116 protein-coding genes and 1 riboswitch (1 of these 117 running past the window's edge) are annotated in these 111,044 nt (G+C 67.3%); of the genes, 32 read left to right on the top strand and 84 right to left on the bottom strand.

What is annotated here, in order from left to right; all coding sequences use genetic code 11:
• Window positions 1-39 carry the 5' portion of a pyroglutamyl-peptidase I gene (gene pcp / locus AC1DCZ_RS09575; protein WP_476974371.1) on the bottom strand. It extends 603 nt beyond the left edge of the window, so only the first 39 of its 642 coding nucleotides appear in the window; the start codon lies at window positions 37-39; the stop codon falls past the left edge of the window.
• A 101-nt stretch (window positions 40-140) separates the two neighbouring features.
• On the opposite strand from pcp, the gene AC1DCZ_RS09570 reads away from it, so the two are divergent.
• The gene (locus AC1DCZ_RS09570) at window positions 141-1,328 is read left to right on the top strand and encodes an Rv2578c family radical SAM protein (protein ID WP_476974370.1); all 1,188 of its coding nucleotides are present in this window, start codon (window positions 141-143) and stop codon (window positions 1,326-1,328) included.
• Window positions 1,329-1,379: 51 nt separating this feature from the next.
• Here AC1DCZ_RS09570 and AC1DCZ_RS09565 read toward each other — a convergent pair whose 3' ends face one another.
• The 4 genes from AC1DCZ_RS09565 to AC1DCZ_RS09550 all read right to left on the bottom strand — a co-directional run bounded on the left by AC1DCZ_RS09565 (window position 1,380) and on the right by AC1DCZ_RS09550 (window position 4,835).
• Window positions 1,380-2,753: an NAD(P)(+) transhydrogenase (Re/Si-specific) subunit beta gene (locus AC1DCZ_RS09565; RefSeq protein WP_476974369.1), complete on the bottom strand. Its 1,374-nt coding sequence runs from the start codon at window positions 2,751-2,753 to the stop codon at window positions 1,380-1,382.
• A complete protein-coding gene (locus AC1DCZ_RS09560; protein ID WP_476974368.1) occupies window positions 2,750-3,112 on the bottom strand; it encodes an NAD(P) transhydrogenase subunit alpha part 2 in 363 nt (120 codons plus the stop codon). Before AC1DCZ_RS09560 ends, AC1DCZ_RS09565 begins: the two co-directional genes overlap by 4 nt.
• A complete protein-coding gene (locus AC1DCZ_RS09555; protein ID WP_476974367.1) occupies window positions 3,112-4,281 on the bottom strand; it encodes a Re/Si-specific NAD(P)(+) transhydrogenase subunit alpha in 1,170 nt (389 codons plus the stop codon). The genes AC1DCZ_RS09560 and AC1DCZ_RS09555 overlap by 1 nt, the downstream gene beginning before the upstream one ends.
• Window positions 4,282-4,370: 89 nt before the next feature.
• A complete protein-coding gene (locus tag AC1DCZ_RS09550) occupies window positions 4,371-4,835 on the bottom strand; it encodes a (deoxy)nucleoside triphosphate pyrophosphohydrolase (RefSeq protein ID WP_476974366.1) in 465 nt (154 codons plus the stop codon).
• 171 nt (window positions 4,836-5,006) lie between these two features.
• On the opposite strand from AC1DCZ_RS09550, the gene AC1DCZ_RS09545 reads away from it, so the two are divergent.
• Complete coding sequence (locus tag AC1DCZ_RS09545) at window positions 5,007-6,215, top strand: MFS transporter (protein ID WP_476974365.1); 1,209 nt, start codon at window positions 5,007-5,009, stop codon at window positions 6,213-6,215.
• Window positions 6,216-6,273: 58 nt separating this feature from the next.
• Here the strand turns inward: AC1DCZ_RS09545 and AC1DCZ_RS09540 are convergent, their stop codons facing one another.
• Complete coding sequence (locus tag AC1DCZ_RS09540) at window positions 6,274-7,194, bottom strand: cation diffusion facilitator family transporter (protein ID WP_476896882.1); 921 nt, start codon at window positions 7,192-7,194, stop codon at window positions 6,274-6,276.
• 229 nt (window positions 7,195-7,423) lie between these two features.
• Here AC1DCZ_RS09540 and AC1DCZ_RS09535 point away from each other — a divergent pair, with 229 nt between their 5' ends.
• On the top strand, window positions 7,424-7,690 hold the full coding sequence (locus AC1DCZ_RS09535) for a GlsB/YeaQ/YmgE family stress response membrane protein (protein WP_476896915.1): 267 nt from the start codon (window positions 7,424-7,426) through the stop codon (window positions 7,688-7,690).
• 96 nt (window positions 7,691-7,786) lie between these two features.
• On the opposite strand, the gene AC1DCZ_RS09530 is transcribed toward AC1DCZ_RS09535, so the two are convergent.
• The 4 genes from AC1DCZ_RS09530 to infC form a co-directional block, all read right to left on the bottom strand.
• Entirely contained in the window at window positions 7,787-8,698 is a 912-nt protein-coding gene (locus tag AC1DCZ_RS09530) for a TrmH family RNA methyltransferase (RefSeq protein ID WP_476974364.1), read from the bottom strand.
• 64 nt (window positions 8,699-8,762) lie between these two features.
• A complete protein-coding gene (rplT, locus tag AC1DCZ_RS09525) occupies window positions 8,763-9,233 on the bottom strand; it encodes a 50S ribosomal protein L20 (protein ID WP_476974363.1) in 471 nt (156 codons plus the stop codon).
• A gap of 118 nt (window positions 9,234-9,351) precedes the next feature.
• Window positions 9,352-9,546 carry a 50S ribosomal protein L35 gene (gene rpmI / locus AC1DCZ_RS09520; RefSeq protein ID WP_009358635.1) on the bottom strand — a complete coding sequence of 65 codons (195 nt, stop codon included), beginning with the start codon at window positions 9,544-9,546 and terminating at the stop codon, window positions 9,352-9,354.
• A gap of 116 nt (window positions 9,547-9,662) precedes the next feature.
• Entirely contained in the window at window positions 9,663-10,787 is a 1,125-nt protein-coding gene (infC, locus tag AC1DCZ_RS09515; RefSeq protein WP_476974362.1) for a translation initiation factor IF-3, read from the bottom strand.
• 405 nt (window positions 10,788-11,192) lie between these two features.
• On the opposite strand from infC, the gene AC1DCZ_RS09510 reads away from it, so the two are divergent.
• Window positions 11,193-11,579, top strand: coding sequence for a DUF1844 domain-containing protein (locus tag AC1DCZ_RS09510; protein WP_476896879.1), 387 nt, complete (start codon window positions 11,193-11,195; stop codon window positions 11,577-11,579).
• 106 nt (window positions 11,580-11,685) lie between these two features.
• On the opposite strand, the gene AC1DCZ_RS09505 is transcribed toward AC1DCZ_RS09510, so the two are convergent.
• The 8 genes from AC1DCZ_RS09505 to AC1DCZ_RS09470 all read right to left on the bottom strand — a co-directional run bounded on the left by AC1DCZ_RS09505 (window position 11,686) and on the right by AC1DCZ_RS09470 (window position 18,028).
• Complete coding sequence (locus AC1DCZ_RS09505) at window positions 11,686-13,002, bottom strand: MFS transporter (RefSeq protein ID WP_476974361.1); 1,317 nt, start codon at window positions 13,000-13,002, stop codon at window positions 11,686-11,688.
• A 59-nt stretch (window positions 13,003-13,061) separates the two neighbouring features.
• The gene (locus AC1DCZ_RS09500) at window positions 13,062-14,003 is read right to left on the bottom strand and encodes an SseB family protein (protein WP_476974360.1); all 942 of its coding nucleotides are present in this window, start codon (window positions 14,001-14,003) and stop codon (window positions 13,062-13,064) included.
• Between the two features lie 13 nt (window positions 14,004-14,016).
• Window positions 14,017-14,763 carry a bifunctional 1-(5-phosphoribosyl)-5-((5-phosphoribosylamino)methylideneamino)imidazole-4-carboxamide isomerase/phosphoribosylanthranilate isomerase PriA gene (priA, locus tag AC1DCZ_RS09495; RefSeq protein WP_476974359.1) on the bottom strand — a complete coding sequence of 249 codons (747 nt, stop codon included), beginning with the start codon at window positions 14,761-14,763 and terminating at the stop codon, window positions 14,017-14,019.
• Window positions 14,764-14,820: 57 nt separating this feature from the next.
• Complete coding sequence (locus tag AC1DCZ_RS09490) at window positions 14,821-14,979, bottom strand: hypothetical protein (protein WP_476974358.1); 159 nt, start codon at window positions 14,977-14,979, stop codon at window positions 14,821-14,823.
• A complete protein-coding gene (gene hisH / locus AC1DCZ_RS09485; protein WP_476974357.1) occupies window positions 14,980-15,732 on the bottom strand; it encodes an imidazole glycerol phosphate synthase subunit HisH in 753 nt (250 codons plus the stop codon).
• The gene (gene hisB / locus AC1DCZ_RS09480) at window positions 15,729-16,355 is read right to left on the bottom strand and encodes an imidazoleglycerol-phosphate dehydratase HisB (protein ID WP_476974356.1); all 627 of its coding nucleotides are present in this window, start codon (window positions 16,353-16,355) and stop codon (window positions 15,729-15,731) included. The genes hisH and hisB overlap by 4 nt, the downstream gene beginning before the upstream one ends.
• A gap of 69 nt (window positions 16,356-16,424) precedes the next feature.
• Window positions 16,425-17,543 carry a histidinol-phosphate transaminase gene (locus AC1DCZ_RS09475; protein WP_476974355.1) on the bottom strand — a complete coding sequence of 373 codons (1,119 nt, stop codon included), beginning with the start codon at window positions 17,541-17,543 and terminating at the stop codon, window positions 16,425-16,427.
• A gap of 143 nt (window positions 17,544-17,686) precedes the next feature.
• A complete protein-coding gene (locus tag AC1DCZ_RS09470; protein ID WP_476974397.1) occupies window positions 17,687-18,028 on the bottom strand; it encodes a LysM peptidoglycan-binding domain-containing protein in 342 nt (113 codons plus the stop codon).
• Window positions 18,029-18,494: 466 nt separating this feature from the next.
• Between AC1DCZ_RS09470 and lexA the strand changes: the two genes are divergently transcribed.
• Window positions 18,495-19,244 (top strand): transcriptional repressor LexA, encoded by a 750-nt coding sequence (lexA, locus tag AC1DCZ_RS09465; RefSeq protein ID WP_476895015.1) that lies wholly within the window; start codon window positions 18,495-18,497, stop codon window positions 19,242-19,244.
• A gap of 200 nt (window positions 19,245-19,444) precedes the next feature.
• Here the strand turns inward: lexA and AC1DCZ_RS09460 are convergent, their stop codons facing one another.
• Both AC1DCZ_RS09460 and hflX read right to left on the bottom strand, forming a co-directional pair.
• The gene (locus AC1DCZ_RS09460; protein WP_476974354.1) at window positions 19,445-21,586 is read right to left on the bottom strand and encodes an ATP-dependent DNA helicase; all 2,142 of its coding nucleotides are present in this window, start codon (window positions 21,584-21,586) and stop codon (window positions 19,445-19,447) included.
• Window positions 21,579-23,159 (bottom strand): GTPase HflX, encoded by a 1,581-nt coding sequence (hflX, locus tag AC1DCZ_RS09455; RefSeq protein ID WP_476974353.1) that lies wholly within the window; start codon window positions 23,157-23,159, stop codon window positions 21,579-21,581. Before hflX ends, AC1DCZ_RS09460 begins: the two co-directional genes overlap by 8 nt.
• Window positions 23,160-23,706: 547 nt before the next feature.
• Here hflX and AC1DCZ_RS09450 point away from each other — a divergent pair.
• Complete coding sequence (locus tag AC1DCZ_RS09450; protein ID WP_476895018.1) at window positions 23,707-24,321, top strand: class I SAM-dependent methyltransferase; 615 nt, start codon at window positions 23,707-23,709, stop codon at window positions 24,319-24,321.
• Here the strand turns inward: AC1DCZ_RS09450 and dapF are convergent.
• From dapF to AC1DCZ_RS09420, 6 genes are all read right to left on the bottom strand, one after another.
• A complete protein-coding gene (gene dapF, locus AC1DCZ_RS09445) occupies window positions 24,302-25,258 on the bottom strand; it encodes a diaminopimelate epimerase (protein ID WP_476974352.1) in 957 nt (318 codons plus the stop codon). The genes AC1DCZ_RS09450 and dapF overlap by 20 nt on opposite strands.
• Before the next feature lie 68 nt (window positions 25,259-25,326).
• Window positions 25,327-26,373 carry a tRNA (adenosine(37)-N6)-dimethylallyltransferase MiaA gene (gene miaA / locus AC1DCZ_RS09440; protein ID WP_476974351.1) on the bottom strand — a complete coding sequence of 349 codons (1,047 nt, stop codon included), beginning with the start codon at window positions 26,371-26,373 and terminating at the stop codon, window positions 25,327-25,329.
• A 3-nt stretch (window positions 26,374-26,376) separates the two neighbouring features.
• Complete coding sequence (gene miaB, locus AC1DCZ_RS09435) at window positions 26,377-27,951, bottom strand: tRNA (N6-isopentenyl adenosine(37)-C2)-methylthiotransferase MiaB (RefSeq protein WP_476974350.1); 1,575 nt, start codon at window positions 27,949-27,951, stop codon at window positions 26,377-26,379.
• A gap of 71 nt (window positions 27,952-28,022) precedes the next feature.
• Complete coding sequence (locus AC1DCZ_RS09430; protein WP_476974396.1) at window positions 28,023-28,508, bottom strand: regulatory protein RecX; 486 nt, start codon at window positions 28,506-28,508, stop codon at window positions 28,023-28,025.
• 199 nt (window positions 28,509-28,707) lie between these two features.
• Window positions 28,708-29,760 carry a recombinase RecA gene (recA, locus tag AC1DCZ_RS09425; RefSeq protein WP_476895022.1) on the bottom strand — a complete coding sequence of 351 codons (1,053 nt, stop codon included), beginning with the start codon at window positions 29,758-29,760 and terminating at the stop codon, window positions 28,708-28,710.
• Window positions 29,761-29,991: 231 nt separating this feature from the next.
• Window positions 29,992-30,210, bottom strand: a complete 219-nt coding sequence (locus AC1DCZ_RS09420) for a DUF3046 domain-containing protein (protein WP_476895023.1) — start codon at window positions 30,208-30,210, stop codon at window positions 29,992-29,994.
• Window positions 30,211-30,251: 41 nt separating this feature from the next.
• On the opposite strand from AC1DCZ_RS09420, the gene AC1DCZ_RS09415 reads away from it, so the two are divergent.
• A complete protein-coding gene (locus AC1DCZ_RS09415; protein WP_476974349.1) occupies window positions 30,252-30,761 on the top strand; it encodes a MarR family winged helix-turn-helix transcriptional regulator in 510 nt (169 codons plus the stop codon).
• 115 nt (window positions 30,762-30,876) lie between these two features.
• Here AC1DCZ_RS09415 and AC1DCZ_RS09410 read toward each other — a convergent pair whose 3' ends face one another.
• The 8 genes from AC1DCZ_RS09410 to AC1DCZ_RS09375 all read right to left on the bottom strand — a co-directional run bounded on the left by AC1DCZ_RS09410 (window position 30,877) and on the right by AC1DCZ_RS09375 (window position 39,731).
• Window positions 30,877-31,329 (bottom strand): helix-turn-helix domain-containing protein, encoded by a 453-nt coding sequence (locus AC1DCZ_RS09410; RefSeq protein ID WP_066434909.1) that lies wholly within the window; start codon window positions 31,327-31,329, stop codon window positions 30,877-30,879.
• A gap of 136 nt (window positions 31,330-31,465) precedes the next feature.
• Window positions 31,466-31,984, bottom strand: coding sequence for a CinA family protein (locus AC1DCZ_RS09405; protein ID WP_476895025.1), 519 nt, complete (start codon window positions 31,982-31,984; stop codon window positions 31,466-31,468).
• On the bottom strand, window positions 31,981-32,622 hold the full coding sequence (pgsA, locus tag AC1DCZ_RS09400) for a CDP-diacylglycerol--glycerol-3-phosphate 3-phosphatidyltransferase (RefSeq protein WP_476895026.1): 642 nt from the start codon (window positions 32,620-32,622) through the stop codon (window positions 31,981-31,983). Before pgsA ends, AC1DCZ_RS09405 begins: the two co-directional genes overlap by 4 nt.
• A gap of 9 nt (window positions 32,623-32,631) precedes the next feature.
• Window positions 32,632-35,592 carry an FtsK/SpoIIIE family DNA translocase gene (locus tag AC1DCZ_RS09395; protein ID WP_476974348.1) on the bottom strand — a complete coding sequence of 987 codons (2,961 nt, stop codon included), beginning with the start codon at window positions 35,590-35,592 and terminating at the stop codon, window positions 32,632-32,634.
• 160 nt (window positions 35,593-35,752) lie between these two features.
• Window positions 35,753-37,444, bottom strand: a complete 1,692-nt coding sequence (locus AC1DCZ_RS09390) for a ribonuclease J (RefSeq protein ID WP_476974347.1) — start codon at window positions 37,442-37,444, stop codon at window positions 35,753-35,755.
• Between the two features lie 60 nt (window positions 37,445-37,504).
• Window positions 37,505-38,413, bottom strand: coding sequence for a 4-hydroxy-tetrahydrodipicolinate synthase (dapA, locus tag AC1DCZ_RS09385; RefSeq protein WP_476895029.1), 909 nt, complete (start codon window positions 38,411-38,413; stop codon window positions 37,505-37,507).
• Between the two features lie 79 nt (window positions 38,414-38,492).
• Complete coding sequence (locus AC1DCZ_RS09380; protein WP_476974346.1) at window positions 38,493-39,251, bottom strand: carbon-nitrogen hydrolase family protein; 759 nt, start codon at window positions 39,249-39,251, stop codon at window positions 38,493-38,495.
• A gap of 9 nt (window positions 39,252-39,260) precedes the next feature.
• Entirely contained in the window at window positions 39,261-39,731 is a 471-nt protein-coding gene (locus AC1DCZ_RS09375) for a hypothetical protein (protein ID WP_476974345.1), read from the bottom strand.
• A 119-nt stretch (window positions 39,732-39,850) separates the two neighbouring features.
• Here AC1DCZ_RS09375 and AC1DCZ_RS09370 point away from each other — a divergent pair, with 119 nt between their 5' ends.
• Window positions 39,851-41,086: a heparan-alpha-glucosaminide N-acetyltransferase domain-containing protein gene (locus tag AC1DCZ_RS09370; protein WP_476974344.1), complete on the top strand. Its 1,236-nt coding sequence runs from the start codon at window positions 39,851-39,853 to the stop codon at window positions 41,084-41,086.
• A gap of 30 nt (window positions 41,087-41,116) precedes the next feature.
• Here AC1DCZ_RS09370 and AC1DCZ_RS09365 read toward each other — a convergent pair whose 3' ends face one another.
• From AC1DCZ_RS09365 to AC1DCZ_RS09335, 7 genes are all read right to left on the bottom strand, one after another.
• The gene (locus tag AC1DCZ_RS09365) at window positions 41,117-41,599 is read right to left on the bottom strand and encodes a hypothetical protein (protein WP_476974343.1); all 483 of its coding nucleotides are present in this window, start codon (window positions 41,597-41,599) and stop codon (window positions 41,117-41,119) included.
• A gap of 5 nt (window positions 41,600-41,604) precedes the next feature.
• On the bottom strand, window positions 41,605-42,363 hold the full coding sequence (gene dapB, locus AC1DCZ_RS09360; RefSeq protein WP_476974342.1) for a 4-hydroxy-tetrahydrodipicolinate reductase: 759 nt from the start codon (window positions 42,361-42,363) through the stop codon (window positions 41,605-41,607).
• A 75-nt stretch (window positions 42,364-42,438) separates the two neighbouring features.
• The gene (locus AC1DCZ_RS09355; RefSeq protein ID WP_476974341.1) at window positions 42,439-42,906 is read right to left on the bottom strand and encodes a molybdenum cofactor biosynthesis protein MoaE; all 468 of its coding nucleotides are present in this window, start codon (window positions 42,904-42,906) and stop codon (window positions 42,439-42,441) included.
• Window positions 42,896-43,402 (bottom strand): MogA/MoaB family molybdenum cofactor biosynthesis protein, encoded by a 507-nt coding sequence (locus tag AC1DCZ_RS09350; protein WP_476974340.1) that lies wholly within the window; start codon window positions 43,400-43,402, stop codon window positions 42,896-42,898. The genes AC1DCZ_RS09355 and AC1DCZ_RS09350 overlap by 11 nt, the downstream gene beginning before the upstream one ends.
• A gap of 2 nt (window positions 43,403-43,404) precedes the next feature.
• Window positions 43,405-43,926, bottom strand: a complete 522-nt coding sequence (gene moaC, locus AC1DCZ_RS09345) for a cyclic pyranopterin monophosphate synthase MoaC (protein ID WP_476974339.1) — start codon at window positions 43,924-43,926, stop codon at window positions 43,405-43,407.
• Window positions 43,914-45,137, bottom strand: coding sequence for a molybdopterin molybdotransferase MoeA (locus tag AC1DCZ_RS09340; protein ID WP_476974338.1), 1,224 nt, complete (start codon window positions 45,135-45,137; stop codon window positions 43,914-43,916). Before AC1DCZ_RS09340 ends, moaC begins: the two co-directional genes overlap by 13 nt.
• Window positions 45,138-45,163: 26 nt before the next feature.
• Window positions 45,164-46,756, bottom strand: coding sequence for a molybdopterin-dependent oxidoreductase (locus tag AC1DCZ_RS09335; RefSeq protein WP_476974337.1), 1,593 nt, complete (start codon window positions 46,754-46,756; stop codon window positions 45,164-45,166).
• Between the two features lie 174 nt (window positions 46,757-46,930).
• Between AC1DCZ_RS09335 and moaA the strand changes: the two genes are divergently transcribed.
• On the top strand, window positions 46,931-48,070 hold the full coding sequence (gene moaA / locus AC1DCZ_RS09330) for a GTP 3',8-cyclase MoaA (RefSeq protein ID WP_476974336.1): 1,140 nt from the start codon (window positions 46,931-46,933) through the stop codon (window positions 48,068-48,070).
• Between the two features lie 6 nt (window positions 48,071-48,076).
• The gene (locus AC1DCZ_RS09325; protein ID WP_476974335.1) at window positions 48,077-48,343 is read left to right on the top strand and encodes a MoaD/ThiS family protein; all 267 of its coding nucleotides are present in this window, start codon (window positions 48,077-48,079) and stop codon (window positions 48,341-48,343) included.
• A gap of 28 nt (window positions 48,344-48,371) precedes the next feature.
• Here AC1DCZ_RS09325 and AC1DCZ_RS09320 read toward each other — a convergent pair whose 3' ends face one another.
• The 7 genes from AC1DCZ_RS09320 to AC1DCZ_RS09290 all read right to left on the bottom strand — a co-directional run bounded on the left by AC1DCZ_RS09320 (window position 48,372) and on the right by AC1DCZ_RS09290 (window position 56,543).
• Entirely contained in the window at window positions 48,372-48,857 is a 486-nt protein-coding gene (locus AC1DCZ_RS09320; RefSeq protein ID WP_476974334.1) for a DUF1579 domain-containing protein, read from the bottom strand.
• A gap of 109 nt (window positions 48,858-48,966) precedes the next feature.
• Window positions 48,967-50,310 carry a M16 family metallopeptidase gene (locus tag AC1DCZ_RS09315; RefSeq protein ID WP_476974333.1) on the bottom strand — a complete coding sequence of 448 codons (1,344 nt, stop codon included), beginning with the start codon at window positions 50,308-50,310 and terminating at the stop codon, window positions 48,967-48,969.
• A 111-nt stretch (window positions 50,311-50,421) separates the two neighbouring features.
• Window positions 50,422-52,671: a polyribonucleotide nucleotidyltransferase gene (locus tag AC1DCZ_RS09310; protein WP_476974332.1), complete on the bottom strand. Its 2,250-nt coding sequence runs from the start codon at window positions 52,669-52,671 to the stop codon at window positions 50,422-50,424.
• Window positions 52,672-52,918: 247 nt separating this feature from the next.
• Window positions 52,919-53,188: a 30S ribosomal protein S15 gene (gene rpsO, locus AC1DCZ_RS09305; RefSeq protein ID WP_024366600.1), complete on the bottom strand. Its 270-nt coding sequence runs from the start codon at window positions 53,186-53,188 to the stop codon at window positions 52,919-52,921.
• A gap of 140 nt (window positions 53,189-53,328) precedes the next feature.
• On the bottom strand, window positions 53,329-54,621 hold the full coding sequence (locus AC1DCZ_RS09300; RefSeq protein WP_476974331.1) for a kynureninase: 1,293 nt from the start codon (window positions 54,619-54,621) through the stop codon (window positions 53,329-53,331).
• Complete coding sequence (gene kynA, locus AC1DCZ_RS09295; RefSeq protein ID WP_476974330.1) at window positions 54,618-55,472, bottom strand: tryptophan 2,3-dioxygenase; 855 nt, start codon at window positions 55,470-55,472, stop codon at window positions 54,618-54,620. The genes AC1DCZ_RS09300 and kynA overlap by 4 nt, the downstream gene beginning before the upstream one ends.
• 87 nt (window positions 55,473-55,559) lie before the next feature.
• Window positions 55,560-56,543, bottom strand: coding sequence for a bifunctional riboflavin kinase/FAD synthetase (locus tag AC1DCZ_RS09290; RefSeq protein WP_476974329.1), 984 nt, complete (start codon window positions 56,541-56,543; stop codon window positions 55,560-55,562).
• A gap of 194 nt (window positions 56,544-56,737) precedes the next feature.
• On the opposite strand from AC1DCZ_RS09290, the gene AC1DCZ_RS09285 reads away from it, so the two are divergent.
• On the top strand, window positions 56,738-57,181 hold the full coding sequence (locus AC1DCZ_RS09285; RefSeq protein WP_476974328.1) for a hypothetical protein: 444 nt from the start codon (window positions 56,738-56,740) through the stop codon (window positions 57,179-57,181).
• Here the strand turns inward: AC1DCZ_RS09285 and AC1DCZ_RS09280 are convergent.
• Entirely contained in the window at window positions 57,178-57,564 is a 387-nt protein-coding gene (locus tag AC1DCZ_RS09280) for a hypothetical protein (protein ID WP_476974327.1), read from the bottom strand. The genes AC1DCZ_RS09285 and AC1DCZ_RS09280 overlap by 4 nt on opposite strands.
• Before the next feature lie 169 nt (window positions 57,565-57,733).
• Between AC1DCZ_RS09280 and AC1DCZ_RS09275 the strand changes: the two genes are divergently transcribed.
• Window positions 57,734-58,189, top strand: a complete 456-nt coding sequence (locus AC1DCZ_RS09275; protein WP_476974326.1) for a hypothetical protein — start codon at window positions 57,734-57,736, stop codon at window positions 58,187-58,189.
• A gap of 28 nt (window positions 58,190-58,217) precedes the next feature.
• Here the strand turns inward: AC1DCZ_RS09275 and AC1DCZ_RS09270 are convergent, their stop codons facing one another.
• Window positions 58,218-59,672 carry an HNH endonuclease signature motif containing protein gene (locus tag AC1DCZ_RS09270; protein WP_476974325.1) on the bottom strand — a complete coding sequence of 485 codons (1,455 nt, stop codon included), beginning with the start codon at window positions 59,670-59,672 and terminating at the stop codon, window positions 58,218-58,220.
• Between the two features lie 230 nt (window positions 59,673-59,902).
• Here AC1DCZ_RS09270 and AC1DCZ_RS09265 point away from each other — a divergent pair, with 230 nt between their 5' ends.
• Together AC1DCZ_RS09265 and AC1DCZ_RS09260 are read left to right on the top strand one after the other, a co-directional pair.
• The gene (locus tag AC1DCZ_RS09265; protein ID WP_476974324.1) at window positions 59,903-60,796 is read left to right on the top strand and encodes an alpha/beta fold hydrolase; all 894 of its coding nucleotides are present in this window, start codon (window positions 59,903-59,905) and stop codon (window positions 60,794-60,796) included.
• A 24-nt stretch (window positions 60,797-60,820) separates the two neighbouring features.
• Window positions 60,821-61,396, top strand: coding sequence for an NUDIX domain-containing protein (locus AC1DCZ_RS09260; RefSeq protein ID WP_476974323.1), 576 nt, complete (start codon window positions 60,821-60,823; stop codon window positions 61,394-61,396).
• A gap of 93 nt (window positions 61,397-61,489) precedes the next feature.
• On the opposite strand, the gene AC1DCZ_RS09255 is transcribed toward AC1DCZ_RS09260, so the two are convergent.
• The 3 genes from AC1DCZ_RS09255 to truB are packed head-to-tail and all read right to left on the bottom strand — an operon-like array spanning window position 61,490 to window position 63,298.
• A complete protein-coding gene (locus tag AC1DCZ_RS09255) occupies window positions 61,490-61,981 on the bottom strand; it encodes a hypothetical protein (RefSeq protein ID WP_476974322.1) in 492 nt (163 codons plus the stop codon).
• Window position 61,982: 1 nt separating this feature from the next.
• The gene (locus AC1DCZ_RS09250; RefSeq protein WP_476974321.1) at window positions 61,983-62,336 is read right to left on the bottom strand and encodes a hypothetical protein; all 354 of its coding nucleotides are present in this window, start codon (window positions 62,334-62,336) and stop codon (window positions 61,983-61,985) included.
• A 2-nt stretch (window positions 62,337-62,338) separates the two neighbouring features.
• On the bottom strand, window positions 62,339-63,298 hold the full coding sequence (gene truB / locus AC1DCZ_RS09245) for a tRNA pseudouridine(55) synthase TruB (RefSeq protein WP_476974320.1): 960 nt from the start codon (window positions 63,296-63,298) through the stop codon (window positions 62,339-62,341).
• A gap of 111 nt (window positions 63,299-63,409) precedes the next feature.
• Between truB and AC1DCZ_RS09240 the strand changes: the two genes are divergently transcribed.
• On the top strand, window positions 63,410-64,567 hold the full coding sequence (locus AC1DCZ_RS09240; RefSeq protein ID WP_476895057.1) for a pyridoxal phosphate-dependent aminotransferase: 1,158 nt from the start codon (window positions 63,410-63,412) through the stop codon (window positions 64,565-64,567).
• Between the two features lie 134 nt (window positions 64,568-64,701).
• The gene (locus AC1DCZ_RS09235) at window positions 64,702-64,908 is read left to right on the top strand and encodes a hypothetical protein (protein ID WP_476895058.1); all 207 of its coding nucleotides are present in this window, start codon (window positions 64,702-64,704) and stop codon (window positions 64,906-64,908) included.
• A gap of 56 nt (window positions 64,909-64,964) precedes the next feature.
• Here the strand turns inward: AC1DCZ_RS09235 and AC1DCZ_RS09230 are convergent, their stop codons facing one another.
• The 7 genes from AC1DCZ_RS09230 to AC1DCZ_RS09200 form a co-directional block, all read right to left on the bottom strand.
• A complete protein-coding gene (locus AC1DCZ_RS09230) occupies window positions 64,965-65,312 on the bottom strand; it encodes a CU044_2847 family protein (protein WP_476974319.1) in 348 nt (115 codons plus the stop codon).
• Window positions 65,313-65,364: 52 nt separating this feature from the next.
• Window positions 65,365-65,802: a thioredoxin gene (gene trxA / locus AC1DCZ_RS09225; protein WP_476974318.1), complete on the bottom strand. Its 438-nt coding sequence runs from the start codon at window positions 65,800-65,802 to the stop codon at window positions 65,365-65,367.
• Between the two features lie 213 nt (window positions 65,803-66,015).
• Window positions 66,016-66,525 carry a 30S ribosome-binding factor RbfA gene (rbfA, locus tag AC1DCZ_RS09220; protein ID WP_476974317.1) on the bottom strand — a complete coding sequence of 170 codons (510 nt, stop codon included), beginning with the start codon at window positions 66,523-66,525 and terminating at the stop codon, window positions 66,016-66,018.
• Between the two features lie 303 nt (window positions 66,526-66,828).
• The gene (infB, locus tag AC1DCZ_RS09215; RefSeq protein WP_476974316.1) at window positions 66,829-69,723 is read right to left on the bottom strand and encodes a translation initiation factor IF-2; all 2,895 of its coding nucleotides are present in this window, start codon (window positions 69,721-69,723) and stop codon (window positions 66,829-66,831) included.
• A gap of 152 nt (window positions 69,724-69,875) precedes the next feature.
• Window positions 69,876-70,208, bottom strand: coding sequence for a YlxR family protein (locus AC1DCZ_RS09210; RefSeq protein WP_476974315.1), 333 nt, complete (start codon window positions 70,206-70,208; stop codon window positions 69,876-69,878).
• A gap of 230 nt (window positions 70,209-70,438) precedes the next feature.
• Window positions 70,439-71,419 (bottom strand): transcription termination factor NusA, encoded by a 981-nt coding sequence (gene nusA / locus AC1DCZ_RS09205; protein WP_476895064.1) that lies wholly within the window; start codon window positions 71,417-71,419, stop codon window positions 70,439-70,441.
• Window positions 71,419-72,036, bottom strand: a complete 618-nt coding sequence (locus AC1DCZ_RS09200) for a ribosome maturation factor RimP (RefSeq protein WP_476974314.1) — start codon at window positions 72,034-72,036, stop codon at window positions 71,419-71,421. Before AC1DCZ_RS09200 ends, nusA begins: the two co-directional genes overlap by 1 nt.
• A 106-nt stretch (window positions 72,037-72,142) precedes the next feature.
• On the opposite strand from AC1DCZ_RS09200, the gene AC1DCZ_RS09195 reads away from it, so the two are divergent.
• The 6 genes from AC1DCZ_RS09195 to AC1DCZ_RS09170 all read left to right on the top strand — a co-directional run bounded on the left by AC1DCZ_RS09195 (window position 72,143) and on the right by AC1DCZ_RS09170 (window position 76,360).
• Window positions 72,143-73,354 (top strand): DUF4439 domain-containing protein, encoded by a 1,212-nt coding sequence (locus AC1DCZ_RS09195; protein WP_476974313.1) that lies wholly within the window; start codon window positions 72,143-72,145, stop codon window positions 73,352-73,354.
• Between the two features lie 84 nt (window positions 73,355-73,438).
• Window positions 73,439-74,167 (top strand): VIT1/CCC1 transporter family protein, encoded by a 729-nt coding sequence (locus AC1DCZ_RS09190; protein WP_476974312.1) that lies wholly within the window; start codon window positions 73,439-73,441, stop codon window positions 74,165-74,167.
• Between the two features lie 18 nt (window positions 74,168-74,185).
• A complete protein-coding gene (locus tag AC1DCZ_RS09185) occupies window positions 74,186-75,289 on the top strand; it encodes an aminoglycoside phosphotransferase family protein (RefSeq protein WP_476974311.1) in 1,104 nt (367 codons plus the stop codon).
• 37 nt (window positions 75,290-75,326) lie between these two features.
• On the top strand, window positions 75,327-75,683 hold the full coding sequence (locus AC1DCZ_RS09180) for an NAD(P)H-dependent oxidoreductase subunit E (protein ID WP_476974310.1): 357 nt from the start codon (window positions 75,327-75,329) through the stop codon (window positions 75,681-75,683).
• A complete protein-coding gene (locus tag AC1DCZ_RS09175) occupies window positions 75,667-76,131 on the top strand; it encodes an NADH-ubiquinone oxidoreductase-F iron-sulfur binding region domain-containing protein (protein ID WP_476974309.1) in 465 nt (154 codons plus the stop codon). The genes AC1DCZ_RS09180 and AC1DCZ_RS09175 overlap by 17 nt, the downstream gene beginning before the upstream one ends.
• Entirely contained in the window at window positions 76,046-76,360 is a 315-nt protein-coding gene (locus AC1DCZ_RS09170) for a molybdopterin dinucleotide binding domain-containing protein (RefSeq protein WP_476974308.1), read from the top strand. The genes AC1DCZ_RS09175 and AC1DCZ_RS09170 overlap by 86 nt, the downstream gene beginning before the upstream one ends.
• A gap of 59 nt (window positions 76,361-76,419) precedes the next feature.
• On the opposite strand, the gene AC1DCZ_RS09165 is transcribed toward AC1DCZ_RS09170, so the two are convergent.
• The 10 genes from AC1DCZ_RS09165 to dxr all read right to left on the bottom strand — a co-directional run bounded on the left by AC1DCZ_RS09165 (window position 76,420) and on the right by dxr (window position 87,451).
• Window positions 76,420-77,832, bottom strand: a complete 1,413-nt coding sequence (locus AC1DCZ_RS09165) for a pyridoxal phosphate-dependent decarboxylase family protein (RefSeq protein WP_476974307.1) — start codon at window positions 77,830-77,832, stop codon at window positions 76,420-76,422.
• Between the two features lie 57 nt (window positions 77,833-77,889).
• Window positions 77,890-78,684, bottom strand: coding sequence for a sulfite exporter TauE/SafE family protein (locus AC1DCZ_RS09160; RefSeq protein WP_476974306.1), 795 nt, complete (start codon window positions 78,682-78,684; stop codon window positions 77,890-77,892).
• Window positions 78,685-78,703: 19 nt separating this feature from the next.
• A complete protein-coding gene (locus tag AC1DCZ_RS09155; protein ID WP_476974305.1) occupies window positions 78,704-80,515 on the bottom strand; it encodes a proline--tRNA ligase in 1,812 nt (603 codons plus the stop codon).
• A 413-nt stretch (window positions 80,516-80,928) separates the two neighbouring features.
• On the bottom strand, window positions 80,929-81,816 hold the full coding sequence (locus tag AC1DCZ_RS09150; protein ID WP_476974395.1) for a GNAT family N-acetyltransferase: 888 nt from the start codon (window positions 81,814-81,816) through the stop codon (window positions 80,929-80,931).
• Window positions 81,779-82,945, bottom strand: coding sequence for a flavodoxin-dependent (E)-4-hydroxy-3-methylbut-2-enyl-diphosphate synthase (gene ispG / locus AC1DCZ_RS09145; protein WP_476895074.1), 1,167 nt, complete (start codon window positions 82,943-82,945; stop codon window positions 81,779-81,781). The genes AC1DCZ_RS09150 and ispG overlap by 38 nt, the downstream gene beginning before the upstream one ends.
• A 45-nt stretch (window positions 82,946-82,990) precedes the next feature.
• Window positions 82,991-83,284, bottom strand: a complete 294-nt coding sequence (locus AC1DCZ_RS09140) for a YciI family protein (RefSeq protein ID WP_476974304.1) — start codon at window positions 83,282-83,284, stop codon at window positions 82,991-82,993.
• Between the two features lie 55 nt (window positions 83,285-83,339).
• Window positions 83,340-83,825: a hypothetical protein gene (locus AC1DCZ_RS09135; protein ID WP_476974303.1), complete on the bottom strand. Its 486-nt coding sequence runs from the start codon at window positions 83,823-83,825 to the stop codon at window positions 83,340-83,342.
• Window positions 83,822-84,610 carry a MarR family transcriptional regulator gene (locus AC1DCZ_RS09130; protein WP_476974302.1) on the bottom strand — a complete coding sequence of 263 codons (789 nt, stop codon included), beginning with the start codon at window positions 84,608-84,610 and terminating at the stop codon, window positions 83,822-83,824. Before AC1DCZ_RS09130 ends, AC1DCZ_RS09135 begins: the two co-directional genes overlap by 4 nt.
• A gap of 306 nt (window positions 84,611-84,916) precedes the next feature.
• Entirely contained in the window at window positions 84,917-86,248 is a 1,332-nt protein-coding gene (locus AC1DCZ_RS09125) for a M50 family metallopeptidase (RefSeq protein WP_476974301.1), read from the bottom strand.
• Between the two features lie 18 nt (window positions 86,249-86,266).
• Window positions 86,267-87,451 carry a 1-deoxy-D-xylulose-5-phosphate reductoisomerase gene (dxr, locus tag AC1DCZ_RS09120; RefSeq protein WP_476974300.1) on the bottom strand — a complete coding sequence of 395 codons (1,185 nt, stop codon included), beginning with the start codon at window positions 87,449-87,451 and terminating at the stop codon, window positions 86,267-86,269.
• A gap of 93 nt (window positions 87,452-87,544) precedes the next feature.
• Between dxr and AC1DCZ_RS09115 the strand changes: the two genes are divergently transcribed.
• On the top strand, window positions 87,545-88,993 hold the full coding sequence (locus AC1DCZ_RS09115; RefSeq protein ID WP_476974299.1) for a lipase maturation factor family protein: 1,449 nt from the start codon (window positions 87,545-87,547) through the stop codon (window positions 88,991-88,993).
• A 25-nt stretch (window positions 88,994-89,018) separates the two neighbouring features.
• Here AC1DCZ_RS09115 and AC1DCZ_RS09110 read toward each other — a convergent pair whose 3' ends face one another.
• The 7 genes from AC1DCZ_RS09110 to AC1DCZ_RS09080 are packed head-to-tail and all read right to left on the bottom strand — an operon-like array spanning window position 89,019 to window position 96,989.
• The gene (locus AC1DCZ_RS09110) at window positions 89,019-89,852 is read right to left on the bottom strand and encodes an HpcH/HpaI aldolase/citrate lyase family protein (protein WP_476974298.1); all 834 of its coding nucleotides are present in this window, start codon (window positions 89,850-89,852) and stop codon (window positions 89,019-89,021) included.
• Window positions 89,849-90,394 (bottom strand): MaoC family dehydratase, encoded by a 546-nt coding sequence (locus AC1DCZ_RS09105; RefSeq protein WP_476895082.1) that lies wholly within the window; start codon window positions 90,392-90,394, stop codon window positions 89,849-89,851. The genes AC1DCZ_RS09110 and AC1DCZ_RS09105 overlap by 4 nt, the downstream gene beginning before the upstream one ends.
• Window positions 90,391-91,158, bottom strand: coding sequence for a CoA transferase subunit B (locus tag AC1DCZ_RS09100; protein WP_476974297.1), 768 nt, complete (start codon window positions 91,156-91,158; stop codon window positions 90,391-90,393). Before AC1DCZ_RS09100 ends, AC1DCZ_RS09105 begins: the two co-directional genes overlap by 4 nt.
• A 2-nt stretch (window positions 91,159-91,160) precedes the next feature.
• Window positions 91,161-91,955: a CoA transferase subunit A gene (locus AC1DCZ_RS09095; protein WP_476974296.1), complete on the bottom strand. Its 795-nt coding sequence runs from the start codon at window positions 91,953-91,955 to the stop codon at window positions 91,161-91,163.
• 19 nt (window positions 91,956-91,974) lie between these two features.
• A complete protein-coding gene (locus tag AC1DCZ_RS09090; RefSeq protein ID WP_476974295.1) occupies window positions 91,975-93,138 on the bottom strand; it encodes an acyl-CoA dehydrogenase family protein in 1,164 nt (387 codons plus the stop codon).
• A 55-nt stretch (window positions 93,139-93,193) separates the two neighbouring features.
• Window positions 93,194-95,374, bottom strand: coding sequence for an acetyl/propionyl/methylcrotonyl-CoA carboxylase subunit alpha (locus AC1DCZ_RS09085; protein WP_476974294.1), 2,181 nt, complete (start codon window positions 95,372-95,374; stop codon window positions 93,194-93,196).
• 7 nt (window positions 95,375-95,381) lie between these two features.
• The gene (locus AC1DCZ_RS09080; RefSeq protein ID WP_476974293.1) at window positions 95,382-96,989 is read right to left on the bottom strand and encodes a carboxyl transferase domain-containing protein; all 1,608 of its coding nucleotides are present in this window, start codon (window positions 96,987-96,989) and stop codon (window positions 95,382-95,384) included.
• Between the two features lie 205 nt (window positions 96,990-97,194).
• Between AC1DCZ_RS09080 and AC1DCZ_RS09075 the strand changes: the two genes are divergently transcribed.
• Window positions 97,195-97,872, top strand: coding sequence for an SACE_7040 family transcriptional regulator (locus AC1DCZ_RS09075; RefSeq protein WP_476974292.1), 678 nt, complete (start codon window positions 97,195-97,197; stop codon window positions 97,870-97,872).
• A 677-nt stretch (window positions 97,873-98,549) separates the two neighbouring features.
• Here AC1DCZ_RS09075 and AC1DCZ_RS09070 read toward each other — a convergent pair.
• A complete protein-coding gene (locus tag AC1DCZ_RS09070; RefSeq protein WP_476974291.1) occupies window positions 98,550-98,804 on the bottom strand; it encodes a hypothetical protein in 255 nt (84 codons plus the stop codon).
• 222 nt (window positions 98,805-99,026) lie between these two features.
• Here AC1DCZ_RS09070 and AC1DCZ_RS09065 point away from each other — a divergent pair, with 222 nt between their 5' ends.
• Window positions 99,027-99,299, top strand: coding sequence for a DNA gyrase subunit A (locus tag AC1DCZ_RS09065; protein ID WP_476974290.1), 273 nt, complete (start codon window positions 99,027-99,029; stop codon window positions 99,297-99,299).
• Between the two features lie 255 nt (window positions 99,300-99,554).
• On the opposite strand, the gene AC1DCZ_RS09060 is transcribed toward AC1DCZ_RS09065, so the two are convergent.
• The 5 genes from AC1DCZ_RS09060 to AC1DCZ_RS09040 all read right to left on the bottom strand — a co-directional run bounded on the left by AC1DCZ_RS09060 (window position 99,555) and on the right by AC1DCZ_RS09040 (window position 102,291).
• A complete protein-coding gene (locus AC1DCZ_RS09060; protein WP_476974289.1) occupies window positions 99,555-99,971 on the bottom strand; it encodes an ankyrin repeat domain-containing protein in 417 nt (138 codons plus the stop codon).
• The gene (locus AC1DCZ_RS09055; RefSeq protein ID WP_476974288.1) at window positions 99,898-100,332 is read right to left on the bottom strand and encodes a DUF2750 domain-containing protein; all 435 of its coding nucleotides are present in this window, start codon (window positions 100,330-100,332) and stop codon (window positions 99,898-99,900) included. Before AC1DCZ_RS09055 ends, AC1DCZ_RS09060 begins: the two co-directional genes overlap by 74 nt.
• A 625-nt stretch (window positions 100,333-100,957) precedes the next feature.
• Window positions 100,958-101,284, bottom strand: coding sequence for a DUF6572 domain-containing protein (locus AC1DCZ_RS09050; protein WP_476974287.1), 327 nt, complete (start codon window positions 101,282-101,284; stop codon window positions 100,958-100,960).
• Between the two features lie 140 nt (window positions 101,285-101,424).
• Window positions 101,425-101,628, bottom strand: coding sequence for a tautomerase family protein (locus tag AC1DCZ_RS09045; protein WP_476974286.1), 204 nt, complete (start codon window positions 101,626-101,628; stop codon window positions 101,425-101,427).
• 114 nt (window positions 101,629-101,742) lie between these two features.
• The gene (locus AC1DCZ_RS09040; protein ID WP_476974285.1) at window positions 101,743-102,291 is read right to left on the bottom strand and encodes a putative glycolipid-binding domain-containing protein; all 549 of its coding nucleotides are present in this window, start codon (window positions 102,289-102,291) and stop codon (window positions 101,743-101,745) included.
• A gap of 471 nt (window positions 102,292-102,762) precedes the next feature.
• Here AC1DCZ_RS09040 and AC1DCZ_RS09035 point away from each other — a divergent pair, with 471 nt between their 5' ends.
• Window positions 102,763-103,287 (top strand): RNA polymerase sigma factor, encoded by a 525-nt coding sequence (locus AC1DCZ_RS09035; protein ID WP_476974284.1) that lies wholly within the window; start codon window positions 102,763-102,765, stop codon window positions 103,285-103,287.
• Window positions 103,284-104,480 (top strand): LysM peptidoglycan-binding domain-containing protein, encoded by a 1,197-nt coding sequence (locus AC1DCZ_RS09030; RefSeq protein ID WP_476974283.1) that lies wholly within the window; start codon window positions 103,284-103,286, stop codon window positions 104,478-104,480. Before AC1DCZ_RS09035 ends, AC1DCZ_RS09030 begins: the two co-directional genes overlap by 4 nt.
• Before the next feature lie 415 nt (window positions 104,481-104,895).
• On the opposite strand, the gene AC1DCZ_RS09025 is transcribed toward AC1DCZ_RS09030, so the two are convergent.
• Entirely contained in the window at window positions 104,896-105,171 is a 276-nt protein-coding gene (locus AC1DCZ_RS09025; RefSeq protein WP_476974282.1) for a hypothetical protein, read from the bottom strand.
• A gap of 945 nt (window positions 105,172-106,116) precedes the next feature.
• Window positions 106,117-106,224, top strand: a riboswitch (TPP riboswitch).
• Between AC1DCZ_RS09025 and thiC the strand changes: the two genes are divergently transcribed.
• The 5 genes from thiC (at window position 106,222) to AC1DCZ_RS09000 (ending at window position 110,822) form a co-directional block, all read left to right on the top strand.
• Entirely contained in the window at window positions 106,222-107,952 is a 1,731-nt protein-coding gene (thiC, locus tag AC1DCZ_RS09020) for a phosphomethylpyrimidine synthase ThiC (protein WP_476974281.1), read from the top strand. It overlaps the preceding riboswitch by 3 nt.
• A 567-nt stretch (window positions 107,953-108,519) precedes the next feature.
• A complete protein-coding gene (locus tag AC1DCZ_RS09015; RefSeq protein WP_476974280.1) occupies window positions 108,520-108,945 on the top strand; it encodes a DNA-directed RNA polymerase subunit alpha C-terminal domain-containing protein in 426 nt (141 codons plus the stop codon).
• 28 nt (window positions 108,946-108,973) lie between these two features.
• A complete protein-coding gene (locus AC1DCZ_RS09010; protein WP_476974279.1) occupies window positions 108,974-109,588 on the top strand; it encodes a carbonic anhydrase in 615 nt (204 codons plus the stop codon).
• A gap of 179 nt (window positions 109,589-109,767) precedes the next feature.
• Window positions 109,768-110,394 carry a cation efflux transmembrane domain-containing protein gene (locus tag AC1DCZ_RS09005; RefSeq protein WP_476974278.1) on the top strand — a complete coding sequence of 209 codons (627 nt, stop codon included), beginning with the start codon at window positions 109,768-109,770 and terminating at the stop codon, window positions 110,392-110,394.
• Entirely contained in the window at window positions 110,391-110,822 is a 432-nt protein-coding gene (locus AC1DCZ_RS09000; RefSeq protein WP_476974277.1) for a YkvA family protein, read from the top strand. The genes AC1DCZ_RS09005 and AC1DCZ_RS09000 overlap by 4 nt, the downstream gene beginning before the upstream one ends.
• The last annotated feature ends 222 nt before the right edge of the window (window positions 110,823-111,044 follow it).

The raw sequence follows: 111,044 nt of genomic DNA, 5'->3' as shown, positions 1-111,044 counted from the left end.
TTCGCCGTCGAAGGGCTCGAAGCCGGTAAGGAGAATCATGGGCCCCAGCCTAGCAACGCCGGCCCGGAGGACTCCCCCGGCCGTCGCGGCTTGCCGGACCGGTCCTTGACTTTGAATCGAACATACATTCGAATGGAGCTATGAGATGGGACGCCCAGGCACTCAAAGCCCCACAGGAAAGAGCCGCTGAACGCGCTGGAGCCGGTCCGGGGCCCACGGGTCCCGGAGAGGGAGTTCCCGGAGGCAGCACCGGCGGCAACGGATCCCCGTCGGCCCCGGCCGCCGATGCCCTCCTGCCCCTGGCCGGGCTGGTGCGTTCTGTCACCACCCCTGAGTTTGCCGGGATCACCTTCCATGAGGTCACCGCCAAATCGGTGCTCAACAAGGTGGTCGCCGGTTCACGCATGCCGTTTGAGTGGACCATCAACCCCTACCGCGGCTGCAGCCACGCCTGCGTGTACTGCTTTGCCCGCAAGAGCCACACGTATCTGGACTTTGACGCCGGGCTGGATTTCGACAGCCAGGTGGTGGTCAAGATCAACGCTGCGGAGGTCCTTCGCCGGGAACTGGCAAAACCCTCCTGGCGGCGTGAACACGTCGCCCTGGGCACCAATACGGATCCCTATCAGCGGGCCGAGGGACGGTACAAGTTGATGCCCGGCATCATCGGCGCCCTCGCCGATTCCGGTTCCCCCCTGTCGATCCTGACAAAGGGCACCCTCCTGGCCCGTGACATCCCGCTCCTGAAGCATGCCGCGGCGCAGGTCCCGGTCGGCGTCGGAATCTCGCTGGCCATGACCAACGAGCAGCTCTCGGAGGCTGTGGAGCCCGGCACCCCCGGCCCGCGGGCCCGGCTGAAACTCGTCACCCGGTTGCGGGATGCGGGATTGCCCTGCGGGGTCATGGCCATGCCCATCCTTCCCTGGCTCTCCGACAGCGACGAAGCCTTGGACTCGCTGTTCAGCTCCCTTGCCGCAGCCGGCGCCACGGGAGTCACGGCCGGCGCGCTCTACCTGAAGCCCGGCACCCGGGAATGGTTCATGCAGTGGATTGCAAGGGAGCATCCGCAACTGGCCGGCAAATACCGGCGCCTCTACGGCAGCGGCTCCTACGCGTCCAAGGAATACCGGGCTTGGCTCTCCGGACGCATCCGCCACTTCAAAGCCCTGCACGGCTTCTCCGGCTCACAGGGCTTCAGCCACCGCGACCTCAACGATGATCCCCGCGAGGAAGAAGCCCAGTACCCGGCCGGCAGCATCCCGGAAACGGCTGCTGGAACGCACCACGGCAACCAGGCCGCCGCTGCCGCGCAGCCGACGCTGTTCTGAGCCTCGTTGCCCCCGCCTGAGCGGGCCGTGCTGAGACCGATCGCCCGCCGGTCAAAGCGCTTTGACCGCGCCCAGCACCTTGGACAGCGAGTCCTTCGCGTCGCCGAACAGGAGCGTGGTCTTCGGATCATGCAGGAGCTCGTTCTCGATGCCGGCGAACCCGGGGCGCATCGAGCGCTTGAGGAACACCACCTGCTGGGCCTGCACCACGTCCAGGATCGGCATCCCGTAGATCGGTGAGCCCGGCGATGTCTTCGCTGCCGGGTTGACCACGTCATTGGCCCCGACCACCAGCACGATGTCGGTGTTCGGGAACTCCGGGTTGGCCTCGCCTAGCTCCCGCAGCAATTCGTACGGCACATTGGCCTCCGCGAGGAGCACGTTCATGTGCCCCGGCATGCGCCCGGCCACTGGATGGATGGCAAAAACCACCTCCGCACCGCGTGCCGCGAGAGCGATGGCGAGCTCCGCCACCGCGTGCTGGCCCTGGGCAACGGCCAGCCCGTAGCCGGGGACGATCACCACGCGCTGGGCGTAGCCAAGCTGCACGGCAACATCCTCCGGCGAGGACGACCGCACCGGCCGGTCGCTCAGGGCGGTCGAGCCCGCCGTCGAGCCGCCGCGGAACGCCCCGAACATGATGCCCGCCACTCCCCGCCCCATCGCCGAGGCCATGACCTTGGTCAGGATGGTTCCGCTTGCCCCGACCAGCGTTCCGGCGACGAGCAGGAGCACGTTGCCGAGCACCACGCCGGAGGCGGCCACCGCGAGCCCGGTGAAGGCGTTGAGCAGGGAGATCACGATCGGAACGTCGGCCCCGCCGACGGGCAGCACCAGCAGCAGCCCGGCCGCGAGGCCCAGGACCAGCAGGGCCCACGACCAGCCGGCGGAACCTGTGAGGCTGATGACGGCCCCGGACGTCACCGCACCCAGCATGACGAGCCCCATCACCACGGGCATGCCGGGAAACAACAGCGGGCGGGTGCTGATCAGCTCCTGCAGCTTCCCCACCGTCACCGCGGAGCCGGCGAACGACACCGCACCCACCAGCATCGTGAAGACCACCGCCAGGCGGACCCACGAATCCCCGCTGTGGCCGAGCTCCAGCACGGCAACCAGTGCGGCAGCGCCGCCCCCGACCCCGTTGAACAGGGCAACCAGCTGCGGCATCTGGGTCATGTGCACGCGCCGCGCCACCGGGACGGCGACGGCGGCGCCCACGGCGATCGCGGCCAGGATCAGCGGGATGTTCTCCAGCCTTGCGGACAGGAATACGGTCACCAGCGCCACAACGGCGCCCGCTGCTCCAATGGCGTTGCCGCGGCGGGCGGTCCGGGGTGAACTGAGGCCCTTAAGCGCCAGGATGAAGCAGACGGCCGCCACGAGATACAGCAGCCCCGTCCAGCCGGGCGCAAGGATGCTCATCGGCTTTCCCCGGACGTTCCTTCACCGGGACTCCCGGGGACGCCCGCCCCGGCAGCGCTTTCTCCGGTGCGGGGGCGGACGCGCTTCCGGCCGCTGAACATCTCCAGCATGCGGTCGGTGACCACGAAACCGCCGACCAGGTTTGCGGTAGCGAGAATCACCGCGACGAGGGCGATCGTCAAGGCCCACACGTCGGTGGCCTGCCCCGCCACGATGACCGCACCGACGAGGATAATGCCGTGGATGGCGTTGGCGCCGGACATGAGGGGTGTGTGCAGCTTGCTGGTCACTTTGGAGACCACCTCGAAGCCCACGAAAACGGCCAGCACCACTACTGTCAGCAACGTAACCGGATCCATCAGGGCCGCCCTTCGATCTCTTCAGGCATCACCGTCAGGGCCTCCAATGCCGCGGCGGTGGCGGCATGCCTAACGGAACCGCCGCACGTCAGGCAGGCTCCGGCGACCACGTCGTCGAGGAAGTCCGGCGCGACGGCACCGTCGACGGTCATGAGGGCGAGCAAGTTGCTGACGTTCCGGGCGAACAGGCGTGATGCGTCCGAGGGCATCGCGGACGCCGCGTCCTGCAGGCCAACGAGTGTCACGGATCCCCCGACGACCGGCACCTGGATGTCCTGGCCGGCGACTACCCCCTCGACGTTCCCGCCGGATTCGGCAGCGAGGTCAACTACGACTGAACCGGCCCGCATGCCCGCAACCATGTCCGCCGTCACCAGCAAGGGGGCGGGCCGGCCCGGAATCGCCGCGGTGGTGATGAGGACATCGGTGGCTGCGACATGGGGGGCCAGCAGGCCGCGCTGGCGCCTCGCCCGGTCCTCACCGAGTTCACGGGCGTAGCCTCCGGTTCCTTCCGCCGTGTTGAGGTCCAGATTGATGAAGGTGCCTCCCATGGAAGCGACCTCATCGGCGGAGGCTGCCCGGATGTCGTTTGCCGACACCCTGGCCCCCAGGCGCTTGGCGGTGCCGATGGCCTGCAGCCCGGCGACCCCGGCCCCGAGAACCAGGACCTTCGCAGGCGGGATGGTCCCGGCGGCGGTCATGTAGAGCGGAAAAAACCGCGGGTAGCGCAGGGCGGCCTCCAGTACCGCGCGGTAGCCCGAGACAAGGGACTGTGAACTGAGGGCGTCCATGGACTGTGCCCTGGAGATCCGGGGGACGAGTTCCAGGGCGAAGGCGGTGACACCGGCTGCTGAAAGCGCCCGGACGGTCGGCAACTCAGAAGCCGGGGAAGCGAACCCGATGGTGATGGCGCCGGGCCGAAGCCGGGCGGCCGTCCAGGGCGCCAGCGGCCGGACGTGCAGCAAGACGTCCAATGATTCGGGCTGGAGCTCCGTGGCCATCGTGGCGCCGGCCTCCTTGAACGCCGCGTCCGCGAACCCGGCGGCGGTTCCGGCGCCGCTCTCCACGATGACGTTCAGGCCGAGGGCGGTGAGCTGCTGCACCGTCTCCGGCGTGGCGGCGACCCGGCGCTCCCCCGGCCGCTGCTCCCGTCCGACCCCCACCTGCACTGGCCGCTCCTCTCGGTTGGCTTCAGAGTAGACACATGCCCGCACGTTTGGCGAGGGGTGGGCGCGGCTAATGCGTCAGGGAGCGCCTTTCAGCGGATCAGTTCGCCGGCCGGCCCGTGTGGACCAGGGATCCGGACGGCCTCCAGCAGCGACTCGACAATCGGAAAGTCTGCCGGAATCCACGGCAGACCCAGGATTTCCACCCGGTTCCGGAGGTCGATCCAGCGCAGCGCGTCATGGTCCTGGAGCGGCTGCGGGTCGCCGTCCACCAGTTCGGCAAACCAGACCCGCATCGCCGCCCGCTCGTTCAGCGGCCATCCGGCGGCGGAGGCCGCTTCCAGCTCGGTCCCGAGCCGCACCCGGACGCCGAGTTCCTCACGGAGCTCGCGGTGCAGGGCCTGCTCGGCAGTCTCACCAGGCTCGACTTTGCCGCCAGGGAACTCCCACATGCCGGCAAATTGCGGGGGCGAGGTCCGCCGCGCGACGAGCAGCCGTCCCGGTTCCGCCAGCGAGTCCACTACTGCGCCGCCTACGACGCCAATGAGTCCAGTCACGCCCCCAGTCTACGGCCGGCGTCCGGGACGGCGGCCGCCTGGGGGAGAATGGTTGAGGCCACCCTCCTGATCACGTGGGGAATATCCGATGTGTCCGCGACGTTTATAAATCATATTTAACATGCCGAATCCTCCTGGCGACCGCCGGGCAACATCCCAAGAAGCAGACGAATGACATCCACCAAACAAGCCCCGGCGACGCCGAAGACCGGCACCCGCCATCTTGCCCTTGCCATCGTTTCCCTTGCCATGGGCGGATTCGGCATCGGCACCACGGAATTCACCATGATGGGCCTGCTCAAGGAAGTCGAACACGGCCTCAACATCAGCACCCCCGAGGCCGGCCACCTGATTTCGGCCTACGCCCTCGGCGTCGTCGTCGGCGCACCGGTCCTTGCCGCCGTCGGTGCAAAACTGCCGCGAAAGTATCTGGCCCTCGGGCTCATGCTCTTTTTCAGCATTGCGAACCTTTCCTCCTTCATCGCCCCGGACTACGGCACCATGCTGGTCTCCCGGTTCGCGGCCGGCCTGCCGCACGGCGCCTTTTTCGGCGTCGCTGCTGTCATCGCCGCTTCGCTCGTGGCGCCCACCAAACGCGGCTGGGCAATCTCGATGGTCATGGCCGGCCTGACGGTCTCCAACGTCATTGGCGTTCCCTTTGCCACCTGGCTTGGCCAGAGCTACGGATGGCGGCTCCTGTTCCTGCTGGTCGGCCTGATCGGCCTCATCACGCTCGTCATGCTCTGGAAGTTCGTCCCGTTCCAGAAGCCGCACGCCGACGCCAGCTTCCGCCGCGAGCTGGGGGCGCTCAAACGGCTGCAGGTCTGGCTCGCCATCCTGATCGGCATCGTGGGCTTCGGCGGCTTCTTCGCGACCTATACCTACATCGCGCACACCATGACAGACGTGGCCGGTATCCCCGGCCCGTGGCTGCCGCTGGTAGTGGCACTCTACGGCCTCGGCATGGTGGCCGGCAATATCGTCGGCGGACGGATCGCGGACAAGTCCGTCATGGGCACGATCTACTGGGTCCTGCCCGGCATCGCCGTGGCCCTGGTGGTCTACGCCGTGGCCGTGCACTGGCCCTGGTCCGCCTATGTCATGGTCTTCGTGGTTGGCGGCGCCGGCTCCATGCTGGTCCCGGCACTGCAGACACGTCTGCTGGACGCCTCCCCCGACGCGCCGTCGCTGGCGTCCTCGCTCAACCACGCCGCCCTCAACGTGGCCAACGCGCTCGGCGCCTTCCTCGGCGGCCTTGTGATCGCGTGGGGCTGGGGTTACGTCGCCCCGGCCCTCGTGGGCGCCGTCCTGGCCATCCTGGGACTCGGCGTGGCGGTCATCAGCGGTGCAGTGGAACGCAAACGGCCGCTGGCACCGTAGCCGCACCGCCACGGTGGCCGGCGGGACGGGCGTGACGGCCTCTGGTCCGGAGAATGGTTCAGGGAGCGCTGACGCGCTCCACGTCGGGTTCGAGGTAGATGACCCGGGCGATCGGAACCGCTTCGCGGATCCGGATCTCGGCGTCGTCAATCGCCTTGGCGATGTCCTGGCCGGAGTCGGTCCGGCCGATGCTGATCTTGGCCGCCACGAGCAGCTCTTCGGGGCCCAGGTGCATGGTCTTGAGATGGATGATCCTGGTTCCTCCGGCTTCGACGGCCGTCCGGATCTTCGCGACGTCGGCCCTGGTCGCCGACTCGCCCAGCAGCAGGGACTTCGTTTCCACCGCGAGCACGACGGCGATGGCCACCAGCAGCAGGCCGATCATGCCGGTACCCAGGGCGTCCCAGATGCCGTTTCCGGTGATGAGCGTCAGGCCGACGCCGAGGAGCGCGAACACGAGGCCCACAAGGGCGCCGAAGTCCTCCAGCAGAATGACCGGAAGCTCCGGCTGTTTGGCGTTCCTAATGAACTTGATCCAGCTCTGTGTCCCGCGGATGTGGTTGGATTCGGCGATCGCCGTCTTGAAGGAGAAGGACTCGGCGACGATCGCGCCGAGCAGCACGGCCAGCGGCACCCACCAGAAGTCCCCTTCGATGGCATGCGGGTGCTGGATCTTCCCCCACGCTTCGTACAGGGCAAAGAGGCCGCCGACGCTGAAGAGCACAATGGAGACGATGAAGGCGTAGATGTAGCGTTCGCGTCCGTAGCCGAAGGGATGTTCGGCGCTTGCTTCCTTCTGTGCCCGCTTGCCTCCGATGAGCAGGAGCAGCTGGTTGCCCGAATCCGCGAGCGAGTGGATGGCCTCCGCCAGCATGGAGGAGGACAGCGTCAGGACAAAGGCGACGAACTTCAGGACGGCAATGCTCAGATTGGCGGCCAGCGCCGCGACAATCGCCTTGGTTCCGCCATTTGCAGCCACGTGCGCTTCTCCTTTGGGATTCTTCCGGGATGGTTGCGGACGCCGGAAGTTGCCTTTATCCGCAAGGAATACCGTACCCGTTTCCGGACCGCCGCCGCACCGCGGCGGGGGCCTGCGGCGTCACGTAACGATTGGGTATGATCCTGCTGACAAGTAAAGCCGCCTATGTTAGCTTGAAGCCATAATCGGGATTCACAATTTGGATACCGACGAATATGTAGGAGGAGACATGGGCTTCATAGGCTGGATCATTCTCGGACTCATAGTAGGTGCAATCGTTAAGGCAGTCATGCCGGGCAGGGTCGGCGGGGGTTGGGTCACCAGCCTGGTGCTCGGCGTTGTCGGCGCCATTGTCGGCGGCTGGATCGGCGACCTTCTGTTCGGCGGCGGCAAGATGGAATTCTGGAATCTCGGTTCCTGGCTACTCGCCATTGTGGGCGGCCTGGTTGTTGCCGGCATCTACGGCGCCATCACAGGTCGCAACAAGACTACGTAATTGCACCGGCCACTGACCGCGCAGCACCAGTGCCGCGGAGGTGACAACGACGGCGGGGCCCACCGAAAGGTGGGCCCCGCCGTCGTTGTGCCCCGTCTAGTCCTGTCGGGGGCCGGTGCCCTGCTGCGATCGGGCGCTCGCGTAGAGGCAGACAGTTGCCGCGGTTCCCAGGTTGAGGCTCTCCGCTCCTCCGTAGACCGGCACGGCCACCCGGTGGTCGGCCAGCGCGAGTTCGTCCTCGGACAGGCCCTGGGCTTCGTTGCCGAAAAGCCATGCTGTCGGGTTTTCCAGGGAATAGACAGACTCGGCGCCGGAGGCCCCCAGGCGCCGTGCGGTGTTCTCGTCCTGGAGCCGATCCAGGTTCAGCTGGCCTTGGCCGTCCGCCGCGAGGACGCCGATGCCGCGTTCCCTGCAGCGGGCCGCCAGCTCCGCCACGTCGGCACCCAGGACAATCGGAAGGTGGAAGAGGGATCCTGCCGTCGACCGCACGGCCTTGGGATTGTAGATGTCCACGCTCGAACCGGTCAGGATGACCGCGTCCGCGCCGGCCGCGTCCGCGGCCCGAAGCACGGTGCCGGCGTTGCCCGGGTCGCGGACCTGGCACAGGACGGCGACCAGACGGGGGCGGGCGTCGAGCACCTGCTCGAGGCTGACGTCCAAAAAACCGCAGACCGCAAGAATGCCCTGCGGGGTCACGGTGTCCGCCATCGCGGCCAGCACTTCGTCGGTGGCGAGGTATGCAGTGGTGCCCTCCGCGAGTGTTTCCAGGTCCGGGTGCCGGTCGAGGCAGGCCTCGCTCGCGTAGACCTCATAGACGAGGCCGGGCTCCCCCGCGGCAATCCTTTTCTGGTGCAGGACCAGGGCCTCCCGGACAGCCTGCGGGCCCTCCGCCAGGAACTCGCTGCGTTTTAAACGGGCCGGACGCCCGGCAAGCTGTGCCACTTTCCTCACCCGATCAGCTCTGGGGTTGGAAAGTGGAAAGTCTTGCGGGCGTCCGGTTTCGTTCATATAAGAACCTTAGTAGCTTTCCAGCCGGTCCTCGAACGACGCTGTCTTTCGACGGCGGCAGGAACTACTTTGCGGCCTTGGCGTCAGCCTTCTCGGCAGCAGGCTTCTTCGCGGGAGCCTTCTTGGCGGCCTTCGGAGCCGGTGCAGCCTCAGCCTGGACGGCCGGGGCGGACGTGTCGGCGGGCAGCGAGTCCTTGGCGACCTTGACCAGCGCGGCGAAGGCGTTGGCGTCGGAGACGGCAAGCTCGGCCAGCATGCGGCGGTCAACCTCGACCTCAGCGGCCTTCAGGCCCTGGATCAGGCGGTTGTAGGTCAGGCCGTTGGCGCGGGATGCAGCGTTGATGCGCTGGATCCACAGGCGGCGGAAGTCGCCCTTCTTCTTCTTGCGGTCGCCATAGCTGTATACAAACGAGTGCAGCAGCTGCTCTTTGGCCTTGCGGTACAGGCGTGAACGCTGTCCACGGTAGCCCTTGGCGCGCTCAAGGATAACCCGGCGCTTCTTGTGGGCGTTGACCGCCCTCTTCACACGTGCCACGTGCGTACTCCTTCAAAATCTGATCCCAAGCGTCTACTGCCGGAATTCCCGGCGGGCCTGAGAAGCCATTGTGGTAGTTGACTGGTGCCAGGTGGCAATCAGTCAGAGAACTTGGAAATTAGATGCCGAGCATCTTCCGGATGACCTTTGCGTCGCCCTTGAAGACGATCTTGTCGCCGGCGAGGCGGCGGGTCAGCCTGGAGGACTTGTGCTCGAGGTAGTGACGGCGGTTGGCCTGCTGGCGGCGCAGCTTGCCGCTGCCGGTCAGCTTGAAGCGCTTCTTAGCACCGCTGTGGGTCTTCATCTTCGGCATGGGAACCGATCTCCTTACGTATCCGCAGACGAGGTCTGCAGTTCTTTCGTGCAGCCGCCCCTGCGGGCGGCATGCTGGTTGCTTGCTGCCGGACATTGCTGTCCGGCAGCCGTGAACTAGTTGGTCTTCTTGCTGCCCGGCTTGGTGGCTGCCTTCGGTGCAGCCGGCCGTGCCGCAGGCTTCGGCGCCGACGGACGCGGTACCGGCTTCGGAGCGGCAACCGGCTTCGGCGCCGCTGCCGGAGCAGCCTTTTCAGCCTCGGGGGCCCGGGCAACCTCTGGAGCCTTCGCGGCGGCAGCCTTCGGCGCCGCAGGCGCCTTGGCAACGACCGGCTTGACGGCGGCCTTCGGAGCTTCGCGCTTCGGAGCCGCCTTGGCGGCCTTGGGGGCCTCCTTGGGCGCTTCCTGGACGGGAGCCTTTTCTGCCGGAGCTGCCTCGACCTTGGTCTTGGCGGCCGTCTCGGCCTTGGGTGCCTCCGAGACGACAGCTTCTTCCACCGGGGCGGACTCGGCCGGGGCCTCGTCGACCGCGGAGGCTTCCGCTGCGGGAGTGTCCGTCGCGGGGGCTTCCGCTGCCGGCGTCTCGGCCTCGGTCACCGTTGCCTCAGGTGCCGCAGTCCGGACCTCGTAGCCTTCCGGAAGAAGATCGGCGAGCGACTGAGTCAGGGGCGCCTCGGGGCCGGAGGTGTCAACGCGGCCGGAAGCCTTGGCTTCGTTCTCCGCTTTGGCTTCCGCGCGCTGCGTTGCGCGGCGGGCCTCAGCCTTGGCTTCGGCCTTGTTCTTCAGGGGACCCACCACCATGACCATGTTGCGGCCATCGATCCGCGGGCTGGACTCTACGACGCCGACTTCGGCGACGTCATCCGCGAAACGCTGGAGCAGGCGGATACCCATCTCGGGGCGCTGCTGCTCACGGCCGCGGAACTGGATCATGGCTTTGACCTTGTCCCCGGCACCGAGGAACCGGAGCGCGTGGCCGCGCTTGGTCTCGTAGTCGTGGGTGTCGATCTTCAGGCGGAAGCGGATTTCCTTCAGGACCGTGTTGGTCTGGTTCTTCCGGGCCTCGCGTGCCTTGACGGCGGCTTCGTACTTGTACTTGCCGAAGTCCATCAGCTTGCACACCGGAGGCTTGGCCTGCGGTGCAACTTCAACGAGATCAAGATCGGACTCGGCAGCCAAACGCAGGGCATCCTCAATACGGACAACGCCTACTTGCTCGCCTGCAGGGCCGACCAGCCGCACCTCGGGGACGCGGATACGCTCATTGATTCTTGGCTCGCTAATGTTAAAGCTCCTGTGTTCGTGAGGGGTATTCCACCGGCAAAAAGAGAAGGCCCCCAATTGCCGGAGCAATCGGAGGCCTCGAAGATCGGAACTGCCTGCCTCAAGGAGGCGGCATGTATCCCCGCCGAACTGACGTCCGGGGGAAATACCCGACCAGGTACCCGGCAACCTTGCTTCCCGAAGGAAGACTCGCGGCTGACGCGGGTGGGAGAGAACTCCGCTTGCAAACTGAAATCCCATCTTACAGAAAGAATCCCCTCGGGCGCACCTACGTGACAAGTCCATCGGACGTGCACATCGGAGCCGAAAGGCTTCCCGCAGTAAAATAACGACATTCAGTCGGTCTGTGACAAGCTTACCAGCATGAGCACTTCAGAGAGTAATTCACACGTTTTCGAGCCCGTTGCCGCCCAGGCCGACGTCTCCCAGGAGATCCGCGACATCTCCGAGGTCCCCGCGATCGAAGTCATCACCACGGCCGCCGTGCACCTGATGAGCGCCGCCGCCGTCAAGCTCGGCCTCGCCGCCGAGGACAACGCGGAGGAGCTCAAGGACCTCGATGAGGCCCGCAAACTGATCACCGCCCTGGCCGGCCTGGTCACCGCAGCGGCCCCCGAAATCGGCTCGCAGCACGCCGGGCCGTTGCGCGACGGGCTGCGTTCCCTGCAGTTGGCCTTCCGCGAGGAATCCACCATCCCCGATGCTCCGGGCAAAGGTCCGGGCGAGAAGTACACCGGAGCTGTCAACTAGGCCCGGCAAACCAGCGGCAGGGCAATCCTGACAGCGGCGCCGCGGGCGGACCACCCAGGTCCGCCCGCCGGCTCCGTCGTTTAACGCCCCCCGCGAAGGGCTAAGGTCAGCCCGCCGCGGCCAGCCGGCGGCGCCGAAGCCGCTGCAGGAGCAGGCCGAGAAGGCACAGGACGACACCGGCCGCCCCCACGGACACGAAGCCCGCCGCAGGGCCGACGCCGTCGATGAAGAGCCCCGCGAGCGGCGCACCCAGCGCCACCCCTCCGGTGAGGGCCGATCCGTACCAGCCCATGGCCTCGCCGCGGCGGCTCTCCTCGACAAGTTCCGCGACTTTCTCCGAGGCGGCTGAGAGCACGGGCGCGCACAGCACCCCGGGCAGGAGCGAGAGCAGGCTCAGGGTCCAGGTGTCCGCCGCGAAGGCCATGGGGATGGTGAGGGCGGACATGCCGAGCAGGAGGAGGATCGGCGAGACGGTCCGGTGCATGGCGCCGTAGAGGACACCGCCCACTACTGATGCCGCGCACCAGAAGAGGAAGACGACGCCGATCTCTGCCTGGTGTCCGCCGGTCTGGAGGGCCGCCACGATTCCCACGTCCGTGCCGCTGAGGACCATGCCCGTCCCGGCGGCGACCGCGAAGACCGCGGCGACGCCGGCGGTGAACCAGCTGAAGTTGTGGATGACCTTGTGCCGCAGGCCGGAACCGCGCTGCCGCCGCTCCTCGGCAGCGGCAGCCAGCGGCGCGAACTCGGCCGCGGCCTCCTGCAGGTGGGCCGGCGCGGCGGCGACGACCGCGGCTTCCGCGCATTCGAGCTGCTCTGATTCGAAGCCGGGGTCCGCGATGGCGCTGCGGGTCGGCGGGTTGAACCACATGAGGAACAGACCCGATACAGAGGTGGCCACGCCCACCACGGTCAGGCCCACGACCGAGAAGCCGCCGGTCGCGACGACCGCCCCGACGGCGGGTCCGATCATGAAGACCAGTTCAGTGGAGATGGCGTCGAGGGCGAAGGCGGTACGGCGCTGTTCACCGGAAGCCAGGACCCCCAGTGACTGCCGCACCACGCTAAAGATCGGCAGGGTCAGCAGTCCCCCGACGAATACGAGCGGCAGCAGCAGTTCGTAGGACACATGGGGCACCACCGACCAGATGACGGTCTCGGAGATGACGGACGGTATGAGCGCCTTCCGCAGGCCCACCGTGTCCACGCGCCGGCCCCGCCATGGCGCCCCGACAGCAATCCCGATGGTCATGACCGCGGCAGCGGCACCGGCTGCCGCGTAGCCCTGCCCCAGGGTCAGCACGATGTGCAGCGTCAGCAGCACGCCTGCTGCCGAATGAGGTATGCGGGCAACCATGCCGACGAGCAGGAGCCGTCGGATGGGGCGCACGGCCAGCAGCTCCCGGTAAAGCGCGAAGTTCACGGACCACATCCTTCTGCTACGGCTCCCGGCAGCACCGGGTAGCCCGCGCCGGCCGTAAGCTATTGTGCTGCGCGCCGCAGCTTGATCTCGATCGAATCAACCCGCTCGGCAAACATTTCATTCCGGGCCCAGGCATTGTTCAGGGCACCCACGATGGACTGCACGCCGGCGGCGTCGAGCCCGTCTTCCAGATACAGCAGCACCCGGAGCTCCGGGCCGGCACCTCCGCCGGCCAGCTGCCTTCCGTCGGCCGTAGCCGAGGCAACTCCACCGCCTGGATGAATTTCAACACGACGGACGGCCGGAAAGCCAACCGCTGCGGCTCCCAGTGACTCTGCGAGGTCCGGGTCCTCGTACGACGGCGTCCACGGCCGCTGCTGCGCCAGCGCCCAGACGGCCGGCCGGCGCACCACGAACGTGAGGTCCGAGCCGGGGTCCAGTACCAGCAGCTCGGCTCCTTCCGCGACTGCCGAGAGGGCGGCTCGCGCCGCGTACACGGCGACCGGACGGGCCCCGGGGTGCCAGGCCTCCAGCGCCGCCGCGGACGTGAAGACCGGCATCGCGGTGCGGCCGTCGGGCGCCTTGAGGGTCACGAGGGACATATCGGCCTGTTTGTCCCCGTGCAGATCGTTCCCGTGCGGCCCGGCCGCACCTTCGCCTTCCTCGGCAAGCCGGGCCACGATCGGCACGAAGACGCGTGCGCCGGCCAGGGCTTCGACCACTCCGGCTTCCGCGCCGCCGGCAGCCAGGGCCGCAACGGCTGCAAGATAACCGGCGTCGGCCGTACCGTCGTCGTCCTCGAAATTGTGGATCTTGGCGTCGTCGCCCGCCAGGCTGCGTCCCGCCCAGGGCTGGCCGGCCGAGTCGGCCGGGCCGCCGGCGCCCGCCAGGGCCGCAGCGATGTGCCCGGGAAGATGCCGTGCGGGGGCGGCACGGCCGACCGTACCCGGCTCTGCGCGCACTGTTCCTGAGGCGTCGGTTCCTGCCGGCGTGTGGTCCATGGCTGCGGGCCTGCTAGCGGCGGCCGGCGGCGTCAAGGGCCTCCGGCAGCGTGAAGCTGCCGTTGTAGAGGGCCTTGCCGATGATCGCGCCCTCGACGCCGAGCGGGACCAGGGACCGCAGTACCTTTAGGTCTTCGAGGCTGGAGATGCCGCCGGACGCAACGACCGGCTTGCCGGTCTTCTCCACCATCTGGCGCAGCAACTCGACATTGGGCCCCTGCAGGGTCCCGTCCTTGGTGACGTCGGTGACGACGTAGCGGGCGCAGCCGGCTTCCTCGAGGCGGCCGAGCACCTCCCAGAGGTCTCCGCCTTCCCGGGTCCAGCCGCGGCCTGCGAGGGTCGTGCCGCGGACATCGAGGCCAACGGCGATCTTGTCGCCGAAGCGTTCGATCACGCGGGATGTCCAGTCCGGGTTCTCCAGCGCGGCGGTGCCGAGGTTGACGCGGGCGACTCCGAGATCCAGCGCCTTCTCCAGCGATTCGTCGTCGCGGAGGCCGCCGGAGAGCTCCACCTTGATGTCCAGCCGGCCCACTACTTCGCGCAGCAGCCCGGCGTTGGAGCCCCGGCCGAAAGCGGCGTCGAGGTCAACCAGATGGACCCACTCGGCCCCCTGTTGCTGCCAGTTCAGCGCCGCCTCCAGCGGAGTGCCGTAGCTGGTCTCGCTGCCGGCTTCGCCCTGCACCAGGCGCACGGCCTGGCCGTTGACGACGTCGACGGCGGGCAGCAGCTCGAGCACGGGCAGCGGGGTTTCGGTGGTCATCGTGGGATCCTCAGCTTCTCAGGTGGCGGCAGGTGGTCGGGACTGGTGCAGGGACCGCTAGGAGGCGGGCAGCGTCAGGAGATAGGCGGCCAGCAGCGACATTCCGGCCAGGACGTAGAACACGATCTGGACCCAGCGCGGACTCTTCTGCTGCCGGAAGGACAGTCCCCCGCCGACCAGCAGCCCGGCAAGGCCCATCAGGATCACGGACCACATCTAGGCGACCTGTCCGGGGCCGGTGGAGGCGGCGTCGGCAGTCCTGGGGCGCAGACTGGTGACCCAGTTGCGCAGCAGACGCGCGCCGGCGTCGCCGGACTTCTCCGGGTGGAACTGGGTGGCGCACAGCGGTCCGTTCTCGACGGCCGCGATGAACGGTGCGCCGTGCTCGGACCAGGTCACGAGGGGCGCCGCCATGCGCGGCTGGATCACGTCGAAGTCCCACTGTTGGACGCCGTAGGAGTGCACGAAGTAAAAGCGCTCGTTCTCGACGCCCGCGAAGAGCGTCGAGCCTTCGGGGACTGACACCGTGTTCCAGCCCATGTGGGGGACGACGCCGGCCGGCAGCAGCTCCACCTTGCCGGGCCACTCCCCCATGCCCTCGGCTTCGGTGCCGTGTTCGACACCGGCTTCGAACAGGACCTGGAGGCCGACGCAGATGGCAAGTACGGGCCGGCCGCCGGCGACACGGCGTCCGATCATGCGGACAGCGTCAACGGCTTTCAGTTCCCGCATGACGGTTTCGAAGGCGCCGACGCCGGGGACCACGAGGCCGTCGGCGTTGAGCACATCCTCCGGCCTGGCGCTCAGGATCACGTGGGCTCCGGCCCGTTCCAGTGCGCGGACGGCCGAGCGGACGTTGCCGGAACCGTAGTCCAGCACCGTGACGGTGGGCTTGCCGTCCGGGGAGACCGGCCTGGTGCCGGCGGCCGGGTCGATGATGGCCCCGTCGCGGAGCACGTTGCCCGTCACAGCGCACCCTTGGTGGACGGGATGCCCTCGACACGGGGATCAGGCTCCACGGCAGCGCGCAGGGCGCGGGCGAACGCTTTGAACTGGGCTTCCACGATGTGGTGGGGGTCCCGCCCTGCGGTGACGTTCATGTGCAGGCAGATGCCGGCGTGCAGGGTGATCGCCTCGAATACGTGGCGTGTCAGGGAGCCCGTGAAGTGTCCGCCGATCAGGTGGTATTCCTGGCCGGCCGGCTCACCCGCGTGGACCAGGTACGGACGGCCCGAAACGTCGACGACGGCGCGCGCGAGGGCCTCGTCGAGGGGAACCGTCGCCTCGCCGAACCGCCGGATGCCGGCCTTGTTGCCCAGTGCCGTGCGCAGGACCTCGCCGAAGGTGATAGCGACGTCCTCCACCGTGTGGTGGACGTCGATGTGGGTGTCGCCCGTGGCCTTGACGGTCATGTCGATCAGGGAGTGCTTGCTCAGCGCCGTCAGCATGTGGTCATAGAACGGAACCGAGGTGCTGATGTCCGAAACGCCGGTGCCGTCCAGGTTAATCTCGACCAGGACCGAGGACTCGCTGGTGGTCCGCTCCATTCGTGCGGTCCGGGCCTCGGCAGCGGGTGATCCGGTGTGGCTCATGTGGGTGTGTCCTTTGGAAGAAGGCATGGGTGCTGGGCAGTCTGGCGGGGCACGGGCTCCGGCTTAAGTCTAGGCGTGCAGCGCCGGGTCGCGGGTCAGGATGCGCTCGAGGGCATGGAGGAACGCTGTGGTTTCCGTCTCAGTGCCCGCGGTGACGCGCAAGTGGCCGGGGATCCCGACGTCGCGGATGAGCACCCCGGCGTCCAGGAGCCCCTGCCATACCTGGTGCGGGTTCTCGAGGCCGCCAAAGAACACGTAGTTGGAATCCGAGGCTGCCGGTTTGAGCCCCATCCGCTGCAGTTCGGAAACGATCCGGTCCCGCTGGCGCTTGATGTCCTCGACGTCGGCCATGAGCGCCTCCCGGTGGCGCAGCGCAGCCAGGGCGGTTGCCTGGGTGATGGCGGACAGGTGATACGGCAGCCGGACCAGGCGCAGTGCGTCGGTGACCTCGGGTGCTGCGGCCATGTAGCCCAGCCGCGCGCCCGCGAGGGCGAACGCCTTGCTCATGGTGCGCGAGACGATCAGCCGCTCCCGGCCGGGCAGCAGCGTGAGGGCGCTGGGCGTGCCGTCGTGGGCGAACTCGTGGTACGCCTCATCGACAATCACGATGGTCCGGCTCGCTTCGCCTGCCGCGTAGACCGCCTCCACGACGTCGAGGCCGAGGCCGGTGCCGGTGGGGTTGTTCGGGGAGCACAGGAACACGATGTTGGGCTGCAGTTCACGGACCTGCCGTGCGGCCGATTCAGCGCTGAGGCCATAGTCCGCCGCGCGCACCCCGATGATGTACTCCGTGTCAGTGCCGGCAGCCAGGAGCGGGTACATCGAGTATGTGGGAGGGAAGCCGAGCGCCGTGCGCCCCGGGCCGCCGAAGGCCTGGAGAATCTGCTGGAGCACCTCGTTGGAGCCGTTGGCCGCCCAGATGTTCTCGGCGCCCAGCCCGTGGCCGAGGTATTCCGCCAGCCCCTCGCGCAGCTCGGTGAACTCGCGGTCCGGATACCGGTTCAGTCCGACCGCCGCTGCGGTGACGGCCTCGGTGATGGCTGCGCGGACGTCGGCCGGAACACCATGGGTGTTCTCGTTGACGTTGAGCAGGATGGGAACGTCCAGCTGGGGCGCGCCGTAGGGGCGCAGACCGCGCAGATTGGTCCGGAGGGGCAGTCGGTTGAGGCGCTCTAACTGGTCAGTCACTTCACCAGTTTAAGTGAGAGGGCGACGGGCGCTGAAACTGTGACGCCTGGGCCCCGTCGCGGCCGGCTGCGGCGCGCGGCTTCGGCATGGCTTTTCCACAGATCCACGGGACTTCCGCACGGCTTGCGCATGGATCCACGTGACTATTTGGACGGGACGAAGAGCTGCTGGCCCGGCATTACTCGAGCGGCCCCCAGGTTGTTCAGCTGCACGATGTCGGCCACGACATCACGGGGATCACGCTCCGGGGCCACCTCTCCCGCGATGGCCCAGAGGGACTCCCCGGGCTGAACAGTCACGGATACGCTGGGCGTCGGCGAAAGCTCGGAGGCCGACTCGGCCGCCTTCGCCGGAGCGTTGAGGAAGCCACTGAAAGACAGGATGAGCGCGGCAAGAAGGATCAGCGGCACGCCGAAGAAGACGAACCTGCCACGCCGGGTCAGACGCAGCGGGGCCTGCTTGGTCCGGACCCGGGCGGCCTGCACAGGCTCCGCGGATGAAGCGTGCTGGCTGGACAAAGTGGGCTGGCGGGTCGACGTGCCTGCGGGCCGGCCGTACTGGCCGAATGCGTCGCGGCTGAAAGTGTCGTGAAACGCGCTTGATGCTGACATGAACTGAGCCCTCCTGGACCATACGTTGCCGCCCGGCGTACTCCACCTACTCGCCGCCAACCGACTGAACCTTCGAACATAGAACCGAACTTGATGCTTCGACCGGAAATTTCCAAATCGAACACATATTCGAACTTTGCTTCTTCCGTTTTAGCACTTACTAACGAACGTTGTCGAGACTCGCTAGAACAAATGTTTGAAAAAGCTTTGCGGCTGGCCTACGTTTGAGTCACAGAACAACCGCTTCTGCAGTTGATCAGCAGGGTCTGACATTTCAGGCCGGAAGTTCCCGGCAGCTGCAGCCACGGCGGCCGGGCGGATTGGAAAGGCGTTGGCGAACATGGCAGCACAAGCCACCGGCGGCAGGGCCACCCAGCGGGGCCCACAGCCAGCCCGGGCCCCCAAGAGCCTTACCGTCCGGCAGAAGAAGATCCTGGAAACCATCCAGCGGTCCGTGACCGACAACGGCTACCCGCCGTCCATGCGCGAGATCGGCGACACCGTGGGCCTCGCCAGCCTCTCCAGCGTCACCCACCAGCTCTCGCAGCTCGAGAAGCTCGGCTATCTCCGCCGCGACCCCAAACGTCCGCGGGCCATGGAGGTGCTTATGCCGCTGACCCTGGACGAGGGAAGCACCAGGATTTCGGGCGTGGAGAAATCCAGCAGCCTGCGGGCGGCGGGAGGGCGGTCCGTCTCGGAGCTCGCCAGCGCCACGGACACCGCGATGGTGCCGTTCGTCGGTCGCATCGCCGCCGGCGGACCGATCCTGGCAGACCAGGTGGTCGAGGACGTCATGCCGCTGCCGCGTCAGCTGGTGGGCCACGGCGAACTCTTTATGCTCAAAGTCGCCGGTGATTCCATGATCGACGCCGCCATCTGCGACGGTGACTGGGTGGTCGTCCGGCGGCAAAGCGACGCAGTCAACGGGGAGATCGTGGCTGCACTCCTGGATGACGAGGCCACAGTAAAGACCTTCCGCCAGCGGGACGGACACACCTGGCTGCTGCCGCAGAATACCCAGTACGAGCCCATCCTTGGCGATCACGCCGTCATCATGGGCAAGGTCGTCTCGGTGCTGCGGTCGCTCTGACGCACACCGGCCACAGGGCATGAGGGCCCCGTCCGACATCGGACGGGGCCCTTCGCGTTCCTCCCCAGTTACTCGCGAAGCACGGGCCCGCCGGTCCCGGACGGCGCCGGCATCCCGCGGGTGCGCGGAGACAGAAGGAAAGCAACCCGGCGGGAAGGCCGCACTCCCCCGGCTGCGCCCCGCCGGGGCTCCCGCCAGACCTACGTAGCGGGCTGCCCGGATTCCTTCGAGAGCCGCTCCAGAGCCGCGAGGGCAACTCCGGGGTCGGTGGTCGGCCAGAACGGTGGCAAGGCGGCACGGAGGAAGGCTCCGTAGCGCTCAGTGGAGAGCCGGGAATCCAGCACCGCCACGACACCCTTGTCCGACGTCGAACGAATCAGCCGTCCGGCTCCCTGGGCAAGGCGGATCGCGGCGTGGGTTGCCGAAACGCTCATGAAGCCGTTGCCGCCGGCCTGGGCCACGGCCCGGGACCGGGCGGTCATCAGCGGATCGTCGGGCCGCGGGAACGGGATCCGGTCGATGACGACGAGACGGCACGAGACACCCGGGACGTCAACGCCCTGCCAGAGGGACATGGTGCCAAAAAGGCACGTGTCCGGTTCGTCGGCGAACTGCCTCACGAGCGCCGTCATGGTCGAATCGCCCTGGCACAGGATGTCCATGTCCAGCCGCGGCCGCATGGCCTCTGCGGCTTCCTCCGCGGCGCGCCGGGAGGAGAACAGGCACAGGGCTCCGCCGCCGGAGGCCCGGATGAGCTTCTCCAGTTCGTCCAATGCTTCCGGGGAAGTGCCCCGGCCGGGTTTGGGCAGGTGTTTGGCAACATAGAGGATGCCCTGCTTGGGGTATTCGAACGGCGAACCGACGTCGACGCCGGTCCAGCTGGGCGCGCCGTGGCCGACAAGCCCCAGGCCGCCGGCAGCCGGTTCGAACGCGGAGCCGATTGCGAGGGTAGCCGAGGTCAGTATGACGGTGTGGTCCGCGAACAGGCCCTCGCGCAACCGGCCGGCCACGCTGAGCGGCGCCACGTTGATGAGGGCCGGTGCCGTTTCGTCCGGCTGGGAGTAGCCCTGTGCCGGGTCGAAGGTGCTGTTGCGGGAGAACCACACCACTTCACGGTTCTCGCGGGCCGCCAGGAGGCGTTCGCACAGTTCCAGGATGACCATGAGCCGGGAGCGGGCGAGCTGGCGACCGCCGTCGGCCGTGGTGGCGCTGTCGCCCTTGGAATCGGAGAGCGCGGCGCGGCAGGCGTCGCGGAGCTGGTCCACGCAGTCCAGCTGTTCGGTGTTGAGGCCGTTGGGCATGAGGCCGCTCGGAACCCCCTCAATGGCAAGTTCAAGGTTGGACGCGGCATTGTTGAGCGCATCCACGGTGATGCCGGTGTGCTTGCGGGCCCCGGACGCGGCCACATGGACCATCGCCACGGAGAGCTGGCCGGATACGGCGCCGGTCACGCGGTCTTGCAGCTCATGGGCTTCGTCCACCACCACGACGTCGTACTCGGGCAGGACCGCGAGGCCCTCGAAGGCACTGACGGCCAGCATGGCGTGGTTGGTGACGACGACGTCGGCGTCCGCGGCGTTCTGCCGGGCCAGTTCGCTGAAGCATTCGGCCGCGAGGGGGCATTTTTGCGCCCCGAGGCACTCCATCGACGTCACAGAGACCTGGCGCCAGGCCCGGTCGGTGACACCGGGCATGAGCTCGTCGCGGTCCCCCGTGGCGGTCTCTTCGGCCCAGTCGCGGAGCCGGACGACTTCCTTGCCCAGTTGCGATGACGGCCCGCCCATGGCCGCGGCGAAGTGCGGGACGCTCGTGTCCTCCCCGAGGGAAAAGAGCTGGCCCTCGGAGGGCTCTTCGGAGGGGAAGCCGCCCTCGAGCTTGTGCCGGCAGACATAGTTGGAGCGGCCCTTCACGAGGGCAATCTTGACGGGCCGGTCCAGGGCGGGCGTGATGGTCTTGAGCAGCCGGGGCAGGTCACGGCCGACGATCTGGGTCTGCAGGGCCAGCGTGGCGGTGGAGACGAGGGTGGGTTTGTCGCTGACCAGGGAATGGGCGATCAGCGGGATCAGGTAGGCGAGGGATTTGCCGGTGCCGGTGCCGGCCTGGACCAGGAGGTGGTCGCCGGTGTCGATGGCGCGTGCCACCTGCCGGGCCATCTCGTGCTGGCCGTCGCGGCTCTGGCCGCCCATGCCGGACACCGCCCGGTCGAGGAGTTCAAGAACGAACTCCTCGCCGGCCGGCTTCTGCTTTCCTGCCCCTTGGCGGTTGCCGGCCTCCGCGGGAGGGTCTTCCCCTGCCGCGTCGGCCGTGTCCACGTCCGTCCCTGTCACTGCCGCCTCAGTCATTGCTGATGAAGGAATCCAGTTCAGCGGCGAGGCCCTCGCGCACCATCACGACGGCACGGGTACCCGTTTCCTCGTGATCGAGGCTCAGGATCTCGGCGTCGGTCTCGTGGAGCTTGTTGAGCAAGTCCCCGCGGCTGTAGGGGATCAGCAGCTCAAGCTTCACGCTGGGCCGCGGGATGCCCTCGCTGATGGCCTTGAGCAGGGCCGGAATGCCTTCACCGGTGCGCGCCGAGACCACCACGTGGCGCGGTTCGCGCTGCTTGAGCCGTTCAAGTACAAACGGATCGGCGGCGTCGGCCTTGTTCAGGACGATGATTTCCGGGACCTTGCGCGCATCCACTTCGCTGAACACTGTCCGGACCGCGGCAATCTGCCCCTCCGGATCCGGGTGGGAGGCATCAACGACGTGCAGGATCAGGTCCGAATCGGCCACCTCTTCCAGAGTGGAGCGGAAGGCCTCCACGAGCTGGGTGGGCAGCGAGCGGACGAAGCCCACGGTGTCGGCAAGGGTGTAGCCCAGCCCGTCAGCGGTCTCGGCCTTGCGGACGGTCGGATCCAGGGTGGCGAACAGGGCGTTCTCCACCAGGACGCCGGCGTCGGTCAGCCGGTTCAGCAGCGAGGACTTGCCCGCGTTGGTGTATCCGGCGATCGCCACCGAGGGAACTGCGTTCCGACGGCGGTTGGCGCGTTTGGTCTCGCGGGCCGGTTTCATCGCGGCGATCTCACGCCGCAGCTTGGCCATCCGGGTGCGGATCCGGCGGCGGTCCAGTTCGATCTTGGTTTCACCGGGACCACGCGAGCCCATGCCTGCACCGGCGCCGCCCACCTGGCCACCGGCCTGGCGTGACATCGACTCGCCCCAGCCGCGCAGGCGAGGGAGCAGGTATTCGAGCTGGGCCAGTTCGACCTGGGCCTTGCCTTCGCGGCTCTTGGCATGCTGGGCGAAGATATCCAGGATCAGGGCTGTCCGGTCAATGACCTTGACCTTGACGATGTCTTCCAGGCCACGCCGCTGGGACGGGGCGAGTTCGGCATCGACGACGACGGTGTCGGCGCCGGTGGACATCACGATGGCTTTGAGTTCCTGTGCCTTGCCGGAGCCGAGGAAGGTCCCCGGGTCGGGCTTGGCCCGGCGCTGGACCAGGCCGTCAAGGACTTCCGAGCCGGCCGTTTCCGCGAGGGCCGCGAGTTCACGCAGCGAGTTCTCGGCGTCGGCGAGCGTTCCTTCGCTCCAGAGCCCGGCCAGGACTACGCGCTCCAGGCGCAACTGCCGGTATTCGACTTCGGTGACGTCTTCGAGTTCGGTGGACAGGCCGGCGGTGCGGCGCAGGGCGTGCCGTTCCTCGAGATCCTGCTGGTCGCCGTCGTAGTTGCTGTAGACCTCATCCAGGCGGGAAATGGCCTGGGCCTTGCCGAGCACTGTCTTGGGCTCGCCGGCGGTGGCACCGGTGCTCTGGCCTGCCTTCCCGGCAGGGGTGTCCTTGGAGAGGATCCGGTCGATAACAGCCTGGATTTCCGCGGGACTCATGTCCTGGGATGCTGAATCGGGTCCGGTGTTGGGCTGACTGGTCATGGTCTCCTTTAAAGGTTCGGCAGTTTCAGAATAGTGCCCATTGCTGCTCTGTGGTGCGGTATTCGCGCTGGGCTGACGACTGGGGGTCATGCGGGCCTCCTGGGATGCCCGCGGCGGCCGTGCCGGGGGCATGGTGGGCTCCGATACGGAGCGGTTAAATAAGGGGAGGAAGAGGCGGCACGTTGCACCTCGCTGCGGGGAAACAGCCGTGTAGTACCTGACCGCTGAGCCGGCTCCGGTGACGGGCCGGCTGGATGCCGCCGTCCCAAGGCGGGACTCCAAGTGGTCCGGGCGCCACCGGGTGAGAAGAATCACTGCGGAGGCGCGCCGAGCGGAAGGTGACTACCTGCGTCGCTACGGGACGGGACTAAGCCCGTGCCGGCTACTTGAAGTTCAAGAACATGGATTTAACCCTAGCAGACCTCTCTCGTGATCCCGGCCGGTGGGTCCGCCGGCGAGGCGTGCCCGTTTCGCGTGGAAATTCCCGGCCGCAGCCGGCTGCAGCCGGTTTCCCATACGGGCCGGGGGCCAACTAATCTGGCCCATTATGGAGTCTGCACACTATTTCAGCGCCCAGCCCGCCGGGCCCTTCACCCGTAAGCCGCTTTCTGTGGAGCTTGCCGGTGAGACGCGGCGGCTGCAGACGTCCTCAGGGATCTTCAGCCCGGATGGCATCGACAAGGGGACGGCCGTGCTGCTTGCCGACGTGCCTGCTCCGGCGCCGCAGGGAAACCTGCTCGATATCGGCTGTGGCTGGGGGCCGATTGCCCTGACCATGGCCCTCCGGGCACCTCATTCGCACGTCTATGCCGTGGACGTCAATGAACGGTGCGTGACGCTCACGAACGAGAACGCGGCCTTACTGGGGCTGGACAACGTCACCGCGAGCACGCCGGAGGCCGTGGACCCGGACGTGCGTTTCGATACCATCTGGTCCAACCCGCCCATCCGGATCGGCAAGGACGAGCTGCACGCCCTGCTCCGGCTGTGGTTGCCGCGGCTGGCTCCGGGTGGATCCGCGTGGCTCGTGGTGCAGAAGAACCTGGGCTCGGACTCGCTGCAGCGGTGGTTGGCCGCAGAACTGGACAGCGGTTTCTCGGTGACCCGGGAGAGCACGTCGAAGTCTTTCCGGATCCTGCGGGTCAGGAAAGCGTCCCGCTAGCGACGATCACGGCGGGGCCGCTGAGCTCGACGTGTTCGCGCCCTTCCGTGCCGAGGAAGAACTTCACGCCCACGACCCCGCCCGGCACGTGGACGTTCCAGGCGTCGGGGGCGCCTTGCCCCGCCCAGTGGCGGATGGCGACGGCGGCGGCGCAGGCACCGGTACCGCAGGACTGGGTTTCCCCCACTCCCCTCTCGTGAACGCGCATCGTAATGGTCCCGACGCCGTCGTGGACCAGCGGCTCGGACGGAACGACGAACTCTACGTTGGTGCCGTGCGGCGGCTTGGGATCAACGTGGGGCGCGGTGAACAGCTCGGTGGCGTCCAGTTCAGCCAGTTCGGCCAGCGCCACCACGGTGTGCGGGTTGCCCATGCTGACGGACAGCGCAGGCCGGGCAACCTCAAGCCCCTCGGCACTGACCAGCGAGTCCATGGCGCGGGCGGTGGCCTCCCCCGGGAAGATGAACTCCCAGGGGCCCATGTCGACGGCATAGCCGGCGGCGGTACGGACGATCGTCTTGGCCCCGCCGCGGGTGCCGATGGTCAACGACTCCCCGGCCGGCAGATCGACGAGACCCTCCGCGATGAGGAAGTGCACGAACACCCTGACCCCGTTGCCGCACATTTCCGAGAGCGAGCCGTCGCCGTTGCGGTAGTCCATGAACCACTCGGCGTCGGGGTGCCCGGTCAGCAGCGCCTGGCCCTCGGGCAGGAGCCGCGACGGGACGGCACGGATCAGTCCGTCGCCGCCGATCCCGCGGTGCCGGTCACACAGTGCCACCACTTGCTCGGGCGTAACGGACAGCGCGCCGTTGGGGTCCGCAATCAGCACGAAGTCGTTGCCTGTGCCGTGGCCTTTGGAAAACTTCAGTCCGCTCAGGATTGCGGTTTCGCCGGCAACGTTGCGGTCAGCGGCCAAGGCAAGGGATTCGTCCATGCTCCAAGGTTACCGGTCGGGCTGCGGTGCCCGGAAAAGCTGCGCCCGGAGCACAGCGGCCCGGAGTGCTACGCGGTTTCCGGGTCCGGCAGGGCCTGGCTCGAAAGAGCCGGTCCGCACAGGGCCGCGGCTCCGGCCACAAGCCCGGGATCCTGCCAGTTGAGCCAGGTGATGCGGGGGTCCGCGCGGAACCAGGTGAGCTGGCGGCGCGCGAACTGCCGGGTCGCAACGATGGTCTCCTCGGCGGCCTGCCCGACGTCTGCTTCGCCGTCGACCACCCTGAGGAACTGGGCGTAACCCAGGGCCCTCGGTGCCGTCCTGCCCCGCCTGAGGCCGGCGGCGTCGAGCCGGCGGACTTCCTCCAAAAGGCCCTGATCCACCATGGCGTGGACACGGCGCGCGAGGCGGTCCCGGAGCAGTCCACGGTCCACTTCCAGCCCGATCTGCACGGCAGGCTGGAAGTACTCGCGGGTGGGCATAAACGAGCTGAAGGGGCGCCCGGTCAGTTCGAAAACCTCCAGCGCCCGGATGACCCGGCGGACGTCGCCGAGCCTGCCGGCGGAGACGGGATCGACCGCCTGCAGCCGCTCCCGCAGTGGCGCGGGCCCCGACGTTTCAAGCTCGGTTTCGAGGCGGCCGCGGATGTCCGGGTCCGTTCCCGGAAACTCCAGGATGTCCAGGGCGGCGCGGACGTAGAGGCCGGAGCCCCCGGCGAGGATGGCCCGTTTGCCCCGGCTGTGGATGTCTGCGATCAGGGCCCTGGCCTGCTGCTGGAAGTCCGAGACGCTCGCTTCCTCGGTCACGTCCAGGATGTCGAGGAGGTGGTGCGGCACTCCCCTGCGTTCCGCCATAGTGATCTTGGCGGTGCCGATGTCCATTCCGCGGTAGAACTGCATGGAGTCCGCGTTGATGACTTCGCCGTCGAGTTCGAGGGCCAGCGAGACGGCGAGTCCGGACTTGCCTGAACCGGTCGGGCCGACGACGGCGATGACGGGCGGATCGGCCCGCTCGACGGCAGCCGGAAACGACGGCGGGGTCTCCGGGCGGACGTCTGCGGACGCCGCCCTGCCCGGCACCCCAGCGGTCCCGGAGGCCCTGGCTTGCGGTCCTGCCATGGGCTAGCGGCCGCGGACCGGAAGCGCAGGCATGCCCAGGGAGACCCCTGTCTTGCCCGCGGCGGCGCCCGGTACCGGGGCCCCGCAGGAATCCGCCTGCGAACGGTCCCAGGCGTCCCCTGCGCGGGACCGCCGGAGGCTGTAGTCCTCCGCTGAGGCCGGGTCGGCGACGAGGTGGAACGCGGCAGCCTCAGTAATCGTGACTGTCACGAGGTCCCCCGGGCGGGGCACTTGGGCGCCCGCAGGAACGGAAAAATGGACCAGCCTCTGGTCGCGGGACCGGCCGGAAAGCCGGTGCGTCTCCTCCGCTTTGCGGCCTGGCTGGGCGGTGACCATGACTTCGACGCGGCGGCCCAGCTGGCGGCGGTTTTCCTCGGCAGCGATCCGGTCCTGCAGGGCGGTAAGGCGTTCGAAGCGCTCCTGCACCACGGCTTTGGGGAGCTGGTCGGGCAGTTCGGCGGCAGGTGTGCCGGGACGCTTGGAGTACTGGAAGGTGAAGGCTGTGGCGAAGCGGGATTTCTCCACCACGTCCAGGGTCGCCTGGAAGTCCTCCTCGGTCTCGCCGGGGAAGCCGACGATGATGTCGGTGGAGATCGCCGCGTGCGGGATCTTGTCCCGGACTTTTTCGAGGATGCCGAGGAACTTGGTGGAACGGTAGGACCGCTTCATGTCCTTGAGGACCTTGTCCGATCCGGACTGCAGGGGCATGTGCAGCTGCGGCATGACGTTGGGCGTCTCCGCCATGGCGTCGATGACGTCGTCCGTGAAGGCGGCGGGGTGGGGGCTGGTGAAGCGCACGCGCTCCAGGCCCGGGATGTTCCCGCAGGCCCGCAGCAGCTTGGAGAACGCCTGCCGGTCGCCGAATTCGACCCCGTAGGAGTTCACGTTCTGGCCCAGCAGTGTCACTTCGATGGCGCCGTCGTCGACGAGGGCCTGGATCTCGGCCAGGATGTCACCCGGGCGTCTGTCCTTCTCCTTGCCGCGCAGGGCGGGCACGATGCAGAAGGTGCAGGTGTTGTTGCAGCCGACCGAAATGGACACCCAGCCGGAATAGACCGAGTCGCGTTTTGTCGGCAGGGTGGAAGGGAAGACGTCCAGCGACTCGAGGATTTCCAGCTGCGCCTCGTTGTTGTGGCGTGCCCGGTCGAGCAGGGCCGGCAGGGCCCCGACGTTGTGGGTGCCGAAGACCGCGTCGACCCAGGGCGCCTTCTTCAGGATGGCCTCGCGGTCTTTCTGCGCCAGGCAGCCGCCGACGGCGATCTGCATCCCCGGGTTGGCGGCCTTCACCGGGGCCAGGATGCCAAGGTTGCCGTAGAGCTTGTTGTCGGCGTTCTCCCGCACGGCGCAGGTATTGAAGACCACGACGTCGGCGAGTTCGCCTGAGGCGGGGACATAGCCCGCGGCCTCGAGCATCCCGGCCATGCGTTCGGAATCATGCACGTTCATCTGGCAGCCGAAAGTGCGCACCTGGTAGGTGCGGGGCTGCTGCGCATCAGGGACCTGCACAGTGTCAGGCGCCGGAGCGCTGACAGCTGAAGGAGTGGTGCCTGCTTCTGGGGAGGGGATGGTCAAACTCACCTGTTAAGGGTACCGGGTTTGGGGGTAAGCGCTCTGCACTGCAACCGTGAGGGCTTGCTGCCCGGGCTGGTTCAGTCGTCCGGTTCCGCGCGTCCGGCGGCGGCAGCGAGCACCTCGCCCACGATCCGGAAAGCCTGCGAGGGCTGGTACCCCTTGCGTGCGAGCATCGACGCCAGCCGCCGCGTCGTCTTGTCCCGTTCGGCACGGTCATCGGTGCCGGTGAAGCCCCTGAGCTTGCGCTCTACCAGTTCGCGGGCAGCCGCCTCCTCGTCCTCGTCACTGAGCTGCTCCAAGGCCTCGGACGCGGTATCAGGATCGATGCCCTTGTCCGCCAGCTCACGCCGCAGGGCGCCCCTGGCTAGCTTCCGGGTCTGGGACCGGCTGCGTACCCACATGTCCGCGAATTCGGCGTCGTCGATGAGGTTCACCTCTTCGAAGCGGTCCAGCACGGCCTCGGCAACGTCGTCGGGGACGTTGCGCTCGGACAGCTTGCGCGAAAGCTGCAGCCGGCTCTTCGGGGACTGTGTCAGCTGGCGCAACACGATGGCCCGGGCCACCGCAGCAGGGTTGGCGTCGGGGTCCGGCCCCGCGCGCCCTGACCGGGAGCCCGCCCCGGCCGGCGCTATGTCGCCAGGGTCAGAGTCATCCGCGAACCCGGCGCCGTCAGGACCGGCGCCGGCGCCGGGGTTCCGCTGCCGGAAACCTCCCGCCTTCCGCGGCCTCCCGCGGGAGGCCGCGGCGTGGGACGGCGCGCCGCTAGAAGCCGTCAACGGCCTTCAGCTTCGGAGATGCCTCTTTTTCAGCCGGGGCCTTCACACCCACGCCGAGCTTTTCCTTGATGAGGCGCTCGAGTTCGGCAGCCAGCTCAGGGTTGTCGCGCAGGAAGCGGCGGGAATTCTCCATGCCCTGGCCCAGCTGGTCGCCGTCGTAGGTGAACCACGAACCGGACTTCTTGATCAGGCCGTGTTCGACACCCATGTCGATGATGCCGCCCTCGCGGGAAATGCCCTGGCCGTAGATGATGTCGAATTCGGCGATCTTGAAGGGCGGGGCCATCTTGTTCTTGACGATCTTGGCCTTGGTGCGGTTGCCGACGGAGTCCGCCCCCTCCTTGAGCGTCTGAATGCGCCGGACGTCGATGCGGATGGATGCATAGAACTTCAAGGCCTTACCACCGGTGGTGGTTTCCGGGGAGCCGAAGAAGACGCCGATCTTTTCGCGGAGCTGGTTGATGAAGATGGCGGTGGTCTTGGTCTGGCTCAGGCGGCCGGTGATCTTACGCAGGGCCTGGCTCATGAGGCGGGCCTGGAGGCCGACGTGGCTGTCGCCCATGTCGCCTTCGATTTCGGCGCGGGGAACAAGGGCGGCGACGGAGTCGATCACGATGACGTCGAGGGACCCCGAGCCGATCAGCATATCCATGATCTCCAGCGCCTGCTCACCGGTGTCCGGCTGAGAAACCAGCAGGGCATCGGTGTCGACACCGAGTTTGGCCGCGTATTCGGGATCGAGGGCGTGCTCAGCGTCGATGAAGGCGGCGATGCCGCCCAGCCGCTGGGCGTTGGCTACTGCGTGCAGGGCCACGGTGGTCTTACCGGAGGATTCCGGACCGTAGATTTCAACGACGCGGCCGCGGGGCAGGCCGCCAATTCCAAGGGCCACATCCAGCGCGATGGAGCCGGTCGGAATGACCTCGATGGGCGCACGGACTTCATCGCCCAGGCGCATGACCGAGCCCTTGCCGAACTGCTTGTCAATCTGGGCAAGCGCTGCTTCGAGCGCCTTTTCACGATCCGGGGCTGCGGCCATGGTTCACACCTCTAATGTTTACTCGCTGTGGAGCGGCCGTTGCGGCCGTTTATCTGTCATCACTGACGCTAATGGCACCCACCGACAAAGTTGCCGGCTGGCATCGCGCATGTGGAAAACGCTCTGAAAAAAGCATAGCCCTACCCGAACAGATATTCGAACAACAGGGCGGCGTGTCAGGTTTCATCGTCCGCCGGCTGCGGACTGCCTCGGGCTTCGGGCTGCCGCCGGTCAGCGGGGTTTGACGTCGCGGCCCAGTCGACGCTCGGGCGGGACATCCTGGACGTCGCACAGGGCAAGCCAGACCTGGCGCGGCGGCACGCCGGCGCCCAGCGCCTGGTCCGCCGTGCGTCCGCCCACCCCCGCCAGCACCAGCGAACTGCTGAGTACGCGGGAGTATCCGGCTCCGAACTCGTCGTCCATGAGCCGCCAAAAGTCACTGATTCGCACCGGTAAAGTCTCTCACGTGCCGGGACTCTAGAATGGTTGCCATGAGCAACTCAGCCGAGGACACCGGAATCTCCGGGAGTGCCGAGGACCCCGCAGAAGCAGCACTCACCGCCGTCGAGCACCAGATCAGCGTGCTCTGGCGCCGCGGCCGTTCCGTCTCCCACCAGCTCTCGCGGGAGGTCCATCCCGACATGGAACCTGCCGCGTACGGACTCCTGAGCGTGATCCGCCGCCAGGGGCCCATCCGGCTCACTGAGCTGGCCTCGTGCATCGGCGTCGGCAAGCCCTCCGTGAGCCGGCAGATCGCTTTTCTTGAAAACCTTGGCCTGGTGTCCAAGGAGGCCGATCCGCTCGACGGGCGTGCGCAGTCGATCCGCCTCACGCCCGAGGGCGAGGAAAAGATGCACCAGGTGCAGGACGCCCGGCGTGAGGTCTTCCGCGAACGGCTGGGGGAATGGCCGGTCGAGGAACTGCAGACCCTTGCCACGTACATCGCGAAGCTTAACGCGACATACGAGCGGGACGGCTTCCCCAGGGAAGAGTCCCGCTAGGCCGCAATTCCCCAGGGAAGCGTCCCGGAAGAAACGGGGCCGGCGACAGCGCCACAAACGAAAAGTGCCCCCGGCGTGTCGCCGGGGGCACTTTCATTGATGTAGCTGGTCCGGGTTAGCGTGCTCCGGAAAGGAGCCCCTTGGCCAACTCGTCATTCAGGTCGGAGTTGAGCTCACGGTCCAGGTCACGGCCGTAGCGCTGCGCGAACTCCTGCGGGACGGTGTCCGGAACTGCTACGCCCTCAGCGACGGCGACGCGGTCGCTGACTTCGCGGAGCATGCTCGAGAGCGGAACATCGAGGGCCGAGCAGATCGAGGAAAGCAGCTCCGAGGAGGCTTCTTTCTGGCCGCGTTCCACTTCGCTCAGGTAGCCCAGGGAAACGCGGGCACTGTGCGAGACTTCGCGGAGGGTACGGCCTTGGCGCTGGCGGACATCGCGGAGTACATCACCGATTTCGTGACGAAGTACAACCATCTTGCGCTCCTTCTGTTCGCTCTTTGCCTGATCGGCGAGGCCCACATCCTTCCAGCGGACAACGCCGTTCACGGATACGGGCTGCTTTACCATCTGTATCGCCTTGCTCCCTCGTACGTCGAGTCCGCCCTTAGCGGCGGACTATTAATGCTTTCATCCTAGGCGCCCCCATATTCGGAGGCGACACAATGTAACAACTATTCGGAATCAACTTTTGTTCCCGGCAACTTTACGCCGGGTAGCCTTTGGAAGATAGGGCTTCGAGCAGGCGCTCCAGGGCCGCGCCGCAGGCCAGGGCACGGATTTCCGGCCGGCTCCCCTCGAAGGCATACGCGTACGACGTCGCGCCCTCCGCCGTGGCGACGCCGACGAAGACCGTCCCGACGGGCTTGCCGTCGTGCGGCTCGGGGCCTGCTACCCCGGTGGTGGACACGCCGATGTCGGCGCCGCAGATCCGGCGTGCGCCCTCCGCCATGGCCGCCGCGACCTGTCCGTCCACGGATCCGACGGCGTCAAGGAGTTCGCGGGGCACGCCGAGGACGTCCGCCTTGACCGAGTTCGAATAGGACACCACGCCGCCTTGGAGCATTCCCGAGGCGCCGGGAGTGTCGGCCAGCACGGCCGCCACCATGCCGGCCGTGAGGGACTCGGCCGTGGCAGCGGTCAGCCCGCGCTCAAGGGCACCGGTTACAGCCTGCCCGGAAATGCGGTGAAGATTCGGATGGAGAGTCGGATGCAGATTGGTCATGGCTTGCCTTCCCCTACCTGTTGTTTCTGTGCCCGGATGCCGCTGGCCCGCAGCTTCAGCGCCTCAATGACGTATTCGCCGCCGGTCCAGACAGTAATGGCCAGCGCGGCCATCATGACCGCGAAGGCCAGGACGCCGAGCCACGGGGCAAGGGACCCCAGCGGGATGACATATAGGAAAATGGCGGCCGTCTGCACGACGGTCTTGAGTTTCCCGCCCCGCGACGCCGGGATCACGCCGTAGCGGATGACGAAGAAGCGCAGTGCGGTGATGCCCCATTCGCGGACCAGGATCAGGATGGTGACCCACCACGGGAGTTCATCCAGCACCGAGAGCATGACCAGGGCGGAACCGATGAGGAGCTTGTCCGCGATCGGGTCGGCGATCTTGCCGAAGTCGGTGACGAGTCCGCGGCTGCGGGCGATGTCGCCGTCGAGCTTGTCCGTGTAGATGGCAACCGCAAAAACTGCGGCAGCCAGCCAGCGCCAGAGCCCGTTCCCGGGGTGCAGCCCCGGGGCGTCGGCAATGAGGAACCAGACGAAGAAGGGCACCAGCACAATCCGCAGCATCGTCAGGATGTTCGGGAGGTTCCAGATCCGCGGTGCGGAACCGGCGCTGTCGGCTTCGGCGCTATTCACCCTCCTAGGCTACCGTCCGGTGAGGGACCAGGCGTCCTCGGAGCCGTTGTCGTCCTCGCCTGAGGCGCCGCCGGGGCCGTCCCCGCCGTCGAAGTACTCCACGTTCTGGCCGCGCCGGCCCAGGTCCGCGGCCACAAGGTCCTCGGCCACAAGGTCCTCGGCATAGCCGCCCTGGGCGATGTTCGCGTTGGCATTCTCACTCAGCGCTGCGGTCTGGGAATCGGCGACGGCGGGCGCCTCGAGGCCCTTCATGGCGGCCAGGACGGCGGCGAGGTCGTCAGGCTTGACCAGCACGTCGCGGGCCTTGGATCCCTCGGACGGGCCCACCACCCCCCGGGACTCGAGCAGGTCCATGAGGCGGCCGGCCTTCGCGAAACCGACGCGGAGCTTGCGCTGGAGCATCGACGTGGAGCCGAACTGGGTTGTCACCACAAGCTCGGTGGCCTGCAGCAGGACCTCGAGGTCGTCGCCGATGTCGTCGTCGATCTGCTTCTTCTGCGCCTCGGGGGCGACGTCGTCGCGGTAAACGGCCTTGAGCTGGCCCTTGACGTGCTCGACCACCTTGTGGATCTCGGACTCCGTGACCCACGCGCCCTGGACACGCATGGCCTTGGAGGCGCCCATTGGCAGGAACAGCGCGTCGCCCTGTCCGATGAGCTTTTCGGCGCCCGGCTGGTCCAGGACCACGCGGGAGTCCGTGACAGAGGAGGTCGCGAACGCCATGCGGGAGGGCACGTTGGCCTTGATGAGGCCGGTGACGACGTCGACGGAGGGACGCTGGGTCGCGAGGACCAGGTGGATGCCGGCCGCGCGGGCCAGCTGGGTGATACGGACGATGGAATCCTCGACGTCGCGCGGGGCCACCATCATGAGGTCGGCGAGTTCGTCCACTATCACGAGCAGGTACGGGTACGGCCGGATGACCCGCTTGGACCCCTCCGGCGGGTGGACCTTGCCGCCCCGCACCGCCTTGTTGAAGTCGTCAATGTGCTTGAAGCCGTAGTTGGCGAGGTCGTCGTAGCGGGCGTCCATTTCCCGGACCACCCACTGGAGCGCCTCGGCGGCCTTCTTCGGGTTGGTGATGATTGGCGTGATGAGGTGCGGGACGCCTTCGTAGGCCGTCAGTTCCACCCGTTTGGGGTCCACCATGACCATGCGGACCTCGTCCGGGGTGGCCCGCATCAGGATGGAGGTGATCATGGCATTCACGAAGGCCGACTTGCCGGCGCCCGTTGCCCCGGCCACCAGGAGGTGCGGCATCTTGGCCAGGTTGGCCACGACGTAGCCGCCCTCGACGTCCTTGCCGACGCCGATCACCATGGGGTGCTCCGTCCGCCGGGCGTTCTGGCTGCGCAGCACGTCCCCGAGGGACACCGTTTCGCGGTCCGTATTGGGGATCTCGATGCCGATTGCTGACCGTCCGGGGATGGGGCTCAGGATGCGTACATCCGAGCTGGCGACGGCATAGGAAATATTTTTCGACAGCGCCGTGACGCGTTCGACCTTGGTGCCGGGCGACAGCTCGATCTCGTAGCGGGTGACAGTCGGGCCACGGCTGAAGCCGGTAACCTGCGCTTCGACGTTGAACTGGTTGAGGGTCTCGGTCAGGGAGGCCACGATCGCGTCGTTCGCCTCGGTGCGCTCCTTGGGAATGGAACCTGGCGTCAGCACGTCCGAGGACGGCAGGGTGTAGGTGACGTCGCCGGCCAGCGAGAGCTGTTCGGTGCGTTGCGGAATCGGCGTGGGCAGCGGTGCCGGGGTGACGGGCTTCGAGGGCACCTGGGCGGCTGCCGCCACGGCGGCAGGGTTCAGGGAGCCGGCGGCCACCATGCCGGGGGTCACGAGCGGGATGGCCTCGGTGGCGTTCTCCCCCGCGGACGCCGCAACGGAACCTGCAGCTGATCCTGCAGCGCCGGCCGCCCCGAGGCCTTGCGCTGCCTTGATCTTTTCGACGGCGATCTCGGCCTGGGTGGGCCGGCGCACACCGGGGGCGACGGACTTGGCGCCCTTCGCGGGCGGGCCCTCTTCGTCGTCGTCGTCGATGACCGCATGCTCGAACGCTTCGTCGCCGACGTAGCCTTCGAGGCCGGCGTCGGCGACAGGATCCTTGCCGAAGAGGCGGCGGCGCTTCTTCTTCGGGGCCGGGGCATCGTTTTCGTACAGGTAGCTGCGGTCGTGGCGGTCGTCGTCGTCGGCGTCGTGGTCTTGAAGATCGATGCCCATAAGGTGCTCGTACACGTCACGCAACCGGCCCGGGATGGCACCGAACGGGGTCGCCGTGACGATCAGCAGGGACGTGAACGCGAGGAGGCTGTACAGGGCCACCGGGACCACGGGGTGGATGGCCGCGAGAGGCGCGGCGGCGAGGTAGCCGAGCATGCCGCCGGCGCGGCGCAGGCCGTCGAAACCGTCCGCCACGGTCGGCTGGCCCCCGATGATGTGGGCCAGGCCGGAGCCGGCGAAGGCCATGATGAGGAAGCCGATGCCGATCCGGTTGTTGCCCCGGCTGTCCGCAGGCTGGCGGAACAGCCGAAAGGCGCAGACAAACAACATGAGCGGCAGCAGCAGCGACATCCAGCCGAAGGTGCCGTTGACGATTCCGAACACGATGTCCGGGAACCATCCCTTGAACCCCCACCAGGCGAAGGTGGCAACGAACACTCCGAGCGCCAGGTTGAAGAGGGCGGCGCCGTCGCGGCGGTCCTCGGGCGCGAGGTCACTGACGTCGTGGCCGATCCGCCGGATTCCGGCGCCGACCACGTGGGCGATGCCCAGCCAGGCACCGGCCAGCACCCGCACCAGCCATGGCTGGCGGGCCTCAACGACGGCCAGCTGCCGGGTGCGGGCGGTGCCCGCAGTTCCCCGCGGGCGGCTCGTTTTGGATGCAGCAGTGCCGGAGCTCCGGCCTGGAGAGCTGCCTGATTTGCCGCTTGAGTTTCCTCTAGGCGCGGAAGAGGTGCGTGTCGCCATACCCGCCACGGTACCTGAAGCCGGGCCGGAAACCCCGAATTTCCGGGGCTCCGTGAACCATGTTGCATCCGTCGGCACACAAAGACGGCCCTCCCTGCCTGTCCGCAACCCGGGGGTTGCGGACAGGCCGGGAAGGCCGTCGCCGTGCGAAGCGAAGCGGTTACGCCTCCAGGACCACCGGGATGATCAGAGGCTTCCGGCGAAGCTTGCGGTTGACCCAGGTGCCGACGACGCGGCGGACAACCTGCTGCAGCTGGTGCGTGGTGTGGTCCGAGCGGTTGAGCACGGCTTCTTCCAGGGCGGCGTTGATCTTCGGGATGATCTCGTCGAACACGGAGTCGTCCTCCGCCACGCCGCGGGCGTGGATCTCGGGCCCGGAGACGACCTTGCCGGTGGCGCGGTGGATCACAGTGATGATGGAGATGAAGCCTTCATCGCCGAGCGTCTGCCGGTCCTTGAGGTCCGCTTCCGTGACTTCGCCGACGCTGGAGCCATCGACATAGACGAAGCCGACCTCGACCTGGCCGACGATGTCTGCCTGGTGGTCCCGGAGGTCAATGACGGTGCCGTTGTCCGCGAGGAGGATGCTTTCCTCGGGGACACCGGAGTCCAGGGCGATCTTGCCGTTGGCGATCAGGTGGCGGGTTTCACCGTGCACCGGCATCGCGTTGAGCGGCTCCAGGATGTTGTAGCAGTACAGCAGCTCGCCGGCGGCGGCGTGGCCGGAGACGTGCACCTTGGCGTTGCCCTTGTGGATGACGTCGGCGCCGAGCTTGAGCAGGCCGTTGATGATGCGGAACACGGCGTTCTCGTTGCCCGGGATCAGGCTCGAGGCGAGGATGACGGTGTCGCCCTGGCCGACGACGACGCGGTGGTCACCGTTGGCCATGCGGGACAGGGCTGCCATCGGCTCGCCCTGGGAACCGGTGGACATCAGCACCACGCGGTTGTCCGGGAGGTTGTCGATGTTCTTGATGTCGACCAGGATGCCCGGGGGCACGTCGAGGTAGCCGAGCTTTTCGGCGATGGCCATGTTCCGGACCATGGAGCGGCCGACGAAGGCCACCTTGCGGTTGTGGTTGGCGGCGGCGTCCAGGACCTGCTGGACGCGGTGCACGTGCGAGGAGAAGGAAGCGACGATCAGACGCTTGGAGGCCTGGCCGAAGAGCCGGTCCAGGGTGGGTCCGATTTCCTTCTCGGCGGTGGTGAAGCCCGGCACGTCGGCGTTGGTGGAGTCCGACATGAACAGGTCCACGCCTTCTTCCCCCAGCTTGGCGAAGTGGCGGAGGTCCGTGATCCGGCCGTCGAGCGGCAACTGGTCCATCTTGAAGTCGCCGGTGTGCAGGACGGTGCCGCCGGAGGTGCGGAGGAACACGGCCAGCGCGTCGGGGATCGAGTGGTTGACGGCCACGAACTCGCACTCGAACGGGCCGAACTTCTGCACCTGGCCCTCGGTGACGGTCTGGGTGACCGGCTTGATCCGGTGCTCCAGCAGCTTCGCCTCGATGAGGGCCAGCGTCAGCCGGGAGCCCACCAGGGGAATGTCGGCGCGCAAGCGCAACAGGTACGGGATGGCACCGATATGGTCCTCGTGGCCGTGGGTCAGGACGACGGCGACGATGTCCTGGAGGCGGTTCTTGATGTAGGAGAAATCGGGCAGGATCAGGTCGACGCCGGGCTGGGTCTCCTCGGGAAAGAGGACGCCGCAGTCGACGATGAGCAGCTTGCCGTCGATTTCGAAAACGGTCATGTTGCGGCCGATCTCCCCCAGTCCACCGAGCGGAACGATCCGCAGAGTGTCCTTGAGCAGTTTCGGCGGCGTAACAAGGCCGGGAAGGGCGGTTTGGGTCATAATGCACTACTTTCCAGGCGGTTGCCGGACTGGACTTTACTCGTCAGTTGGAACACCTGATCAGGAAAAGACCATTCCGGCTTCCGCCAAGTCCTCGCGGATGGTTTCGATCCCAGCTTCGTCCGGCTCCACGAGGGGCAAACGGACAACCGAGTTGGGCAGGATTCCCTGCCACTTAAGAACTTGCTTCGCAGCAACAGCACCCTGGATATGGGTCATCACTGCACGGACCACAGGGTCCAGTTCGAAATGTATGGTGCGGGCGGTGGCGAAGTCGCCCGCAAGTGCGGCGTCGATCATGGCGCGGAACCGCCGCGACGCGACGTGAGCGGAGACGCTGACCAGCCCGACGGCGCCGGCGGCCATCCATGGAAGGGTCAGCCCGTCGTCGCCGGAATAGACGTCGAGATCCGTGTTGGCCAGCACCCGGGTGACGGCGGCAAAGTCGGCCTTGGCGTCCTTGAGCGCAACAATGTTCGGGTGGTCCGCCAGCCGGATCATGGTTTCGGGCAGGATCGGCACGCAGGACCGGCCGGGGATGTCGTACACCATGACGGGCAGATCGGCGGCGTCGGCGATGGCTTCAATGTGGGCCTGGATGCCGGCCTGGCTCGGCTTGTTGTAGTACGGAGTCACGATCAGCTGGCCGTGGGCGCCGGCCTTGGCGGCACGCTTGGCCATCTCGATCGAGTGCGAGGTGTGGTTGGTGCCGGTACCGGCGATAACCTTCGCACGGTCACCGACAGCCTCGACGATGACGCGGAAAAGCTTCTCTTTTTCGTCGTCTTCCAGGGTGGAGGTTTCCCCCGTGGTGCCGGAAATAACGAGGGCGTCGTTGCCGTCGTCGACGAGCCTGGTGGCCAGTTCCGCGGACTGCTTGTAGTCGACTTCACCGTCGGTGGTGAAAGGCGTGACCATGGCGGTCACGAGGGTCCCGAACGTGTAAGAGCGAATATCAGAGTCAGCCATATGAAAAACGTTACCTTGTCTGCGGCAGGTTAGAGCAATGGCGGTGACGTGATGCACGTCAAACGCGGCCGCCCTGGTATCACTTTACGGGCGTCCGGCAGCGGTCCAACGCGCCGTGCTGCAGGGTCGCCGTCAGCACCTCGGTCGCGGTCGAGGCGGCCTGGCGGATGACGAGCCCGTCCGGGCCCCAGAAGCCGCTCAGCCCGCAGGACGGCCCCAGCGGGGTGGTGCCGCCCAGGTTTGCCAGCACGCCGAACATCCGGTTGTCCATGGCGCGGGTTCCGAGGTGCAGGGCCAGCCGCTGGTCTTCCCCGGCCGTGTAGAGGGCCGAGACGGCGTAGATGTCCGCGCCGGCTTCCGCGGCCGCGCCTGCATGGCCGGGGTGCGCCGCATCGACGCAGATGGCCAGGGCGATCTTCCAGCCGTCAAGGTCCAGGACAGCCGGAGCCGTGCCGGCCGTGAAGAGGTCTCGTTCCCGCCCGTGCAGCCTCGTTTTGAAGCTCGGTTCGATGTCGCCGGACGGGTGCACCGCGAGCGAGGCCAGGCGGGGCGTTCCGTCGTCTTCCCTGAACGCGGCACCGACGACAGCTGTGATGCCGCTACGGCGGCAAATTTCCCGGATGCCGTCCAGACGCGGATCGTCGTGGGCCACCCACTGGCCAGGAGCCGCCAGCACGTCCAGCCGATAGCCCATGAGTGAGAGTTCCGGGAAAATCACCAGACGGGCTCCGTGCGATTCAGCGTCTTCAATCAGGCGGACATGCTCGGGCACATTGGCGGTGAGGCCGCCGTCGAGCGCCTCGTATTGGATGGCGGAGAGCGTCAACGGGCTTATCACCCTGCCATCCTAAGCAGATGACGCAGAGGGGGAATCCTCGGCTGAGGGTGCCGAGCAGTAGCGGGCGACCGCGGCTTCCCGCAGGCCTTCGGCCCAGCCGGCGAGCCGCTGGGCCGCACGGACGTAGTGGAACACTTCGGTTGGCGTCAGCGCGTCGAGGTCGGTCTCGGCGAGCCGGCGCGCAAGTTCGGCCCCGGGCGGCTGCACCGCGAGCGCTGTCCCTTCCTTGTGCCACTGGACGTCTTCTGCCGGTCCGCCGGAAACCAGCTGACGGAAGAGGAAATCAACGACGCCCGGGCTCATGGCCTTGAGGACGCCGGGTCCGCCGGGGCCCGTCTGGCCATTCCCGGCAAGAGCCGGGTCCTTGAGGGTGCCCCGGACCGCGCTCCTGTCGGCACCCCTGTCGCCACCACTGGCAGCGTCCCTGGCAGCGTCCCTGGCAGCCGAGCCCCGGGCTGCGGGTTCTGATGTGTTGTCCATGGACTCATGGTATTCGAACATATATTCGAATACAAGGTGTGCCCTGGTGATGTGAAAATCACCAGGCGGCCGGCACCGGGGACGGCTGCCGCCCGTGCCGGTCATGAGACGATCGGACGATGACCCCGCGCGGAATGGCTACAGCTTCCCGGACCGCCACAGGCCAATCAGCCGGCGTGCGGCTGGCCGGTATCGACGCCGCCCGCGGGCTGGCGCTGCTGGCGATGATGGCAACCCATGTCCTGCCCACCTTCGCGTCGGATGCGCAGCTCACCCCCACATGGGTCGGGCTCACGTTTTCCGGCCGCGCCTCGGCTCTGTTCGCCGTGCTGGCCGGCGTCGGTTTGGCGTTGTCGACGGGAAAGCGGCGGCCATTGGAAGGTGCGGCCCTCTGGGCGGCCCGCCGCGGCGTTGCCTGCCGCGCCCTGGTGGTGGGCGCCGTCGGGCTCTGCCTGGGGGGACTGGAAGTCAACATCGCCATCATTTTGGTCCATTACGCGGTGCTGTTCCTCTGCATCCTGCCGTTCCTCGGACTCGGCATGAAGCAGGTGCTTGCACTCGCGGGCGCCTGGGTCCTCCTCGCCCCCGTCCTGGCCTACCTGCTGCGGCCCTGGCTCCTGTCCCCCACGCCTCCCCTGCAGCTGGGACACAATCCCGGCTGGGAGGATCTGTCCACTCCGGACCGGCTCCTGGGCGACCTCTTCCTGACCGGTTACTACCCGGTGTTCCAGTGGATCGCGTATCTGCTGGTCGGCCTCGCCCTCGGCCGGCTGGCATTGTCGAAGGCCGTCGTGGCGGTCCTGCTGCTGGCCGGAGGCACGGTCGTGGCAATACTCGCCAAGTGGCTGGGCGTTGTCATGATGGAGGACTGGGGCGGCCGGGCTGCGCTCCAGTCACAGCTGGCTGACCCCGGGTACCCGCTCGATAGCCTGTTGCAGGTCAATCTCGCGGGCATCCAGCAGTCCGGCTCCTTGTGGTGGCTGGCGACCAGTTCGCCGCACGCCGGCACGACGCTGGACCTCGTACACACGTCCGGGGTCGCCGCCGCCGTCATCGGGGCATGCCTCTTGCTGGGCCGCCTCGGCGAATGGGTCGAGCTCGATCTACTGCTCCCGCTGCGGGGCATCGGGGCCATGACCTTGAGCCTCTACACTGCCCATATTTGTGTCATGGCCGCCCTCCACGGGCAGCCGCTGCCGCCGGGCTGGACGGTGGAGGGCGTGTACTGGGCCCAGGCCGCCGTCATGCTGGCGGTCGGCGGGATCTTTGCGACGCTGGCCTGGCGCGGCCCGTTGGAGTGGGCGGCGCATGCCGCCAACCGGCTCGGCCGGTACCAGTCCGCCCGCCTCCGCTAAGCCACAGGCGAAGTCACGGTCGAAGACGCGTCAGGCGGTAGACGCCCCGGCGCGGAACAGCCGCACGGCGTCGCGCATGGAGGCCCGGGCCCGCTTGCGGTCGCCGGCGGCGTCGTAGGCGCAGCTGAGCCGGAACCAGGAACGCCAGTCCGCGGGGGCCGCTTCGGCCTCGGCACGGTACTTCTGGAATTCCAGGTCTGCGGCCTCGCGGATGACGCGCCCGGCCGGCGTGCGCGGCAGGGTGTCCTCGGGCAGGCCGCCTTCGGCTTCGAGGATTTTCGCGAGCCGCTCCGTGCGGGCACCGAACAGAAGCTCCCGGACCAGAGCCCAGGCCCCGATGGCCGGCAGGATGAGGTAGGCCACGCCGATGGCCTTGGCCACGAGGTTGGCGTCGGACATCAGGAGCACCGAGCGCTGGAATGACACCACCAGGTAGAAGACGAGCAGCAATGTGACCGCGCCGACCCAGATCTTGGTGCGGTTGGATTTCAGGGTGGTGAGCACATTTGCCACGGCGTTCAGAGTCCCAGGTCCAGGTAGCCGTCGAGGCCCACGGTGAGGCCCGGCTTGGCGCTGACGTTGCGGACGCCGAGCAGCACGCCGGGCATGAAGGAGGCGCGGTCGAAGGAGTCGTGCCGGAGGGTCAGCTGCTCCCCCGGGCCGCCCAGCAGGACCTCCTGGTGCGCGACGAGGCCGCGGAGCCGGACGCTGTGGACCCGGACGCCGTCGACGTCGCAGCCCCGCGCGCCGGCGCGCCCCGTGGTGGTGGCGTCCGGGCTGGCGGCCACCCCGGCAGCGGCACGCTCGGCCGCAATCAGCTGGGCCGTGCGCACAGCCGTCCCCGAGGGGGCGTCCACCTTGTCCGGGTGGTGCAGTTCGATGACTTCGACCGACTCAAAGTACTTGGAGGCCTTGGCCGCGAACGCGGTCGCCAGGACGGAGCCGAGGGCGAAGTTGGGGGCGATCAGGACACCGACGCCTGGCTGCGTGGCGAGGAGCGCCTTGAGCCCGGCCAGGCGGCCCGTGTCCCAGCCGGTGGTGCCGACGACGGCGTGCATGCCGTGCTCGACGGCGAAGCGGACGTTTGCTTCGGTGCTCTCGGGGACGGACAGGTCCACCACGACCCGGGCGCCGGCGTCGACGAGGGTGTCCAGGGGGTCGTTGCGGCCAAGTGCCGCGACGAGCTTCAGGTCGGGGGCGGCTTCCACGGCTTTGACGGCCTCGGCGCCCATGCGCCCGTGGGCGCCCAGGACGGCGACGGCGAGTTGTTCTGTCATGGCATCAACCCTACCGCCGGGGCCGTCGCGTTCCTGAACCGGCGGATTGGGTTACAGGCCCGACGGGCCGACAGGCTACCCGCCGGCGCCGACCCATTCGACGGTGCCGTCGGCGAAGAATTGTTCCTTCCAGACCGGAACCTGTTCCTTGATCCGGTCCACGAGCTCGGCGCACACCGCGAAGGCCTGCCCCCGGTGCGCGGCCGAGACAGCGCAGACCAGGGCCGGGTCGCCGATGTCCAGCATGCCGATCCGGTGGGCTGCCCAGATCCGCACCGGCTGGGCCGGGCCATTCGCCCCCACGGCCGAGTGCTCGGCGGCCAGCTGCGCTACGACGTCGGCCATCACCTGGTGCGCCGTCGGGTGCGCGCTGTAGCTGAGCCGCTCAACAGGCTTGCCGCCGTCGTGGTTCCGGACCACGCCGCTGAAACTCACCACGGCGCCGGCGGTGTCCGACTCGACCGCCGCGATGGCCTGGTCCACGGAGATGGGCTCGGCGCTGAGGACGGCGTGCACGACTTCGAATCCTGATTTAGTGCCCATGGCTGCCTTCCAGCTGGTCGCAGAGGTGTCCGAGGATGGGATCCAGCACGCCCAGGCCGTCCATGACGCCCTGGGGGGACCCCGGAAGATTGATGATGAACGTTTGTCCGGCGGCGCCGGCGTGGCCCCGGCTGAGCATGGCCATCGGCGTCTTGGCCGTGCCGGCGCGCCGGAGGCCCTCCATGATGCCCGGAATTTCGCGGTCCAGAAGGGGAAGGGTCTGTTCCGGCGTGGCGTCGGTGGGGCTGAGGCCCGTGCCGCCGCTCGTGATGATGACGGCGGGCTGCTGGGTCAGGAGCGCCCGGATGGCGGCGCCGACGCTCTCGCCGTCGGGAACCACCAGCGCGGGAAACGGTTCGAAGCCGTGTTCGGTGAGCCAGTCGATGATGACGGGGCCGGTGAGGTCGTCATAGACGCCGGAAGCCGCCCTGGTGGAGGCGATCACGACGCCGGCCTTCCGGCCGGTGGCGTCGCCGTGGCGGTGGGGTTCGGGCATGCTCACAGTGTCCAGTCCCCGCTCTTGCCGCCGCTTTTGGCCAGCACCTTGATGTCGGTCAGGACCGCGTGCTTGTCCACGGCCTTGATCATGTCGTACACGCTCAGCGCCGCAACGGACGCCGCGGTGAGTGCTTCCATTTCGACCCCGGTGACGCCGCGGGTCTTGACGGTGGCGAAGACGGTGACCGATTCGGCGTCGAGCTCGAAGTCGACCGTGACCTTCGTGATCGGCAGGGGGTGGCACAACGGGATGAGGTCGGGGGTCTTCTTGGCGGCCATGATGCCGGCCACGCGGGCGACGGCCAGGGCATCGCCTTTGGGCAGGTCTCCCGAGCCAAGGAGGGCCAGGACCTCGCGGGTGCTGCGGACGGTCGCGGTGGCCGTCGCCTCCCGGGTCGTTTCCGCCTTGTTGGACACATCCACCATCTGGGCCGAACCATCCTGGCGCAAATGGGTCAGGACTGGCGGGGCCGTTGCCGCGGTTGCTGTCTCGGCGTTCTCTGCTTCGTTCACAGTATCCATACTTCCACTTCGGCGCCCGCGGCGAGCGCCGCTGTTCCGTCAGGCACGTGGACCAGGGCGTTGGAGCGCGCCAGCGCATGGACCAGATGGGAGCCTGCGCCGCCTTCGAGCCGTACCGTCCCCTCGGACGTCAAGGTGCCGCGCCGGACCTGGTGCTTGGCTTGCGGAGACGTCAGCGGCCCGTCCAGCCGGGCCCGCACCACGGTCCGCGGCGCCGGCGACCCGAACAGCTCCGAAAGCACCGGGCGCAGGAACATCTCGAAGGAAACGAGGCAGCTCACCGGGTTACCGGGAAACCCGAGGACCGGAACGCCGTCGAACCTGCCGATTCCCTGCGGGCCGCCGGGCTGCATTGCGACGGCCCCGAAGTCGACGTCATGTCCGGCCATGGCCTGCCGGACGACCTCGTAGGCGCCCTTGCTGACACCGCCGGTGGTGACGATGAGGTCCACGGCCGGGGCATGCCTGCGCAGCAAGGCTGCAAGCTCCTCGGGCCGGTCGGTGGAGATGCCGGTCCTTGTCACCTGCAGTCCGGCCTGGCGCATCGATGACTCGAGCAGTGTGCCGTTGGAATCGTAGATCTTGCCGGTGCCCAGCGGGCTGCCCGGTTCGACGACCTCGTCGCCGGTCGTGACCAGCAGGATCCGGAGGGCGGCATGGACGGGAACCTCGGTGAACCCCAGGGCGGCCAGCAGGCCCAATTGCCCCGGGCCCAGGAACGTTCCGGCGGCGAGCGCCAGCTCCCCCGCGCGGATGTCACTTCCGGCGTCGCGGACAAAACTTCCCGCCGCGGCGGCAGGCAGCCTGACGCTGGCCGGTTCACCCGGCTCGGGGAAGGCGTCGGGGACTGCTTGCTCAATGGGCACGACGGCGTCGGCTCCCGGCGGCATCATCGCACCGGTCATGATGGGTGCGGCGGTGCCGGGTTCGAGGTCCGGCGGTGCGGCACCGGCGGGGACGGGCGCGACGACGCTGAGCTCCGTGCCGCCGTCGGGCACGTCCGCGCTGCGGATCGCGAAGCCGTCCATCTGGGAGTTCGCGAACGGGGGCAGGTCCAACGCGGCCAGGATGTCGGCCGCGAGCCCGCGGCCCAGGGCATCCAGGAGCGGGAGCCGCTCGATCCGCTCCGGGGTGCGGAGCGGGGCCAGGAGGGCAAGGACCTTCCCGCGGTGGGCTTCGACGGTGACGTGCCGTGTCGGGGTGCGGTGCATGAGGCGGTGACCTTTGGCTCGGCTGGCTACTTCACGTCAACTGTAACCGTGTGAAAGCCGGTGGCTCCGCTGGGTGCCACCGGGGCGCGGTCTTCCACTTGCGGGACGCCGTCGAGGTTCGTGGAGCGGACCTGGATTTCATATTTTCCCGGGGTCAGCGGCAGTGCCAGCTTCCACTGATACCAGGTGTCCTTCGAGATGCCGGGCGCCAGCTCGGCGTCCTGCCAGGCGCCGCGGTTGACCCGCAGTTCCACCTTCCCGATGCCCGTGTGCTGGGACCAGGCGACGCCGCCGAACGCCACCGTCCCGGCCGTCACGCTGCGGCCGGCCCTGGGCACGTCGATTCGGGAGGACGTCTTGACGGGTCCGCGTTCGGACCAGCCCCTTGGTGTCCAGTAGCCGGCGTCATGGGCGAAGCGCGTCACCTTCAGCTCCGTCACCCACTTGGTCGCCGAGACATAGCCGTAGAGTCCGGGCACGATCAGCCGGACGGGAAACCCGTGCTCGAGTGGCAGCGGCTCGCCGTTCATGCCCACCACCAGCAGGGCGTCGCGGCTGTCCGTGAGGGCCTCCAGCGGAGTGCCCGCTGTGAAGCCGTCCGTGCTGCGGGACAGGACCATGTCCGCCCCGGGCGTTGGACCAGCCATGGCCAGGAGTTCCCGGACCGGCCAGCCGAGCCAGCGGGCGTTGCCGATCAGGTCCCCGCCCACCTCGTTGGAGACGCAGGCGATGGTCACATGCCGTTCCGTCATCGGTTTGGCGAGCAGGGCGGCGAAGTCGAGCTCCACTTCCCGTTCCACAAGGCCCGTCACTTTGAGCGTCCACTGATCCGGATCCACCAGCGGCACGCGCAGCGCGGTGTCGATCCGGTAGAAGTCCTTGTTGGGGGTGACGAGCGGGCCAAGGCCGTCCAGTCGGATCTCGGCCCCCGCCGGGACCGGCGGTGCGGGCGAGGCCGCCGCGGGGAGCGCCAGTTTGCTGCGCACCTCACTGACGACGGCGGCTGCCCCCCTGAGCGTTGAGGCGAACACACCGGCGACGGCCGCGGCCGCCGCCGTTCCGCCGAGCGCCTGCAAAAAGCGGCGCCGGCCGGGTTCGGACGGGGCTTGGGGCTCCGCCGGTTGGGGGTGGACCGTCACGAGCTGCCACTCCCCCAGCCGCCGTATCAACCAGCGCAACAGCGTCATGCCCACAAGCGCGACAAGCACGGGGACGGGGATGGCATTGGCAGTCAGCTCGGCCCGGGTCAGCACGGCCACGAGGCCCACAGCGCCGAACACGGCAATGACCCCCACTCCTGCGAAGCGGCGGCGGACTTCGAGGACTCCGGACAGGGCCGCCAGCGCGGCGATGACCAGCGCCATGCCGCCCAGCAGCGCCAGCTTGTCCGCCGTGCCGAAAACCGAGATCACCCATTCCTTGACGCCGGGCGGGACTGCGTCGATCACGGCGCCCCCGACGGCAGTGACGGGCGATACGGCCGGGCTGACCAGTCCCGCGGCGAGTTCACCCAGCACCACCGCGGCGCCGACAGCGACGAGTCCTGCAGCTGCGGCCCACCAGGTCGCGCCCCGTTTGTCGCTGGCGGCCTTTACCGGTGGAATCTGGGTTGTGTTCACGCTTCCAGCATAGGTTCGGGACCGGGTTCCGGCACGGCTCCCTGGGCCGGGCCGGATCGGGAGCGGGCCGGGGGATGCCGGGGGAACAGGCCACGTGGCCGTTTCCCGCGGACCGGCGGGGATTCCTGCCTCGACAGGCGTGATGCTTGCCCTGAACTGGCGTAGCCTGACTTTATGACAGTTCAACTGGGCATGCCCCAGCCTCGTGGACAGGGTGGCCCTGGTGCGGCCGCCTCCGGGACACCAGAGCTGACCGGGCGCCCGGCCGGCATGCCTGCCGGGCTGGTGGACCGCTACGGCCGCCGCGCCACGGACATGCGGCTCTCCCTCACCGACAAGTGCAATCTGCGCTGCACCTACTGCATGCCGGCCGAGGGCCTGGAGTGGCTGGCCAAGCAGGCGGTCATGTCCGCGGAGGAGATCGTTCGGATCGTGCGGATCGGCGTCGACATGCTCGGCGTACGGGAACTGCGGCTGACCGGCGGCGAACCGCTGGTGCGGGCGGATCTGCTGGACATTATCGCCGCGCTCCGCCTTGCCCATCCTGGCCTGCCGATCTCGATGACCACCAACGCGGTCGGTCTCGACAAGAAGGCTGCCGGCCTGAAGGCGGCGGGACTGTCAAGGATCAACGTCTCGCTCGATTCACTGCATGAAGAGACTTTCACCAAACTGACGCGCCGCCCCTTCCTGGACAAGGTCCTGGCCGGTGTGGACGCGGCCTGGGCTGCCGGGCTGGGCCCCGTGAAGCTCAACGCCGTGCTGATGCGCGGAATCAACGACGGCGAGTCCCCGGCCCTCCTGGCCTGGGCCCTGGACCGCGGGTATGAGCTGCGTTTCATCGAGCAGATGCCGCTCGACGCCGATCACGGCTGGACCCGCCGGAACATGATCACCGCCGCGGAGATCCGCGAGCTGCTCTCCACGGACTATGTCCTCAGTTCCGATCCCCGGGCCCGCGACGGCGCCCCGGCGGAACGCTTCGAGGTCCGCGCCCGGATCCCCGGTACGGGCGAGGCCACCGGGCCGGTGCTGGGCACCGTGGGCATCATCGCCTCCGTCACGGAGCCGTTCTGCTCGGACTGCCGCCGCACCCGCATCACGGCCGAGGGGAAGATCATGAGCTGCCTGTTCTCCCGCGAGGAAGTGGACCTGCTCGGGCTCCTGCGCGAAGGCGCCAGCGACGAACAGCTCGCCGAACGCTGGCAGGACGCCATGTGGATCAAGCCCAAGGCCCACGGCATGGACCACGTCGGCCTGGACGCACCGGATTTCGTCCAGCCGGACCGCAGCATGAGCGCCATCGGAGGCTGATTTCCCGTGCACGTACGTTACTTCGCTGCGGCGCGCGCTGCCGCGGGCGTGGAGGAAGAACACTTCGATCTCCCCGACGGCGCCACCGTCGCCTCGGCGCTGGCGGCCATCCTCGCAGTGGAACGCCCGGAGCCGCCGGCGGGAACACCGCCGCTCGCCCGCATCCTCTCCAGGTCCAGCTTCCTGCTCAACGAGGTGGCGGTGCGGCATCACTCAGTCGCACTGAAGACGGACGACGTCGTGGATGTCTTGCCGCCGTTCGCCGGCGGCTGAGCACCTGTCCGGCAGCGGGCGACCTAACTCAGGCGCGGACTGCGCCGCCCTCGGGGAGCCGCCGGCAGACCGACCTCATGAAGGGGGTGAACTCGGCAGCCTGGCCGAGCCGGAGCCCGGCGGCGTGCGTCAGCACGCCGTCGTCCACCCGAAAAGTGTGCCGGGAGGTGCCCCGGTCGCTGCGCCGCTCCATGGTGAGGGTGCCGTCCAGCCAGCTGGCACGCGCGGGGGCTTCCGGGGGCAGGCCCATGCTGTTGACGTGGTACCAGAGGGTGTCCGGATGGTCGGGGTCAATGGTGAAGACGCCGTGGCCCTCGGAGCGGGTGCCGTCGGCCTCCGTGTGCCGGTAGCTGTGGGTGACGGCCAGCCCGGCGGCTGCCCGGGCGAACGTCAGCTCGACGTCGGCAGCACGCGCCGGGCCCCAGGGAGTGGCCTCCCAGTGCGTGGTTCCGGTCCAATGGCCCAGGAACGCCTCAAGCGCCTCGTGTGCGCTGCCCGCCAGTGGCCGGTCCATGGTTCCTCCCGAGTGACCCCGCCCCCATCATCACGCGGGGCACCGGCCGTGTAAAGGTGCGCCGGCCGGCCACAGGCGGCGCCGGCGGCCTCAAAGGCACGGGGGAACCTCAGAGCCCGAAGGTCTCGGTTTCCTCGAACGGGCCGACCACCGTCACGGTCCGCGGTGCGGCCGCAAGCTCGCGGGCCAGTTCCTGGACCTCGGCCGAGGTCACGGCCTTGATCAGCCGCAGCGTCTCGTCGATGTCCTGATACTCGCCGGAGACCAGCTCCGCGCGGCCCAGCCTGGACATCCGGGACCCCGTGTCCTCAAGCGCCAGCACGATTCCGCCGCAGAGCTGTCCGACAGCCTTGCGGAGCTCGTCGTCGGAAATGCCGCCCTCGGCCAGCTTGTCCAGTTCCGCGCCGAGGAGGTCAACCACCTGCCGGACTTTCGACGGCGTGCAGCCGGCGTACATGCCGAAATAGCCGGCATCGGCGTAGGAGGAGGCGAAGGAGTAGGTCGAGTAGACGAGACCGCGCTTCTCGCGGACCTCCTGGAACAGCCGCGAGGACATGCCCCCGCCGAGGACCGCGTTGAGCACGCTCATGACGAAGCGGCGGTCATCTGTAGCGACCAGCGAAGGGCAACCCATGATGATGTTGGCCTGTTCCACCGGCCGCTTGACCACGTGCAGTCCGGCCGTGCCTGTGATGTCGGCACGTTCGGTGGGGCGGCGCTGCACCGGCGTCGCGGCCGGTTCCAGGCTCCAGCCGGCCGCGTGGAGGGCGTCCACCACGAGGGAGCAGACGACGTCGTGGTCCAGTCCGCCGGCGGCGGTGATGACGAGCTCATCCGGCCGGTAGTAGCGGCGGTAGTGGTCCCAGACGGAGTCCCGGGCGACAGCGCGGATGGCATCCGGCGTCCCGCCGATCGGACGTCCCAGCGGGTGGGTGCCCAGCACTGCGGCAACGAAGTGCTCATGCGCGACGTCGGTGGGATCGTCGCTGTCCATCGCGATCTCCTCGAGGATGACATCGCGCTCCTGCTCCATCTCCTGCGGATCCAGGACGGCGCCGGTGATCATGTCCGCGATGACGTCGATCGCCATCGGCAGGTCGGTGTCGAGCACGCGGGCGAAGTAGCAGGTGCTTTCCTTCGCGGTGGCGGCGTTGGATTCCCCGCCGACCTCGTCGAAGGCCGAGGCGATCTCCAAAGCCGTGCGGCGCTTCGTGCCCTTGAACAAGAGGTGCTCCAGGAAATGCGTGGAGCCGTGCTGGCCGGGGGCCTCGTCGCGGGAGCCGACTCCGACCCAGAAGCCGATGGTTGCCGACCGCTGGCCGGGCATCGCCTCGGTCAGCACACGGACGCCGCCGGGCAGCACCGAGCGGCGCACCACCGGACCGCCGTCGGCGCCGTGGATCAGGGTGTCAGCGTGCTGGTTCTGCTCTAGCGGCAGGGGGACGACAGTCATCAAGGCCTTTCAGGGAAAACGTGCCAAATCTGCCTGCAATCGTACCAGCGGGTTAATGCCAGCGGGGCCGGTGGAGTGATCCACCGGCCCCGCTGCTTGGTTCAGGAAACGCTACTTTGCGGACTCCACGGAGACCTCAGCGTTGTCGGCGTCCCCGGAGCCTGCCTCGTCAGCCACGACGGGCGACAGGGAGAGCTTGCCGCGGTCATCGATCTTGGTGATTTCCACCTGGATCTTCTGGCCCACGGAGACGACGTCCTCGACGTTGTCAACGCGCTTGCCGCCGGCGATCTTGCGCAGCTCGGAGATGTGCAGCAGACCGTCCTTGCCCGGGGTCAGGGAAACAAAGGCGCCGAAGGTCGTGGTCTTGACGACCGTGCCCAGGTAGCGCTCGCCGATTTCCGGGATCTGCGGGTTGGCGATGGCGTTGATCGCGGACCGTGCTGCGTCGGCAGACGGGCCGTTCGTGGCGCCAATGTAGACAGTGCCGTCGTCCTCGATCGAGATGTCGGCTCCGGTGTCTTCCTGGATCTGGTTGATCATCTTGCCCTTCGGGCCGATGACCTCGCCGATCTTGTCTACCGGGATCTTGACCGCGATGACGCGCGGCGCGAACTCGGAGAGCTCGTCCGGGGTGTCGATCGCGGAGTTCAAGACATCCAGGATGTGCAGGCGGGCTTCGCGGGCCTGCTTCAGGGCGGCTGCCAGGACCGAGGCGGGGATGCCGTCGAGCTTGGTGTCCAGCTGGATGGCCGTGACGAACTCGGCGGTACCGGCAACCTTGAAGTCCATGTCGCCGAAGGCATCTTCGGCGCCGAGGATGTCGGTCAGCGCGGCGTAGCGGGTCTGGCCGTCAACCTGGTCGGAGACCAGGCCCATGGCGATACCGGCAACGGCGGCCTTCAGCGGCACACCTGCATTGAGCAGGGACAGCGTGGAGGCGCAGACGGAACCCATCGACGTCGAACCGTTGGAGCTGAGAGCCTCAGACACCTGGCGGATGGCGTAGGGGAATTCCTCGCGGGAGGGCAGCACCGGCATGATGGCGCGCTCTGCGAGGGCACCGTGGCCGATTTCGCGGCGCTTCGGGGAACCGACGCGGCCGGTCTCGCCCGTGGAGTACGGCGGGAAGTTGTAGTTGTGCATGTAGCGCTTGCGCGTCACGGGAGACAGCGAGTCGATCTGCTGTTCCATCTTGAGCATGTTCAGCGTGGTGACACCCATGATCTGGGTTTCGCCGCGCTCGAAGATGGCCGAGCCGTGGACGCGGGGCAGGACCTCAACCTCGGCGGTGAGCTGGCGGATGTCCGTCAGGCCGCGGCCGTCGATGCGTATCTGGTCCGTGAGGATGCGCTGGCGCACGACGTGCTTGGTGACGGAGCGGAAGGCTGCGGACAGCTCCTTCTCGCGGCCTTCGAACTGGCCGGCCAGGGAGGAGGTGACCTCGTCCTTGAGCTCGTCGGACGCGGTGTCACGTTCCTGCTTGTCGGCGATCTGGAAGACAGCGGCCAGCTTCTCGGCGGCAGCGGACTCGACAGCGGCGTAGACGTCGTCCTGGTAGTCCAGGAAGACCGGGAACTCGACGGTCGGCTTGGCTGCGCGGGCGGCCAGGTCGGACTGGGCTTCGCAAAGGGCCTTGATGAACGGCTTGGCAGCCTCGAGGCCTTCGGAGACAACTTCTTCGGTCGGGGCGGTGGCACCCTGTTCCTTGATGAGGTTCCAGGAGTTGTCGGTGGCTTCGGCTTCAACCATCATGATGGCGACGTCGTCGTTCTTGACGCGGCCGGCAACGACCATGTTGAAGACGGCGTTCTCGAGCTGGGAGTGCTTCGGGAACGCAACCCACTGCGAACCGTGCTCGTCGGCGACGAGGGCAACGCGGACGCCGCCGATCGGGCCGGAGAACGGCAGGCCGGAGAGCTGGGTGGACATCGAGGACGCGTTGATCGCGACGACGTCGTAGAGCTCGTCCGGGTTGATGGAGAGCACGGTGACGACGATCTGGACCTCGTTGCGCAGGCCCTTGACGAAGGCGGGGCGCAGCGGGCGGTCCATCAGGCGGCAGGCCAGGATGGCTTCCGTGGAGGGACGGCCTTCGCGGCGGAAGAATGAGCCCGGGATGCGGCCGGCGGCGTACATGCGCTCTTCGACGTCGACGGTCAGCGGGAAGAAGTCGAAACCTTCACGCGGGTGCTTGCCGGCGGTGGTGGCGGACAGCAGCGCGGTCTCTTCGTCGATGTAGACCATTGCTGCGCCGGCTGCCTGCTTGGCAAGGCGGCCGGTTTCAAAGCGGATTACACGCTTGCCGAAGCGGCCATTGTCAATGACTGCTTCTGAGAACTGGATTTCGGGACCCTCCATAGAGAGTCACCTCCGTTTCATGGTTCACGGAGCCCAGCCGCATCAACCCAGTCCAGCATCTGTCGACTGGACTGCACTGCACCCGGTCATCGATCGAGACCCACGGGCTAAGGCTTCACTCTTTGAAGCCGTTCCCGGAAGTCACTACCGAAGACCGCGAATGCGTGATGCGGTTGATCCTCCTGTTGAGTTTTTGTTTGAAGAAGGCGGCCCTTTCCGTTCCGGAAGGGCCGCCCCTTAAAGCTGACTAGCGGCGCAGGCCGAGACGCTCGATGAGCTTACGGTAGCGGGTGATGTCAGTGTTCTTGAGGTAGGTCAGCATGCGCTTGCGACGACCGACCATGGCCAGCAGACCGCGCTGGGTGTGGTAATCGTGCTTGTGCACCTTCATGTGCTCAGTGAGATCCTTGATCCGCTGAGTCAGGACTGCAACCTGGACCTCCGGCGAACCGGTGTCGCCCTCGGACGTTGCGAAATCCTGAATGATGGACGTCTTTACAGCGGCTTCAAGTGCCACAATAACTCCTAGAGATGTGCCGTGAGGCCCGAATCAGTAACTCACTGCCGGGGGTGCTGCGCCGGAGATCCTCCTCCGAAGAGAGGGTTGCCCGTACACAACAAGAGCCAGCCGCCACGGACTGCAGCCGGATCCAACGTTTAGTTTACCGGCTTGCCGCCAATGTTGTCGAAACCGCCGGCCGCATCGCCCTCCAGCCGTTCCCGGATGGCTGCGACGCCGCGGTACAGCTCGGTGAAGGACGTGCTCAGCGGCGACAGCCCGATCCGGATGCCCTGCGGCGCCCTGAAATCGGGGATGACGTCCTGCTCCCACAGGGCTGCGGTCATTTCCCGGAAGGCGGGGTGGTCCACAGTGATGTGGCTGCCACGCAGTTCGGGGTCCCGCGGCGTCCCGAGGGTGACGCCCGCCGGGGCGAGCCACGCGTCGTGCAGCTCGACGGCGAACGCCGTCAGCAGCCGCGACTTCTCCCGGACCGCGGGCATGCCGGTTTCTTCCAGCAGGTCCAGGGTGCCGCGCATGGCGAGCATGCCGAAGATCGCCGGGGTTCCGCTCAGGAAGCCGCGGATACCGGACGCCGGTTCGTAGCCCGGGCCCATCTCGAAGGCGCCCTTGCGGCCCATCCAGCCCCAGATCGGCTGCTGCAGCCCGGGCAGGTGCCGGGCGTTGACGTAGGCGAACGCGGGCGAGCCCGGTCCCCCATTGAGGTACTTGTAGGTGCAGCCGGCGGCGAAGTCGGCGTCCGCCGCGTCCAGGGCGATCTCCACGGAACCGGCGGAGTGGCACAGGTCCCACACGACGAGCGCTCCGGCGTCGTGCACGGCGGCAGTGATCCCGGGCAGGTCGGCGAGGAAGCCGGAGCGGTAGGCGATCTGGCTCAGGACCACGACGGCGGTGGCGGCCCCGGTGGCGGCCCGCACCTGCTCGACGGTCACGCCGGAGGCGGGATCGGCGTCGATCCAGCGCAGCGTCAGGTTCTCCTCGCGGGCGATGCCCTCGATGAGGTAGCGGTCCGTGGGGAAATTGTCCGTGTCCAGCACGATTTCGGTGCGGGCCGGGTCCGTGACGGCGGCCAGCGCGGCCCGGATCAGCTTGTAAAGGACCACCGTGGTGGAGTCGGCGATGATGGTCTGCCCCGGGGCGGCGCCGAGGACAGCACGGCCCAGCTGGTCACCGATGGCCTGCGGCAGTTCCAGCCATTCCTCGTCCCAGCCGCGGATCAGCCGGCCGCCCCAGCTCTCCTGGATGAAGGTACCTACGTCCGTGACCGTGCGCTTGAGCGGGCGGCCCAGGGAGTTGCCATCAAGGTAGGACAGCGCCGTGTCGGTGCCGATGAAGTGATTGCGGTACGCGGCGAGGGGGTCGGCGGCGTCGAGGTCCTGGGCCTGCTGCCACAGGAGGTCCGTTGCCAGGGTGCCGGCGCCGATGCTCACTGGCCGATCTCCGTGCGCACGGCGAAGAGCTCGGGGAAGAACGTCAGCTCGAGGGCCTTTTGCAGGAACGCTGCGCCGCTGGAACCGCCGGTGCCGGACTTCATGCCGATGGTGCGCTGGACCGTCCGCAGGTGCCGGAAGCGCCAAAGCTGGAAATTGTCTTCAAGGTCCACGAGTTCCTCGCAGGCCTCGTAGGCGCCCCAGTTGTCGGCGGCGTTTTCATAGATGTACTTGAACACCGGGACGAGCTCGGCGCAGAACTCGTGCGCCTTGGACACGTCGCGTTCCAGCAGGGAGGTGGGGATGTCGAAGCCCTGGCGGTTGAGGTAGGCCAGGAAGTCGTCGTAGATGCTCGGCGCTTCGAGGAGCTGGCTCAGCATCCCGTGGGCCTCGGGATCGGATTCGAACACCGGCAGCATCTTGGCGTTTTTGTTGCCCAGGAGGAACTCGACCGCGCGGTACTGGCTGGACTGGAACCCGGACGAGTTGCCCAGGAAGCCGCGGAACTGGGAGTACTCGGTGGGGGTGAGCGTGGCCAGCACGGACCACTGCTCGGTGAGCGTCTTCTGGATGTGCTTGACCCGGGCGATTGCCTTCAGGGCCGAGCCCAGGTCGTCGGAGCGCAGCCAGGCCGCGGCGCTCCGGAGCTCGTGCAGCACCAGCTTCAGCCACAGCTCCGTGGTCTGGTGCTGGATGATGAACAGCATTTCGTCGTGGTGCTCGGGCGTGCTGACGGGCTGCTGTGCGCTGAGGAGCGTGGGCAACTGCAGGTAGGACGCATAGCTCATCCGGGAACTGAAGTCGCGGACAATCTCCCTGTCCAGCTCCCTCGTGTTTTTCTCAATGGTCACGTCTCTTGCCTTCCTTGCCAAGTGGCTGTGAATTAGCGCGCGGACCGGCCGGTGTCGGCGGCCCGGTGCCCGGAACCGGGCCGGAAATCAGTGCGCAAACAGGATGTCGTGCGCCTGGACGACGTCCAGGCGCATCTGGTCTACCAATGCTTCAGGGCCACGGTACGCCACCATGCCGCGCAGCCTCGAGACAAACTCCACCACTACTGTCTGGCCGTACAGATCGAAGTCATCCGGGGATTCTTCCGGACGGTCGATCACATGGGCCTCCACTTGGCGGCTGACGCCGTCGAACGTGGGGTTGGACCCGACGGAGATGGCGGCGGGCCAGCGGGTGCCGGCCTGGTCCACGAGCCAGCCTGCGTAGATGCCGTCCGCGGGAATGTAACCGCTCGCCGCGGACGAAAGGTTGGCGGTGGGGAAGCCCAGGTCGCGGCCGCGGGCGGCGCCGTGCACGACTTCGCCGCGCATCCGATGCGGGCGGCCCAGGACGGCGGCGGCGGTGGCGACGTCGCCCGCCCGCAAAGCCTCGCGCACCCAGGTGGACGAGCAGCGGCGGTCAGGGCCGGCGTCGTCGTGGATGGGGAAGCCCTCGGACCCGAACTCGCTGATGACCAGGACTTCGAAGCCGAGCTTCTCCCCCAGGTCCTTCATCGTGGACAGGTCGCCGGAATTGCCGCGCCCGAAGCGGGCGTCGTGGCCGATCACCACATGGCTGGCTTTGAGGCTGCCGACCAGGACCGTGGCGACGAACTCCTCCGGGGTGAGGCTGGCGAGTTCCAGGGAGTACTTCATCACCAGAACGGCGTCGAGTCCGAGCTCGCCGAGGGCCACGAGTTTGTCCTCCAGCCCCATGATCAGTTCAGGGGCGGATTCCGGGCGGTGGACCTGCGCGGGGTGGGGGTCGAAGGTGATCGCGACGGCGCGGGCGTGGTTCTGGCGGGCCGTGCGGATGAGCTGCGAGAGCACCTGCTGGTGCCCGCGGTGCACGCCGTCGAAGTTGCCGAATGTGACAACGGAAGGACCAAAGTCCGCCGGGACTTCGGACGGATCGTTCCAGATGTGGACCATCAACCTCGCCTTTTGCTACCTGCCATGAGCTCTCCCGGAGCAGCGGTGGCGGCTCCGGAACTCTCTTAGATTACCTGCAAACACCTGCGGTCCCCGACGGCCGGGGCCTGCCGCCCGGTCTCTGTTGCGCGCGCTGGTAGGGTCATTCCATCGATGCCGGACACCGGCCACGCGCAATGTTGGGGGACATTATCTTGGGACACATCCGCATTTCACAACGCCTGGCCGCTGCCTGCCTGGTTCTCGCGGCGGGAGTGCCATTGAGCGGTTGCGGCGGCCAGGCAGCCGCAGCGACGGTTACCGCGGGGGCCTCGGGTACCGCATCGCCGGGGCCGGCTTCCGCGCCGGCCACTGTCGTCGGCGGCTATGAGGGCTGGTGGAACGCCACGCCCGCTTCGGGCGACACGGCGGGGCTGCCCCAGGAAAACGTGGCGGTCAACACCCGGACGAACACCGTGGTGGATGCCTTCAACCGGAAAATCAACGAGGCCGGCCGCCCGACGCAGCTCGCCGATGTTCCGTACACGGTTGTCCCTGATCCCGCATGGCCGGCGGATTCCGTGATCATCATCGACACCGCGACGAACAAGGTCATCGAGAGCTTCCGCGTGGACGTCAACGGGAATCCCCTGCGCTAGCCTGCTTCGGCTCCCCGGCCGCGATTGTCAGTCACGGAGCGAGCCAAGCGGTGAATACGCCAGTGCAACAGGGCCGCGGCCAGGATCAGCGGGAGGTGGATCGCCGGCAGGTTCCGCGCGAACGACTTCGGCAGGTAGATGTCCGTCACCGAGCCCGTGCTGTCACCGAGGCCCCTGGCCACTGCGGTCAGCGGGCAATGGAATCCGTTGGCCGCGAACACCAGCGTCTCGCCCGCAACGACGCCGGCAGCAAGTCCGGTCCGTCGGTCGCTGCGGCCCCGGACTCCGGTGTACAGGACGTAGACCATGCAGGCCTCGATCGTGAACCAGGCGGCCGTGTGAAACGACTTCACGGCGCGAAGCAGAATTGGGCGCTCGGTCATGGCGTCCACAGTAGGCGAAGCCTGCCGCAGCGGGTTCAGAGGCTTTTGGCCCGTCCGGTGCCCGGCGTCAGCCCGGCGTCAGCTCGGCGTCAGCTGGCGTTATATGGCGCCCGCCCGTCCCAGTGCCCAGGGGCTGGACCGTACCGCCGCCTGCGGTTATTTTCAGTAGGTGCGCAAGCTGATGGTGTCTGCCGTGGTCGGGCTGCTGGTGTGCGTCCTGACGACGGCCTGCGGCTTGCTGCCTGGACCGCGATCCGAAGCGTGCGTCGACTGGATCCACTTTGAGACACCCCAGGACCAGTTCAAAGAAGCCTCACTGGTGGTCGTGGCGACCCCCGTAGGCGTGGACGGCGAAACCAGCATCTACGGGTATCAGGCCCAAATCCATCTCGTGGACGTCGAGTCGGTCTACAAGGGCAATCCGGAACCCGGGCCGCTCCGCATCGCGTCGATGCCTTTGACCTGCACCGGGGGCATTTCCTATCCGGAGGGCGACCCTTTGGACGGACATCAGCGGATGCTCATCTATGCCAACGGGCAGAACGGCTACTGGTTCACCATGACGCCAGCCCAGGGCGCTGTTCCCTTTGAGCAGGGCGCGAAGCTCCCGTTCCGCACAGGCTAAGCCGCCCAACAGTCTAAGCTGCGCGCCATCATTCCAAGCGGAAGTAGCGGTTCCTCCGTGGCACCTGGCGTGGGTCCACGTGCAGCGGCGGGATGAACCACGGAACTCCGTTTCGCATCTGGATAGTCCACTGTTCCTTGTGGATCAGGTGATGGTGATGGGAGCAGAGAAGAGTCCCGTTGCCCGCCCCCGTCGTCCCGCCGCGGGACCAGTAGTTGATGTGGTGGGCCTCGCACCACGGCGCAGGCATGGTGCACTGCGGAAAAGCGCATCCCTGGTCCCGCGCTGTGATGGCCTTGCGGATATGCGGTGGGAACACCCTCGAGGCGCGGCCGATATCCAGGACCCGGCCCTCCCCACCGAGAAGAACGGGAATGACATCCGCATCACAGGCGATTTTCCGGACGGTTGAGGCGGCAACCGGGCCCGTGAACATCAGGGTCCCGGTGTTGGACGCGCCGACGGTAACCCCGTTGCCGAGTCCTCCGAGCCGCGCGAAGAGATCCCGGTGGTCGATGGTGGCCATGACCTGCGGGCGGAGTCCGCCCGCAGCGGGCAGCCCGCCCGCGGCAAGGGCTACCTTGCAGGCACCGACCAGGCCGTCAAGGAGTCTTTGCGGCCGGGACCGCTTGTCGAGCATTTCCGCAGCGGCTTCGCTGTCGCGCGTGGCATCCGCGCTGTAGCTGCCGTTCGCGGGGCCAGGCTGAGAACCCGCTGCAGGGCCCGTGCGCGGATTGGTGCCAATGTTCATCACGGTGGCCAGCTGCTCGAACTGGTCCGTCGTGGCGAAGATTTCCACATGCTGCAGGCCTCGCCGGGGCCGCCGGACGAAGGCGCCCTGGCGCCGGCGCAGTTCTGCCTCATCAGGTTCGGCGCCATCCTGGTCCAGGGCATCGCTCCAGCGGCGGGCGATCCGGGTGAGGAAGTCTTGGTCGTTCTCTGCAGCCGTAACGGTCAGTGCGTGCTCCATGCGGGCCGCCGTTTCCGGCGGACATACACTGCGGACCCGGTCCAATGCCAGCGTGATGATCGTCGCGGCCCGCGAGGCAACCGTTCCTGCAGCCACTGCTGCGGCGAGCTCTTCCCGAACCTCGGGCAGCAACTGGCCCGCGATGCCGGTGCGGGGCAGCACGTCGGCGGCGAGGGATAACCGGCGACGTGCCTCCGAAACACTGATCCCCAGCCGTGCCCGCAGGAACTCGGCGGGGCTCCGGTACCCATCGTCCAGACACTCCGACACCGCTCCGGGCCCGTCCGCCGGGGCCGGCGGAATGGCTTCGTCTGTGTTCCAACCGGTTAGCCATCCTGCTGGCGCGCCGGGTCCGGCTCCGCTCCCAGCCTGCAGTGCCGCTGCCCGGCTCCGGGTGCGGTCGACTGCCCCGGCCGCAACGAGCTGCAGGTAGTCGACCATGCGGGACAGCTGCTCCGCGCGGTCGGCGAAGTCCGATGCTTCTTTCACTCCATACAGCGCGGTATCAGTCATTGCCGTCCGGGTTGCAGAGCGCAGCAGTGCAAGCGCCCTATCCAGAGCACAGTCCACCTCATCCATCACGTGTGGAACGGGCGTCGGCCGGGGCATTCCAGGAAGGATCCCAGCGCCAGGCCGGGTGGCCTGTACCGGGACGAAATCTTCGTTGGATTCCATGCCTCCACACTAGCGAGGGGCCATGACAGTAATGATGGAATTGGCTCTGTTGCGGTGTGGCTCTGGCTATGTGCTCTGATGGAACCAATCATGGTCGTGCGTCTGAGGGAGTTCGAAAATTGTTAGCAGAGTCGGTCTGCCTGGCCCGGGATGGTTTTGCGTTGGCTGTGCAGACAGGCGGCGTCACCGGTGCGCCGGCCGTTGTTCTGTTGCAGGGACAAGCGAACTCCCATGTCTGGTGGGATGGGCTTCGTGAGAGCTTTGAGTCTGAATTCCTGACTGTCACGATGGATTACCGGGGAACCGGAGCCAGTCGCGGAACTGCTGCTTCCTGGACAACGGCGAGTTTGGCAGCCGACGTTGCAGATGTTTTGGATGGTGCCGGGATACCTAGTGCGTTCGTATATGGGACGTCGATGGGTGGACGCGTGGCACAGATGCTGGCGGCACATTTCCCGGATCGCGTGAGAGCCCTGGTCTTGGCGTGCACGTCCCCTGGTGGGCCCAGCGCTATCGGTCGTTCCCGGGAGGTCAGCCAGGCGCTTGCCCGGGCCACCGAGACAGAGCGGCTGAGTATTTTGCATGACCTGTTCTACACGCCGGCCTGGCCGTATTCTCCGCAGAACAGTTCCCTGCTGGGTGACGCCACGATGAGTCAGCAGGAGTTGGCGGCGCACCGCAGAGCAAGTAAGCAGCACAACGCCTGGGATCTATTGCCGTCGATTACTGTGCCGACACTGGTCCTGCATGGGGAGGATGACCTGATGACTCCGGCAGGGAACGCCCGGCTAATCGCTGACCGGATTCCAGGTGCACAGCTGCATGTTTATCCCCGAAGCAGGCATGGATTCTTCGAGGAACTCTCGGCCCAGGTCACCCCCGCAGTGATCGATTTCTTCAAGGAATCTTCCACGGACATGTCCGCAACCTCGCGCGCCGGGTCACATTTCGGCCCTCGCTAGCACGGTGCGTGGGAAACTGAGGGCATGGACAGCACCGTTGCCCCGACATCCAGCCCGGCTGGCCCCCAGGCCGCGAGGTCCGGCGAAGCTCCGGCAGGACCCTTCTCGGGCGAGCCACGCAGGCCTTTCGGACCCCGTGATCCCGGCGACGCCTGGGTCGAGGGCGACCGCGGCCGGTTCTGGGGACGGTTTGGTTCGGCTGGCCTCCTCGTCCACGACGCCGCCAAAGGCGTCCTCCTCCAGCACCGCGCCCTCTGGAGCGACCAGGGCGGAACCTGGGGCCTCCCCGGCGGGGCGCTGCATCAGGGCGAAGAGCCGGTCAATGGGGCGCTCCGGGAGGCCCGCGAAGAAGCGGCCGTTCCGCCGGAGAACGTGCGCGTCCTGTTCACCTCTGTGTTCGACGTCGGCTACTGGCATTACACCACTGTGGCCGCTGAAGCCGTCGAACCGTTTGATCCTGCCATCAGCGATCCGGAGAGCCTCGAACTCGCGTGGATCCCGCTTGAGCGGGTCACCGAGAAGAAGCTGCATCCCGGCTTCGCCGCGGCGTGGCCGGAGCTGCGCCGCCGGCTTGCCAGTCATCAGGAACCAGGCAGCTGAACCTCCCGACAGGAGCCGGGCCAGGCCCGTCGAACGTTGCCGCCGCTACGGCGCGGGGCCGCTACGACGCGTGGCCGCTTGCGGCGACGCCGCCTAGCCCTGCCGGGCCGCAGGCCGGCGGCGGTACAGCCAGATAAGCCCCAGGATGGGCAGCAGGAGCGGAACGAAGCCGTAGCCGCGGCCAAACAGGGACCAGACGGTCTCGTGCGGGAAGTTCACCGAGTCAAACAGGCTCAGCGCCCCCACCACCAGCACGCCGATCAGCTCCACCAGCACGGCGGTCACGGAGACTTTGAACCAGGTCCGGCCGGCCTTGGCGAGCGACACTGTGGCGACGATATACACGACGGCGGCAAAGGCCGACAGCAGGTACGCCAAGGGCGCCTCGGAGAACTTGGTCAAGATCTGGTAGCCCGCCCGGGCCGTGGCCGAAATTGCGAACACGGCGTACACGGCGATCAGCAACCGGCCGGGGCCGGTGTTGCGCGTGTCGGTCGACGCCGGACCGGCGGTCGCGGGGCCCGCCGCGGCGTTCGTACCGGTGTCCTGCGAGGGTTTTGCGCTCACGTTCTCTGCCTCTTCCATGTCAGTACCAGATCTGGTTCATGCGGGCGGCCATCACCAGGGCGGTGACGCCGACTGCAGCCAGGACAAAATTGCTCCAGCGGGTGCGCTCCAGGATGGACCAGTACACGGCGCCGACCGGGAGCATCAGGGCCGTCAGCATGTAACCCCAGAACTCCCACGGCTCCCCCGCGATCCGCTCCCCGCCGACAACCCGGACGATCGAACCGACCAGGTACACCAGAAGGGACAGCTCGACGGCGGCCACCGACAAGATGGTCGCGTCGTTGGGTGCCTTCTTCAGGATGCCGGCCGCGGCGCACACGACGGTCGAGAGCAGCCCGACCACCAGGATGATGTAGAAATAGGCGTCCAAGACTAGTCGGCCTGCTGTTCCGGGAGCTGTTCCGCGGCGGCCGCCTTGGCACGCTTCTCGTTATCCGGTGCGAAGACCAGGACGGGCTTGGCATAGCTTCCCTTGTCCGCCAGCAGCGCCACGAGCGTGCCGTCCGGCGCGAAGGCGGCGGCGGGCTTATCCGCCGTCGCAGCGTCGGGGGTGCCGGCGGCGGCCCCGGCGGCAATCCTGCGGCCGAACGAGATCTCGGTGGTTTCCTCATCGCTGAGTTCGCGGTTCGGCATCAGCGCCCGGGCGGCCTGGGACATTTCCAGGACATCCAGCTCGTCAGCCAGCTGCTCCAGGGTGTGCGCCTGGTCAAGAGTGTACGGACCCACTTGGGTCCTGCGCAGCGCCGTCAGGTGGCCGCCGACGCCGAGGGCATTGCCCAGGTCACGGGCCAGGGCCCGGATGTACGTACCGGACGAGCACTCAACCGTCACGTCCACCTCCAGCGCCTCGCCGCCGCGCACCCGGCGGACCTCATGGACTTCGAAGCGGTGGATCGTGACGGGACGGGCGGCAAGCTTGACCTCTTCGCCGGACCGGACGCGCGCGTAGGCGCGTTCGCCGTTGACCTTGATGGCGCTGACGCTGCTCGGTACCTGTTCGATCTCCCCCGTAAGGGCGGCGACGCCGGCACGGACGGCTTCCTCGGTAACGGCGGCCGCGCTGTGGGTGGCAGTGACCTCGCCCTCGGCGTCGTCCGTCACGGTCGACTCACCGAGGCGGATGGTGGCGGTGTAGGTCTTGGACGTCCCGACGATGTACGTCAGGAGGCGGGTGGCCTTGTTGATGCCTACCACCAGCACACCGGTGGCCATCGGGTCCAGGGTCCCGGCGTGGCCGACCTTTCGGGTACCGGCGAGCCGCCGCATCCGTCCAACCACATCGTGGCTGGTCCAGCCTTGCGGCTTGTCCACTATTACCAGTCCAGAAAGCACGCTCCCCAGTATATCTGCGCGGGACCGGCCCCCGGTGACGGTGCCCCAACCCCCGGTTCCGGGGACCCGCTCCCCGCCGCCGGGGGCACGGCGGCGGTTAGGATGGCAGACATGCCCGAGCTAGCCGCACATGTCCGTGACGTCCCGATCAACCAGATCCGCGAGATCACCGAAGCCGCCTGGGGCACGCCCGGCGCGATCGTGCTGAGCATCGGGGAGCCAGGTTTCCCAGTCCCCCGGCATATCCTCGACGCCGGGATGGCCTGCCTGGACCGCGACGAGACCAACTACACGCCCAACGCCGGCATCCCCGCCCTCCGCGAGGCCTTTGCCGCCCGGTTCCGCGAGCACAACGCGACGCCGGTCGGCGCGGACCGGGTGTACGTCGTCGACGGCGCCCAGCAGGGCTTGCACTTCGCGATGAGCCTGCTGCTCTCCCCCGGCGACGAAATCCTCATTCCCAACCCGGGATACCCAACCTTCGCGATGACGAGCAGCCTCCTGCACGCCGTCCCTGTGGAGTACCCGCTCTACCCGGAGCATGACTTCCAGCCCCGGATCGAGGACATCGAGGCACTCGTCACGCCACGGACCAAGGTGCTGATCCTCAATTCGCCGTCCAACCCGCTGGGCGCCGTCCTGGGCGGGGAACTCACCCGACGCCTGGTCGGGCTCGCCCAACGTCACGATCTGTGGATCATCTCGGACGAATGCTACGAGGCGTTCACCTATGACGTCCCGCATGTCAGCCCGGCCCGGTTCGACAGCACCGTCCCGGGCGAGGCCCGTGTGTTCACCTCACTGACCCTCTCCAAGACCTACGGGCTGACGGGACTGCGCATCGGCGCGCTGATCTGCCCGCCGGGGCTGGAGCAAAAGATGAACAATGTGATGGAGTCGATCGTTTCCTGCGTCGCCTCGCCGTCGCAGTATGCGGCGCTGGCCGCGCTGACAGGTCCGCAGGACTATGTCAGCCATGCCCACGCCCACTACCGGACGAACCGGGATGCAGCGTCCGAAGTGCTGCGGTCCCGCGGAATTCCGTACCTGACAGCGCAGGGGGCGTTCTACCTGTGGGCCGATGTTTCCCATGTCACCGGCGGCGACGTCCGTGCCTGGACCCGGCGTTTCCTGGCGGACTCGGGGGTGTCCTTCGCCCCGGGCACGGCGTTCGGCTCCATTGGCGAAGGGTGGATCCGGATTGCCCTCTGCGGGAGCCAGGCCGAACTCGTTGAGGGCCTCGGCCGCCTTCCCGCAAGGCAGGCCTGACGGGCCATCCCCCTGTGGAGTCCGCCTGACGGGTCCATAGCCCCTACCGTCGCAACGTGGCAGCGCCTAGCCTGAATCCAGGGCGCTTTCCGCCCGCATCGTTCTTGGGAGCGAGTTCCGTCGGGGAGGTACGCATGTGGTGGCAGGACCTGCTGTGGGGTATCTGGAACGGGCTGACGGCTTGGATTGTGTTCATCGTGCACGTCTTTGGGCAGTGGCACGAGTTCCCGTTCTACAACACCGGCCGTGCCGGGAACTGGTACGACTTCGGTTTCCTGCTGGGGATGGGTTCGCCCCTGCTCGGCGGCCTGGGCGCCCGGGGACGGTCCAGGCGACGCTGACGCGGGTCAGAGGACGCGAAGCCCGCGGCGGTTCCCCCGGAGCATTTCCGCGAACCTCAAAGCATGATCTCTTCCTCCGGCGTCAATGCGGCCGCAGGCGCCTTGGTGAAGGACATCCTGACGATGAAGTGCCCTTCGGCGCAGTTCCGCGCAATGATCGCCCCCGCCTCCCCGGCCAGTTTGACTCCGAACTGGAGTTCCAGGTGCTCCGGGCCAAGCTCCTTCATCACCTCGGCGGCCGCGTTGGCCGCCGGCCTCACGGCGGAGAGTGCGTCTTCGAGCCGCCGCCCGGCGTCGAGGATCCCCTGTTCGTTACGGGACGGGCGCTCCACGCCGAAGCTGTTGTCCTCGACCTCCACCAGCACCGTCCCGGACCCGACTTCGTACCGCAATATCTCGGTCATTGCATTCTCCATTCCAGCGTGCTGCAGATCCGAAGCCTGCAGGCACGGACGGTCACGTGGGGTTGGCGGACAGCGCGCCATCGAGCCAGCTGCGGAGCGCAGCCGCGGGCGGCGCTCCGGCCTGGCGGGCCACCACCGAGCCGTTCCTGATGACGAGCAAGGTTGGAATGGCCTGGACATCAAAGCGGCGGGCGAGGCCCGGCGACTTGTCGACGTCGACCTTGACGAGCTTGACGTCTCCGGCCCGTTCCTGCGCCAGCTTGTCCAGAACCGGACTGACCATGCGGCACGGCCCGCACCACGCCGCCCAGAAGTCGATCAGCGCCGGCACCGCGGACTGCTCGGCCACAACCGGGAAGTCCGCGTCGCCGGCCTCCACAATCCAGGGCAGGTCCTGGCGGCAACTGCCGCAGCGCGGGTGGCCTGCGGCCGCCGCCGGAATCCGGTTGGTCTTCCCGCAATGGGGGCAGGTGATCAGGCTGGAGTCCACGGCCCACCGGCGTTTTCCCGCGTACGCACCGTCATGGTTCCATCGGACGCCAACATGCACGGGGAGCGTAGAGTCAAAGGTCCCGCGGCCGGAGGTGGGCAGGGGCACCGGCGTTCGCCGTACCGTCGACGTCGCCGTACCACCGAAAGATAATCTGCTTGATGCAAGAAAATGGCCGGCCCCTTTACGGGTTCCGGCCATTTCGGTGCGGTACTACTTGTTGCTGTCCTCGTCGATGTCGTTCTCGTCGGCGAGATCCAGGTCCTCTTCGTCGAAGTCGTCCTCGTCGAGCTCCACGTCCTCGGGAGTGTCGCTCTTGTAGGGGTCGGCCTCCCCGGCGTGCGTGGCACTGGCGGCCAGGGCGGCCACCTCGGCGTCGCGCTTCTTCGCTGCCCTGAGGAGTTCTTCAAGGTTGGAGGCATTGACCGGGATCTGGTCCGCGACGAACTGGAGGGTGGGGGTCAGCCGCACAGTGATGTTGCGGCCGACTTCCTGCCGGAGCACGCCCTTAGCCTTCTCCAGCCCCTTGGCAGCCTCGGCCTGGACCAACTGGTCGCCGAACACCGTGTAGTAGATGGTGGCGTGCTGCAGGTCATTGGTCACGCGGGCATCCGTAACCGTAATGCCCTCGAGCCGGGGATCCTTCACCCTCCGGCCCAGCGCCTCGGCAACAACAACCTTAATCCGCTGCGCCAACTTGGCAGCCCGTGCGGGATCAGCCATTTCCACTCCTAAAAATTTGGATGTACGACGGCGCCTGAACGGCCGCCGCACAATTGTTGGGTTTGTTGCCACGCGCCTAAGGCGAGTCTACGACGGACTCCCGTTGGATCCTTCCGGCGGCCCTTTGGAGCCGTGGAGGGGGCCCGGGAGTGGCATCGGGCCTGCCGGAGCTGGGTGGCCGGCGTCGTAAGACGTCGGCCGCCCAGCGCAGGGGCGGGGCCCCCTATACGGCGGAAAAGTGGGGGCCGCCGGAAGAATCCAACGGCCCCGCACCTGTACTACCGACTCACCCGAAGGTGAACCTTAGACGCGCGGCTTTTCGCGCATCTCGAAGGTCTCGATGATGTCACCTTCGGTGATGTCGTTGAACGAGCCAAGACCGATACCACACTCGAAGTCCGTGCGGACCTCGGTGGCGTCGTCCTTGAAGCGCTTGAGCGTCTCAACGGTGAGGTTGTCACCGATGATCTTGCCGTCGCGGGTGATGCGGGCCTTCGCGTTGCGCCGGATGACACCGGAGCGCACGATCGAGCCTGCAATGTTGCCGAACTTGGAGGAACGGAACACTTCGCGGACCTCGGCGGTGCCAAGCTGGACCTCTTCGTACTCCGGCTTGAGCATGCCCTTGAGGGCCATCTCGATGTCATCGATTGCTGCGTAGATGACGGAGTAGAAGCGCATGTCCACGCCTTCGCGGTCTGCCAGTTCGGCAACACGCTCGGCGGGCTTGACGTTGAAGCCGATGATGACGGCACTGTCGACCGTTGCCAGGTTGACGTCGTTCTGCGTGATCGCACCGACACCGCGGTGGATGATGCGCAGCTGGACGCCTTCGCCGACGTCGATCTTGAGCAGCGCGTCTTCGAGGGCTTCCACGGCACCGGACACGTCACCCTTGAGGATGAGGTTGAGGGTGTCGATCTTGCCTTCGGCGACTGCCTGGTCGAAGTCTTCCAGGCTGATGCGCTTGCGGCGCTTGGCCAGGGCGGCGTTGCGGTCGGCGGTTTCACGCTTCTCGGCGATCTGGCGGGCGGTGCGCTCGTCAGCAGTCACGAAGAAGGTGTCACCGGCGCGCGGCACGTTGGACAGACCCAGGACCTGCACGGGGCGGGACGGACCGGCCTCGGTCAGGACGCTGCCGTCGTCGTCGAACATCGCACGGACACGGCCGTGGGCCGTGCCTGCCACGATGGTGTCGCCGACGTGGAGGGTACCGGACTGAACCAGGACGGTGGCCACGGAACCGCGGCCCTTGTCGAGGTTGGCTTCAATCGCGATACCGCGGGCGTCCTTGTTCGGGTTGGCGCGCATGTCCAGGGCAGCGTCTGCGGTCAGCAGGACAGCCTCGAGCAGCTCGTCAATGTTGAGGTTCTGGCGGGCAGAGACCTCAACGAACATGGTGTCGCCACCGTACTCTTCCGGAACCAGTCCGTACTCGGTCAGCTGGCCGCGGACCTTGTCCGGGTTGGCGCCTTCCTTGTCGATCTTGTTCACGGCCACGACGATCGGCACGTTGGCCGCCTGGGCGTGGTTGAGGGCTTCAACGGTCTGGGGCATGACGCCGTCGTCCGCTGCGACCACGAGGATGGCGATGTCGGTGACCTTCGCACCACGGGCACGCATGGCGGTGAACGCCTCGTGGCCCGGAGTATCGATGAAGGTGATCTTGCGATCGATGCCCTCGTGCTCATGGGTGACCTGGTAGGCACCGATGTGCTGCGTGATGCCGCCGTGCTCGCCCGCCATAACGTCGGACTTGCGGATGGCATCGAGCAGGCGGGTCTTACCGTGGTCAACGTGACCCATGACGGTGACGACCGGAGGACGGGCCTCGAGGTCTTCGTCGCCTTCGGCTTCCAGTTCGGCCTCGAAGTCGATGTCGAAGCCGGAGAGCAGCTCGCGCTCCTCGTCCTCGGGCGAAACGACCTGGAGCTTGTAGCCAAGCTCCTCGCCCAGCAGGGCGAACGTCTCTTCATCCAGCGACTGCGTGGCGGTAGCCATTTCGCCGAGGTGGAAGAGAACGGTCACCAGCGCGGCGGGGTTCGCCTCGATCTTGTCGGCAAAGTCCGTGATGGACGAGCCGCGGCGAAGCCGGACTACGGTGTTGCCGTCGCCGCGGGGCACACTTACGCCACCCAGCGACGGAGCACTCATCTGCTCGAGTTCCTGGCGCTTGGCACGCTTCGACTTGCGCTGCTTGCCACGGCCTGCGCCGCCCTTACCGAAGGCACCCTGGGTGCCACCGCGACCGCGGCCACCCTTGCCGAAGCCACCGCCGGCCGGAGCGCCGCCACCGGCACCGGGAGCACCGGTACCTGGAGCGCCACCCGGACGGCCGGGACCACGGGCCCCGCCGCCGGGACGGCCTGCACCAGCCGGTGCGGGACGCTCGGTGCGGTTAGGCATCATGCCGGGAGTCGGACGGTTTCCGCCGGCTCCGGCCGGACGGCCAGCGCCTGCTGCGCCCGCCGGACGCGGAGCACCCGGGCGTGCACCCGGAGCGCCGCCGGTGCGGGGAGCACCGGGACGGGGACCGCCAGCGCCTGCTGCGGGACGGGGGCCGCCGGGGCGTTCGCCCTCGGTGCGGCTTCCACCCGGACGCGGCATGCCCTGGGAAGGAGCGAACGGGTTGTTACCCGGACGCGAAGGACGTTCGTTGTCGCCGCCGCGGCCCCGGGGCATGCCCTGGGACGTGGCGAACGGGTTGTTACCGGGACGGGGGCCGCCCGGACGCGGTGCCGAGCCGCCCTGGCGTGCCGGAGCAGCCGGGGCTTCAGCCTTGGGTGCCGGGCGTGCGCCGGGCTTGACGCCCGTCGAGGGGGCAGCCGGAGCCTGGGCTGCGGGAGCGGCAGCCGGAGCGGCCTCCTGTACAGCGGGTGCTGCGGCAACGGGAGCCGGAGCAGGAGCTTCAGCCTTGGGTACCGTAGCGGCCGGCGCTGCGGGCGCAGCCGGACCCGGCGCGGGCGCCGGCCGGGTCGCTGAAGGGCTGGCGGGCGCCTTGGGGGCGGACGCGGGCGCTTCGGACTTCGGCGCTGCCGGTGCACCGGGGAAGGCGTTGCGGAGCTTCCTCACAACGGGGGCCTCAATAGTTGAAGAGGCGGAGCGAACGAATTCGCCCAGTTCCTGCAGTTTGGTTACTGCATCTTTGGAAGTAATACCGAGCTCTTTAGCAAGCTCATGTACGCGGACCTTGGCCACATTTCTCCTGTCTCGGTCCGCACCGAGCCAGGCACGAACCGTCTACTTCTTACTGCGGGCCTCCGCCGCGAGTGCAGCTGGAAGGCCCATTGCAGAGCGCAACAAAGTTGTCATCGTTGCGCACTCATCGCTGGGAACTCATCGGGTTTCCATCAGTTTTCTGACCCGCTTTCAGGTTGGACGGTTGTTGCCGCGGCCACCGGAGTGTCCGCGGCTTTCGTGCCGGCCGTTATCCGGCGTTCCACGTCGGCGGTTCCGGCTGCGCCGTTGAGGGCGCGGCCGAATGCTCGACGTTTGACCGCCAGTGCCAGGCACTTCTCGCTGGGGTGCAGCCATGCTCCCCGGCCAGCCATCCGGCGTCGTTCATCGACCACGACCGCGGATGAACCGCTGCCGTCGGCGACGAGCCGGAGTAACTCAGACCGCGAACCTTTTTGCCTGCATCCGATACAGGTACGCTGAGGCTGATTCCCGAGGTGTTGCACGTGTGCCACTTACGAGTATCTTCCTGCCAGTACATATCTGCCGGCCCGGGCATCCGGCCACCGCCGGGCGAAGCGTCGAAATGCAACACCTTCGCCGAACGAAACTCCGGACGCGCCAAGGACACGCGGATACCGGCCGTTAGGCTCGGTCATGTCTATTCTAGCCCCTCGGGCGGCCGGGTCCCGAATCTGGGGGACGCGGCCGCCGGGGAGCGGGGTGGAGCTGTGGCCTATTTGTCGCGGGCGACGGCCGTGTCGGAGACGATGTCGATCCGCCAGCCCGTGAGCTTTGCGGCGAGACGCGCGTTCTGGCCCTCCTTGCCGATGGCAAGGGAAAGCTGGTAATCGGGAACGACCACCCGTGCGGACCGGGTCGCTTCGTCGGTGATGGTGACCGAATTCACGCGCGACGGCGAGAGGGCGCTCGCGATGAACGCCGCCGGATCCTCGCTGTAGTCCACGATGTCGATCTTCTCGTCGTTGAGTTCGGTCATGACGGCGCGCACACGCGACCCCATTTCACCAATGCAGGCACCCTTGGCGTTCACGCCGGGAGTGTTCGCCTTGACCGCGATCTTGGTGCGGTGTCCGGCTTCCCTCGCCAGGGCCACGATCTCCACCGAACGGTCGGCGATCTCGGGGACTTCGAGTTCGAAGAGCTTCCGGACCAGCCCGGGGTGGGAGCGGGACAACGTGATGGAGGGACCCTTGGTGCCGCGGTGGACGTCGATCACGAAGGCGCGCAGCCGGTTGCCGTGGATGTACTTTTCTCCCGGAACCTGTTCGGGCGGGGGAAGCAACGCCTCCACCGTGCCCAGGTTGACCTGGATCATGTGCGGGTTGTTGCCCTGCTGGATGGTTCCCGCGACGAGCTCGCCTTCGCGGCCCTTGAACTGGCCCAGCACGTTGTCGTCCTCGGCGTCGCGCAAGCGCTGCAGGATGATCTGCCGTGCGGTGCTGGCGGCGATCCGCCCGAAGCCCGCGGGGGTGTCCTCGAACTCGCCGATCGGGGCGCCGTCGTCGTCGATCTCGGTCGCCCAGATGGTCACGTGTCCGCTCTTACGGTCCAGTTCGGCGCGGGCCTTCTCGAAGGCACCCGGCGTCTTGTGGTACGCCACCAGCAGAGCCTGCTCGATGGTCGGAATCAGGAGATCCAGCGGGATTTCACGCTCACGCTCCAGGAGTCTCAGTGCGCTCATGTCAATATCCATTAGGCCTCCTCAGAAGGTCCATTGTGTTCGTTCTCCAGACCGGCCTCTTCGAGGTGGCTGAACTCTATCTCGACTTTTCCGCTGCGGATCCTGTCGAAAGGAAGCGTGACGGGCTCGCCCTGCTTGGGCTTCATGCCCTTCTTGACGGCAATTTCCGGAACCAGGGTGACACCCTCATCATCCACGGACTGGATTCTGCCGGTGACGTTCTCGCCCTGGATCACTTTGACGGTGACCATCCGTCCGCGGACGCGGTGCCAGTGCCGCTCTTCGGTGAGGGGCCGTCCGACGCCGGGCGAGGAGACCTCCAGCTCGTACGGACGGGAGTCGGTGCTGGGATCGTTGTCCAGGATGTCGGAGAGGGTCTTGGAGATCTCGGCAATGACGTCGAGACCGACGCCTCCGCTCTCTTCCTGCGGCAGGTCCACCACCACGTGGACCACACGGTTGGCGCCGGCGATGTGGATCGAAACGTCCTCCAGGTAGAGCCGGTTTGCCAGGACTGCGGGCTCCAGGAGGGCGTATAGACGCTCGGCCTCCACATTGTGAGCGGGTGCGGCTTCAGCCTTACCCGTCCCGGTCCGGTCTGTTGAAGTCGTGGCTTCTGCGTTGGTCATGATGCCGGCCGCCTCCCGCTAGATGATGTTGTGTGTACTAGCCTAGCGATTTTCCGGGCGCCATGGTGCACTTCAGTTCCCGGCCGGCATGACAACATGGTCTGTTGTGAAAGACGACACCAGGGAAAAGCGATGGGAAGGCTTCCTTCCCCGGTTCCATCCCCGGATCGCCCCCCTGGCCTGTATCGGCCTGGTGGTGGTCACCCTGGGTGCGGCGTTGACGCCCGCGACCCCCCCGAAACCTGCGGAACCTCCCTTTTCCGAGCAGGCGCGGGCGGCCGCACTTACTGAGGCACTGCGGCTGGTTTCCGCCGGCGAACAGCTCGGACAGGCGGGGCAGGGCGGTGCGGCCGGCACGCCGGCGGACCCTTCCCCGGGCTCCGCGCAGCGGGCCATTGCGCAGACTGTGACTTTGCTGACAACCCAGGCGCGGGCGCTCCTGGCACCGGGTGCCGGCCCCAATGACGCGTCCGTCCCGACGTCAGGCACAGCGACAGCCCTGCCGGGCCCCACGACTCCGCCGACCCCGGCGGTCCCGGCGGGATCGGCCGCCTCGGCCGCCTCGGCTGCCGGACTGGTGGCCGCCCTCGCAGAAAGCGGTTCTGAGCGCCTGGCTGCCGCCGCGGTGGCCGACGGCGGTATGGCCCGCCTGCTGGCAGCCGTCGGAACCGCGCAGCTTCTGCAGGCCTCCGCCCTGGCGACAGCCACCGGGACTGCGGCTCCGCCGCCGCCCGGTGTGGCCGCCCCGCAACTGGCCGGCGCCTGCCCGTCCGGGTCCGCGGCCGGGCCGCCCACCCCCTCGGCCTCCCCCTCGCCCGAAGGCAGCACGCAGTCCGGGGCCGCCTCGCTGCAGGCGGCTCTGGCGGCGACCGTCCGGGCCGAATCCGAGGCGGTGTACGGCTACCAGGTGGCCCTTCCCCGCCTGGACGGCGCCGCGTCGAAGTCCGCGTCCGAGCAGCTGGCGCGCCACGAAGCCCTGCTCAGCGGCGCCGAATCCCTGGGCCGGATGCACTGCTCCCCCGTTCCGCCGCGGGACGCAGGTTACGCGCTGGACAAGTCATTCCTGGCCTCGCCCGCCGCCGGCCTCGGTGGCCTTGAGACCGCCACATTGCCGGTCTACGGCGACCTCGTGGCCCTGAGCGAGGGCGAGACCCGCCAGTGGGCCATCGCCGCGCTGTTCGACGCCGGGCGGCGGGCTGTGTTCTGGGGCCGGAATCCGGGCGCCCTTCCGGGCGTGGCGGCAGACCCGGCGTCGTTCCCGCCACTGCCGGCTGACAGCCCGGCCCCGGCAGCTACCCCTTCAGGTTCCGGCGCCTGATCCGCCCCGGGAACGAAGCCTCGGCTTACCTTGCTTAGCCTTGTAATACTGGCCAGCCGCAGGCCCCAGTGATTTGCTGTACCCATGGAAACCACAGATGCCGGCACACTGCACGCCAACGAGCCCCACAAGAACGACATCGCCCGGCGCCTGAACTGGCTGCGGGCAGGCGTGCTCGGAGCCAACGACGGAATCGTGTCCGTGGCCGCCATCGTGGTCGGCGTCGCCGGTGTCACCACGGATTCCGGGCCCATCCTGATTGCCGGCGCGGCCGGTGTAGTCGGTGGCGCCATCTCCATGGCGCTGGGCGAATACGTTTCCGTGAGCAGCCAGAAGGACAGCCAGCACGCCTTGATCGAAAAAGAGCGCAGGGAGCTGCTGGAGCAGCCCGAAGAAGAACTGGACGAACTCACCGCCATCTACCAGGCCAAGGGACTCACCGCGGCGACCGCCCGGACCGTGGCCACGGAACTCACCGCCCATGACGCCCTGGCCGCGCACCTCTCAGCAGAACTTCACATCGACGAGACGGACATCGTCAGCCCCTGGCACGCCGCCTTCGCCTCTGCGATCGCCTTCCTGATCGGTGCCATCCTGCCGATGCTGGCCATCCTGCTGCCGCCGGAAAACATCCGCGTCCCATTGACCTTCGTGGCCGTCCTGGTGGCCTTGGCGGTCACCGGCGCGCTGGGCGCCTGGATCGGCGGCGGCGGAAAGCTCAAGGCGGCCGCCCGCGTGGTGGTCGGCGGGGCGCTTGCCCTGGCAGCCACCTTCATCATCGGCCACCTGCTGGGCGCCAGCGGCGTCGTCTAGAGAACTACGTTTGAGCCGATGAGCCAGACTGCAGACATCCCCATTCCGCCTCACCTCACCCGCCGGTACAGCCGCACCGCTGGCGGGCGTGCATGGCTCGAGTCCCTTCCGCGGCTGGTCGGAGCATGCCTGATCCGATGGCAGCTGGAACCGGACCTCAAGCCCGGGACATTTCCGTGGCACGGCCACGGCGCAATGGTCTTCCCGGTGCGCCGCATGCACGACGACGGCGGGGAACCCCGCAGCGGCGGAGACCCCGCTGTCCTGAAGCTCGCCTATCCGCACGATGAAGCGGTCCGGGAACGGCACGCGCTCGCGCTGTGGGCCGGCCACGGCGCCGTCCGGCTCCTCGCCGCCGATCCCGCTTCGTGCGCGATGCTGCTGGAGCGCCTGTACGCCGCCAGGTCGCTCTCGGACGCCCCTATGGAGACCGCAGTGCCGGTGTGGGGTGGCCTCGTCCGCCGGCTCAGCCTGGTCCCGGACCTGGCACCGGGCGGGAGGCCGGAGTGGCGGGAGTTCGACCACGTCGCGGCCCGCGCCGAGCAGTGGAGCGATGAACTGCCGGAGACGTGGGAACAACTCGGCCGCCCTTTCCCGCGCTGGCTGCTGGAGGCGGCGCTCGAAGTCTGCCAGACCCGCGGCGCCGTCGGCCGGCGGGCGGGGAAGGACGTGCTGGTCCACACGGACCTGCACTACCTGAACATCCTGGCCCGGCCGGGCACGGCCGCACGCGCCGGGCTGGAACCAGCCTCGATCGCGGACTTCGCCGCCATCGACCCCCAGCCCATGATCGGCGAGGCCGAATTCGCGGTCGCCCCGCTGCTGTGGAACCGCATTGGGGAGCTGTCACGCCTGGATCCCGGGACCGGCCTCCTGGAGCGCTGCCGGGACTTCAGCGCCGCCGCAGGCCTCGATGCCGAAACCGCCCGGCAGTGGGCCCTGGCGCGCGAGGTGGAGAACGCCCTCGGGTACGCCTCTTGCAGGCATCACGAAGGGGACCTGGCCCGTTCGCTCTGGGTGGCGAGCACGCTGGCAGGACGCACGCTTCCGGGCTTGCCCGCACCCCACGACCTGCCCGGGCCGGGGACGGCTTCGGCGGAACGGGCGGCGGACCAGCGCTAGTCCTGAGGACTTTCGGCTCTTCCCCGCCCCGGGGCACATGGCGATCGTGGGAGGCCTGGACGAGCCCCACTTCGAGTCTTCCGACGCCGTTGCCGGCAGGCGGCCGGGCAGGAACAATGACGATCCTTTCCTCCGGTACGCCGGGCGCTTCGACCGGCCGATCGCGGACGTGAGGGACAGGCTCCGGGCCTCCGGGGCAGTCCCCGCCGATGTCGCCCGTTCGCTTGGGCTGCCCGCTGCCGCGGTCGAAGGCCCGGCGTCGTTCTTCGCTGATTTCTCCGCGCCCCGGGGCCGCCGGCACATCCGGGTGTGCGGGGCCGCGGCCTGCTTCGCCGCGACCGGGGGCGGCCATGTGGCGGAGGTGGGGGCGGCGCTGGGTGGGTACCGCAGATGAGGCCGGCACCGTGGTTGCCTGCCTGTCCGAAAGATTCCTCCGGCCCGGGGCGTACGAAGTGGAAATCGGCACCCCCCTCAGAGTGCTCGTGGAGGACCTTGGCGGCGGCCTGCGGGACGGGGCAGTCCTGCGGGCCCTTCAAGTCGGCGGCCCCCTGGGCGGCTTCCTCGGCCCCGAAGACCTCGACATTCCGTTCAGCGACGCCGGCTTGTCCCGGCATGGCGCAGCCCTCGGCCACGCCGGCATCGTCGCCTTCGACGACAGGCTTGCCGGCCGGGACGTGCTGCGGAATCTGTGGGACTTTGCGGCGGCGGAGAGTTGCGGGCAGTGCTCGCCGTGCCGGGTGGGCGCGTGGCGCGGCCGTGCTCTTTCGGACCTGCCCGACGGCCCCGACGTCCGGGGCAAACGCGCCCAGGTGCTGCGCAGCATGGCGGCGGGCAGCCTCTGACGCGGCGGGGCTGGGCTTTCACGACGGCGACCGTGTCGAGCTCTCCAGCCTGCATGGCACGGCGGTGCTTCGCGTCCGGGTCACCGACGACGTCGAACCGGGCCAGGTGTTCGCGGGCTTCCATTTCCCCGGCGCTGCCGTCAACAACCTCACCTCCCGCCTGGCGGACGAGGTCACCGGCTGTCCGGAATACACGCTGACCGCGGTCCGCCTGTCCGCGTGCCCCTGATGCGTGAGCGCCGGGAAGACGCAGGCGCCGGGGCGCTTCCCCGTGATGCCCTCCGGGCGTCAGCCCCGCACCGCGGCCAGGGCGTCCCGGACCGCGCCGACGGCGACTGCCACGTCGTCGTCGTCCGTGCTCCAGTTGCTGACCGAAATCCGAAGGATGTCACGGTCCTGCCAGTGTGAGCCGGACATCCAGACCCGGCCGTCGCCGATGATCCTTTCCGTCACGGCCCGCGTCAGGGCGTCGTCACCGAAAGCGAGCGACACCTGGGTGTAGTCGACGTCGTTGAGCACTTCGACGCCGTCCAGGGCGGAGAGCTGCTCCGCCAGTTGCGATGCCCGCCGGACCAGTTGACGGACCTGGGCCGTGATGCCCTCCCTGCCAAGCGATTTCATCGCCGCCCATACCGGCACCCCGCGTGCCCGCCGTGAGAGCTCCGGGACCTTTTCGTGCGGATCACCCGCTTTGTCCCCGGCTTCGATCAGGTAACTGGTGTGCACCCCCATGGCCGAGCGCAGGGCCTGGGCATCCCGGACCACTGCGATGCCGGAGTCGTAGGGGACGTTGAGGGTCTTGTGCGCGTCCGTCCCCCAGGAGTCGGCCAGGCTGAGCCCGGCGGTGAGGGCGGAGAGTTCCGGGAGGGCTGCCGCCCAGAGCCCGAAGGCGCCGTCAACGTGCACCCAGGCGCCGTGCGCCTTGGCGACGGCGATCGCCTCGGCGAACGGATCAAACGCGCCCGAATGCAGGTTGCCGGCCTGCAGGCACACGAGCGCCGGCACCGGACCTGGTCCGTCCGCTGAACTCAGCGCGAGGTCCAGCGCGCAGTCCAGCTCCGCCGGGATGATGCGCCCCTGCCGGTCAGCCGGGACCGCCGTGGGACGGCCCAGCCCCAGGTACCGCAGGGCGAGGTCCACCGAATCGTGCCGTTCCTGGCCTACGAAGCAGTGGATGCGGGGCGCGCCGGACAGGCCGTCGCGGTCGAGATCCCAGCCGGCGTCGGACATGAGGCGCCAGCGCGCTGCTGCCAGTCCGGCAAAGTTTGCCATCGTCGCGCCGGTGGTGAACCCGACGTCGGAGTCTGCCGGGAGGCCGAGCAGTTCAAGAAGCCACTGTCCGGCTGCTTCTTCGATGGCCGCCGCGGCAGGGGACGCGTAGCGGAGCACCGCGTTCTGGTCCCACGCGCTGACCAGCCAGTCGGCTGCGAGGGCTGCCGGCAGGGTGCCCCCGATGACCCACCCGAAGAAACGGCCCGATGGCATGGCCATCAGGCCGGGCTCCGCTTTGGCCGCGAGATAGTCCAACACCTCAGCGGCAGGCATCCCCCCGCCGGGAAGTGGACCGCCGAAGTCCGCGGCAAGCTCCGCCGCTGTGACCTGCGGCCCTATATGGCGCGTTCCCTGGCTCACGAGCCACCGGCGTGCGTGTCCGGCCGCTGCCTCCAGGGCATCCCCGTAAAGTTCCTCACCTGCTGACATAGCTGCATGCTACGCCGGCGGCTTCGAGACCGGGAGCCCCTGCCGTCGTCGGGATCGCTAGGCGAAGTTGTCCTGCCAGACGTCGGAGCCGAGCTTGAGGATGAGCGCCCCCACAACCACCAGGAACACGATCCGGATGAAGCGGCTGCCCTGCTTGACGGCTGTCCGGGCACCCAGGTAGCCGCCGGCCATGTTGGCCAGCCCGAGCATCAGTCCGAGCCCCCAAAGCAACGAGCCGTGCGGCAGGAAGAACAGCAGGGCGCCGGCGTTCGTGGCCATGTTGACGATCTTGGCTTTGGCGCTGGCCTCGAGGAAGGCGTAGCCCATGGCGGAGACGAGGGCGATGATCAGGAACGAGCCCGTTCCCGGACCGATCAGGCCGTCATAGAAACCGATCACGGCACCAATGAGGCAGGCGACCACATAGTGGCGATGGCCGTCATGGCGCAGCTTGGTCAGCTCACCGACGTTGGGCCGGAAGGCCGTGAACAGCGCGACGGCGACCAGCGCCGCAACGATGATCGGTTTGAACACACTTGACGGCAGGGTGGCCGCTATCACCGCCCCGCCGAAGCTGCCGGCCAGGGCAATCACCGCCATGGGCACGGCGGTGCGCAGATCCGGACGGACGCGGCCGTAGTAGGTCACCGCGCTGGTCGTGGTGCCGAAGATGGACCCCATCTTGTTGGTGGCCAGCGCCTGCACCGGGCTGATGCCCGGCACCAGGAGCATCGCGGGGAGCTGGATCAGTCCCCCGCCGCCGACGACTGCGTCCACCCAGCCGGCCGCGAAGCCGGCCACGACAATGAGGATGACGGTGCTGAGCTGGATCGACTCCAGTCCGGAAATCACGTCTGGGATGGGTAGCGGGTCAGCTGTTGCGGACGGCGTTGACTACGTAGTCAACAGCCTTCTCAACAGCCACGTTCTCGGCATTCCCGCTGCGGCGGTCCTTGATCTCCACGACGCCGTCCACCAGTCCGCGCCCGACGGCGAGGATGGTGGGCACTCCTACGAGCTCAGCGTCGCCGAACTTCACGCCCGGGGAAACCTTGGGGCGGTCGTCGTAGATAACCTCAAGGCCGGCGGCTTCGAGTTCCAGGGACAGCTTCTCGGCTGCAGCGAATATCTCCTCGCCGCGGCCGACCGCCACGACGTGGACATCTGCGGGGGCGACGGCGCGCGGCCAGACGAGGCCCCTGTCGTCGTGGTTGGACTCGGCCAGGGCAGCCACGGCACGGGTCACGCCCACTCCGTAGGAGCCCATCGTGACGACGACCTGCTTGCCGTTCTGGTCCAGGACCTTCAAGTCCAGGGCTTCCGCATACTTGCGGCCGAGCTGGAAGATGTGGCCCATTTCGATGCCGCGGGCCGTTTCCAGCGGGCCGGAACCGTCAGGGGCCTCGTCGCCGGCGCGCACCTCGGTGCACTCGATGACGCCGTCCCAGCCAAAGTCGCGGCCTGCGACGAGCCCAAAGACGTGCTTGCCGGCCACGTTGGCGCCGGTGATCCAGGTGGTGCCGCTGACCACGCGGGGATCGACGAGGTATAGCAGTTTGGCGGCGCCCTCGGTGCCCAGCAAGGGAGCCTCGAGGGACAGCCCGGGTCCGAGGTAGCCCTTGACGATGAGGGGCTGCTTCTTCAGGTCTTCCTCGCCGGCGGCTTCGAGGGTGATCTCGCCGGCCATCGGTAGGAAGGATCCGATGTTCGCTTCGACCCTCTTGAGGTCCACGGCACGGTCACCGGGCAGGCCGATGACGACGATCTGGCGTTCGCCGGTCGGCAGCGTCACGGCGAGCACCACGTTCTTCAAAGTGTCGGCGGCGGTCCAGGCACCTCCGGCGGCCTCGGCACGGGGAACGATGGCATTGGCGGCGTCGACAAGGGTGTCAATGGTCGGCGTGTCCGGGGTATCGCGGACCTCCGCGTCCGGGGCATTGCTGAAGTCAATGTCCGCGGGCACGACCGTTGTGACGGCCTCGACGTTGGCCGCGTAGCCGCCGGCGGAGCGCACGAACGTGTCCTCGCCGATCTCGGTGGGGTGCAGGAATTCCTCGCTCTTGGACCCGCCCATGGCGCCTGCGGTGGCTTTCACCGGAAGGACCTCAAGGCCGAGGCGCTCGAAGATCTTCAGGTAGGCGCCGCGGTGTGCCGCGTAGCTGGCGTCCAGACCGGCGTCGTCGACGTCGAAGGAGTAGGAGTCCTTCATGATGAACTCGCGGCCGCGCAGCAGGCCGGCCCGGGGACGGGCCTCATCGCGGTACTTGTTCTGGATCTGGTAAATGCTCAGCGGCAGGTCCTTGTAGGAGGAGTACAGGTCCTTGACCAGCAGCGTGAACATTTCCTCGTGGGTCGGCGCCAGGAGGTAGTCGTTGCCCTTGCGGTCCTTGAGACGGAAGATGCCCTCGCCGTACTCGGTCCAGCGGTTGGTGGCCTCGTAGGGTTCCTTGGGCAGCAGCGCCGGGAAGTGCACTTCCTGCGCGCCGATGGCGGACATTTCCTCGCGGATGACCTGCTCCACCTTGCGCAGCACGCTCAACCCCAGCGGCAGCCACGTGTAGATGCCCGGAGCGGCGCGCCGGATGTATCCGGCCCGGACCAGGAGCCGGTGGCTGGCCACCTCGGCATCGGCAGGATCTTCACGGAGGGTGCGCAGGAACAGCTTGGAGAGTCGAAGGACCACAGGTGGGGTATCCGTTTCTGGGGAAGTGCGGGCAAAACTGGGAAAACCGGCAAGAACCGGGGAAAGCGTCCAGGTACTAATCTACCGCCAAGAATCCGCCTTCAGACCGCCGGGGCAGAGCCCGGACCCTCCCCTGGCCGCCCGTCCGGACCTTTCCTGGATGCAGAAGAGCCACGCCATGGCGGGTGGAAGCCCCTGGCCGTTTCCGGCTGGTCATCCTGTCATGGCGTGGCTCTGCGGCCCCCAGTACCGCCGGATCTCCGGCTGTGAGCTACTTGGTGGTGCCATTACGGGCGTGTGCAGCCCTGGAGAATTCCCGGGGCCGCACGCGCCCACGCGACACGGCTAGGAAGAATCTATGTGACGCGCGCCCCGGAAACAAGAGTTCGCATCCGGTTACTTTTCCGCCGCGATCAGAAAAGCACCGTGGCGAACGTGCCCACCTGATGGAACCCCACCCGTTCGTAGGTGGCGCGGGCCTTGGCGTTGAAGCCGTTGACGTAGAGGCTCGTGACGGGGGCTAGGGTCTGGGCCTGGACCACGACGCCGGCCATATAGCCTGCGCTGAGTCCCAGGCCGCGGAATTCGGGGTTCATCCAGACGCCCTGGATCTGTGTGACCTCCGGTGTCACGGCCCCGAGTTCGGCCTTGAAGACGACCTCGCCGGTCTGGTTCAGGTGCACGAGCGAGTGTCCCTGGCGGATCAGTGCCTTCACGCGGCGGCTGTAGTATTCCCTCCCGCCAAGGTAGGGCGAGTAGCCGACTTCTTCCTCGAACATCGCAGCACATGCCGGCAGGATCTTGTCGAAGTCCGCGAGGTCGCCAAACCCCAAGGCCGCGTTCGGCCGGACTGCGGGCGGCCCCGTGATGGTCATCAGTGGCTGGTCGTCGCGGACTTCGTGCGCGGTCTGGCCGAGCTGTTCCTGCGCGGAGTAGATTGCCATCACCGTTTCCGCAGGGCCGAAGACCGAGGCGTAGCGGCGCCCCGACCGGTGGGCAGTCATGGCAACGAGCCCGGCGAATTCCGGGTCCAGCTGCACCGGGACCAGGTTCGCGCCGGCCCAGCACGCACCGATGAGGGCGCCGCCGTCGAACACGCCGAGGATGTTGGCGCCCCCGGTCGTCGGGGACGCCGTCCCGGCGGTCTCCAGATGGGACAGGATGAAGACATTGGCGACGGCGTCCTGCCGGGCCAGCGCCAGCAACTGTGCGGTGTCCGAGCTCCCCAGAACACGGACGGTGACGCCGGGAGCGGCGCCGTCCCTACGAGACGCTAACCACGGGGCTACCCTTGACAGCATCTTCGCCATCGGCCTCCCCCATCTCTTCAGCGATACGCATGGCCTCTTCGATCAGTGTCTCAACAATCTGGTCCTCGGGGACAGTCTTGATGACCTCGCCGCGCACGAAGATCTGGCCCTTGCCGTTGCCGGACGCCACACCGAGGTCGGCTTCACGGGCCTCGCCCGGGCCGTTCACGACGCAGCCCATGACGGCGACCCGCAGGGGGATCTCCATGCCTTCCAGTCCCGCGGTGACCTGCTCGGCGAGCGTGTAGACGTCCACCTGGGCGCGGCCGCAGGACGGGCAGGAGACAATCTCCAGCTTGCGCGGGCGCAGGTTGAGCGACTGCAGGATCTGGTTGCCCACCTTGATTTCCTCCACCGGCGGCGCGGAGAGGGAGACGCGGATGGTGTCGCCGATGCCGCGGGAGAGCAGGGCGCCGAACGCCGTGGCGGACTTGATGGTGCCCTGGAACGCCGGCCCGGCCTCAGTGACGCCGAGGTGCAGCGGCCAGTCGCCCTTTTCTGCCAGCATCTCGTACGCGGCGACCATGATGACCGGGTCATTGTGCTTGACCGAGATCTTGAAGTCGTGGAAGCCGTGTTCCTCAAACAGGGACGCTTCCCAGACGGCGGATTCCACCAGCGCTTCCGGGGTGGCCTTGCCGTATTTCTTCAGAATGCCGGGCTCAAGCGAACCGGCGTTGACGCCGATGCGGATCGAAGTGCCGTGATCCTTGGCCGCGCGGGCGATTTCCTTGACCTGGTCATCGAACTTGCGGATGTTGCCGGGGTTCACGCGCACAGCGGCGCAGCCGGCCTCGATGGCGGCAAAGACGTACTTCGGCTGGAAGTGAATGTCCGCGATCACGGGAATTTGGGACTTCCTGGCAATGATCGGCAGCGCCGCCGCGTCGTCAGCAGACGGGCAGGCTACGCGAACGATGTCGCAGCCGGAGGCCGTGAGTTCGGCGATCTGCTGCAGGGTGGCGTTGATGTCGGTGGTGGGCGTCGTGGTCATCGACTGGACGCTGATCGGGGAATCGGAGCCGACGCCGACGGAACCCACCTTGATCTGCCGCGTTTTCCTGCGGGGGGCAAGGACGGGCGGCGGCGCTGACGGCATTCCCAGGCTGACCGAGGTCACATGGACTCCTAATATCGAAGTATCGAAGGTCTATAGGGGTAAAGGCTACGCGGCGTGCTCGGCCAGGAGGCCGGTCACGGGTGCCCAAACGGTGGTGCGTGTGCCGGAAATCGCGCCGGCTGTCGCGAACGGGTCCTGCTTGAGGAGCTCGTTCAGGGCCGTCTCATCGGCTGCTTTGAAGATCAGGAGGGCGCCGGCACCGTCCCCATAGGGGCCGCTGGCGAGCAGCGCGCCGTCCTGGGCAAGTCCCGCAGTCCATTCGCGGTGCGCAGGGCGGCTCGCGTCGCGGGCTTCGGAAGATTCGGCGTCGTAAACGTACTCCACAGCAAAAACAGTCATACGGATACACTATCGCCCTGCCTGCCCGGTTCCCATCCGGGCCGCCTTGGAGCGCTCAACCGGGGAAGAGAACCTTGGCCAGCCCCGCGATACCTGCTGCCCACAGCATCGACGCGAGAGTTCCGATGATGAACCGTTCGGCCGCCACCGGTGTGGCCTTCAGTTCGGCGAAACGGCCAAGACCCTTGATGGCCACCACGTAGGCAATGGCCACGGGCTGTCCGGCGAGGATGGCGAAGCAGACCGCCAGGCGCTCGAGGACACCGATGATCGCTCCGCCGCGCAGGATGCGTGCACTGGCAGCGTCTGTGGATCCAGCCGCCGGCTCCGGCCGGGCTTCCGACGGCGGGTCCGCTTGCGATACGGCTTGCGGGGACCCGGGGTCAACGGTGACGTCGGCCGAGGGGTCCTCCGCGGCGTCGACGACGGCAGCGTCGGCCCTGTCGTCGATGGTCCGGGCCAGCCGGAAGACCAGTGCCGTGACCGGCCAGCCGGCAAAGCCGGCGATGAGCAGGGCCAGGGTGATCCAGAGGACGTTCACCTGTTTCCTTCCGCGCTGTTGACCCGGGGGCGCGGGGTGCCGGCGCCGCGATTGCCAGCATCTGCATCCGCCAAACCGTCCGTGCCCGTGACCAGGCCGTGGGCCAGTGCCAGCAGCATTTCCGCAGCCGGCCTTGCCGCCCATTCTTCCTGCCAGCCCGACCGCAGCAGCGCACGGCTCACCGACTGCTCCGTGATTCCGAGTTTCCGGGCCGCGATTTTCTGCGTCCCGTGCGTGCCGGAGTGGCCGTGCTGCACCGAGCGCAGCTCATCGACCACCTTCCATTGCGCCGCGGTCCGGTCCTGGACCAGCCGTCCGATCAGCCGGAGCACGGCCTCGGCATTGGCACATGCCCTGCTTCCCGCCGACCCTTCGGCCGGTCCGCGCGCCGTGCCATCCTCCGCCCTTGGGGCAGACGGCGGGGCGCCTGCCCTTCCCGGACCGCCGGCCACCACGGAGAGCGGCACATGCGCGGCGGCGGACTTGGCCCGGTCCACGGCCAGCCGGGCAGCCACGAAGGCGGGCCCGGAACCTTCCCGGGGGCTGGCCGGCAGCGGCTCGTCTACGGCTCCCACACCGATCCCGACGTACCAGCGGCCGCTGCGCAGGGCGTGCAGGGCGATTTCGAGCACTTCGTCCGGGCGTTCAACCACGCCTTGGACCTCGTCGCCGACGGAGCGCTCGAAGCGGCCGGCCGTGGAGAGCGTAGCCAGTTCGGAGAGCAGGCCGGGAACGCGGTCGACGTCGGAAGTGCTGCCGCGCTGGTCGATGGTCATGACGTACATAGGTCAACCCTAGGAGGTCTATTTTGATAAATCAATCGTTTTCAACTGATTAGTGAAAGTCAGCCTAAATAAGCTGATAACGATGAATCAGCGCTATCCGGTTGGACCGCCTTGCTGGGGCGCATCTGGCCGGCCGGGCATACCCGGCGCCGCCCGGGGGCACTTTGACACGAAACGCCGGGCGCCGTCGCAGATTTCGACGCCGGACCGCGGCAAAAGTGCCCCCGGGCCGCGGGGATAAGCGCCCGGCCAGCCACACACCTCGGGCCAACGGACGGAAGCCCGGACCAAGGACCGGCTGGGGCCTTAGCCGAAGAGGTTGACGGGTTTGACGATGTCCGCGTAGATCAGCAGCGCGCTCATGCCCATCAGCAGCACAGCCACGACGTAGGTCACCGGGAGCATCTTGGCGATGTCGAAGGCACCTGGATCGGGGCGGCCGAACAGCTTGGCAATCCGGCGCCGGGCCCCCTCATACAGCGCTCCGGCCACATGGCCGCCGTCGAGCGGCAGCAGCGGTACGAGGTTGAAGACGGCCAGGGCGAAGTTGAGGCCGGCCAGCAGTCCCACCAGGGCGGCAAACCGCGACTGCAGCGGAACGTCCTCCATAGCGGCGACCTCGCCGGCCACGCGGCCGACGCCGACCACGCTGATGGGGCCGTTGGGGTCACGGGGCTCCTCGCTGAACGCCGCTTTCGCCACACCCGATACGCGGGCGGGCAGGTTCACGATCACGCCGGCCATCTGCTTGATGTTTTCCCCTGCCATCGGCAGCACCGCCGACGCCGGCTGCGGGACGAGGGCCGTCCGGGCGCCGATGCCCAGGAACCCGACGTCCTGGTACTGGAGCTTTCCGCCGGAATCCTTGGCCTGGCGGCCGTCGGCACCAATCACCGGACGCGAGGAAAGTACCGGGGTGACAGTGCCGGTGACGGAAGCGCCGTCGCGCGTCACCGTAATGCTGACTTGCTTGCCCGCCGACGCGCGGATCCAGCCGGTGAGTTCGTCCCAGCTGGTGACGGCCTTGCCGTCAAAGGAGGTGATGACGTCGTTCGGCTTCAGCCCGGCGCCGGCCGCGGGGGTGAGCTTGCAGTCCGCGGAATTCGGGTCAACGGTCTCCCCCGCCTTGACCTGGCACTTGGAGACATCGGCGATGGTGGTGGTCTGCGCCGCAACGCCGAACCCCATGAGCAGCACGGCCGTCAGCACAACGCCGATCAGCACGTTCATGGCCGGCCCGCCCAGCATGATGATGATCTTCTTCCAGACCGCAAGCCGGTAGAAAACACGGTTTCCGTCCTCGGGGCCGACTTCCTCGTGGGCCAGGGACCGGGCGTCGGAGGCGAGGGACTGGAACATGCCGGTGCTGGACGGCCGGACCGTCCCGTCCTCTTTGTTCGGCGGGTACATGCCGATCATGGAGACGTAGCCGCCCAGCGGGATGGCCTTGAAGCCGTATTCGGTTTCGCCCCGGCGCGTGGACCAGAGGGTCGGTCCGAAGCCGATCATGTACTTGGTCACCCGGACCTTGAAGAGCTTGGCCGGCAGCAGGTGCCCCACCTCATGCAGGGCAATGGACACGGCGATGCCGATCGCCACGAAGACGACACCGAGAATAAAGAGGAGGACGGGGCTCATGCGTTGATCTGCTGCTTCCTAGACGCTCTTGACGGCTAAACGTTCGTGGGTGCGGGCGCGTGCCCATCGTTCAGCATCCAGCACGGACTCCACCGTCAGCCCGGAGGATCCTGTGTGTTCGCTGAGTACGGCTTCGATCGTATCCACAATGTCCGTGAAGCGGATGCGGCCGGCGTGGAACGCCATCACGGCCTCCTCGTTGGCGGCGTTGAAGACGGCCGGGTAGGTGCTCCCCTGTTGTGCGGCAGCCTTCGCGAGGCCGACGGCGGGGAACGCCACGGTGTCCAACGGCTCGAAGGTCCAGCTTGTGGCCTTGCTCCAGTCGCAGGCTTGGGCGGCCTGGGGCACGCGGTCGGGCCAGCCGAGGCCCAGGGCGATGGGCAGGCGCATGTCCGGCGGGGAGGCCTGGGCGATCGTGGAGCCGTCGACGAACTGGACCATCGAGTGGATCACCGACTGCGGGTGGACGACGACGTCGATCCTCTCCAGCGGGATGTCAAAGAGAAGGTGGGCCTCAATGACTTCCAGGCCCTTGTTGACCAGGCTGGCGGAGTTCGTGGTGACCATCAGGCCCATGTCCCAGGTGGGGTGCGCGAGTGCGTCCTGCGGCGACACGTGGTGCAGTTCGTCGCGGGTCTTGCCGCGGAACGGGCCGCCGGAGGCGGTCAGGACCAGCCGGTCCACCTCTGCGGGCGTGCCGGAGCGCAGGCACTGGGCAATCGCGGAGTGTTCTGAATCCACCGGGACGATCTGGCCCTCGCGGGCCGCGGCCTTGACCAGCGCGCCGCCCACGATCAGGGATTCCTTGTTGGCCAGGGCCAGGGTGGCCCCGGATTTGAGGGCGGCCAGGGTCGGGGCCAGGCCGATGGAGCCGGTGATGCCGTTGAGGACCACGTCGGCCTCGATTTCCGCGATGCGCGTTGACGCGTCCGGGCCGGCCACGATTTCCGGGCGGTAGCCGATCAGCCCGGCCGCGCGGGCCGCGTCGTCAATCAGTCCGTGGAGGGCGGAGGCATCCCCGCTGGCGACGCCGACCGCCTGGGCGCGGGTGTGCACGGCCTGCCGCGCCAGGAGTTCGAGGTTGCCGCCGCCGGCGCTCAGTGCCACGACCTCAAAACGGTGCGGAGCGCCGTCGACGACGTCAATCGCCTGCGTGCCGATGGAACCGGTGGACCCGAGGAGGACGATCTTGCGCGGCTGCATGGCTTAAGTATCCCGCACGGCTTGGGTGAGGTGGGTTCCTGCGGACCGCCGGGGCACGTTGACGCTCCCGCCGGCAGGCGTAACGTGGGGATCGTGGAGTGGACGGCCTGGTTTGACGCGCCGGAGTACGAGTTCGCCCGGCAGGTGCTGCAGCGCGGAGTCGCCTCGCTCTACTTCGTGGCATTCCTGTCCTCGCTCAACCAGTTCCCTGCCCTGCTCGGCGAGCGGGGGCTGCTTCCGGTGCCGGATTTCCTCGAAGGCTTCAGCCGCCTGCGCCGGCCCTCCCTGTTCCGCTGGCGCTACTCGGACCGGCTCCTCCGGGGGGTGTGCTGGGCCGGGCTTGCCATCGCCGCGGCCCTGATCGCGGGACTCCCCCAGCTCGGGCCGCCGTGGGTCCCGCTGCTCGCCTTCCTGGCCCTGTGGCTGCTGTACATGTCGATCGTCAACGTGGGACAGACGTTCTATGGCTTCGGCTGGGAAATGCTGCTGCTCGAGGCGGGGTTCACCGTTGCCTTCCTCGGCTCCGACCAGACTCCCCCGCCGCGGACCATCCTGATCCTGCTGGCGTGGCTGGTGTTCCGCCTGGAATTCGGCGCCGGCATGATCAAGATCCGGGGCGGCCGCGAATGGCGGGACCTGACGGCGCTGTACTACCACCATGAGACGCAGCCGATGCCCGGGCCGCTGAGCCGGCAGGCCCATCTGCTGCCGAAGTCTTTCCACCGCCTGGAGGTCCTGGGCAACCATTTCGCCCAGCTGGTGGTGCCGTTCTTCCTCTTTGCCCCGCAGCCGCTGGCCGGCGCCGCGGCGGGGATCATCATCTTCACCCAGCTCTGGCTCGTGGCGAGCGGGAACTTTGCCTGGCTCAACTGGATGGCGATCCTGCTGGCCTTTGCGGCAGTCAGTAACCCGGTGGCGCATGGGGTCCTGCCGGCCGTCCCCGTGGCCGGGGACGGCCAGGGGGCGCAGTCCCCTTTGTGGTGGCTGGCAGTGGTCCTTGCCGCCACCGTGTTGCTGGTGGTCCTCAGCTACCGCCCGGTCGAGAACCTGCTCTCCCAGTATCAGCTGATGAACGCCAGCTTCAACCGCTGGCAGTTGGTCAACGCCTACGGCGCCTTCGGCACGGTCACGAAGAGGCGGATCGAGATCGTGGTGGAGGGCACCCTGTCGGCGGACCCGGACGACGACTCGGCCTGGCGCGAGTACGGTTTCCGGGGAAAGCCCGGGGATCTCCGCCGCATCCCGCGCCAATGGGCCCCCTACCACCTGCGGCTCGACTGGCTGATGTGGTTCCTGCCGCTGCGCACCGTACACGTGGCATGGTTCTACGCCTTCCTGGCCAAGCTGCTGGAGGCGGACCGGCCCACGCTGCGGCTGTTGCGCGATGACCCGTTCGACGGCGAGCGCCCCCGCTGGGTGCGGGTCCGCAGCTACCTCTACCGCTTCTCAACCCGGGCAGAGTTCCGTGAGACGGGCCAGCGGTGGATCCGGATCCTGCTGCAGGAGTCGATCCCGCCGTCATCCTTGCGTCCGCCAGGCTGACGGCGGGCTGACGGCGGCGTGGCGCTTAGCGGCCCGCGCGGCGGAGGGTGGAGCCGGCGTGCTTCAGGATGGGTCCGTCGATCATCCTGCCCTTGAACTGGAAGACCCCCGACCCGGCCGCGGCTGCCGCGTCGAGGAGTTCGGCGGCAGCGGCAAGCTCGGCGTCGGAGGGCGCATAGGCGTCCCGGACCACGGCCACCTGGCTCGGGTGGATGCAGGCCTTGGAGGCGAAACCGGACGCGACGGCGTCGCGGGCCTCCAGTGCCAGCCCGTCAACGTCCGGGATGTTGACGTAGACGGAGTCGATGGCCTCCTTGCCGAAGGCGCCGGCGGCCAGCAGCACGGTGGAGCGGGCATGCAGCGCGACCGCGCGGTAGTCGCCGTTCCCGGTCCGGCTGGAGGTTCCGCCGAGGGACGCAAGCAGGTCTTCGGCACCCCACATGAGGCCGACGACGTTCGGTTCGGCGGCGATGGCCGCGGCGTTCAGGATCCCGGCAGCCGTCTCGCAGAGGGCAATCACGGCGTAGCCCGCCAGTTCCCGGAGCTGGGCTGCGCTTTCGGCCTTTGCGAGCATGAGGTGGCGGTACGGGGTGTGCTTGAGGCAGTGCAGGTCCTTCTCGAACTCGTCCGTGCCCGCCGGGTTGACCCTGATGATCGTGCGGCTGGGATCCAGTTCCGGAACGTCCCCGGTGGCGCCGAGCTGCGCGAGGATGGCGCCGCGGGCACGCTGTTTGTCGGCCGGGGCGACGGCGTCCTCCAGGTCGATGATCACGGCGTCGGAACGCTCGGCGGCCTTCTGGTAACGCTCCGGGCGGTCGGCGGGACAAAACAGCAGGGCAGGACCCATCAGGAAGCTCATGTGTCTATTCTCCCCTTTTGCGCTGTTTCTTTCTGCGCTTCAGTGTGCGCCTTGCGGGTCCACATCAGGCAGCTGCGCGTGGCGAGGGCCACGACGTCACCGTGCTGGTTCCTGCCGGTGTGCTTCATGGTCACCACGCCCTGGCCCGGGCGGGAGGCGGAGAGCCGCTTACCGGTGATGACCGTCTCGGTATACAGGGTGTCCCCGTGGTAGAGCGGGTGCGGGAAGGACACATCCGTCAGGCCGAGCTGGGCGATAATGGTGCCCTGCGTCAGCTGGGGAACGGACTGGCCGACCACCGTGGCCAGCGTGAACATCGAGTTCATGAGCCGCTGCCCGAACGGCTGGCCCGCGCTCCAGGCCGCATCGAGGTGCAGCGCCTGGGTGTTCATGGTCATGGTGGTGAAGAGGACATTGTCCGTCTCCGTCACGGTCCGGCCGGGCCGGTGGGCGTAGACGGCGTCCTCGTCGAGTTCGTCGAAGTAGAGGCCGCGCTGCTCGATGACGCGGGGTTCAGCGGCGTGCCCGGGGTTCGTTGTCATACGGTGAGTTCCTGGTCTTCTTCGAAGAGTTCCGCGCCGGTTGCCGCGGCGACGTCCTCGGCCGTCACGTTGGGGGCAAGTTCGCGCAGAACCAGCCGGGATTTCCCGCCTTCAGCCACGATGTCGATCACGGCGAGGTCCGTGATGATCCGGTCCACGCAGGCTTTGCCCGTCAGCGGCAGCGTGCAGTGTTCCACGATCTTCGGCCTGCCGTTCCGGTCCACATGCTCCATCATCACGATCACCTTCTTGGCACCGAAGACGAGGTCCATCGCACCGCCCATGCCCTTGACCATCTTGCCCGGGATCATCCAGTTGGCCAGGTCGCCGTTGGCGGCGACCTCCATGGCGCCGAGCACGGCGACATCCACGTGGCCGCCACGGATCATGCCGAAGGATGCCGCGGAGTCGAAGAACGCTGCGCCCTTGTTGACGGTGACGGTTTCCTTGCCGGCGTTGATCAGGTCCGGATCGACCTGATCCTCGCGCGGGTAGGGCCCGACGCCCAGGATGCCGTTCTCCGAATGCAGCACCACCTCGATGCCGGCCGGAATGTAGTTGGGGATCAGCGTCGGCATGCCGATCCCCAGGTTGACGTATTGGCCGTTGTGCAGTTCCCGCGCCACGCGGGCGGCCAGTTCGTTCCGCGTCCAGCCCTTCGTGTCAGGGCTGACGCCCTCGGGGTGTTCGACGGCGGACCGGCGGTATTCGTGCCGGACGGCTTCGGGACGCGGCGGAGCGCCCTGCGCGCTGTTCGTTTCCACGGCTATGCTCCTGCCTGTTCGCCGGCCGGGACTCCGGTGCCGGACGCGGACACTGTGATGGTCCGCTTTTCGATGCGTTTCTCGCCCTGCGGGGCGAGGACAACCCGCTGGACGAAGATGCCGGGGACGTGGACATGTTGCGGATCCAGTTCGCCCGGTTCCACGAGTTCCTCGATCTCTGCAATGGTGATCTTCCCGGCCATGGCGCACAGCGGGTTGAAGTTCATCGCGGTGGCGTGGAAGACGAGGTTTCCGTGGCGGTCACCCTTCCAGGCGTGGACCAGGCCGAAGTCCGGTGTCAGGGATTCCTCGAGGACGTAGTCGGCGCCTTTGAAGGTGCGGACTTCCTTCGGCGCGGAGGCGATCGCGACGTTGCCCGCAGCGTCGTACTTCTGTGGCAGGCCGCCGTCGGAGACCTGGGTGCCGACGCCGGCCGGCGTGAAGAACGCCGGGATGCCCGCCCCGCCGGCACGCAGCTTTTCCGCCAGCGTGCCCTGCGGGGTGAGGACCACTTCGAGTTCGCCGGCGAGGTACTGCCGGGCGAACTCCTTGTTCTCCCCCACGTAAGAGCTGATGGTGCGCCGTATCCGGCCGTCCTTCAGCAGGATCCCCAGCCCCCAGTCGTCGACGCCGCAGTTGTTGCTGACGGTTTCCAGGTCCTTGGTGCCGTGCTCGTGCAGGGCATCGATCAGGGCCACGGGAATGCCGCAAAGCCCGAACCCGCCGACGGCGAGGGAGGCGCCGTCGGGAATGTCCGCCACCGCCTCGGCAGCGCTGGCAACAACCTTGTTAATCATCGTCGATCCTTCCGCCCGGCTACAGTCCCAGTTCGCGGGCGATCAGCATCAGCTGGACCTCCGTGGTGCCCTCGCCGACTTCAAGGATCTTGGAGTCGCGGTAGTGGCGCGCCACAGTGAAATCGTTGATGAAGCCATAGCCGCCGAACACCTGGGTGGCGTCCCGCGCGTTGTCCATGGCTGCCTCGCCTGCGACCATCTTAGCGATGGCCGCTTCGGTCTTGAACGGCTTTCCGGCGAGCATCCTGGCGGCCGCGTCGTAGTACGCCAGGCGGGCCGTGTGGGCGCGGGCCTGCATGCGGGCGATCTTGAACGCGATGGCCTGGTACTTGCCGATGTTCTGCCCGAACGCGCTGCGTTCCTTGGCGTATTTCACCGACTGGTCCACGCACCCCTGGGCCGCGCCGACAGCCAGGGCTGCGATCGCGATGCGGCCCTCATCGAGGATGGAGAGGAAGTTGGCGTAGCCGCGGCCCTGGGTGCCGAGCAGGTTGGCTTCGGGGACGCGGACGTTGTCCAGGGTCAGGGGGTGGGTGTCCGAGGCATTCCAGCCGACCTTGTTGTAGGCCTTCTCCGCCTTGAAGCCCGGGGTGTTGGTGGGCACCAGGATGGTGGAGATTTCCTTCTTGATGCTGCCGTCCGGGCGTTCCTGCTGGCCGGTCACGGCCGTGACCGTGACAAGGCGGGTGATGTCCGTGCCGGAGTTGGTGATGAACTCCTTGTTGCCGTTGATGATCCACTCCCCGCCCTCAACCCGGGCCGTAGTCTTGGTGCCGCCGGCGTCCGAGCCCGCTTCCGGCTCCGTCAGGCCAAAGCCGGCGAGCGCCTTGCCGGAAGCCAGCAGAGGCAGCCACTCCTGCTTCTGGGCCTCGTTGCCGAAACGGTGGATCGGCATGGCGCCGAGCGAGACGCCGGCTTCGAGGGTGATGGCGACGGACTGGTCCACACGGCCGAGTTGTTCGAGCGAGAGTGCCAAGGCGAAGTAGTCTCCGCCCATGCCGCCGAACTCTTCCGGGAACGGCAGTCCGAAGAGGCCCATGTCCGCCATCTGCGAGACGACTTCGTAGGGGAAACTGTGTTCCGCATCGTGCTTGGCCGAGACCGGTGCCACCACTTGATCGGCGAATTCGCGGACGGTGTCGCTAAGCTCCTGGTATTCCTCGCTGAGTTCAAAACTTGCCATGGGGATGACTCCTTTGTCTGTGCTGCGTCTGTTGTCTGTTGCTGAAGCTGGGTTGTTAGTCCGCCGCGCCCATGGCGATGACGGCTTCCTCGATGGTGTCCTCGGCCTTGGACGGTTCCGCGGCGTGGATCGTGGCGAGTACCTGGTCCGCCTTCACGAGGTCCCCGGACGTGATGCTGATGTGGACGGTGCCGTCCAGGGGCGCCAGAAGCTGGTGCTCCATCTTCATGGCCTCCACGGAAAGCAGCACCTGTCCGGCCTCCACGGTGTCGCCGTTGCTGACGGAGACGGACACCACGGTGCCGGGCATCGGCGAGCGCACCGCCGGATCAGCGGCGCCTTCCTCGCGTTCCATGGCGGCGAGCGCCCGGGCCAGCCTCGACTCGCGGCTGAGTACCTCGAGGCGGCATGACCAGCCTTCGTTGCCCAGGAAGAGCCCGGCGGGTTCGCCCGGCGTCGGGATGTCCGGGCCCGGTGCGGCGGGATCGGCATGGACCGGGGCAAACGCGTAGCCCTTCAACTCCCCGTCCAGGGTGACCTCGGCGCGGTGATCGCGGGAGAAGTCCGCCGAGGCGCTCCGCCACGGCCCGCCGTCCACGGAAACGGCCGTGCCGCCTGTTGCCGCGCTGCGCAGCGCCACCGTGGCAATGCCGCCGTCGGACGTTCCCAGGCTGATTCGGCGCGGTGCATGCTCGCCGGGCCGCCAGCCGTCCTTGCGCTGCCACGGTCCCGGCGCGGGGTTGAGCCCGTCCTGCTCCCCTTCCCGGGCTGCCGCGAACAGTGCGGCAGCGACGAGTTCGAAGTCGGCCACCCGGCGGAAGGTGAAGTCCGGCATCCTGCGTTCGATCAGACCGGTGTCGAGGCGTCCGGCGCGGACGTCGGCGTCGTTGATCAGGAGGCGGAGGTATTCGACGTTGGTGTCAACGCCCAGGGCGGTGTACCCGGCGAGCGCCTCATCGAGCGTGTCCAGGGCCGCGGTGCGGTCCTGGCCCCAAGCGATGACCTTGGCGATCATGGGATCGTAGCTGGAGGAGATCTCAAGGCCCTCGACCAGGGCAGAGTCCACCCGGACGCGGTCGGCTGAGTCAGCGGGCACTTCGTCCAGCAACACGACCCTTCCGGTCGAGGGCAGGAAGTTCTTCTCCGGAACTTCGGCATACACCCGGGCCTCCACCGAGTACCCGGTGAGCACGACGTCGTCCTGGGTCACAGTGAGTTCCTCGCCGGCGGCGATCCGCACCTGCCATTCGACGAGGTCGACGCCGGTGACCATCTCGGTGACGGGGTGTTCGACCTGTAGGCGGGTGTTCATTTCCATGAAGAAGAACTCGTCTGGCGCAGTGTCCGAGACCAGGAACTCCACGGTGCCGGCGCCGCTATAGTTGACGCTGCGGGCGGCGTTGCAGGCGGCCTCGCCGATCCGCGCACGGACGCTGTCGCCGTCGGGCAGGGATTCCAGCAGCGGGGACGGCGCTTCCTCGATGACTTTCTGGTGGCGGCGCTGCAGCGAGCATTCGCGTTCGCCGAGGTGGATGACGTTGCCGTGGTTGTCGGCCAGGACCTGGACCTCGATGTGCCGCGGGGTGAGCACAAGCCGTTCCAGGAAGAGGGTGTCGTCGCCGAAGGCACTCGCGGCGACGCGGCGGGCGGTGGCCAGGGTGGCCTCCAGCTCCTCCGGGCGGTCCACGACGTGCATGCCCTTGCCGCCGCCCCCGGCGGAGGGCTTGATCAGCAGCGGGAACCCGACGCCGGCCGAGGCCTCGATGAGCTGCGCGTCCGTCATGCCGGGCTCGGCGATGCCGGGGACGACCGGGACCCCGTACCCGGTGACGTGGTTCTTGGAGCGGATCTTGTCGCCCATGACGTTCAGGGATTCGACGCCGGGGCCGATGAACGTGATCCCGGCCCTCTCCAGGGCGCGGGCGAAGTCGACGTTTTCGCTGAGGAAGCCGTAGCCCGGGTGCACGGCCTCGGCGCCGGTGTCCTGGCAGGCCTGGATGATCGCCTCGATTTTGAGGTAGCTCTCGGTGGCGGCGGCCGGTCCGATCCGGACGGCGACGTCGGCCTCGCGCACGTGGCGGGCGCCGGCGTCGGCGTCGGAATAGACGGCGACCGAGCGGATGCCCAGCGCCCGCAGGGTGCGGATGACCCGGCAGGCGATCTCGCCGCGGTTGGCCACCAGGACGGTGCCGAACAGTGGCGTGCTGCCCTGCGGTTTCGGGGAAGGAATGGTCATTGCTGGCTCACATCCGGAACAGGCCGAAGGAGGACTCCGGCAGCGGGGTGCGGGAGACGACGTCGAGCGCCAGTCCCAGGACGGTGCGGGTGTCCGCGGGGTCGATCACACCGTCATCCCACAGGCGGGCGGTGGAGTAGTAGGGGCTGCCCTGGTCCTCGTACTGGGCCTTGATCGGGGCCTTGAACGCTTCTTCGTCCTCGGCGGACCACTCTTCGCCGCGGGCCTCGTACTGGTCCCGCTTCACGGTGGCCAGCACGCTGGAGGCCTGGTTGCCGCCCATGACCGAGATCCGGGAGGCCGGCCACATCCACAGGAAGCGCGGCGAGTAGGCCCGTCCGCACATGGAGTAGTTGCCTGCGCCGAAGGAGCCGCCGATCACGACAGTCAGCTTGGGGACCCGGGCGGTGGCGACGGCGGTGACCATCTTGGCGCCGTTTTTGGCGATGCCGCCCTGCTCGTAGTCCTTGCCGACCATGAAGCCGGAAAGGTTCTGCAGGAAGATCAGCGGGATGCCGCGCTGGTCGCAGAGTTCGATGAAGTGCGCGCCCTTGAGCGAGGACTCGCTGAAGAGCACGCCGTTGTTTGCGACGATGCCCACCGGGTGGCCGTGCAGCCTGGCGAAGCCGGTGACCAGGGTGGTGCCGTAATTCTTTTTGAACTCGTGGAACTTGCTGCCGTCTACGAGCCGGGCGATCACCTCGCGGACGTCGTACTGGGCGTTGACGTCGGTGGGGACGGCACCGTAGAGCTCCCCCGGATCCGCGAGGGGTTCGACGGCGGTGTCCACGTCCCAGACGGGGGCGGCAGGCCGCGGCAGTGTGGCCACGATGTCGCGGACGATCTGGAGGGCATGCTCATCGTTTTCGGCCAGGTGGTCCGTGACGCCGGAGATCTTCGAGTGCACGTCGCCGCCGCCGAGCTCCTCGGCCGTTACGATCTCGCCGATGGCGGCCTTCACCAGCGGCGGGCCGCCCAGGAAGATGGTGCCCTGGTTGCGGACGATCACGGTCTCATCGCTCATGGCCGGCACGTAGGCGCCGCCGGCGGTGCAGGATCCCATGACAGAGGCGATCTGCGGGATGCGGGCCGCGGACATCCTGGCCTGGTTGAAGAAGATCCGGCCGAAGTGTTCCTTGTCCGGGAAGACCTCGTCCTGCTTGGGCAGGAACGCCCCTCCCGAGTCCACGAGGTAGATGCAGGGAAGCCGGTTTTCCAGCGCGATTTCCTGTGCCCTGAGGTGCTTCTTCACGGTCATGGGATAGTAGGTGCCGCCCTTGACGGTGGCGTCGTTGGAGATCACCAGGACCTGGCGGCCGTGCACGAGGCCGATGCCGGCAATGACCCCGGCGCCCGGGGAGTCGTCGTTGTACATACCGTTGGCGGCCAGCGGGGCAATTTCGAGGAAGGGGCTGCCGTCGTCCAGCAGCTGGTTGATGCGCTCGCGCGGGAGGAGCTTGCCCCGGGCCACGTGGCGTTCCCGCGATTTTTCCGGCCCGCCCAGGGCGGCGGCGGCGAGCCGTTCCTTCAGCTCGCGGGCCAGCCCCAGCTGGGCCTCGCGGTTCGCGGCAAAGGCGGCGCTGGTGGCGTCCACCCGGCTGGCGATTGTCTCCATTGACTGCTTCCGTTCCCTGACCTTGGTGCCGGAGCCCGCCCGGCGGGCCGCCCAGCCATTTCGGTTAGTACCGCATAACTGAGATTTAGGTTAGTCTCTATTAACTGTGATGTCCAACACAGGCGCGTCCTCCGCGGGCGTGGCGGCGGAACCGGAAGTGGCGGAATCCGCGGCGTGCAGGAAGCGTCCACGAGGAGATGTGCCGGTGACCGAACCCAGCCCGACCACCCAGTCCGATCCCCAATCGGGCACCCAGGCGGGCACCCAGCGGAGCCAGTCGGGCACCCAGCGGAGCCAGGCCAAGGAGAACCGGCGGCAGGCCCTTCTGGCCGCCGCCGCCACTCTCTTCGCCATTGAGGGCTTCAACCGCGTCTCCCTTGAGGACCTCGGCGCCGCCGCGGGCGTGAGCGGCCCGGCGGTCTACCGGCACTTTGCCGGCAAGCAGGCCGTCCTCGGAGCCTTGCTGCTGAGCGTCAGCGAGGACCTGCTCGACGGCGGCCGCAGGGTCGTGGCGGAGTCCGATGACGCCGCCGTCGCATTGTCGCACCTGGTGGCGTTCCATGTGGACTTCGCCCTGAGGAATCCCGACGTCATCCGCGTCCAGGACCAGGATTTCAGCAACCTGGCCGGCGAGGACCAGTCCGAGGTCCGCACCCTCCAGCGCAGCTATGTGGAGCTCTGGGTCGACGTCCTGGCCGGGCTGCACGAAGGGACCGAGGCAGCCGAACTGCGGATGCGGGCACACGCCACGTTCGGCCTGATCAACTCCACGCCGCACTCGGTGCGCGCCCACGGCCGCCGGCTGGCGATCAAACGTGCGCGCCCGCTGCTGGAGAGCATGGCGCTGGCTGCCCTAATGGCCCCGGCCGCGCCTTCCGCCTGACAGCATCCGTCCTGGCCGTCGACTGCCCGGTGCCCGCTGCCCGGTCATTCTGGGCTCACTCTCCGGGGGCACTTTGGCGCGGCGACGCCCTCGCCTGCGCCGCCGCCGTCGAAAATTATCGTCAAAGTGCCCCGCCACGGGGGCACCCCCACGAGGCGACCACGTAAGACAGCACGGCCAGGAACGAAGTCACCTCCGGCAGCCGACATCTGTCACCTCCTGGGTACCGGGCGTTTTCCGGCCGGGGCCGCCGCCCTTACCGCAGCGGCGCACAGCGGGGGCACTTTGGCCCGGACTCACCGCAGATTCGGGTGGCCAAGGCCGAATCCTCCTTCAAAGTGACCCCCGACTCCCGCAATCGCCCCGCGGGATGGCTGCACCCCACCTGTCGAAGAGGAGTCCGGTCATGGACGTGAATGTACCCTTTAGCCCCCGTTACCGGTTAGATTCCAACATCCGATTTTAAGGTCCTCAACTGGGCAGGCCGGCCGAAAACTCGCTACATCCTGTCCCTTTGAGGGATGCCGCTGCAGGACACCTCGAGTCAGGCAACGACTCAGGCGGAGAGCCGAAAAGTCGAGGGTAAACTCACGAATCTTTCCCAAGGGCACGGCTCGTTGACGATGTGAAGTGAAGCCGGGCTCAGCAGTGAAAACCAGAGACAACCGGCAGCGTGGCTAGCTAACGAGCTGCTGGATCGCGCCGGGAATGAACATCAGCGTATTGATCAACGCGAACGTGGCGATGCCGCAACCGATGGCCAGGGCCGCGATAGCCAGACCGCGGCCGCGGTCTCCCTTCAATCCGATCTGACTGAGTGCCATATGTCCGGCCCCCACCGCGAAGACGGCGACGACGGCAGTGCCAAAAATCCAGACGCCGGAAGCGGCGATCAACGCGAGGATGATGGCTGCGACGGAAAGCCTGTTCAATCGATTAGTCGATGTTTTTGCCGGAACTATTGGCATACTTATTGCGGCTCCCCCAACCTAGCCGTTCACAAGAGTCTAGCTTTGCGCTCCAGTACCGTGAAGGAGTTCGAACCGACGCTGCCCGCAAGCCGATCGGCTACCGGACGCCAACGGAGATTGTCCGTTCAGGGAACCGCAGCCGGACGCAATGCCGAATGACCTCCGTCGTGCAAGAATCGCCGCATGGATGAGGATGGGCAGCGGACCCGGGACCAATTGATGGTCGTCGATGCCCTTGTGCGGGCGATAGACCGGCGTGACGAGGTCTTTCAGGTGATTGAGGATTCAGAGGACGAGGACGAAGCAATCCGTCGGGTTGGTCAGCTGTTGGGTGTGGACGAATTGGGCAGCCGGGTAGTCCTCGCCCTGCAGTTAAGAAGACTCACGCGAGACCAGCGTCAGGCTCTCGCTTCCGAGGCAAAGGAACTCCGATCAAGGTTGCCGGATGGCCGCTGAGGACTTCGTGTTCTCCGTCGATTACTGGTTCTGCCCGCGCCAAGCTACTAAGTAGCGGCTGCTCACCTTCGTGCCCGCGCCCTTTCACGACTCGGGCTCGCAATCCCTTTTCCCTGTGGGGCCTGCCGTCAGAAGCGCCCCCTGCAGTTGCCTGCTTGAATCTTCGCGGCGATTCTCTGCCTCCATCCTCGTCCCGTGTGCCGATCCCCTACCGGGCGCGAAGCAGGAGGTGCTAGTGGCCAGGCTCGGAGGCAGCTATTCGGGTACGTCCTGGAAGTATTGCGCGACGTCGTAGTTGCCAATGAGCCTTGCTAAGCCGACCGGCGTCTGCCCGCTTGCGTTGACGTGCAGCGGGTCAGCAGCATGGGAGCGGAGCAGCCCGATCAGCTCGCCCCGACCTTTGGAATTGAAGACGGCGACCCAAAGTGGTGTGTTGCCGAAGTCGTTTTCCGCGTCGACCCGTGCTCCTGCATCGATCAGGGAGGCAGCCGCCGTAGGGGGGAATTCCTGGGCTCCGAGATGAAGCGGTGTGAAGCCTTGGCGGTCCACCACGTCAGGCAATGCTCCCGCGGCAAGCAACCGTGCTATTGCCTCGGGATCATCTTCCAGTGCAGCGTAGTGGAGCGGAGAACGGCCGGCAGGGTCCATGCGTCGCTTCGGCTCGTTGTCCACGTTCATTCCTTGCTCTCGACTGCGCCAAGGCGGGTGCGCACTTCCGCCGGTCTGAAGTCATAACCGCTCGCCCGGGCACCTGTCCAATTGAGGCCCACGAGAATCCCGTCGCCCTCAAGGCCGTCGATCCAGCGGTGCGCCACACTTCGAAGGGGATGGCTATCGGTTCGAAGTCCTTGTAGTCGGGACCATTCGCGATAACCTGCTCTGCTCTGCTTCGAAGGGACCAGAACGGCATGCTGCGCTCACCATCTCCGTTGAGCGGGGCCGGGAGGCCACTTGAATCGCGGATCCCCCACACCTCACCGTTCTTGACGATCTCGTCGTAGAAGACGGCTGCATGCGCTGCACTGACACTCATTCCGACAGCCTATGACGCAAGGGCACGCCAGCAAGCAGCCCACGAAACCCTCGTGGGCGCCTGACCGTGGATAGGTCGTTTCAAATGCGCCCAATACGGAGAAAATTGACGATCATTGACTTCATGGGATCATTTACGATCACGAGCCCCCCGCTGTCGATCGCACGCGAACTTTGGCGGCTGGGCGAGCCTGGTCTTGCCTCACGCGCCGTGCACTTGAGCGCCGAGCAGGCCGTGGACATCGGGATCAGGGCCGGTGACCTGGAACAATCCGGCCAAGCACGTGCTATCTGGCCCGACGGCCCGAGCGGCGTCTCTTCCTCGCTGTTGCTAGCAGCCGTTGAGTATCTCGAAGGTTCCATGCGCCCGTGCGCCAGACGCCGCCGCCTTCCCGAGAAGCATCTGCCAACGGACCTTCAAGCCAGCGAGCCGGTCCTCTGGGCCGCACTTTCTCCAGCAGCCGCGCAATGGATCGTCGACAACTCGAGACCCGACAGTAGTTTCCGCGCTGAGCACACCTCCCCCCAGGCGGCACCCGTGGCCGGCCATCCCAACCAATGCCGGTACATTGCAAGACCGGCAGACTGTTTAACAGCGACAGACGGTCGAGTCCATGGCAGGGCGGTCAGATGAGGAGATTGACGACGAACCGGATGCCGTAATCGAGGAGCCGCTCCGATGCCACATCAATGACTTCCTGAGCCTCTCCAGTGGGCGGGGTCGCGCAATCCAGTTGGATGCTCAGAGGATGTTCGGCCGTCTCCGGGTACGCGCGCAGCAAACCCCCATCGAGGACGAACATGGCGTAGTTGTTGATCTTCTCCCTCAGCTGCACGAGCTGAGGTGGGGCGTCTGACCATGGACGCACTTCGATCATGATGAGCTTGTACCCGTCATGTGAGGGATCGTGTGTCACGAGATCAATCACGTTCGGCTCCTGGACTCCGGCCAAGTCAGCGCTCCTATCGAGTGACGGTGGGAATGGTGTTGACGCACAATCATGGTCCGGCGAAGGATCCTCGAACGTTTTACTGCGGTGGTCCAAAATTGACGGGGCAGCGGATTTCCAGCGGGTATTGGGCGGCCTTCCGATCAGAGGGATTCGGTCTGTCCTGACTCCGCAAGGGTGATGCCGGCGACGGACCAGTTCTCGCGGGGGAGCTCGTGCAAGATCACCCGGATCGTGTCGGGACGGATTTCCATGACCTCGGCGTAAGTGGCCGTGAGCGCGGCCAGCAGCTGACGCTTCTTTTCAGTGGAGGAAGGGGATGCATTGAGAACCTGGATGAGCGGCATGCACAGATTGTGGCATCTTTCGCAGAGGGACGGGTGGACTCCGGCCGACCTGGTGCGTCTCGAAGTTAGCAAATCGCCTGTCGCTGGACGTCCTGGCCACAATGGACCCGCCCGTTAAGTCGTCCCGTTCAGGGTTTCCCTATCGGGCACTCGAGCAAAGAAGCCCGGATAGGTGACCACCAGCCCATGTTCATCGACCGTGACTGCCCGCTCGAAGTCGGAGTCCCGCGACTCATAGCGGTACTCATGGTCTGCTAGACGGGTGTAGCGCTGGGGGTCGGTTACTACCGTGAGGTCGGGCACCGCGACATATGCGGTCGTGATGTCGGCACTCTCACCGATGGCCAATTCGAGCCGCCGGATAGGCAGCGTGTTGCTCAGCGGTGAGATAGCAATATCCACTTCGCGGGCCATCTCGAGGTCTTGCCGCTCGCGGCCGTCCACCGTCCACACCGTGCCGTCAAACTCGATCCGCAGCGATCGAGAACCAAGCACGAGAGTTAGCGAACGGAACTGCCAGTGATCGTCAGCTATCAGGGTGTAAAGACATTCTCCGAAGGCTCCGTGAACGGTGCTCTCGACTTGGATGCCCTCCTCGGATTCGCTCACAGAGCACGTCTCCGTGCTGTCCGATTCAAGACCATCCCAGCTCAGCACGATCATGAATCTATGATGTCGCGCGAGTTGACTGTAGTCACGCTTCCCGCCTGCGCGCCAGTCATAAACCAGACGCAGCGAACCGGCCTACGACGCCGGCCACAAGGGGACTGCCCCCGGCTTGTTGACTCCTTAGCAGAAGGCGCTGGGTGACCGCAGAAAGAAGGCTCAGTGCCTTCGTCAGCGGCAAGCTCTCAGGTTCGCCGGCCATGCCCGCCCCCGCCTCGCCCAAGGTTTCGGCCCTCATGGGTCGACGCGTAGAGGATCAGGGCAGGCCTAATGCGGCTCGCAGCACTCACCGCGCCGGCCACAGTGCCCGGTGAAGGATCCTCCACAGCGCGTCGGGTCGCCAGGTCGCCGCGACCCGCTCGTCCGCCGGACCTGGAGCGTTTCCGATCCGCCAAATCAGTTTTCGCCGTTCCCAGAGTTTTTTAGGATTCTCGTTACAGTTTGTTGGCTGCCGGACATTAACAGGGCATGAGCTTGCAAACGACGGGGGAACGGGTGGATCTGGAGAGGGAGAAACGGTTCCTGGCCGCTCACACGGCGGCCCACGACCGTATCTACCGCTATTTTCGGCGCAGGACGGAGGGCGCCGCCACCGCGCAGGATCTGTGCGCTGAGGTTTTCAGGATTGTCTGGGAGAAGTCCGGACACGCCGATGACCTCTCGGTCATCGTCCTTTTCGGCGTGGCCAGGAACGTGCTCCGAAATCATGACAGGTCTCTATCCCGGTCGGCCGGACTCATCGGAGCTTTGCGCTTCGAGCGCGTCCATGGACCATCCGCCGGGGGATCCGCCGTCCGTGATGGCATCGACCGCCTGGCCTCAAAGGAGCGGGAGGTGTTACTGCTGACGTACTGGGACGGACTTACCGCCGTCGAAGTGTCCCATCTGCTCAACACATCGGCGGCTGCCGTGCGAATGCGCCTGCACCGGGCGCGCAAGGAACTAGGCCGAATACTTCAGCAGCAGACGGTGTCAGAAGGAGCAACAGAATGAGCCAGGACTACTCCGCGGCGGACCTCCTTTCAGCCGCCGATCCTGCGCTCACGATCACCGAGGAGGAACTTATCCGCAGCCGCCAGCGGTCTCTGTCGTTCGTCAATTCCGAGGTCACCCAGCTCGCCGTCGGCGGATCCGTCCACGACTTCCATCGCGCGCCGGCTAAACGCCATTGGGGGCGTTTCGCCGCTGCCGGGCTTGCGGCAGCGGCGGTCGCGGCCTGCGTACTCGTCGCCACGGGTTTGGTAACGAGCCCGGTCAACATGGCGGCGGCGCCGACCGTCGCTGGGGTCATCCCGACGGCGACACCGGCCGGCCCCGGGAAGTCTTCCCTGGCGGGGCCCACTGTTACCGATTCGTTTGGGAACGTGGATTACTACACCACGGTCTCCGGTGACACGTCTGCGGGAGTGGCTGCATCCTTCGGCATCTCCGAGGAGAAACTCGCTGAGTTCAACGGGCTTCAGCCCGGGAGCGCGCTGGCACCCAATACGAAGCTGCGACTGATCCCCGCCCCGGGTCCGATCACCGGGGCGAAGGGTGCGGCCGTCGTCGACGCCAGCGGCATCCCCCTCAGCTACGTGATTGAACCCAATGACACCCTCGACGGGATCAGGTACCGGTTCGGGCTCACCGGCGAGCAGTTGGCGGAAGCGAACAAGGTCCCGTACGTGTACGAGAAGGGCAACACCTACTTTGTCCGTGCCGGGAATCACATCCGGCTGCAGAAGAACCCGGTCGACAGCCGGGCGGGCGCGGGAGCAGCCGTGAACAATTCATACGGGCAAGCCATCTTCTATACCACCGTCGACGGCGACTCCTTCGACAGCCTCGGCTACAAATTCCGGTCCACCACGGACCAGCTGCTGCAGTACAACCCGTCCCTCACCACGGACCGGCCCATCCCCGCGGGGACCAGGGTCAGGCTCATGCCCGGCGAGCTCACGATTGACGGTGCCCGGGGCACCTTTACCGCCGACGCCGACGGGATCCCCCTGACCTACACCACGGCCCCCGGGGACACCGAGCGCCAGATCTCGTTCCGCTTCAGCGTGACAGACCTGGAATGGGCGAACCGCCCGCTCACCGGCACCGACCGCGTCTGGTACGCCTTCACCGACCTACCCGCCGGGGAACTCGCCCCGGGCCAGACCATCAGCGTCGCCCTGAACCAACCTCTCAACAAGTAGAGCAGTATCACCAGGGACGTCGTCTGAGCAGCCCGCGAAACCCTGCTCACCGGCACCTGACCGCGCCATATAACGCCGCCAAATACACGCCAGCGGGTCGTACGGCAATTGGCCGGCCGCGGAAACGCGGCGGTGTTGATTCGGAAATTGTAAGGACCGGCTTCCGGGTCCGGGACGAAGGAATCTCAATGATGTTGTCAACGGATTTTGGCGAGCCGCTGAGGTGTCCCGGCCGGTTCGCGGCCGGGACACCTCAGGAGCTTCTAGTCGGTCCAGCCGGGTAGGGCCTGCGGTCCTGCTCCGGGAGGCCGGCGGCCGTGGCGGAGAGGTTCTCCGGACCGTCCGACTGGCCGGACGCCCAGTGGAAGAACACCTCGGCCGTGATTGTTTCAAAGCACGCCTCCTGGGACCGGAATCAGTACGTCGCGGTGTCGCCCTCGACACAGGTTCCGTAGCCGAACAGCTCCCCGCTCCCGTCCCGGGTGCGGGCAACGGCGAAGATGATGTAGGGCCAGGATCCGGCATCCCAGCCTTCGCTGCCCCAGTTCGGCAGCACGGACCAGCCGGTGCCGTCGAGAGTGTCCATCCAGTCGTACCCGTCCCCTGCCCGGTCGTCCGCGGGCAGGACCGGGGCGGTGACCGGTTCCGCGGTGTCAGCGGTGACCGTGCGGGACATGATTCCTGCGTTCATGAGGTGAGGCTCCGTTTCGCTGCGGCGGGGCGGTTGCCCGGAGTACCGGATTCCCTCTCCCCACCATGTTTTGCCTGCTGGCGGAGCATCGCGTAGCTGTGCCCGACGGAACCGGGGCAACCCGAAGGGCGAGCGGCGGGTGGGTTGTGGGAGGAAATAAGCGCAGCGCCGACCCAAGGCGTCCGGTGCGCGGCCGTCCGAAGGACGGTTGAGCCGGTGGAGCGGGCACGTAGGATCCAACGGACAGCAGCAAAAAAGAAAGAAGAATGCTTGTGCTGCCCGAGCACAGCGAGGCCCTTTCTTGATGTGCTCGGGCGGTGGAGATGCGATGCAGGGGCGCCCTGGACGTCAGCGCCCTCGTGGCTCATTCTCGCAGGCGGTCAGACGCTTCATTTCCGTGGGATTCCCGTCCGGCTCGGCCCGCAGCGCAGTGGCCGCAGGCGGTTCATGGTTGCTTATCTACCGGCGTCTTATGTCGCCTGGCCGCGTTCGCGGCGGGATTCGTACATGAGGGGGACACGGGGTACTCACGCGATTTCGTCTCACGGAACCCATACCGCTGTACAGCTATGACCGCTGGGAAGGCGCCTTGATGGACAAGCGGCCAAAAAAACCTCCATCAATGCGTGAGACCACGTAAGGCCATCAAAGCGGGAACCCCTTCCAGTCCCCCATGGACGGGGTTCCTCGATGTGCCGGGCCATCCCGACCAGCCGCCCCTGAAATTACCAACCCCAGCCATCGACTGGATGTTCCGCAGTCCCGACCACTAGATATCGACCGGGCCGTCAGGGGTGTCATTCGCCGAAAAGGTGAGACTGAGCCGAGGTTGGGGGGGCAGCGTCAGCCTGGGCGTGCCGCCTCTGGGCGGCGGGTCGCCCGACGACGCACGGCCGGTAACGGTCCGACGGATTTTCCACCCGGGCACGGCATCTGTAAGCTCAATCACATCCACACGGGTGCCCCTGCAGGGGCTGAGATCGGGCTGAAGCAGTCTGCGACCGTTGAACCTGTCCGGGTCATGCCGGCGAAGGAAGTAGGAAAACACTGATGAGCTCCATGAATTCGCATTCGCTCGCTTATGTCCGCGACCCGGAAAACGGAATCGCGGTCCCGGTCACTACCATCGCGCTGGAAGATTCCCCCAACGGCGCCAAGAACCCGGATTTTACGGTCTATCGCACCGCCGGGCCCGGCAGCGACCCGGTGATCGGCCTGGAGCCGTTCCGGTCCGCATGGATAGAATCCCGGGGCGACACCGAGCCTTACGGCGGCCGGGAACGGAACCTGCTCGATGACGGTAAGTCCGCCGTCCGGCGGGGTGCCGCGTCCGCTGAATGGAAGGGGGCGCAGCCGGTGCCCCGCCGCGCCCTCGACGGTAAGACCGTCACCCAGATGCACTACGCCCGCCAGGGCATCATCACCCCCGAGATGCGGTTCGTGGCAGTGCGGGAAAACTGCGACGTTGAACTGGTCCGCAGCGAAGTCGCCGCCGGGCGGGCCATCATCCCCAACAACATCAATCACCCCGAGTCCGAACCGATGATCATCGGCAAGGCGTTCCTGGTGAAAATCAACGCGAACATCGGCAACTCGGCCGTGACAAGCTCCATTGCCGAGGAAGTGGACAAGCTCCAGTGGGCGGCCCGGTGGGGCGCCGACACTGTCATGGACCTCTCCACCGGGGACGACATCCACACCACCCGTGAATGGATCATCCGCAACTCCCCCGTCCCGATCGGCACGGTCCCGATCTACCAGGCGCTCGAGAAGGTCAACGGCGAGGCCAATGACCTGACCTGGGAGATCTACCGGGACACCGTGATCGAGCAGTGCGAGCAGGGCGTGGACTACATGACCGTCCACGCCGGCGTGCTGCTGCGCTACGTGCCCCTGACGGCCAACCGGGTCACCGGCATCGTCTCCCGCGGAGGGTCCATCATGGCCGGCTGGTGCCTGGCCCATCACCAGGAGAACTTCCTGTACACCCACTTCGACGAACTGTGCGAAATATTCGCCAAGTACGACGTCGCCTTTTCCCTCGGCGACGGCCTGCGGCCCGGCGCTACCGCGGACGCCAACGACGCCGCCCAGTTCGCCGAGCTGGATACCCTCGCCGAACTCACCAAGCGGGCATGGAAGTACGACGTGCAGGTCATGGTCGAAGGCCCCGGGCACATCCCCTTCCACCTCGTCCGGGAAAACGTCGAACGCCAGCAGGAACTGTGCGACGGAGCGCCCTTCTATACCCTCGGTCCGCTGGTGACCGACATTGCGCCTGGCTATGACCACATCACCTCTGCCATCGGCGCCACCGAGATCGCCCGGTACGGCACCGCGATGCTCTGCTATGTCACGCCCAAGGAACACCTCGGGCTGCCGAACAAGGACGACGTCAAAACCGGTGTCATCACGTACAAGATCGCCGCGCACGCCGCGGACCTGGCCAAGGGCCACCCGGGCGCCCACGAACGCGACGATGCCCTTTCCAAGGCACGCTTTGAGTTCCGCTGGCGTGACCAGTTCGCACTTTCCCTGGACCCGGAAACTGCCGAAGCATTCCACGACGAGACGTTGCCGGCCGAACCGGCCAAGACCGCGCACTTCTGCTCGATGTGCGGACCCAAGTTCTGCTCCATGCGGCTCTCCCAGGATATCCGCGACCAGTTCGGGGGCATGTCCGAACAGGAAGCCATCGCCGGGATGAACACTAAGTCCGCCGAATTCCGTGAATCCGGCGGCAAGGTCTACCTCCCCGAACCCGTCCGCCTCAACCCCTAAGAGCGCCCGGGCCTGCAGCCACCGCCGCAGGCCCGGGCACCGCCCCCCGCCACGAACACACCCTGGCTGAGGCCTCCACATTGGCAAGAAACAGCAGGGCAGTGGGAACCTTGCCACGTAAAGCGCCTCACGGTGGCCGGGCCGGATCGATTGCCTCACTCGTGCTCTGGTCATGAGTAGACGGCGCGAGCAAACGTCCTGCCCAGGGGCCGCACGGCCGTCGAGCCGGTAGCCCCGTCTGGCTGTGGCACTTCGAGTTGTACCCGTCAGTGCAGTTGGTGTCCTTGAGCCGCGGATGCTGCCAAAAGTGTCAATCCAAACGCACTCCGGGGCAACGTCCGCACCGGCGAACCACGCTGGATTTACCGCAGCCAACCAAGGTCGCGACAATGACACGGGACGCGCGCGACTGCACGACTTCCCCGAGAGAAGCAACATGAAATTAGCCCCCACGACGCGATTGGCAGCCCGAACGTCACCTCGATTCTCGCTGGCATCCCGGCCTCACCCGGACCATTCCCGCCGGACCCGTTCAGCGGGCCCGGCGGCCGGCAGGTGAACGCCCTAATGCTCCGGCACCGCGAGCTGACCCGAGTTCGTCCCCTCTCCGCACTGGCGCTGACATCGAGGATCACGAATGCCCTCCTGCGGAGCGGCGTAAATTCCGTTGGACAGCTGATCAGCCGGTCAAGGGAAGACCTCATGGCCGAGATTACCGGCCTCGGCGAAGGATCGTTGAAGCTCATCGAAGCGGCCGTCGCTCTGGAAAACCTCGCGCTCGCCCCAACGGAGACCCTGTCCTCCGCGTTCACCCGCACATCAACGAGCCGAGCCCGGAGCAGCGCCAAGAACAACCGCCATATCAAGAACCACAACACATGGGTAACTCCACTGATGCCAGCCCCTGCCCGTAACGAATCCCCCCACCCCGCGGACGATTTTCAGCGTCCTTCCGTGCCGATGACGCCCGCCGAAGGACCCGGCGGCCCATGAAATCGGACGTCCCCGTAAAGTTACTAGAGTGAGTAATGGAATCAGCCCGTCCGAAGCATGGCAGCGCCTGCGTGAAGGCAACACGCGTTTCGTCTCCGGGGACGCTCTGCATCCGAACCAGGACGCCTCCCGGCGCAGCGCGCTGGTGAACGCCCAAGACCCCTTCGCGGTCATATTCGGCTGCGCGGACTCCCGTCTGGCCGCGGAGATCATCTTCGATCTGGGTCTCGGCGACGCCTTCGTGGTCCGCACAGCAGGACACGTGATCGACGACGCCGTCCTCGGATCGCTCGAATACGGCGTTTCGGTGCTGAATATCCCGTTGATCGTCGTCCTTGGACATGATAACTGCGGTGCCGTCACGGCCACGAAAAACGCGGTGGAAACCGGGGAGATGCCCCCGGGCTTCATCCGCGACCTGGTTGAACGGATCACCCCGTCGGTGCTGACCTCGATGCGGGAGGACAAGACCGAGGTCAACGACATGGTCGTCGAACACGCCAAACAGACCGCGGCCCGGCTGCTGGAAAGCTCCCAGGTGATCTCCGCCGCAGTGGACGACTCCTCCACTGCAGTGATCAGCGTCGCGTACCGGCTCGGAGAGGGCCGGGCGGAACTCGTCTCAACACTTGGCACCCTCTAAAGCTGCGGAAGAACGGCAGCAATGCACTAAGGAACGCTGCCACAACCACGCCAATCGCTTCGGCAAGGCACATCTCCCGCTCTCACGACAGAGCCTGCTGTCTGGGAAGAGTCAGACAGCAGACCCCGCTGCCGGGACAGGCACAGGGGTGTAGACCCACGATAAGGAACCAGACACCCATGGTCAGTACTGACGGCACTTCCGCCACATTGCATCGCGAAGGCTTGTTGCGCCGCGGCCTGCGCCTTGAGTACGCAACCCTGGGCTGGAATGTGGCCGGTCTGGGAGTCCTGGCCGCTGCCGCCGTTCGGGCCGGGTCCCCGGCTCTGGCCGGGTTCGGCCTGGATTCCCTCATCGAGATTTTCGCCTCCCTAGTCGTGGTCTGGCAGCTCAAGGGCGTCCATAGGGAACGGGAGGCGCGGGCAATGCGGCTGATCGCGGCGGCCTTCGCGGTCCTGGCCGCCTACCTGGTGGTCCAGTTAGCCGTGGTGTTTGCCACCGGAGTCCGCCCCGCCACCTCAGGCCTGGGCATTCTCTGGACGGCTCTGACGTTCGCTGTCATGCTCGCCCTGGCCTGGGGCAAGATCCGCACCGGAAAGGCCCTGGGAAATCCGGTGCTCCGCGCGGAGGGGAAGGTGACCCTGGTCGATGCCTACCTCGCCGGCGCAGTCCTGGCCGGGCTGGTCATGAACGCCCTCCTGGGGTGGTGGTGGGCCGATCCGCTGGCCGGGCTGGTGATCATCTACTACGCCGCCCGCGAGGCACTCCACGCGTTCAGGCACACCGCCGAAGAAGTCGCGGCATGAACTTCTGGGACGGGGCGATCGCCGTCATCGCCGGGGTGGTCCTGATCTACGCGGTGCTGTTGGTCCTCCTGGCCCTCTACGCCCGTAAACACCCGGAAACGGTGGGCCTGAGGGAAGCCCTGCGGCTGCTGCCGGACCTGCTGGTCCTGCTGCGCCGGCTGACCGCGGACCGGACCCTGCCGCGCGGGATCCGTGTTCGCCTGGTCCTGTTGCTGGCCTACCTCGCCTCGCCCATTGATCTGGTCCCGGACTTCCTTCCGGTGATCGGCTACGCCGATGACGCCATCATCGTCGCGTTGGTCCTGCGCTCGGTCATCCGCACAGCGGGCCACGGACCCTTGGAACGGCACTGGCCCGGAACACCGGCCGGTCTGGCCCTGATCCAGCGGCTGGCCGGGACGGCGGCCTACGGTTCACCAGCGCCCTGAGCCGTCCGATGTCAGCGACCGGACAGGTAAGTGCCGACATCGGGAAGTCAGCGGATATCCCGCCAGTTTACGAGCCCCGTTACATTTATTGGGTCCCCGATCGCAGGGGACTTGGTCGCTGGACCCGGTATGACTTTCTCGCCCTGTCACTGATGATCCGGGGGGTGTTGTCGCCGGGTTCGGAGGCACTTGTTGACCGCTGATAGGGACACGGCCGGGCGG

The sequence above is a fragment of the Arthrobacter sp. 10N418 genome, assembly GCF_056394725.1.
The sequence above is the reverse complement of the archived record's forward strand: the minus strand, read 5'-3'. Positions and strand labels throughout refer to the sequence as shown.

Coding starts and splice junctions, on each gene's coding strand:
- AC1DCZ_RS09165 (WP_476974307.1), bottom strand. CDS start 77,832: ATGTCAGCAGGTGAGGAACTTTACGGGGATGCCCTGGAGGCAGCGGCC.
- AC1DCZ_RS09500 (WP_476974360.1), bottom strand. CDS start 14,003: ATGGACCACACGCCGGCAGGAACCGACGCCTCAGGAACAGTGCGCGCA.
- moaC (WP_476974339.1), bottom strand. CDS start 43,926: ATGGATACTGTGAACGAAGCAGAGAACGCCGAGACAGCAACCGCGGCA.
- AC1DCZ_RS09140 (WP_476974304.1), bottom strand. CDS start 83,284: ATGACTGTTTTTGCTGTGGAGTACGTTTACGACGCCGAATCTTCCGAA.
- AC1DCZ_RS09405 (WP_476895025.1), bottom strand. CDS start 31,984: ATGACCAATCTGCATCCGACTCTCCATCCGAATCTTCACCGCATTTCC.
- dxr (WP_476974300.1), bottom strand. CDS start 87,451: ATGCAGCCGCGCAAGATCGTCCTCCTCGGGTCCACCGGTTCCATCGGC.
- AC1DCZ_RS09130 (WP_476974302.1), bottom strand. CDS start 84,610: ATGTACGTCATGACCATCGACCAGCGCGGCAGCACTTCCGACGTCGAC.
- AC1DCZ_RS09545 (WP_476974365.1), top strand. CDS start 5,007: ATGACATCCACCAAACAAGCCCCGGCGACGCCGAAGACCGGCACCCGC.
- AC1DCZ_RS09315 (WP_476974333.1), bottom strand. CDS start 50,310: ATGACTGTCGTCCCCCTGCCGCTAGAGCAGAACCAGCACGCTGACACC.
- AC1DCZ_RS09025 (WP_476974282.1), bottom strand. CDS start 105,171: ATGAACGCAGGAATCATGTCCCGCACGGTCACCGCTGACACCGCGGAA.
- AC1DCZ_RS09510 (WP_476896879.1), top strand. CDS start 11,193: ATGAGCACTTCAGAGAGTAATTCACACGTTTTCGAGCCCGTTGCCGCC.
- priA (WP_476974359.1), bottom strand. CDS start 14,763: ATGACCACCGAAACCCCGCTGCCCGTGCTCGAGCTGCTGCCCGCCGTC.
- thiC (WP_476974281.1), top strand. CDS start 106,222: ATGAGCTCCATGAATTCGCATTCGCTCGCTTATGTCCGCGACCCGGAA.
- recA (WP_476895022.1), bottom strand. CDS start 29,760: ATGGCCGCAGCCCCGGATCGTGAAAAGGCGCTCGAAGCAGCGCTTGCC.
- AC1DCZ_RS09085 (WP_476974294.1), bottom strand. CDS start 95,374: ATGACCATTCCTTCCCCGAAACCGCAGGGCAGCACGCCACTGTTCGGC.
- AC1DCZ_RS09410 (WP_066434909.1), bottom strand. CDS start 31,329: ATGGTAAAGCAGCCCGTATCCGTGAACGGCGTTGTCCGCTGGAAGGAT.
- AC1DCZ_RS09095 (WP_476974296.1), bottom strand. CDS start 91,955: ATGATTAACAAGGTTGTTGCCAGCGCTGCCGAGGCGGTGGCGGACATT.
- AC1DCZ_RS09450 (WP_476895018.1), top strand. CDS start 23,707: ATGGAGTCTGCACACTATTTCAGCGCCCAGCCCGCCGGGCCCTTCACC.
- AC1DCZ_RS09035 (WP_476974284.1), top strand. CDS start 102,763: ATGAGCTTGCAAACGACGGGGGAACGGGTGGATCTGGAGAGGGAGAAA.
- AC1DCZ_RS09105 (WP_476895082.1), bottom strand. CDS start 90,394: ATGACAACGAACCCCGGGCACGCCGCTGAACCCCGCGTCATCGAGCAG.
- hisB (WP_476974356.1), bottom strand. CDS start 16,355: ATGAGCCACACCGGATCACCCGCTGCCGAGGCCCGGACCGCACGAATG.
- rbfA (WP_476974317.1), bottom strand. CDS start 66,525: ATGGCTGATCCCGCACGGGCTGCCAAGTTGGCGCAGCGGATTAAGGTT.
- AC1DCZ_RS09310 (WP_476974332.1), bottom strand. CDS start 52,671: ATGGAGGGTCCCGAAATCCAGTTCTCAGAAGCAGTCATTGACAATGGC.
- lexA (WP_476895015.1), top strand. CDS start 18,495: ATGGCAGCACAAGCCACCGGCGGCAGGGCCACCCAGCGGGGCCCACAG.
- AC1DCZ_RS09090 (WP_476974295.1), bottom strand. CDS start 93,138: ATGGCAAGTTTTGAACTCAGCGAGGAATACCAGGAGCTTAGCGACACC.
- AC1DCZ_RS09055 (WP_476974288.1), bottom strand. CDS start 100,332: ATGAGTGTCAGTGCAGCGCATGCAGCCGTCTTCTACGACGAGATCGTC.
- AC1DCZ_RS09110 (WP_476974298.1), bottom strand. CDS start 89,852: ATGAGCTTCCTGATGGGTCCTGCCCTGCTGTTTTGTCCCGCCGACCGC.
- AC1DCZ_RS09180 (WP_476974310.1), top strand. CDS start 75,327: ATGGCGATCGTGGGAGGCCTGGACGAGCCCCACTTCGAGTCTTCCGAC.
- AC1DCZ_RS09280 (WP_476974327.1), bottom strand. CDS start 57,564: ATGACCGAGCGCCCAATTCTGCTTCGCGCCGTGAAGTCGTTTCACACG.
- AC1DCZ_RS09535 (WP_476896915.1), top strand. CDS start 7,424: ATGGGCTTCATAGGCTGGATCATTCTCGGACTCATAGTAGGTGCAATC.
- AC1DCZ_RS09560 (WP_476974368.1), bottom strand. CDS start 3,112: ATGGATCCGGTTACGTTGCTGACAGTAGTGGTGCTGGCCGTTTTCGTG.
- AC1DCZ_RS09045 (WP_476974286.1), bottom strand. CDS start 101,628: ATGCCGCTCATCCAGGTTCTCAATGCATCCCCTTCCTCCACTGAAAAG.
- AC1DCZ_RS09230 (WP_476974319.1), bottom strand. CDS start 65,312: ATGACCGAGATATTGCGGTACGAAGTCGGGTCCGGGACGGTGCTGGTG.
- nusA (WP_476895064.1), bottom strand. CDS start 71,419: ATGGATATTGACATGAGCGCACTGAGACTCCTGGAGCGTGAGCGTGAA.
- AC1DCZ_RS09190 (WP_476974312.1), top strand. CDS start 73,439: ATGGAAACCACAGATGCCGGCACACTGCACGCCAACGAGCCCCACAAG.
- AC1DCZ_RS09395 (WP_476974348.1), bottom strand. CDS start 35,592: ATGGCGACACGCACCTCTTCCGCGCCTAGAGGAAACTCAAGCGGCAAA.
- AC1DCZ_RS09390 (WP_476974347.1), bottom strand. CDS start 37,444: ATGACCCAAACCGCCCTTCCCGGCCTTGTTACGCCGCCGAAACTGCTC.
- AC1DCZ_RS09235 (WP_476895058.1), top strand. CDS start 64,702: ATGTGGTGGCAGGACCTGCTGTGGGGTATCTGGAACGGGCTGACGGCT.
- AC1DCZ_RS09375 (WP_476974345.1), bottom strand. CDS start 39,731: ATGGACAACACATCAGAACCCGCAGCCCGGGGCTCGGCTGCCAGGGAC.
- AC1DCZ_RS09415 (WP_476974349.1), top strand. CDS start 30,252: ATGAGCAACTCAGCCGAGGACACCGGAATCTCCGGGAGTGCCGAGGAC.
- AC1DCZ_RS09240 (WP_476895057.1), top strand. CDS start 63,410: ATGCCCGAGCTAGCCGCACATGTCCGTGACGTCCCGATCAACCAGATC.
- AC1DCZ_RS09255 (WP_476974322.1), bottom strand. CDS start 61,981: ATGGAAGAGGCAGAGAACGTGAGCGCAAAACCCTCGCAGGACACCGGT.
- AC1DCZ_RS09530 (WP_476974364.1), bottom strand. CDS start 8,698: ATGAACGAAACCGGACGCCCGCAAGACTTTCCACTTTCCAACCCCAGA.
- AC1DCZ_RS09490 (WP_476974358.1), bottom strand. CDS start 14,979: ATGTGGTCCGTGATCCTGATGGGCCTTGCCGGGCTGCTGGTCGGCGGG.
- AC1DCZ_RS09185 (WP_476974311.1), top strand. CDS start 74,186: ATGAGCCAGACTGCAGACATCCCCATTCCGCCTCACCTCACCCGCCGG.
- AC1DCZ_RS09340 (WP_476974338.1), bottom strand. CDS start 45,137: ATGCACCGCACCCCGACACGGCACGTCACCGTCGAAGCCCACCGCGGG.
- moaA (WP_476974336.1), top strand. CDS start 46,931: ATGACAGTTCAACTGGGCATGCCCCAGCCTCGTGGACAGGGTGGCCCT.
- dapB (WP_476974342.1), bottom strand. CDS start 42,363: ATGACAGAACAACTCGCCGTCGCCGTCCTGGGCGCCCACGGGCGCATG.
- AC1DCZ_RS09570 (WP_476974370.1), top strand. CDS start 141: ATGAGATGGGACGCCCAGGCACTCAAAGCCCCACAGGAAAGAGCCGCT.
- AC1DCZ_RS09260 (WP_476974323.1), top strand. CDS start 60,821: ATGGACAGCACCGTTGCCCCGACATCCAGCCCGGCTGGCCCCCAGGCC.
- AC1DCZ_RS09150 (WP_476974395.1), bottom strand. CDS start 81,816: ATGCTGTCAAGGGTAGCCCCGTGGTTAGCGTCTCGTAGGGACGGCGCC.
- dapF (WP_476974352.1), bottom strand. CDS start 25,258: ATGGACGAATCCCTTGCCTTGGCCGCTGACCGCAACGTTGCCGGCGAA.
- AC1DCZ_RS09350 (WP_476974340.1), bottom strand. CDS start 43,402: ATGCCCGAACCCCACCGCCACGGCGACGCCACCGGCCGGAAGGCCGGC.
- AC1DCZ_RS09270 (WP_476974325.1), bottom strand. CDS start 59,672: ATGACTGATACCGCGCTGTATGGAGTGAAAGAAGCATCGGACTTCGCC.
- AC1DCZ_RS09005 (WP_476974278.1), top strand. CDS start 109,768: ATGGTCAGTACTGACGGCACTTCCGCCACATTGCATCGCGAAGGCTTG.
- AC1DCZ_RS09080 (WP_476974293.1), bottom strand. CDS start 96,989: ATGGAGACAATCGCCAGCCGGGTGGACGCCACCAGCGCCGCCTTTGCC.
- AC1DCZ_RS09370 (WP_476974344.1), top strand. CDS start 39,851: ATGACCCCGCGCGGAATGGCTACAGCTTCCCGGACCGCCACAGGCCAA.
- AC1DCZ_RS09030 (WP_476974283.1), top strand. CDS start 103,284: ATGAGCCAGGACTACTCCGCGGCGGACCTCCTTTCAGCCGCCGATCCT.
- AC1DCZ_RS09200 (WP_476974314.1), bottom strand. CDS start 72,036: ATGACCAACGCAGAAGCCACGACTTCAACAGACCGGACCGGGACGGGT.
- miaA (WP_476974351.1), bottom strand. CDS start 26,373: ATGGCAGGACCGCAAGCCAGGGCCTCCGGGACCGCTGGGGTGCCGGGC.
- dapA (WP_476895029.1), bottom strand. CDS start 38,413: ATGGCTGACTCTGATATTCGCTCTTACACGTTCGGGACCCTCGTGACC.
- rpmI (WP_009358635.1), bottom strand. CDS start 9,546: ATGCCGAAGATGAAGACCCACAGCGGTGCTAAGAAGCGCTTCAAGCTG.
- AC1DCZ_RS09460 (WP_476974354.1), bottom strand. CDS start 21,586: ATGACTGAGGCGGCAGTGACAGGGACGGACGTGGACACGGCCGACGCG.
- AC1DCZ_RS09355 (WP_476974341.1), bottom strand. CDS start 42,906: ATGGGCACTAAATCAGGATTCGAAGTCGTGCACGCCGTCCTCAGCGCC.
- AC1DCZ_RS09065 (WP_476974290.1), top strand. CDS start 99,027: ATGGATGAGGATGGGCAGCGGACCCGGGACCAATTGATGGTCGTCGAT.
- AC1DCZ_RS09040 (WP_476974285.1), bottom strand. CDS start 102,291: ATGATCGTGCTGAGCTGGGATGGTCTTGAATCGGACAGCACGGAGACG.
- AC1DCZ_RS09015 (WP_476974280.1), top strand. CDS start 108,520: ATGCTCCGGCACCGCGAGCTGACCCGAGTTCGTCCCCTCTCCGCACTG.
- AC1DCZ_RS09125 (WP_476974301.1), bottom strand. CDS start 86,248: ATGAGCCCCGTCCTCCTCTTTATTCTCGGTGTCGTCTTCGTGGCGATC.
- AC1DCZ_RS09265 (WP_476974324.1), top strand. CDS start 59,903: ATGTGCTCTGATGGAACCAATCATGGTCGTGCGTCTGAGGGAGTTCGA.
- hflX (WP_476974353.1), bottom strand. CDS start 23,159: ATGACCAGTCAGCCCAACACCGGACCCGATTCAGCATCCCAGGACATG.
- AC1DCZ_RS09290 (WP_476974329.1), bottom strand. CDS start 56,543: ATGGTCCACATCTGGAACGATCCGTCCGAAGTCCCGGCGGACTTTGGT.
- AC1DCZ_RS09000 (WP_476974277.1), top strand. CDS start 110,391: ATGAACTTCTGGGACGGGGCGATCGCCGTCATCGCCGGGGTGGTCCTG.
- AC1DCZ_RS09565 (WP_476974369.1), bottom strand. CDS start 2,753: ATGAGCATCCTTGCGCCCGGCTGGACGGGGCTGCTGTATCTCGTGGCG.
- AC1DCZ_RS09320 (WP_476974334.1), bottom strand. CDS start 48,857: ATGGACCGGCCACTGGCGGGCAGCGCACACGAGGCGCTTGAGGCGTTC.